Raw genomic sequence first — 115,343 nt, forward strand, 5'->3', positions numbered from 1 at the left:
TTTGCTACAGCTGTGCTACAGTGAATTAAAAATTAAAATTTAATTAGTTGATAATAAGAGTGTTAACTGTAGTTGCGTAGATTAGAAGCAATAAATATGTTACTTTTTTTTCTAACATCCTAATCAAGGTGATAATCAGTATTTCAAACGCTTTGTACTGTGTTTTTTAAACTATTATTAACAGTTGTTAATTGAGTTAATAATATAAATTGTAGCATACTAATGAAAAAAATGCTACAATTGTGCTACAAAAGTAGCATATGGCAACAGTACACTTCAAAGCACACAAACATCATAAAAAAGCTGACGGGACTATTAACGTAAAGCTAGTGATTTATCATAAAGGTAAAAGGGTTTATCCGGATACGGCTCATTACATCACAGAGAAAGATCTGACAAAAAAGTATGAGTTTAAGGATAAAGACCTGATAACGAAATTGACTATTGAACTTGGTGAATACCGAAAGAAAATCGGTGAACTAGGAGAGAGGCTGAAAGGAATGACTGCTGCTGATGTTGCTGATTATTTGTTGCGAAAGCCTTCGGATTCGAACTCAGTAAATATCGACTTTATCTCGTTTGGATGGGGTTTCGTTAAGGAGTTGAAAGATGAAGGAAAAGATTCAGCATATAAGGGGATCAGGAGTGTGTTGAATAATTTTACTGACTTTACTAAGCTTGATGAGGTATATACGACGAGTATAACTTCAGACTTGTTAAGGGGATTTGAGAAGTATTTAAAAAAACCACATAAGCAGACAAGGTATCTCAGTAATGGCCAGAAGGCTACCAGATTAATGCCGGGGGTTTCCGATGCTACCTTCTTAACAGTTATGTCTTGGTTCAAGTTGGTGTTTAATGCGATACGTGATAAATATAATGATGAGGACCGTGGAATAATAAGAATTCAGAATTACCCATTTCGAAAATTAAAATTAAAGTCAGCACCACCGGCTAAAAAAAGAGCTATACCAATAAACTATGTTAAGGCAATACGGGACTGTGACGTAAGGTCAGGTAGCGTGGCTGAGCTTTTTAAAGATATATTCATGTTAAGCTTTTACTTATGCGGGATGAATGCGAAAGATATGTTCTTGATTACTGATATTACTGGGGATAGAATATCATACAATAGAAGCAAGACCCGGAGTAAAAGGAAAGATTCAGCGTTTATAAGTATAAAGAAAATTCCTGAGGCCGCTTTATTGGTCGATAAGTATTTTGGAAATATCAACAAGAGGTATTCATCTATACCTAGTTTTCAGAGCGCAATTTTTGAAGGCAGCTCAAATTTAAAGAAGATACTGGAGGTCAGCAATCCGGAATTGGATCTTGAAAAGTATAAGTTAGATTTTTATGCTGCCAGACACACTTTTGCTACTGAAGCGCGTAATACTTGCGGGTTTTCTGTTTCCGACGTTGGAGAGGCTCTAAACCACAGCCAGCCGATGAAGATCACTGATACATATATTGTGCGGGACTGGGGGACGATTGATAAAATACAGGAGCAGGTGGTTCTACTTCTTAGCTAATTTATTCTGCAGATCCTCAATGATCTTATTTTGGGCTTCAATCAATTTGTAGGCTTGGGTTAAGTTTGCTTCAAATACGGAAAGAGTTTTCTTTATGATTAGTACCTCCTGGTGAACTGCTGACAGGCTGCTTGCTGCAGTTGGTTTATTTGGTGTTTTAGTTTGCTTTGATCCTAATCCGTTTGATAGCCATTCAGCATTCAGGTCGAACAATCTCACCATTTTTTCCACAACATCCATCCTTACTCTACGTTTTCCGCTTTCCATGTATGAAAGCCACGCTGGAGTAATATCAAGCTTCTCAGCAGCTTCCTTTTGAGATTTGCTGATGAACAACGTGCGGAATTCGTATAGGCGCTTTGCGATATCCATGCTGAATATCTCGGTAGCTGTTGATTTTTTGGTGGCGACTGTTGGCATGGTATTAAAGTTAGTTGTTAATCAGGTTAATATTGTAATGTTTTGAATGTTGTCAACTATTATGTAAACCGGTTGACAGTTAATCGTTGATTGTGAATTTAAAGTGCATTTGCCCCATGGTTCTGGTTAATCCCATGCCAAGCGTGCTGGCTCTATCGAAAGAGAAATAAACATTATCATAGATAGATTGATCTAGGATCGGCTCGATAGCTGTTTGCTGTTTCTTTACTCTATTCCAGTTGATATTAAACATATTTAAAAGCATGCCATAACTAGGCGTGCCGTCTTCCTTGTAGTGTACGAATGCTCTCACCTCAATTATATCTTTCATATCAAAGTTTGCCATAGTCGGGGCTTTCAATCCGTTCTTAGGCCAAAGAGAAGTTCCGTAGAGATGACTAGCATGCATTATATGCATTGCAGCTCCGGTAACCCTTGATATGATATCTTGTTTGAGGGGTGGCATTAGAAATCGTCTTTCTTTGAATTAACGGTTAAATATTGTTTATAGCTTTTTATTATACTTTCGATGTTGTCTTTAAGCGCTAGATAGTAGGTTCTATTTTCTTTCGGAAATTGTTTTTGATTTAGGTACTTAATATATGCTGGTTCCATAGGTATCAATTGCGTTTCGATACTATAGCTAGGCATATATTTGTTGATGAACTTGTAAAGCCTAATTCTTGATTTGTTTTCCCGAGCAGTGATTTCAATCATAAACCCCATTGTCCCTGTTGTATTAATGAATCCTGAAGTAGTGAATGTGAAATTTCCTGTTCCAATGATTGATCCCGATTCTTTGTCTTTTGTTTGGATTACTTCTTTTGAATCTATAAATGTTTCCGCCATCCATTTTAGAGATGTGTTAAAAACATGATCCTTGGATTGACCATCTAGACTGTCAATAATTGTTTCATAAAAAACTTGCCCATCTTTAATTGGGAATGCGACTTTTGCTGTGTCTTTTTGTTTTTTCTGAGCAAAGCTTGCAAGTGTGAATATGATTCCTAAAAGCGTTAATAGTTGTTTTTTCATTTTTAAGGTTCGTTAATTATTCTTACGATGTTAAAAATTGCCTGGATGTCATCGAGATTCCAAGCGAAGTCTTTGTGTCTTGATTTGTCTGGGTTGAATGACCCAAGGTGAATTATTCCATCTGCAACTTCCTGGTCTAATATCGTTTTGCATGTTATGCCGTATTCTTTATGAACTATAACGAATGTGGCCCATTTGTGGTAGTGCAATCGACTTTTCCAATGGTGCTTTTGAATTTCTCTCCCAACTACAGTGGATCCATCAGCTATTGACTTCTTCGCACTCTCTTTGTCGGAGTAGTTTTCCATACTATCACCCAAAATTTCAAAAGCAAAATATCGGCCGCTGTGTTGTTTGTCGACAGTAATGGATATCTTTCTTAATTCTGAAACATATTCGGGGTCCTTAAATCCTCCTGGAAAACTAGCGTAGGAGTATTCATCAACTAAAGGTATAAGCATTGTGTATTGACCATTTCCCATGTCAATAAATGGGGCGTCAGCTGGGTTAATTGGATAGTGCACTTCGTGGAGCGGTTTAGCGTTATTTTGTGATTGGTTAATTTGAACTTTATTAGAAAGGAGCATCTCTCCTTCGCCTGTTTCATACCATTGTCTTGAGACGTTCAGGTTGTCTTCAAGTTTTTGACCCATTGTTTTGGGTGGGACCTGGCTTTTCAGTATTTCTGATATATAAGATTTAGAGGTTTTTATCGTTTTTGCGAACTCCGAGTTGTTTGCAAATGCGAAATAAGCCATTACCTCCATCAGTCTTACGAACTTTTCCGAATTTTTATTATCTTGATTATCAGTCATTTAAATATAAATGTTCGTAATTACGAATAAATTATTTTGATAGTTCGTAATTACGAACTACATTTGTATTGTTCAATAACAACAAAGGTAAATATAAACACACTACTATCAATAACCAAAAAGTACCAAAATGATCACCACGAAATTACCAGCTGGATTATTCAATGACAACACTACGGAGTTGTTCTCAGCAAACGATAGAGGGTATTGCTTATTTGACGGGGCTGCACAGTCTACGAAAAATATGCCATCAAGTATTAAAAACGCAGTGGTTCAATTTTATAAGAACAGGTTTGGAGCAGAAAGGGCGTATGAATCAATGGGTAACTTCACTGAGGATGATAAAATCGAACAATGCATTAAATGCATGTTTGCAAACTTTGACAACACACCGGATTTTGATGCTTTAGGAAACATCACTCCTGAGGTTGTGGCGTGCTCAAAACGTGGCAAGTGTAAACACGAAGGGGTTGGATGTCTTCCAACGGTTGGAATTGATAAGCTTTCTCCAGCACAGAAGCGCGTTGCGATGCTTTGTTATAAGTCAGGGAAAGAAATAGCTGAAGCTTTGTTCATTTCAACAAACACGGTAAAAAGGCATCTTTCTGATGCGATGCATATCACAGGGGCTAAGAACTCCAGAGAACTAATCAGGTTAATTGACCAATCAACAGTAAACTAACATAACATGCAAGTCGTAAAAGTAAAAAAAAGCCCATCCTGGACAACAATACTTACAGAGATGGAAGTGGAGCAGGAAATACCGGTTGAGCTTAGCAAAAGGAATACTATAAGTCCTCTAATCAGCAGACAACTTTCATTATCACATCCACACATGGGGTGGACCACTGAAAAGCTGAACGATAAGGTTCTAATGATAAAAAGAATAAAATAAACAAAGCCCCTCCGGTCCAGACTTCGAAATCAAACCAAGAGGAGCCAAAATCAATTCACCACAAAAGCAAAAAGATCATGCCAAAAGTAAAGCAAATTATCGAATTATGGGATACTGACAGAATCGGCAACGATGTAGTATTTCATTACTTAACTCCTGAGTTGTCAGAAAATGACAAGCCACATCAAATCAGAGTAGACGAAGAGGCCTTAATTAGGTTCATCGTTGACTTTGAATTAGCCGATTACAGCGATTTAGCTGGACATCTATTACAAGATGCTTGGGAAGATATTAAGGATAGGTACTGGGCTGATATCCTAAAACAGCAGTTGGAAACGAGTTACAAAGAAGCGATGACTTATATCCAAGTTTACACAGCCCACACGACACTTCCAATGCCGAAGTATCAATATAGAGCTTTACTTGCACACATAGCACATGTTTTTGGGATCAATTTATCAAGGAGGGCTGCATAATGGATGATGTAACAATGAGTTTATCTCAATTGAAAGGGCTACTGATCAGTGCAAGTAAAATCGGAGCCAAAAAGGCAATGATTGATTTGGGGTTGTATAGTGCTACCCTGAACAAGTCTCAGGCAGCCAGGATCTGCGGAAGTAAGGAGTTATTAGCCAGGTGGATCAAAGAAGGTGTAATTAATCCAGTAAGAGATGCATCAGGCAATGCAGCTTGGAGGATTGATCGGATTGAACTGGAATCAGCACTGGAATCAGAGAACAGACATACATTTTTAAACGCAGTAGAAAGGAACGCTAAGTAATGACCTACACCAAGAAAACCACAATCGAACAATATACAGCATGGTTAGCAACCTGCCCTCCAATTGCTGAGATTTTACGCATTCAAAAGATAGCCCTGGCTTTCGCTCATGAGGCTTGTGATAGGATCATTGGGTATTGTAAAGGTAAGCCTAAACGCAACAAGTCATGCCTTTGGATTCGGGCAGCAGTAAACAATCCGACTTCAAAACCTCAGGGGATCAGAAGTACAGAGTACCCGGCTGACTGGGGAGATCATCCAGATGCTAACTACCGGTTCAGGTGCCAGCGAATGCGGGAGAACATTGAGAGGGAGTTGGCGGAGGAGAAGCTGCATAGGGATGCATTAGAAATATTGATTAAGTAATGAGTCCGGTAAGCGAATCTGATAAAGCAAAAATCAACTACCTGTACTCTCAGATTAAAAACATCAACGTCCCTGATTTCAATGAGCGAGAAACAGTGGATCTATCAGTCAAGGTCAGGGATGGCCTTCAAATAATACTAAAAGCAATTAAAGAAGTTTCAACAGTAATAAATAAATAAGTTATGAAAACAGAATTAACAACAATCCAAGCAATGCCATTTCAAGATATAATGATCATGGCTAAAACATTTGCAGAAAGTGGAATGTTCACCGATGCTAAGGCAATGGGCCAGGCTTTTGTTAAAATACAGGCAGGTCAGGAAATTGGAATTCCTCCATTTGCAGCAATGTCAGGAATACATATAATACAAGGCAAGCCAACTATAGGAGCTGGCCTGATCGCATCTACTGTAAAAGGGTCTGGTAAATATGACTACAAAGTTCTCGAAATGTCCGATAAGATTTGCCGGATTGAGTTTTATCAGGGAAAAGAAAAAATAGGATTATCTGAATTTACAATTGAGGATGCTAAAAAAGCACTTACCAAAAACATAGATAAGTTTCCTAAAAATATGCTTTTTGCCAGGGCAATAAGTAATGGTGTAAAATGGTATTGTCCTGATGTATTTGCGGGGCCTGTATATACACCTGAAGAAATGGAAGGTATCACTGTTGATATTTCCCATACTGTTGTAGATGAGCAACCAGTTGCGCTGCCTGGCATGCCCGATAAAGCCTTTGGTCAATTAATTACCAGGTTAAAAGCAGGTGAGACAGGATTAGTTGAGAAAGTTAAAGAAACTTATTCGCTAAATCCGGATCAGTTAGATACTATTGAATCGCTGGAAATCACCTTACCAATTATCGAAGACGATGCTTTTATTGCCCTTATTGCTGATCTAGCCTTAAGCAGTAAATCAGGCGCCACTACGGTATTAAAATCTGTAAGGGCTGCTCACAGCTTTACGGAAGAGCAGGAAGCTGAAATAAGCAAAACTATTGCCGGTTTGACTACTAAAAAAGCAGCGTAATGAAGCCTAACGAGAATTTAAACTTATTCCTGCAGCCTAAGGCAGAAATTGCCGTTCTGCCTATAGAGAACAAATCAATCCTTACTTCAGATAAATCAGAGTTGTCATATATGGCAAGTCTGATTCTTCAGGGGGTTGACGATGGGTACGCAGATCCGATGGATACCCTGTTAATGGCTAAGAAAGGGATGTACGTATTCAAAGGAATTGTTGAAGGACTTGAAGGTAAGGTGGCGGTTCCCGAAAAAGGATACACTAAACATCATTGCACTATCCGTGAGCAAATGACTGGAGTTAAATATCACTTCGAAGAATGCAATGATCCAGTTTGGACCGAACTATACGAACAGTTTAAAGCAATAGAATTCCAATTAAAGGAACGTCAGGAATGGCTTAAAACTTTTAAGAAGCCAACGGAAGTGGAGGCCGAGATTGATGAAGATACCGGAGAAGAGATTTCTCCAGCTAGAAAAATCAATCCTCCTGTAAAAATGGGTGGTATGTCAATAATCATTAGTATCAAAAACGAAAAAGATGGAGATTCTTGAAGCAATTAACCCGAATGGAGAACCAGTAAAGGTAGATTATGCGTTCTACCCGTCAGTACTTGATGCTTTTATTAGATACAAAAAGGCGGATGATGATGAGACCTTTGATAGTCTTCTGAATCGGATCAATAAAGTTAAAACTGAGCAAACCGAAGATCAATTACGTGGAGTACAGTTTGAATCAGATGTAAACGCCATTCTTAAAGGTGGTGATGTCAGCAGTATTAACTACACTGAAGCTCATAAGCAGGTTGCTGCCCGTTTGATTAATTGCACGGGATTGCAGGAGTACATTGAAGTAGTTATTAGAACCCGGGTGGGTAATGTTAAGCTGTACGGGATTGTTGATTACATGTTTGATGAAATGGCTGTTGATTTAAAAGGTACCAGCAACTACAAGCTGAACAAATACAAGGATAGTACTCAGCACCCAATTTATTCGCTTATCTGCAAGCTTAAGGGTAAGCCATTAAAGCAATTCAAGTACCTGGTGACTGATTACGAAAAGGTTTTTCAAGAGACTTACATTCCGAGCGACAATATGTTTCATAAACTGATCTACCTGATTTATGAGTTCGTAGAATTCATTGAGCATTACAAAGCAAACATTACTGACAAAAAAATATTTGGATTAGAAATTAATAAAGCAGCTTAGTCATGAGTAAAATAAAGAAAATAACAGTATCAAATCTAAAGGCCATTTCCAGTAAAACAGCTGATTTTGGAGGTTGTACAGCTTTAATTATCGGCGGTAATAACAAAGGTAAAACGTCTTTTTTAAAATCATTACCGGACCGGCTACGAGGCATTAAACCCGATGTAATATTAAAGCATGGTGAAAGCGAAGGTTATGCAGAATGGGAGCTAACGACAGGTGAGAAGTTTATTTGGTCATTTGAAAACAGAACCAAAGCAGGAGAAAAACTAACTTTTATCTCTACTGATAACATAAAAACGAGCATCAATAAGGAAATTTCAACAAGGTTTTTCCCAGAGACTTTTGATATTGATAAGTTTTTGAATGATACTCCTGCCAAACAAAAAAAGACATTACAAGAAATTTGCGGGCTTGATTTTGTTGATATTGATTCTCGTTACAAATCAGCTTTTGAGGATCGTACTTTTAAGAACAAAAAGCTTGCAGAGGAAAAACTTAAGGATGTATCGGTTGACTTGACTATGCGGACTGATGAATTGCCTTTAGATCAGCTGCAATTGGATATTTTGGGGGTGGATAACCACAATGAAAAAATATCGGGGGTTGAGAAGGGGATAACGTCTAGGCAAACCGCCATCAAAAACAATGAGGCTGAAATCAAAAGATTGAAAGATTTGATAATAAATCTGGAAACAGAAAATACAACTTCTAAAAAGCAAATTGATGATGGTAAAAAGTGGCTGTTAATCCCCGAAAACAAAAAGAAAGAGCAATCGGATGTTGACGCTCTTAAAACAAAACTTCAAGATGCGAAAGATAAAAATGAAAAAATTAAAGCTAACAACCTTAAGATATCAAATAAACAATCATTAAAAATAGCGGAGAACGCCGCTAATTCTGCCGATAAGTTGGTTAAGTCGATTGAAACAGAAAGACAGGAGCTCATCAAATCATCAACATTGCCAGAGGGTTTTTCGTTTACTGATGATGGAATTTCCTTTGAGGGGTTTGCTTTGTCAAAAGAACAATTATCATCTTCAAAAATTTATATAGCAGCATTAAAACTTGCTGCGATGAACATTGGAGAGGTAAAAACATTACATTTTGATGCTTCGTTCCTTGATAAGAACTCACTGAAAGATATCGAAGAATGGGCAGCAAAAGAGGATTTACAATTACTTATCGAGCGTCCTGATTTTGAAGGGGGAGAAATTGAGTATCAATTAACACACGCTTAATGAAACCAGACCTCTCAAAACTTCCTCTTAGGTACCAGAAGTATGGTAAAAACTGGAAGGATACCAAAACAGGACAGGTAATCCATAACAGTAAAATCACTGATTACCTCCCAAAAACACCTCAAAATCATGAGGAGATACTAGCAAAAAGATACGATTTGAACTATTAAATGAGTCTTATTATTAACAATTGTGAATTAAGTTAACACGCCAATTCAGGCATAAACCACGCCGGCTCTGGTCAACCGGATATAGAATGAACATTATTGGTAAAGTACACGAAGTTGGCGAATTACAACAAGTAAGTGAAACATTTAAAAAGCGTGATCTGATCATTGAATACGCTGAAAACCCAACCTATCCGGAGTATATCAAATTTGAAGCGCTGCAGGATAAAACATCTTTGTTTGATGCTTTGAAACCAGGTGATGAGGTAGATGTAGCTTTCAATCTCCGTGGCCGTCCATGGACAGATAAAACTGGTAAAACATCTTACTTCAACAGTCTGGTTGTATGGAAGCTGAATGTTGTTTCAGCAGGACAGGCCCAGGCAGCTGCTCCGGCTTCAAATCCGGCGAGCGTGAACAGCGCACCTGGCGAAGAAGATGATCTTCCTTTCTAACCTAACCTAAATCCAATCACCTCACTATCTAACCGTAGTGGGGTTTTGGGCTGCAAACCCATTCCATTATGAATACAATAAACCCCGGAGAAATCGTTTACGCACGAATCACCGCGTCCACCATAGCTCGAAAAGGTAGGCCTTCCAAGAAATTGACAGCACATCCTATTGTATTTGCCGCCTCATATGATGGTTATTCACCTAACCTGGCATTCAATAACCGTGAGGACAGGATGACCATCAATAAGTTCGGAGTAAACGAGGATTTGGTGATAGTTAAATTGGAAGTGATCAGCAGGCATGGGTATAGGAATAAGTAAAAGACAAATCATAATAATTTTTAACAATGGGATATTTACCAGAAGGAGAAGCAAAAAGAAGGCACGACGAGCGAGTTAAGGCTAAACTTGATAAACTTAAGGAGCAAAGAAGAAGAGCAAGAATCGCTAAAGGTTTACCAGCGGTATCGACTCCAGAATGGAGGAAGGAACAAATGAGGCTCTATATGCAGAATAGGCGAGCAAAGGAACGAGAGGAAAATAAAGACGCCCTTTTAGCGAAGAAAAAGGAAAAGGAAGCCAAGAAAGCTGCAACTGCTGCGCGTTTATTGGCAAAGCTTAATGCTGATCGAAGGGAGAAGCGAAGGTTTGCTAGGGAGTCTGGCAAACCAGATTTCCGAACGAAGGAATATAGGCCACAACCAGTACCGAAAGACAAGCCAGTTAAACCGGAGAAGTTGAGAAAGATCCGGGCTGTCAAAAAAACAAAGGAAGAAAAGACGATGGCCATTCGTAAAATAGATATTACTGCGTGTGTTCCATTAAAGCTTGATGCCAAAACTACTATCTACGTGAAGCCTGGAAGTGATACCAAAGCGATCATCCAAAGGTTCCAAAACAGGAACAATTAAATACTTTTATTAACAGTTGTTAATTGAGTTAATTGTTTTATATTTGTCTTATAGTTCGCCTAATACCTAAAGACATTTCATTCATTACCTCTGTCAGCTGCTCTGTAGCCTTATAGAGAACAAGGACGGCGAACCCTTTAGCAGACAGGGGTAATGATAATTTTTAAAATGTTTAACCATGATCAAAACGCCAAGACCATACCAAGTCGATATAGTTGACCGTACCAGCAGATCGTTGGCGAAAAACAAAGCCGTTATATTACACGCTCCAACTGGCGCGGGCAAATCTATTATGATCGACATGATTGTGTCTAGGTGTATTGAAAAAGGAAAAACGGTATTGGTACTTTCTGATGCAAGAAAAATATACAACCAACTTGTTAAGGAGTGTAATGGCATTGAGATCAACAGTAATGTAAAGGAATTATATATTGAGTCAGCCAAATGCTACGTTGGTATGATTCAAACAATTTTAAAACGACCAATGATCATTAAGCAATTGCAGGATTTAAATTCTAACCTAATATTACTTATTGATGAGTGCCATATTTCTACCTCTACCAAATTGATTGATTACGTACCTAATGCATTTAGAATTGGTTGCACCGCTACTCCTTATGGAATTTTACATAAACATCTACCGATATACTACAATGACCTGGTTGAAGGTCCTCAGGTTGATTGGCTTATACAACAAGGCTTTTTGACTAATTACCGACATAAAGCCAGAACTCCTGCAGATACCAGTCTATTAGAAATTCGAAACGGGGAGGTTACTGAAAAATCAAACGAAATGGTGTTTGGAGCTCAGCGAGTTTATGATGGATTGTTTGATGATTTGCGAGAGTTTCCATTTAAAAAGTGTGTAATATTTGTAGCGTCAATCAAACAAGCTGAAGGGCTTAATTCAAAATTAATTGAGGCCGGTTTTAAATCTTGCAGATACCATTCACAAGTCGAGCACGCTGATTATGAACTGGCTAAATTTACTACCCTACATTTAGCAAATGTTTTAGTGACGATAAAATCGTTATCCAAAGGCTGGGATTACCCGCCAGTTGATATGGTCGCTTTGATGCACAAAACATTATCTACATCTGTATACCAGCAGGAAATTGGTAGGGGCTCTAGAATTTTCCCAGGAAAGGATATGTTTACTGTTTTGGATTATGGATCTAATTGGGAAAAGCATGGCTTATACTTTGAGGATCGGCCTTATTCAGAGCTTTGGAATAAGGTTAAACGTAAGTCTGATAGTGTGGGTGCCTCATCATGTAAGGCTTGTGTAAGTTGTGAAAGCATTCTGCCAATTTCAGCGAGGATATGTAAATATTGCGATTACGTGTACCCTGAGCCGGAGCAATCGTTGGCCCAAGGTGAAATGGTTGATTTAACCGAAGAATATCATGTTTTAGTTGGTAAAAAGATAAGTGAATTGAACCCAACAGAGCTGGCGAATTACGCTAAGCTAAAAAATAAAAGACCTTTTGCAATCCGCGTAGCCAAAGCTAAGGAGCAGATAGAAAAAGGGTTTCTTATGAGTTTTGCTGCCTGCATGGGGTACAGAAGGTCGTGGCTGGACCATCAGAACATTCCTAACGAGCCAATTGAATTTGCAGATATAACATTAAGATAGCCAGATATGAACGAGTTTGAATACGTATTGCCAGCAAAAAAATCAGAAGTTGATCAATTTTTTAAAGACACCGATAGCCAAAGGTTGAGAGATTACAATAAGAATCTCGGTTTGTTGAATCGAATGAAAGATAAAATTATCAACGAATACCATGCTATAAAGTCTGATTACCTTAAAAACCAAGAAGAATATCAAGTTAAGTTTCTTCAGTTTAGATCAAAGGTTCTTAAGCTTAATGAGGCTAAAAAATGTATTTGCGGAGCAGATGTAAGACTTGTTTCTGGGCCTCATTTTGGAGATTTTTGGGGCTGTACTGAGCATATGAACTACGCAGTCCGTCATGAAAATTATATACTAAGACCTGACGCTCTGCCTAATTTTTATGAGCCTAGCGTAAAAGGATGGCCAGCACAAATACGTAACAGATTAGGACTGTCTAAATCAGTAAGTACTGGTATAATTTACAACTTTATATTAAATAACAATCTTCCTGATTTATCGCTTCATTTTGAAGGAGTTTCTGAACTAGGTAGTATTTATAAAATTGTCGATACAAGAAAAAAAGCCACGGCATTCGAGCTTCAGCAATTCAAAAGACTTGGTTTCCATTATGATAAATGCGTTTGGCAATTCTCAATAAAATATAAATCGTTAGGAGTTAGGGGGCAGAAGTATGCTTTTCCAGATATAGTTTGCTCAGACGACAGGAATGTTTATATCTATGAATGCAAGACCTCTAAGTCAGATGTAAATGACTATCAAAAGTCGCTTTATATTGATTTAATTTCAAAGCTGTTAAAGGATGCTGGTGATACAAGAAATGTGGTGTTTGAATATTTATTTGAACACGCATGATAGTCCAAAAACTTATTGACGATATAAATGCGGAGGCTGAAGAGCAGAAGGATATTCAAACGCTGATCAGGGGGTCTTTAATTCCCCAGGGCGTAAAAATTCCTGAGCCTGATGTTGTATTTGGGGTAAACGGGGTTCCTGTTTTTACCAAAAAATCGATTTCAACATTGATTGGTCGTGCAAAATCTGGTAAGACCACTGTAACCTCATGGATTGTTTCTGAATCAATTAAAAATGATTTAAACGTGGTATGGATCGATACCGAGCAAGGGCTTTACTATGGCAGTAGAACCCAGTTCTGGATCTTATCAATGTCCGGGTTAAAAATCTCTGATTATTTAAAATTTTACGACTTAAAAATATTCCCACCGAACCAACGGGTGGAGATGATTGAATTGATAATTAAAGAATTCAGGCCAGACCTTGTAGTTGTAGACGGTATTAGGGATTTAGTTTTCGATATTAATAACCCCGAAGAGGCTACTCGCAGGACTGGAGATCTTATGAGATGGGCTGACCAGTATGATTGCCATATTTTAAATATCCTTCACCAGAACAAAGGAAATGAGCATGCCCGGGGTCATCTTGGTACTGAGATGATTAATAAGTCTGAGAGCGTTATTAAGGTTGAACAGAATGAGGACGGCCTAATTGTTTGTAATCCCGAATACACTAGGTCTAAGGCATTTGAACTCTTTGCTTTTGATAGGGATGAGAAAGGTATGCCGTTTATCGTTGATGGCTATGCCGGTAAGATTACCACTAATATAAGTTCAAGCAAAAAAGGCATTGATCCGACTGACTTAGCCTATAATAATGCTCATCCTGAAATTGTAGATAAGGTATTTAGCAAAGATCAGTTTTTGAAGTACAACGATTTTGTTCAAAACATAAAATATTATTTCCAACTCAATGGCATTGAAATGGGCAGAAACAAGGCTATTGAATTTGCAACTCATTATTTAATGCTGGGTATGGTTTGGAAAAATCCGCATATTAAAGGCTATGCCAAGTATGAAAAGAACCCATTATTCGATCCAATGGTTTTAGTTGTATCTGGATCAAAAATTAACAAACAAGCGGATGGTGATGCTCCTTTTTAGTTATGACAAAGACTTTCAAATACTCATTAGATAAATCCAGTAAAAAATTCAAATGTCCCCGGTGTTATAAAAAAACGTTGGTGCGGTTTATTGATTTGGATAAGAATTTTATTGAGGAAAAATTTGGTAGATGTGACAGGGAAGTTAGTTGTGGGTACTTTTTAAAGCCAGAAGAAGATAATAATGCATTTGTTGAATTCGTTCCGCAAATAGAATTACCAACATCTTTTATTGCTTCAGCTCATGTAATTAACACTTTAAAGGGTTATGAACACAACTCATTTACTAATTGGTTGATTGCAAAATTTGACTCAAAAACCATTGAGCAATTGATTTTAAAATACAGGTTTGGCGTGGATAATTCAGGCCCTTATACAAAGGATTGGACAGTATTCTGGCAACATGATATTAATGGTAAAGTCAGATCCGGTAAAATTATAAAGTATGATGATACAGGGCACCGGGATAAAGATTGGTCAGCTACCTGGTATCATAAAAAGGGTAACATTAATGGCCCGTTCTTTCCGGACTTTAATTTAAAGCAATGTCTATTTGGAGAACATTTATTAAAAACCAACACTAAGCCAATTGCCATTGTTGAAAGTGAAAAAACAGCCCTTATAGCTAGCTTATTTATTGAGAAGTATCTTTGGCTAGCCTGCGGAGGGAAACAGGAACTGAGGGCAGAAAAATTGGGTCCAGTGTTAAATAGGTCGGTGACATTGTTCCCAGATTTAGGTGCCTATGACGATTGGAAGGTAAAAGCACAGGAGTTTGGTTTTAATGTCAGTGACCAGATTGAAAAAATAGCTAGTGATGAAGAAAAGGGGAAAGGATTAGATATTGCTGATTATTTATTGAGATAATCTATGGTTAACTCTTTCCTTTAGTAACAAGTCAAAATTCTTTTCAAGAGTTTTTGTTATTTCGTCTTGACCGACAGCATTGATGCGCAAAATTAATTCTTTTTTTTCGCTTCTAAATTCTGGATCATCTATCACATTTTCTTTTTCTAAATATGTCAGTTGGCGATGTGCAGAGTTTAAATCCACAATAGTTTTGATTATGTAATCATAGAAGATATTAAAGATATGGCTATCTCCAAACTCAGCCCATACTCGCTCTCTTAAAAATAGGATTTCTTTATACGTCGCATCATGAAACCGTAATTTAGATTGGAATACTAAGAATTTACTAGTAAAAGTGGATAATTCATTCGGGTTGTGTTTTTTCCAACTGTCAAGCAATTCCTGATTAATTTCTCCATCAAACGATACTGGATCTCTTAAATATTTAATCAAGTCAACTGATCTTCTGCTAACCGCAAATATTTCCATTTTTAATTCATGCAGTCTTTGGTCTTTCCAAATAGCTAAGGCTTTAAATGCAGCAACCATTGTAAAAATTGCGGCAAGTAGAGTCAGCAATTCTATCCAATGCTTTGAAATTTCAGTAAAAAGAGCGCACATAGTTGTTAAATTTTAATTATATTTAAAGATATAAAAAATTTCATTTCATGATGGATCAGGGTAATTTCTCTGAGGCCAAAATCCAGCAGGATGCAATAACCCATATCAGGAATCAATTCCCTGAGACATATGGTTGTTTGTATCATATTGCTAATGGAGGCTATAGAGATCCGCGTACTGCGACAATTTTAACCGGGCAAGGTGTTGTGCCGGGAGTACAAGATTTGCACCTAATTTGGGCAGGAAAATTGTATTTGATAGAAGTAAAAACTTCCAGTGGACAGGTTGATCCGGCGCAAAAGGTCGTCCATGCCCAGCACAAAAAACAGGGTTTCGATACGTATATTTTTAGGACTTCTAAGGAGATAATCTCGTTCGTGGAGTACGTTCTAAAGTCCCAAAACATTGATCATTTTAATGGTTTTATTTCCCCTTTTTCTAAGGCTGAAAACCTTCATTTATACCAGGAAGAGTATAGAGTTTTTAGGCAAAGCAAGTTTACTCAAAAATCGAAAAACCTCCTTTAATGGCATTTAAACTAGTTTAAGCACTCGTTAAACTACTTTGAAAAATATTAAAATTTAAACTGGTTTAAACTACTTTGATATTTTACACAAAAACAGCCTTTAAATAGGTTCAAATTAGTTTAACACCATATCACAACTAGTTTAAACTACTATAACGTAAAGTAGTTTAGTTTAACACCCCCTTATATAGTAAGGGGTGTATTAAACCACTTTATGTAGGACCACTTTAATTTTAAACCAGTATGACCCCAGTACAACTCAAATATTTCAACGACATGGAGCCAGGTGAAAGCCTATCAATCCAACAGGTGAAAAACCCTATCGCATTCATATCTGCAGCTAAGCAGTACATAGATCAGTATGGATTGTTGCAATTTAATTCAGACTACACCGAAGTAACCAAGCTAAATCCAATACCTAAAACGGACCAAATAACCTTCTACCTGCAATAATAAATTAACAGTTGTTAATTAGGTTAAGTAGAGCTATATTTGCGTATCATCACAATCAAGTAAGGTAAAAGGCTACACAAACGGTAAAGTTATGACCAAGACAGAAACGGAACGAATCTTAGGACGTGTATTCATGCAAATGGATTACGGGAAAGCTATTGATACCCTGAAGCAATTCAGGCCAATGCTTAAAGCGGCTAGTCATGTATCCAACATCTATAGCGAGGTGCAAGAACAGTTCCTGGATGAGAGTCCTGAGAACCGTAGGTTGATCTTTATCGCTTGCGTGTATCAAATCTATCAACCTCTTTCTTTCCTTGAGGGTAAAGAGGATAAGAAAGCGCAAGGCAAATTACCTGCTGGTGTTCGTGATGAGATGTCTCGTTGTCTTGAATTCAATAATCCTGAAATGACAAGCCATTTCAAGAAATTTACTGAAAGCTGGATGAAACCGTTCAACTCAGGTCCTGAGCGCCCGTTTCGCACTAAGGTGATGAGTATTGTTGAAAGGTTTAAGGCTTATTCAATCCACAAGGATGATACTCAATTTAGTTTAGCGTTGTAAGAGATGGCGAGGCTAACCGATAAACAGAAGCGTTTTTGCGAGGAGTATCTAAAAGATTTTAATGGTACACGATCAGCAATTGCAGCAGGGTATTCTGAAAATACGGCAGCAGTCATATCAGCAGAGAACCTTACAAAACCTAATATCAAAGAATACCTCAATGAAAGGCTCGATGCATTAAGCATGGAAGCTGGAGAGGTGACTAAACGCATCACAAACCTTGCAAGGGGGAACATGAGCGATTATATGTCTACTCGGCAAGTTCCTTACACCCCAGAGATCAAAGTAGGCTTAAATGTCCTTATTTCGCGTTTAAGAACAGAGATTGAATTTGAAGATAACTACGCTCTGCAGATCAATATGGGAGAGGATGAGCTTGAAAAGCATATGGCCGATCAGGAGGGGAGACGTCGGAAGATCATTAGGTATAAACTTGAATTAGAGTTAAATCCATATTCTACCCGAATCATTGACGGTGAAACAGTAATGATTGACGAGGTGTACCTTGACCTTGCAAAGATTGTTCAGGACAAAGAGCGGGGTATAATTAAGTCCTTCAAAAATACAAAAGACGGTATCCAGGTAGAGCTTTATGCTGCTGATGCTGCATTAGGCCAAATGGCTAAGATAAGAGGTCTGATGATCGATAAATCTGAAGTCGACAATAAAGTCACCATGGTTAAGCCGGTTATTATTGATTGGGGAGATTCGGAGTAAGCATGGTAGATGTTGCTCCAGAAAGATTTAATCCTACTGCCAAGCAGAAAGAGGCACATAGGTTACTTAAAAAGAATCGCATTCTGTTGTACGGAGGTGCAATTCGTGGAGCTAAGAGCCATTGGGGATGTATGGAGATCATTTCTATCTGCTATATGTATCCAAATAGTCGATGGGCAATGCTACGTAAGGACAGGGTAGTCCTCGAAGCTACATTGCTAAAAACCTTTACTGAAAACTTTCTGAATAAGGGCTGGCAGCAGCACGTTGTTTCGTTTCCACAGGATACGCTCGTTCTTACATGGGACAATGGTAGTCAGATTCTTTTTATGGGCGAGAACTATGATCGTGACAAGGATCTAAACAGGTTTAAAGGGCTTGAAATCAATGGCGCTTTTGTAGATGAAGCAAACGAAACGCAAGAAGTAACCTTGGATAAAATCATTGAGCGGGCCGGATCTTGGTTCCACTCTCCAGGTTGCCCTTCAAAAATATTACTGAGTTGTAACCCAACCCAGAATTGGGTTAAGAAACGTTTTTACGATAAACATAAAGCAGGAACATTGCCGCCGGGCGTTGCTTATTTACAGGCCCGTATATTCGATAATCCATACATTCCACAAGATTACCTTGATTCTCTAAAAATGTTGCCGCCTCAAAGTTACCGGGTATTCGTTGATGGCGAATGGGATGTTGCGATGAAGACCGGTAATGAGTTTTTACGGGAGTTCGATACCGACAAGCATATCAGAGCCAATAACTGGGATGTTTCGAATTTAATTCATGTTTCACTTGATAGTAACGTGTTCCCTTATATAGCTGTCACGATCTGGCAATTGGTGCAAAACGGTACTGGGTGGGTAATTAAACAGGTAAATGAACTGCCAGCCATTGATCCAATCAACACAGCTACGAAAGCAGGAAAGAACGTTGGCGAGTGGCTGAATAAGATTGGGTACACGCTTAGAGTGCTGCAATACGGGGATAAAAGTACAAAATCGAGGAACAACATCGATGATAATAAGAAATCGTTTTACGACCTGTTTACAGAGGCTATCGCTAAAGAGGGATTCCGAATTGAAGACAAGATGTTGAAGTCAGCTCCGCCAGTTGCCGGTATTGCTGATTTTGTTAACGCAATATTTGCCGGGGAAATACCTGGACTAAGTATTGAGATAGGAGAAAACTGCAAAGAGTCGATCAACGACTATATTGAGACTAAGACCGACAAGGATGGTACAATGCTAAAGAAGAGAATCACAGATCCTAAAACCAAAGTAAGCTATGAGCCGCACGGCCACCTTACCGACACCCTAAAAGACTTCATTGTTGCTGCATTCCATACCGAATACCTAACCTTCATCAACAAGAAAAAAGGCTTAGGCGTAAGGGCCCTTAGTGGGATTTAGTTGGGTGCTATTTAAAATTTTGTGGCTGGTTTTTTTATGTATTGGTGGGCTGTATTTTTTGTTTCTTTATCAAAATCGTTCTGTAATTGGCCTAAACTTATTGCATGGTCCATTGAGTATTCAGCAGCAGCCCGCCCATTTATTATTCTGTAGATTTCAGCTAATTGTTTTTGTTCGACAAAAGAAATCACTTTATAGATTCCAGCCAGTTCATTTTTTGTAATATAATCGTACTCTTTTTCAGATAAATGTTTTTTTAATAAATCGATAATTGGGGCGTCTAACCTCCAATGTTGCATATTTCTATTCTTAAAATTTAAATTGTAGAGATAAGATATTCTGCCCAAAAAAGTCACAAGAAATACAATTTGAAACCAAATTCTATCATTGATAAATGGTCTTATTGCTTCAATATTATTCTGATATTGTTTTAACAATTGGATGCTTTTATTTAAATCGGTTTGCATTGTTGAAATTAAAGGTAACGAGCGATCGTCAATGAAAAACTCATTTGTTTCTTTGACCGTCATAAAACCGTCGATGGAACTTATCGCGGTCAGGTACTCTCGTATCATTAAATAGTTTTCCCAGAATACTTTTATTGCAGCAATTCTATCTGTTTGACTCAAATGATACCCGTGATTTTGGGAATCAAGTATTTTAGATATAAAATTTTGGTTCTTGCTTAGCTCGTTTTTAAATCCTTCAAGTCTATGATCATAATCACTTTTGATACTTGCTTTTATTTTTTCTTTGAAAAAAAATATAATTATACCAGTAAGACCCGCGCTTGAAATTACAGATATAAAAATATTAAATAACGTATCATTCATGATGTTAAGTAGTTTTAATTTCGTCCAACAATCTACGCTGAATAATAGTGATTACAAAATTCGGCATTGGATATTTACCTTCTTCATTAAGAGAAAAGGAATGTATGCAGTTGGTTATTGCGATTTAGTTAGGTAAGAAAATTGGATCTGAATTACTTTGCCCAAACATGCCAGTAATTGAAAACGGACAATAAGATTTTTGGGTGAATCTATATCCTAACAGGTTTTCAAATTCTATTTCCACATATACAACATCGTCAACCTGTAAAAAGTATTTTTTTTCTATTTCACCTCTAAACTTTAAAGTGAACGGGTCGTTAGTTGATTGATATGAAATCCTGTGGGGATTTAATTTCTCAATCCAAATAATATTGCCATTTTTTAATTTTAGAGTCGCTTTTAAATTTTTACAACCTCCATTCATGGGTTTTACTTCTACTCTGAAAATGTAATTAATAATATTATCCCCCTGTTTTACTATATCAGGTTGAAAAATTACAATTGACATTTTTAAATTTTGATCTTTTATAAATCTCTCAACTTCGATCCTATGTAGATCCTGCTGCAAGTTTTGCACTGTTGTTTGAGATCTGAGCGTTCTCCAAAGAAAGTAGGCTGTAATCCCAGTAACAAGTACCATCACCCAGTCAGAAGATGTACCCCATACCTCGGATATAAAAGGGAATTTGAATAGGTCTGTATTAAGCATATCGAGCGTTAAAATTAAATTAAAAAAAAGATACACGAAGTTTGCAAATATGTAAACTTTGTGTATCTTTGGTGTATGGTAAAGCTAACCATTACAAAGAAAGGATTTGATGTTCGTTTCAAGGCAACATTCAAATCGGTAAGAAAGCTGATTAAGCTGATAATAAAGCTAATCATTTTCTAAAGACCAACTGGGGGCAAGGCTCCCAGTTCTTCCTTTGAAGTGATAAAGTTACCAAATTTTTATTTAATTAAAACGAATGTATTATGTTCAAACAGATTTTTGGTTACTTAAAGGCTTGGATTAAAGGCGATGATGCTGAACTGCACATAGATAAAACCTGGCATTTTGCTTGGTGGGAGTTGATTCCTATCTTGGGTATTATTGGTTTGATTATTTATTGGATATGCAGATAGAGGGGACACGGGAAGCGTTTATGGAGATGATCAGTCAGAAGGGCTTTGCAGCAAAGTCGGGTATTGATAAGGCTTTGATCTCCCTATGGAAGAACGGTAAACGCGTGCCAACTCTGGATAAGATGGAGGAGGTGCTGCATGCTCATGGGGCCAGTGTTGTCCAGGAGAAGGTTTGGGATGTTAACACAAAGGAGGAATTATGAGCAATGTAACAGGGGCAATCAAATTTAAAGACGGCACAATCCGTTTTTATGAGTACTACGGTACAAGTGATGTGTGTTCAACGAAACACTACTCTACCCAAAAGGAGGTAGCTGACAACTGGAGATCTTATCCTAGCAATCGATGCAGCTGCGAAGGTTTAGAGCCCGTGAGTATTTATTCGTCATATGGAGGCGGTTTTTACTTAGATGGTTTTGCATGCAAGAACTGTGAAGCTTTAGCTCATGATCCGGATTTCGATATGATTGAGAGAGAGGATACTGAAGATTGGATTCTGCAGATTTGGCCTTGGGAGGAGTTGGTATAATGAGAATTAAAGCATCTAGTGGTAAAACGATTGATCTTTTTTATTTGAAGTTCAATAAGCAAACTCGCATTCCGAGAAAGCGTAAAAAGGCTAATAAGAAATTTGAGGCAGTAAGTGAGAGGGTGTTACGTGAGGCGGGGGTAGGAATTTAAAAAAGGGATAGCGTATGATATATCAAAACACAAATACAGCATTGCTCAACCAAGAACCTACTCTTTTGCAGAGACAAATCGAAAGGTATAAATCTGATAGTCATCTAAAATACATGAGAGTACGACAATTGAATATAAGGGGGGTCGGGTTGAAACGCCAGGAGGGAAATACCTACAAATGGATTAATAAAGACCTGGAAGATGCAAACGATCATCTGCAACGACGAATAGAAGTCCATATTGAACAACATTATCCCTTAGTTTGGGATTGCCTGCAACGAGGCCTGGTCGTGCTGTAACGCTTACCAACCTCCCTTAGTAAACCGCATTACTCCATACCTCGCACTTAGCGGGGTATTTTTGTTTGCCACCCATTCAGGGTGCGTTTGACTATGGAATTACAGGAACTTACCGAACTTTTAGCAGATCCAAAAAAACTGGTTGATAAGATCACTGAGCTTGCGCCTGAGATACCGGAGGAAGCGTTAAAGTTTCAGCCAGAGGAGCATAAGGTAGTTACTGATCTTCAGTACAGGCCAGATCGTAAGGTCGATGTGCCCACTGGCACTATGAACGATAAGAATGAGCCAGAGTATAGACCTGAAACAAAACCAGTCCATCGCATCCCTAGCGCCACACAAAAGCTGATCATTGACTGGTCTGTTGACCTCGCCCTTTCTGGAGGCGTAGAAATCGACTGTTCACCGCGTGAAGGTATTACCACTGATGAGGTGATGCTTGCCATGGTTAAAAAGACTTTGGAGGATAATAAGTTTGATTATTTAGCCATGGAGATTGAACGATTAAAGCAACGCTTCGGTGCTGTTTTGCTTGTTTGGTACAGTGTTGAAGCAGAAGAAGGTTATTGGGCGGATATCACTCCAAATAAAGGAGCTAAGTTTAAAATGCGCTGCACAATATTGAGCCCAGAAGATGGAGATATCATCATCCCAATTCGTGATCAGTTCAAGGACATGATAGGCGCTGCACGTAAATACAAAGTCAAAGCAGGCGATAAGGAAATCGAAAAGATGGATCTTTTCCTGAAGGAGGCTTACATGACGTTTACCCAAGGCGAAGGCAGCGGGTGGGTGTTAGAGAAATCAACAAAAACTCAATACGGCAAAGCAAACTTCATCCTTGACGAACAGAAGCGTCCAGAGTGGGCCGATGTTAGTGCTAAGATTGAACGTGTTGAGCAGATAGATTCTGATACCGCTGATGAAAACCAACAGAGTGCATTCCCAATTCTTGTAGCTACCGGCCAGATCATAGCTGCTAATGGTGGTGGTGCCTCTAATACTCGTAAGACATTCCAAATGGAAGGCGATAAGGCTGATCTTAGGTATGTTGAAGCTGAAGGTGGTCAGGAATCAGCGAGTAATGAACGTAAGAATCTACGTAATGATATATTCATTGAGACAGCAACACCTGATCTTAAATTCGAAGATATATCAGGAGATCTACCAGGTGTAACAATCGAAATGATGTTGCTGCCTTCGACTAACAAGGCAAAGCGTAAACAAAAGGGTTCAATCGGCATATTCCATCAAAGGAATTTAAACTTCCTTAAATCAGCTATGGCGGTTATCAATAACCAGGTTGAGCCATCTTTAGGATTGGTCATGAAGCCGAAATTCAAAATTGAATTACCACGTAACCTTACTGAGGAGTATGGCAATATCGTTTCATTGGTTGGTGCTGGTTTGATGAGCAAGGAAACGGCAATAGCAAAATTAGCCTTTTCAGCTGATCCCGCTGCAGAATACGAAAAGATTAAAGCCGAGGCCGAAGAAGCGCAAGCGAAGGCAATGGAGTTGGCGGCTAAGACTAAGCCAGTGGCTCCAATTAACGAGTAAACAACCGCCTTCCATTCAGGAGGGCTTAAATTATATGACTAAAACTAAAGTTAAGCCGGCTATTAATATTACCAACAACAAAATTGTATTGTTAACGCCAGTTGAAATGAAATTAAAAGATTATTTACTATTACCATCAACATTGAATTAATTATGGCAAATGCAATAACAACAATCGAACGTGTTGAATTTATTATTCAGCCCAAACAAACCCATTGTAATTTATTTTATAGCAGTAATGAACCTGGCACCCCCTGGGGTGGCGGATGGAAGACTAAGACATTCCCCGAATCAAAAAGCGCAATAGATATACTTCGGGATGAAGTGCAAAATTATTTAGAATGGTCTAACGGACGTGAAGGTGTTTAATAACAAACCCATAGGAGGGGTGAATTAATTATGAAAAACTTTACAATCAGCCTTGGCATTGGAATTAATCAACTCATAATGGAATACTTTGTGATTCATGCACAACAGGAAGAAAAACCAAAAACGCATTATTTTGATCCCAGATCATCGCGTAAAAAACGCTAAAAAATTATTTTTAATTAACAGTTGTTAATTAGGTTAATAGTTGTATATTTGTTTCAGCGAAAGGCAGAGATAAGTGCAGGAGAGGGAATAACATCTAATAGGTGTTATTCTTTTTTGGTAATAACCATTCATAAGTTTTATTATTTTTTGACAGCCGGGAACAGACCGGCAAACGGACCAATATCCGCTCTGGCTCATAACCAGTTGAAACGGTAACAGGTTGCATACAGGTTCGATCCCTGTTTGGTCCACAAGGAGCAGAAGTAAGACAACATCAGGAAAAGCCCCTTTGTCTAAAAAACGGTGGATGTTGTAGATGCCAATCTGAAAATGGATGACTTTTTTAGCTTCAAAGTAAGCGAAATGACCAGCAGGAAAGACTGCTATTTGTTGAATTAGCTCAGTTGGTTAGAGTCTCTCCCTGATACGGAGATGGTCCGTGGTTCGAATCCACGATTCAACACGGGTAAAGGCGCTGCACAACCAGGACCATCTTTGCTGTCATAAGCTAGAAGTCGCAGCGCCCCGCCATTAAAGTCCAGCCCACAGGGTAATCCTATCGGTGTATGGCAATAGAATAAACGTTCTATAATGAACGTAAATAGAATATCAGTTCTATAACGATAAAGCCCTTGTGAGGGATTAGGCCGGACAACCAATAGGTTAGCTTATGTCCGGGATTGATGAAGCAAGGCGAACCCATTAGGGGAAGGATTGTGTGTTTGGTTAGAGCGGTAGTTGTGGTGACTGCCGCTTGTTTATTACCCCTTCAGTGGGGTTTTGGTAGTGAAATTTAAAATTTATTATATGATTCCACAATTGATTTGGTTTGCACTTGCCTTCATTGGCTTGGGCATTAACATCGTACAACACGGGAAACCTAAAACAGGCAAGCATGACGCTTGGACACAGGTTTGCGCATTGGTCATAGGCGCTGTAATACTTTATTACGGTGGATTTTTCAACCCTTTATTAAACAGGTAATCATGCTTAAGATAATATTATCATTTGTAGCTGCATTTGGGTTTATCGTAGGAATAGTTATCCTGTGCGGATGGCTTTTCGATAACTTCGACGGGAAGATTTTGGCAGGTTGGTGGGGTTGTTTACTGTACACCTATTTAACTGAAAGAACTAAGTCAGCAAGAAAGGAGGTGTCCAATGGCTAAGCTTAAGAAACACCAAGTAAAAGTCTTATTAAAAGACGGAATCGAAGCAAAACAAGTTAAGAGTATTTTAGAGGCATTAGGCGAAAATGTAGATAATTCATATCGATATAACGATCACCGATTTATCTATTTTAATGAAGAATACCGTCAGTGGCGTATGGCTTATGGATTATATCCATGTGCAGTGGTGTCATTAAAAGAGTTAATCATTTTACTATCAAAAGAGGCGGCTGAAAAACCTTCAATCCTATCCGGTCTCTGCGCAATCCAGGTCAACAACGAGCGTGAGTTTAAGTTGTTGATGGAGCATTATGAGGCAAAGGGGTGGAAGTGGTCATCTAACGAGAGTCCATTTGAGGTGACTTACAAAGGTTTTGGCGAATCAGCTTCAACCGCTCTTACCTACGAAGATAGATTTAGTTGGTATAGCAACAGTTACAAACTCATCCCCTTCGCTGACTTCGCGGCTGAAGTAGGTATTAAATCGCCGGTGTTCGTAATGAAGTCCGAGGATGGCGTACCGTTATACATAGGAGATCCATACTACAAAGCCCTAAAACTTGTGAATGGATGGGAGTTGTCGGCTGGCACTTCTCATTTCACTACCAATGACCGCGGCAACCCTGTTAGGCATATTGAGAGTAAAGCATTCTCCACCAAAGAAGCTGCTGAAAAGTGGATAGAGGAGCAGAATAAGCCTAAAGCTGTCGAAGTCAAATTGTATTGTAAAAAAACCGCCAATATCCATCAAGATGGAACTATAAGGGTTTTTGACGGAAGCAATACCATGAATCTTTTTCCCTCCGATCTCGAAGATATGTTGCACGCCTACAAATCCCTGCAGTAATGAACACAGGCCAAAAACTAATCACCATCTGGGTAGTGGTGGTAATAGCAATGATCGCCTATTTGGTGATACATCCACAGATAACTAACAATTAATTAATAATCAGAGCTTCCGCCATAAAAACCTTAGTCAGTTGCAGCGGAAGCTTAAAAAGACACCGGCACCGGATGGGCATAACGATATGAATAACACAGCGATTTTAGAGAGAGAGAATAAGGAATTGAAAGGACAACAGGCCGAGAGCGTCTCCCTGTTCAAGCAATTACAAAAGCAGGTAGGCACACATTATGGTGAGCAGATTGATGAACATTTGGCAGCATTAGAAGGCCGGAGGCATAACGCTAAAGCTTGGGATCTTGCCGATAGAAACGGAGAGCAGTAACATGCTTACCGCCCACCCATACACATTAATAGTCATCGGGATAGTCCTGATCGGGCTCATGTTTTATAAACTTTACAATAGGTAATTATGGAAATCAATCCACAAGATCAAACACCAGGTCCGGGAGCTGCTGCTGCATTAGTTTATTCCTTAGCGATAGTGATGGTGATTGCGGGGGTTGTTATATGGGTGCTTAAGTAGGGCTATTCGAGGGCTTTAAGCTTTTCAATATTGGCACCAAGGATTTTCAAGGCAGCAATAGCAAGCCTTTCGTCTTCAGGTGTGATTCGTTGTTTATTTGCTCCCGATAGCTTGTTCGCTAGTTTAGTTGTAGCGTGGTCAACTCCGTACATAAGTCTGGCAAGTTCAGCTTGCTTAATCAATGGGTTGTCCTTTAAGAATTGCTTTAAATCCATTCTACAAACGTATGAAAATAATGTAGAACAAACAATATACAATTGTAGAATAAATATAATACAAAATACTTGGTAATGTAGAATAAACGTTATACATTTGAATATCGAAAGACATACGACTGAGCCTCCAACCAGCGCAACTCCTAACCGGATTGCGCTTAAGGTGGTAGAAAACAATCATAGCGTCATGGATAATATACTTTCACACGAACACAACGGCAAATCATGGCTTTTTATCAAAATGCCAGAGAATTACGTAAGCAAGTCAGTTTATATGGGATACGTAATCTTTAAAGTTTGGAATGAAAAGAATGGTGTAACTGAAAATCAGCTGTCGGATTATTCCAAGCTAACCAAATACTTAGAAAACCATAACCCTGATAAGGAATACAAAACCATTCCAGTTAAACTGCCTGAAGGGGATTGGATATCGGTTTCCGGTCTGTCCGAAATTACCGAAGAGCAAGCTAAGGATGTGGTCTTAGACTCTGAAACTATGCTTGAAATACATGAAAACGGAATCTACCGTCAAGCTTACGGATTTGTTGATTATACAAATGGATGTGATGGTTATGAATCTACTGTTAAATCATTGCGAACCTTAATTACATCGTTGGGCGGTGATGTTGAAAGTAATAATTATTTAATACTTAAAGAGGCATAACCATCCAATAGCAAGTTTTGAAAACCGGGGTTGAAATAGTCTCCGGTTTTTGGGGTGCCGGGAATCTGGTAATTAAAAGGTAAAACGTATGGAACAATCAGCATTCTTCGATAAAAACGGATTAATTCACTATGATAAATACATCGTTTATTTTTCTGGGGGCAAGGATTGCACTGCGTGTGTTTTACTTCTGCTTGAATCTGGAATACCAAAAGAAAAGATTGAGTTGTGGCACCATAATATTGACGGCCAGGGTGAGAAATTTATGGATTGGGTATGTACTCCTGCATATTGTCAGGCTTTTGCTGACGCGTTCGGGATTGATATTTACTTCTCCTGGAAAGAAGGCGGATTTTTAAGGGAAATGCTACGTAAGGACTCGTTGACTGCTCCGACATCATTCGTTACGCCAGATGGTGAAATAGTAACTATTGGCGGGGATAGAGGAAAAGAAAATACAAGGATGAAATTTCCACAGGTTTCGGCTGATTTAAAAGTTCGGTGGTGTTCTGCCTATCTAAAAATTGATGTTGGCGCTTGTGGCATTAGAAACCAAGAAAGGTTTAGAGGCTTAAAAGTATGCACCATATCTGGGGAGCGCGGAGAAGAAAGTAAAGCCAGAAGCGAATATGCAGAATTAGAACCAGACAGGGCTGATCTGAGGAACGGCAAGGAGTTTCAACGTTTTGTTGACCGTTGGCGCCCGGTAAAGAACTGGACTGAACAACAAGTTTGGGAAATAATTGAAAGGCATAAAGTTCGTGTACATCCTTGCTATTATCTTGGATTTTCAAGGTGTAGCTGCATGTTCTGCATCTTCGGCAATGCTGATCAGTTTGCCAGCGCAATTTTCATCAACCCTGAAGGCGGCGAAAAGGTAATGGGGTATGAAGAGTCGTTCGGTGTGACTATCAAGCGTAAAATAAGCGTTAGGGATTTAAATAAGCTTGGCACTCCTTATCCATCAATAACAGCAGAATTGACAGCTATTTCGATGTCCAGTACCTACGATTTGCAAATAATAATGAATGATGACGAGAAATGGATTTTACCAGCTGGCGCATTCGGTGAAGGTTGTGGACCATCATAACCATCCTAATCAATTCAACCAAACACTAAAGAAGAATAAACAAAGAGAAATGAAAACAAACCCAAATGATCCAATACAACCTATATTAACTCAATCAGCATCATTGCAAAATGAAACCAGTTTAGGCTTAACTAAACGTGAACACTTTGCTGCTACACTACCTAACAACTTTGAATCATTACCACTGCATATTCAAGAAACTATTTGCGGTGAATCAGCGCCATTCTATGAGTTGGAAGATATGGAAGGTGGAAAGGATAGTATACAGACTTATGGTGAGCCTTACGTGGCTTGGTTGCTTAAAGGTAAAAGTAAGTATGCTGTCATGAACTCGGATGCATTAATCGAATCTTTAAACAAGGAGGAACAATGAAACCTACAGGACAAATAAAAACAATGCTTGACTTCTTGAATGAGGTTGCAATGGAGGAAGGATATACCGGATGGTATCAAGTGTACAGTTATCACACCCCTGATTTTGTTGATCTAAATGATATTCCTCAAAAAGCATGTAAAAGGTACGCTCAACAGGCTATCTCCCAAATGCAACCGGAGTGGGTGGCGTGGGATAAGGTGAAAGCTGATGATGATCTGATAAAGAAATTCAACACTTCGGATTCCGACTTTATAATGTTAGCATTCGATGACGGTAGCGTTAGAAGATTCAATGAAGACCATCCTACTGCTGAAATAACACAAGTATTGTTTTTACCACAACCCCCAACAAAGTAATTATGAAAGACATACTACAACTACAAGAAATAGCAGGGTATTTGCCTTATGAAGTACAATTCAAGCACTTCGATGATGAAAGAGAAATATACCAAATCTGCAAAATAGCATACTTAGGTATTGATGAGGTTACGATCTTTAGCAGTGATCATGAATATACATTTAATATTTGTGACGTTAAGCCAATGCTTAGGCCTTGTACTGAGGTTGAATTATCAAAGATTCTCTGCATTAACGAAAAGAAAGATAAGTTCATAGACTACATATCTACCTCGATAAAAGATAGCCAGTTTAACATGAGAATGCTTATTTCTGGTAAATCTGATAGTCTGGAATACTGGAAAATACATCGTCTTTTACAATGGCACTTCGACATTCACAACCTGATAGGCCGAGGATTAGCAATTGATATTAACACTTTAACCCCATAACCATGAAAGCACAAACAACAGTTAAGCCTACACAGGAGGAGGGAAACATCCTGTTAAGCGAATTTAAGGGAGTTAAATTTCAGGCACGACGAGACAATCAGTCTTATGATAAAAAATTCGATACATATGCGGAATGTATTGAATGGATCGAAGAAAAAGGGTATGAAGATTTCTATCCTGAGATAGGATTTGGATCAGGTGTAGGTAATCATCATGACAATTGGAGCAGTTTAATGGCGGTAGTTGAAAAGATTGAATCATTAGGTTACGATTCACGTATACATGGTAATTATTCAGACGGCGGTTTTTTATGTGACTTTGTTGATCTTGAAAATAACGAGCATGGAGGTTCGGTATCGTATGTTTCTAAAATTGAAGCTGTTTTTGATGCTTGCGTGCAATTAGTCGGATGGTTGAAGCTTAGACAGAAAGGAGGGGGTGCATGAAAACCATAAGTGTTGATCCTGACTTTACAATAAAGGATTCTGAAACTGATTTAGTTATTTATAAAGGGTGTCGAAAATATGGAGGTATTAAATGGTTCAATCTGTTGAATAGAATACTAAATAAAAAACAGATGCTTTCATGGATAGATGATAAAGGTGGTTTTGAGTTTAAAATTACTAACGAAAAGTACGATTTAATTTTAAAGGAGGATAACAATGGATAAGCAAGGGAAGGTGAAGCCGAGAGTAGACCAGATGTGGATGTGTATATTGATTAAGGGCGTAAAAATTGACGTAGCGTTACAATCAACTCTGAAATGGACGCGTAAAGAAAGTATTCAAGAAATGACTAAAACAAAATCCGGCAAACCTTACGTATATACATGGCCACAACTCCGAAAGTATGGTTGGCACTGCGTAAAAGTTAATTTATCATTTGAAATCTAAAACCATGAGCAACAACCAAAACAACCCACAGGAAGCACCACAGGTGAAGAGTGTGGAGGATCAGACTAAAGACGCAATCATTGAAAATCAACTTGATGTTACTGGCTGGAATGTATCACCAGATTCCACAATGAGAACAATGATTAAAACATGTATGGAAGAATACTCTGATAATTTTCAATCCCGCATAGCAGAACTGGAAGCGATCAACGCTAAGTACATGGAGGCTTTGGAGAAAATAAATTCAATTGATTGGCACGTTGATAACGGTAAATATTTCGGTAAAAGTGAAGCTCAATTATTTAGCGTAGCTGTAACTATTGCAAATAAAACATTAAACAGCAAGGGGGTAGGGAATGGGGATGTATAAGCAGCCTAGCGACGATCAAACAGAAAAGCAGCGCCAAAGTAAATCACCTCTATATGGTTACAGGAAGCCTCTGCCTGACGAACATGGTGACAAGTGGTGTCATTGTACCATTCCTGTTTTAACTCATGGCACGCACCGGGGAATAGCATGGTGCATGAGATGCTCAACCCCTTATTATCATTAACACTTTAAACCTTAAATAGATGAAAAACATACCCTATGCTCAATGGTTTTCAATGCTAACTCTCATTATGGTTGGATCTGGTGTGTTTGGAGTTGATGTTGATACACTTGTTGTAAGGCCTTACGATTTCAACCTTGACCATGATTCCTTTCGTCATGCTTATGAAGCCGGACTAAGTCCTATGGAGGCGTACCTGGTCGATATTAATGAAGGGGGAGAATGACCATTGCATCATAAACAAAAGAAGGGCCACAATCTCCGACTGTGACCCTAAATTAACGCTCTCGAAGTAAAGATAAGAAAATCCAATTATTGAGCCAAGCAGCACTCGAATTATTTTTACCTTCGCCGCATGAGTAACATGACGACAGCAGAAGAGTGGGAAGCAGCATTTCACGGTATTGAATTACCAGAAACAGCAGAATTAGCTACAGGAGTTAAAATCAACAATGTTCAGGGGTTTCTTCAAAAGTCTTTTGAAATCCTTAGGAATGGAACCCCTAGGGTGTGCGAACCGGTTCGATGGAGGTTGCAACGGTTACTGGATATTGTGAATGAGGCTAATGGGGAGAAGGAGTAATTGAATTAGTGGCACAATTTCATTAAATTAGATCTATGTTTTCATACACTTATACAATGTCCAATGGCCAAACGGTTGAATTAATCAACCGGAGCGGGATTTGCTGGGGGTATGAAGTTGTTGATCAAAGCGGACAACTATTAGGCACTATTTGGATTGATGATGAACCTGGTACTGAAAGTGAAGTATTGAAGCCTTTCGAGCAGGAATTATTGGACTTCATTGAAGATCAAACGAAGCCGACGAATTTATAACCTACATTTCATGTTCCTCAATTAATTCTCCTATCTGTCTCACATATTCCAAGGATATCAATTCAGCAGTTTCCCAAATTATGCTCCCGGTAGCCTCGTCTATAGAAGGAGTGAGGGTTGCTATTTTATTTTCACCACGGAAGATCTGAAAAGTTCCGTCGGCTTGCGGCATTACCCAGAGAGTTTCGCCTACTAAGTTTATTTCAAATGGGTCCATAGTTATTTTAGGTTAAATCCATAGTATAATTCATCATCAAATTTAAGATCCTCGTAGGGAAAATAATCAATTATCTCAGGAGTATTTGAATCTACTTTTGGCGAGTACAAATTCCGGCTAACCGAATGAGCCCCCATAATTTCCTCCGGGCATGGCTGCATCAATTGTTTTACTCCTTCTTTTGGCAGCAATGGATCCATCCACAATTCAATATTTCTCTTTTCCAAAATAACAATCATTCGCTGATCATCACTCGTGGTGGCTACATTATGTATCTTCTTTAGTATTCGGTTTGGCTCAGTTGTAATCATAGAAAATGTTACATGCCAATCGCCTCCAATGGGGTCCTTCCAAAAGCTGTAAATTCCTGCAACGTAAAAGAAAGGTTCATTTTTAGGGTATATGTAAAACGGATATTTCTTTCCTTCATAAGTATGCGGCTCATAGAATCCAGTTAATGGGATTACACACCGCTTTACCTGGTCGGGGTTTTCATTCCAAATGCTATTTTTAAAGGACGCTTTCTCAAATATCGTATCGTTCCGAGCATTCAGCGTGAATTTTGATAATTGAAGCTGCTCAGATAGTGTTTTGCTCGGCCAGTTGGGCATAAGCCCCCAATCCATCAATCTTATTTCTCCCTTTGCTAATACCGGCATATGCGGGCGATCAAATCCATTCGCATCAAACACGGGCGTAAACTTGTCGGCATCTGGAAATGGCGCGTTCATCACCTTCGCAATCTCATGACCAGTAACTTTAACAGAGGCTCTATTGCACATAATTGGATTAACGTTGGTGTGGTTGTTTTGTTTGCTTACGTCGAAGTTCGTAATAATTGTGGAGTCTTTTATTGAATTCATCAATCTCCTTAGCGGTCCGATGCAACAAATCAATCCTTTCTTGCAGCCCAACTAAAGGATGTTTTACAACAAACTTACGCCCATCATCCTTATCCCTGTGCATATGAACCGTTTCAGTTGAGGCCATAAATTCATCAGGTGTATACCACTTTTTGCTGACCGTTGAAAATATCCAGCATCCAGAGATAATTGCCTCCTGGTAAATAGCTTTTTTGGCAGCAGCCCCCGGCGATTCTCTTACTTGCATCCATAATGGCGTTTCCATGATATCTAAATTTAGGACGATAAAAATACTAAAAATATTAGTAAAAAACACAAGTCTTGTGCACAATTAACTAAATCGATTCGGGTTATTTCTGATCTGGTAAATGGGTGTTGGTGGCAGTTTATTTACTATGCGTCCGTAGTAAGTCTACTTGGTTTATCAGGCGGGTTGCGCGAGGTAAATTTGGGTTCAAATCGCGAGGTGTAGCACGATTAATTACCGGATTGCAACTCAGCAAACAAACTCAAAACAAATATTATGTCACTTAAAACTAAGATTCCCGCACGACTGAAGGCATTGTTCGCAGGCGTGGCGTTATCTAAAAAATCGATTGATGGCATCACTGAAAAGGCAAGTGTTGGATTGACTGATGAATCTACAGACGATGAAATCGACGCGGTATTAAATGCCCGTAACGAAATTTGGTCGTTCGATGATCAAAGGAAGTACGATGACTACCAGGCAGGGAAAGCTACAAAAGATGCAGCCGACAAAGAAGCAGCAAGACTAAAGGCTATTGCCGATGGTAAGCCAGCGCCTATTGAGGTAGATCCAAATGAAACAGCAACCGAGAAAGCGTTGCGATTGATCATGGAGAAACTTGAAAAACAAGACGCGGTAATAGCTCAGTTCGGTCAGGAAAAAGTGGCAACCACCCTTTATGGTGCCGCTGAAACTAGGCTGAAAAGCAAGTATGCTGATTACCCTGAGATACTGGCAGATGTTCTATTAGATGTAAAAGAGAGGTCATTTCAAGATGAAGAGACTCTTAACGCATTCCTTGATAGAAAAGAAGCTGCACTCGGGATAGTTATCCAGACTAGCACCAACAACAGTTTAGGCGGAGAACGACCAGTGGGTGGTGCAGGGGGGAAGCCTGCAGGAAGTACAAAAGAAGCCTCAGCTGCAGAGGTTGATGCAGCATTTACAAACTTTAAAATCTAACAAATGGCAGTAACCGTTAATCTTAACGATAATGGCGTAAGCGTTGACAACTCAAAGGACAGTATTGTTATCATTGAGGTTCAAGCCGCTATTAAAGGTGGGAAGTCGTTAGATACGACTGGATACACTTTAGATGTGATCAATGCTGGTCATATCATAATCAAAGAAACAGCAACAGAGAACTACAAGCCGATGCCGTTGACTACTGGAAACACAGTATACGACACTTTGCCTGTTGGTCACACTTATGTCGGTGTTTTAATCGCGACCATTCTGACAAAACGCCCGTTTGCGGCTGTAATGCTTGAAGGATACGTGAATGAAAACGCTTCGCCTTTCTCTGTAGCATCAATTAAAGCAGCGTTTATGACTGCAACGTTAAACGAAATTAAATTCAGGGGGGACTTAACATAATGGATCAGTCAAAATTCTTAACGTACATTCAAAAGTACTTCACAGGGTTTATGGCCCTTGTGACCAAGACAATTAATGGAGCAGACAAAGCACCGTCTTACCTCCATAAATCAATGCTTACACCGAAGCAGTCTATTGACGGAAAATGGGCTTCTATTACTTCTGATAATCAGAACGTAGCAGCGGACGTTGTGGCAATGGATTCTCCTCTGCCATTAAAAAGCCGTCCTTCATTACAGACGGCGTCCGGCGATATACCTAAAATGGGTATGGAGCTTAAAATGAACGAAAATCAGTTAGATCAACTTGATACATTGATTGCTAAACAAGCAGATGTGTCTGAGATTGTAACGGAGTTATTCGACGACGCCAAACGTACTTTAGTAGGTATTGAGGAGCAAAAAGAGTATTTATTCCTTCGTGGACTATCTTCTGGTGTTGCTCTAACGGATACTGAAAACGTAGGTACAGGCGTACGTGTGGACTACGGTTATATTACCGATAATAAAGCAGGTGTGCCAGTAGTATGGACAAACGCTGCTGCTGCAACACCGATCAGCGATATGGAAGAAATGATCTCTAAAGCTGACGCTAAAGGGAAAACCATTTCAGACATTATGCTGGACAAGGTAACATTCAATGTGGCTCGTAAAACCGCTGAAGCGGCAACTCGTTACGCTACAAGTATAGGCAACTTTGGAACAACCAAACCGACACCTGCTTATCTTTCATTCAAGGAATTGTTGGAGGCGGAATTAGGGGTTAATATTATCATTGTTGATCGTTCTGTTAAGTTCGAGAAAGACGGGGTTAAGAAAACCGTTAAAGCATGGGATGAGGGTAAAGTTATCTATTTGACAGATACCAACGTGGGTTATTTAGTCTGGAAAAAAGTCGTGGAAGATAGTCACCGTTCTAAATCAATCGAATACAGGACAGGTGAGTTCGGAACACTCGTTTCTAAATACGTTACTCACAAACCTTTTGGGGAGTGGACAGACGTACAAGCGCGTCAGTTACCTGTAATCACCAATGTGGATCAAATATTTCAAACTGATTCTAAAATCGTTCAGGCATAATGGCAAAGCAAACAACCATTGACGAACAAGCAAACACTCCCGCACCAGGTGCGGAGGGTGCTGCTGAAAATGCTACGGGACAAGAGAATCAGCCAGCAGCCGCGGTTATTGAAACTCCTGCCACGCTATTAGTGGCCGAAACTCCTGATTGGGTTCAAACTATCATAGATAGCAATCAGACCGTGCTGGATAGCAACAATAAGGTTTTGGCAGGACTCGAAAGCTTCAAAGAGCATGCTACTTCATTCGTAGAGGATATTATTGAGAAGTCAACTGCGAGAGCAGAAGGCGGGCCAGTAATGACCGGTAAACCAGCTAAAGAAAAGGAAGTAGACTTATTCGCTTCTTACGTTGTTGCCGAAGGTAAATCCTTCCGTGATAGCAAAGACTTCAGCAAGGTTTACGAGTCTGGTGATCCTATTGAAGGATTGAACGAGGATAGGTTGAAAAATCTGTTAAACCAAGGCTTAATCGAAGAAGCATAATGACCATAAAAGAAGCCCTTATTGACACCATTTCAATCACCTTACCATCAGGTAGGATTGACAAAGCCCTTATCGATGCTGAGTTGAACGGTGCGTCCGACTACACGAAAGCCGACGAGAAAGCAGTTGATATGGTTTACGCGGGGCTTCTTTTAACTACCATCCATGTTACGGAAATCAAGGAGGATGATGTGTCGATTAAATACACCACTGACCTGAAGGGTATATACAGTGCGATAATGAGGAAATGGAACTTAGTTGATCCGTTTTTGGTGGTAGTAGCTAAGCCAATTGTGAGACAAATAAACTTCGGATAATGGATTTGAGAAGACCACATATACTTACGTTTACTTTGCCTGGCACAACTGGTGGTGAAGATCCTGTAACAGGGTTTCCAATACCAGGAAGTGATGGAGACGTTGTGACCGTTCCTTGCCGATATGTTTCTGCATCTGGAAAGGTTTTTAAGAACCAGGACAATGTGGAGGTGCAACAAAGGGGACGTATACGCGTGCCGATTGGATCTATAATGCCAGCTACGTTTACACACTTGACTGTAACTGAAGGTGATATTACTCACTTCACGGGCCCAGCGCTTGACGTTTATGCTGGCGGTCATTTAACAGGATGGAGGATTGATGTATGATCAGCGTGCAGGCTAATTTCAATATGAAGTCTATCCATGATTACATGGAGAAAAAGGTAAATGAGAAGATCGATAAGGTCGTTGATCTACTCCGTAAAAAAGGAATGGAATTTACGACAAAAGCCCGTAAAAAGGTCTATGCTGCCAATCCTTACAACAACATCACCTATAACTTGGTGTCTTCGGTCGGTTTTGCAATAGCAAAAAACGGGGTTATCGTTGAAAGTTATTTCCCATTGGAAGCAACGGGAGTTGAAGGAAAAGCAAAGGGTGAAGCTTTAGCAGAAACAACAGCTATCAACCTTGCCGGAAGGAATGATATTGTATTAATCCTAGCGGCAGGAGAAGATTACGCAAGTTATGTTCAGGCTAAAGGCAAGGACGTAGTAAACGGGTCATCTGATGAATTTACAGCTTACGTGCTGCAAACATGGGGGGCATACAGATGAAAGATGTATTCGACATGGTTACTGATGTGCGGAGCCTGGTTAACGTTCCTGTACTAACTTCTACCATTAATGGTAAGGTATACCCAAACCTTCGACCGGATGGCCGTACTGATTTTGCCGACCTAGTTGTAAATGGTCTTAGTATCACCAATACGCAGCAGCAGATTGGATCAGGAAATGTCAATGGCTACGTCCCGACGATTACAAAGGACGGAGTAAGGGTTCCAGATCAAGCACGATTAAGCGCGATGGGCAAGTCAATAATTACATTGATCGACAATCAGTACCATGATACATTCAGGGTTTTTGTTGATGGTGGAGCAGTCCCAATGCGCGACACGGATGGAAGTTACTTTGTAAATGTGCCCTTTAAATATCATTCGATACAAGACAATTATCAAATTTAAAAACCGCCTACGGGCATAAAACAAATAAATTATGGCAACAAATGTAGTAGGGGGAATAGAGAAAATCGAAGTTGCCCCGGCGTTCCAAACCGAAGCAGGTATTGCAACGGCAGTTTGGGTAACGTTAGAAAATATTGCGCCTGATACGGTTCTGTACACTAAAAATGCGGACACTGAATCGAGCATTGTTCCTGAGGACAAAGATGTAGCGTTCGTTACATTCTACACACCAGGAGAACCTGACACCCTAACGGTAGGCTTGTTGGAGCAAAAACCAGAGGTAATGCAGTTGCTGGAGAACGTGGTTTACACGCCTGCTACTACAAAGGTAACTTTGCTTGCAAAACGTAAGATTGCAGATCTGGCATTCAAGATCACAACCAGACCAATGAAGGACGGACGTAAATGCGTTATCGTTATTCCGAATACCCATGCAACGACTACCTACGCTAACAACTTGTCAAAAACTACAGTACAGCAATTGCTTATCACTGCAAAACTTGACTCGTTTAAAACCACTACAGGATCGTTGGATGCTATTTCAATTAAAACATGGGTGTTGGCTGATGGTACTGCTATTGATTCAACAATCATCCCTTAGTCATGGTTAGGGTTAGAATTTTAATCGACTTTATGGTATCGGCCTCTAGTTCGATGTACGTGAAAGGTTGGGAAGGGGAGGTAAGTAATGAATTAGCAGACCGTCATGGTCCAGAAGGCACCGGTTTCCTTGAATTGATTGCTGATGTCAAACCGAAAACCGAGCCTAAAAAAGACAATAAATAATTCCCGAAAGGGATTGAACGAAAGCCCCGGCCTAAATAATGGGTTCGGGGCTTTCTATTTAAACAAAATATGGAGGAGAAATTTATATTAAAATCAATAACTGATACGCTAACTGGAAAGAAGGTGCACCAGATTACGGTGCCGATTCGAGTAGTGGATCAGCCTACTTATATCCGTAGTTTTTGGGATAAAGTGTTATTCCGTAAAGGGATTATGGTTGAGCCAGAAACATCCAGGACATTTGAGATATGGCCCTGCGTGGTAAAAAACATGTACCGAGTTGCTGGTAATGCTGCATTACTGGTTGACAGCCTACATGACGATCACTCGGAGAACATCAAACTCGTTAACGATAACATGCCAATTGTGGCTCATATCGTTGCTGCAGCAATTCAAAACAATAAGTTTGAACCTGCGCCGGAGCTTATTGAGTTTCTGGAGGACAATATTGATGCGGATGATATGTACACTGCACTACAGGCCGCATTTGATAACGCAGGGATGCAGTCTTTTTCAAATTCTATTGTCTTAATGAAGGGGACGGAAACGATCCTAAAAACAAAGGCAAGTCCAAACGACGGGAGCGAGTTGATAGCCTCCCACATAGCAACATTGGATCAGTCTGCAAATACTTTGGATGGACTCCAGACACAGTAATGGAAATGACTTGGGATAACTACGTGTTGTATTTAGCTAGTATTCCTAAGCATGATGATGAAGTCGATACTGCTGATAAGGGTCAGAAACCGGAAGTAAAAGAAGCGTGGGATTTATTTTAAAATGAAAAGGGATGAGTGAGATATTAGGGTTTCAGGGTAAAGTTGATTTCACCCAGGCAAAGAAGGATGTTAAGGATTTTGAAAAGTATTTATCAACGGTTGGTATAAGCCTTCCGAAAGACATTTCCGCTAAAACTTTTGATACTAAACCTTTAACGGAATATCAAAAAGAAGTAATTCGCATTAAGCAGGAAACGCTAGAACTGGCGAAGGCGAAAGCAGAGACTACCAAAGCAGACAGAGCGGCAAGCTTAGCCACACAGGCGGCACTGAGAGAAGAAATAAGGCTAAAGAAGGAGGCTGCATCGGTTAAGCGACCTGTTGACTTTGGTAATTCTCAAGCCGAAATTGATTTGTCGAATGCCGGAAGAGCGGCAGGCGGTGGGCGTGTGGCATCCAGTGGTACCGCAGAGCTCGTTAGATTGCTGAATGAGGATTTCGCAGCTGGTAAAATCGGCGCAGCGGAGTATAAGGCCGAAATTGAAAGGCTGAATGCTATAATGAAGCAGACTTCTTCAGCTACAAAGGAAGCGGATGGCGCTATAAAAGGGAAAACTCTATCAGCGAAAGAGCAGGCAAGACTACTGGCAGAAGAAAAGTACTTACAGTCACAAGCAACCAAGGAACTTAAAAATAACATCAGAGAGCAGCTTAATGCTAAGGGGTCAACTGAGGCTCGAAGGGCCGCATTGATAAGACTACAAACTGCTTTTGATAGGTTGTCGGCAACTGAACGTGCTTCGCCAGCTGGCCAGCGATTGGAGGGGATAGTCGGCAGGCTGAATACTCAGGTCTTATCATTAGAAAAGTCAACGGGTAGATCAGGGAGGAACGTAGGTAACTACCTTAATCAGGCATGGTCTGGGTTGAAAACCATTGCAAACATTTTACCAGGGATGGGGATTGCAGGCGTGCTTGCATTTGCCATTGATCCTTTAATGGAGTATATCAAAAGTCTTGATTTATTTAAAAGCAAACTTAGCCAGGTTAAATTGGCTCAAACTGCCGTTAGTGAAGCCTTGAAGGGTGGAGATTATACGCAAGCTGTTAAAAACGTTGAACAACTTCGAATCAATGTTGATCTGGCAAAGAAAGGGTTGTATGATAAAAAAGCAGTTGTAGATGAATACAATAAGTCAATAGGAGTTACTGCCGGGCAAGTAAAAAATCTTGACGAAGTGGAAGCAAACTTGGTTAAGAACGCTGATGCGTATATACAGATGACCTTGTATAAAGCTGCCGCTAATCTTCAATTACAAAAAGCAGCTGAGAAGGCTGCCGAGATACAGGAACTGTCAAGAAAGAAAACTGAAGAATTTGCAAACTCCTTTGATAAAGTTGTAGGAGGGGCTGCTGCAGGTGGCGGTGGATCTCAATTCGGAGTTTCAACCTTTGATTCTGGTGCCTACGAAAAGGCTTTAAAGGAAGAAGGAGAAAAAAGAAAAGAAGTAAGGCATAAGGAGTTAAAGAAAGAAAAGAAGGACTTTACAGATAATGCTTCATCCTTGATGAAAACCGCCTCTGAGGAAGCGAAAAAAATGGGAGGAGTATTAGGCGCTGATACAGGTGCAGCCACTAAGGCATCTACTAAGGCGTTAAATGCTGCCCTTAGTGCTGCTGAATCTTTGTCTAAAAAACTAACTGACATTCATAATGCTTCATTCCGGAAAACGCTTTCTAATGATGACGCGGAAATACAAGCCGTAAAAGATAAGTATGAGGCAATGCGGGTAGAGGCTAAGAAGTTTTATGAAGAATTTGGAAACAAGCCTGTAAAAATCAATGGTAAAAATGTTAGTAAAGATCAAGTTTTTGGCACCTTAAAAGCCGATGAACAATCTGAAAAGGACGCAATATTAGCACAACGTAAAGCTGATAAGGATAAGAAGGAGCAGGAAGCAGCCCAAAAGCATTATGAAACCCTCTTAAAGGATTTCATGGATTATGGTCAGAAAATGGATAAGCTGAAAGCCGATTTCGAAGCTGACAGTTTATTGTTGATCAATGATCCTCGTCAGCAAGCAGTACGAAAAGCGGCCTATGATAAAGATGTTCAGGACCTGGTTGATACCAACAGTAAAAAACTTGATGAGTATGAGAAACTGATTGAAGGTATTGAAAAGTTATCAAGAAAAGAAGCATTAGCAGCGCTGGAGGTGGCTAGTAAACGACTTGCAGATGATAAAGGTGCTGGATTAGTTTCTGATAAAGTAGCTAAGGAAACGGAAGCGCTGTTTGCAAAAACCAAGAAGGCAATCATTAAAGGAACTAAAGAAGCAGGCGAGGAGTTAATTGCATTAGCCAATCAAATTGATCAGTTAGCGTCAGAAGTAGATAGTATCGATGAAGCTTTTGGCAAAGTATTAAGAACTGTCTCTAATGTCGTTGGTCAGGTTGGGAACATTCAGAAAGGGATGTCAGACTTTAATAAAGAAGGAGCATCTCCATTAGATAAACTGACTGCTGGTCTTGGAATGATTGGTGCCGGTATCTCGATTTTCAAATCTGTGTTTTCTTTATTCGACAGATCTGCTCAACGAGAAGAGCAAGCTGCATACGCCAGGGACTTGCAAAATAAGCAAACTGAGGCCCTAAATAAATCACTTGAAAGGCAGATCTCATTGCTTAATGATGCTTACGGTACTGATAGGCTATTAAAGTATAATGAAGCAATTAAACAGGCAACTGAGAATCAGGCTAAATATCAGCAACAATTAAACGGTAAGTATCAGCTAACCGGAGATAAAGCAATTGATAAACAACTTGAAAAACTTAATTCCGGAGAATGGAAATTGGGCGGTGATATGACAAGTTTATTAATAAAGGACTTGATTAAAAAAGGCGCTGTTAATACTCTACCAACCGATATAAGAGAACTTGAAAAATTACTTGACGAAGGGAAATTGGATTCTGGTACTGCTGTTATTGTTCAAAATTTAATAAAAGCTAACGAGTCGGCAGAACAATTGAAAAATCAATTAAGAGCTGAAAATGTTGGCGCTGGCCTTAGTACTATTGTTGATGAGTTCATGGACAGTCTTACGGATGGTGTAGGTGGCGTAGAAGATGCACTCACTAAGGCGATACGTAGGGGGTTGCTAAACTCTTTAAAAGGAGATATTACTGAAAAATTCCTTCAAGACTATTATGAAATGCTGGATAAAGCATTAATTGATGGGAACATATCGGCTGATGAAGACGCATTACTACGTGAACAGCTTCGTAAAGCGGACGAGTACGGTAAGGAAAGGTTAGATTATATAAATAAAACAGCACCGGAAACGAAGGAGCCAGATAAAAAAACAGGCATATCCGGCGCCATCGTTGGCGAAGCACTAAAGGAAGATACCGCCAATCGAATGCTTGGGTTACAGCAGGGCCAGTATGATGCTACGAAGCAGATCGGATTGACCATGGGGGATATGCTGCAGATAGGCCGATCAAAATTAGCTGCCCTGGAAAAGATAGCTGCCAATACTCTACGTGGTGCGGATAATACTGAGGGTCATACAACCCTTCTCAATAAGATTGCGGAAAACACTACTCCAAAATCTACTACTTCGGATCCATTGGGGCAATCATTAAGAGACAACGGAATTAAGATTTAAAATAAAAATCCCCCTTCTATTGATTAGGAGGGGGATTAAATATTAGTTAGGATTTTTCTTATCTAAATTTGATTTTTGATACTGTTTCCCTACAATAAATATAGTTACCAATGATACTAGATCAAGCGTGCCAATTATTGTTCCTTCTATTCCATGGCCAGTAAAAATGCATATGAATGATGCCAATAAAACGAGAATAGCAATTATAAATGCGTAGTGTTGACCACGTCCGCTTTGATTCTGCTGTGAAGTTATAACTTTGGATTCCATAGCAATCCTATGATCTGATTGTTTTTCAGCCATTGCCATTATCCTTTCAGCTCCATTGGGGATTATCTCATTGTAACTGGCTAAAGTTGCAGGGTCTGGTATTGGTCCGCTATGAGTTTTCTTCATGCTTATTGCAACCGATCTAATAATTCTTGTTCGCTTGTCGTGTGGAATATTCTTGAACAATTCTGGTTCAGATTCCATAACCTGCTTTTCCAATAAGGAAACGCCGTTAACTTGATTTTTAGCTTCTTCTGTAGGGTAGGGCTTTTGTTGCTGAGAGTGTTGTTTTGACATTTATTGTTTATAAACAAGGTTCTAAATTCCGGTTATCATAATTTTCTTTTGCCTCCCTAATATCTTGTCCAATCATACTGAAATCGCTTCGAATGGCTATTGAGTCAGCATCTCCGTTTTCAGATTCGTTATACTCATAAAAATTTCCGCTCAAATTTATCGCAGAACTTGCACCCATCAAAAAGTTGTTTGTCGGAAATAAAAAATCTGTGTAAAACTTACTTTCTTTGTCCATAACTTTTTATTTATTTTTTAATCTAAAACGTATTGTCGCCTAATTAATTATATATGATGTTATTTTTAGGCGCGCAAAAGTAGGAACTTTTTATTACATATATCTAATATAATAAAAAAATATGCAGGTGTTAAATGCATATCTACTTTTTGCGGTCACGTTAATAACACTAATGTATGTAATCTGTTTCAATTATTCCAAATTATTACACATAATTCTACATTGTTACACAAATATAGGAATTGATATCCCAATATTTCCCATTAATTACCGATATCCCTCATTGTTTATTAACGCCCTATTGTAAGCCAGCCTACGGTTCCTACTTTACCCAATTGGGTAATTTCGTACGATGTACGAGTTAGGCGGATTTGACTTATTGAATGCTGGTTTTATACCTATTGTAAACGGAGATAGCAATGTTGCTTTATCTGGTTTTTTGGATATGCCAGCTCGATTAGGGAAAACGCATTACGACTGGGCAGGCGAGGTTGGTATTGAGCCATACGTAAGCGCCAGTGAGATATTCTTTGGTGGTCGTGCTCTAACCTTGACAGGAGTGGTAACCGGTGCAGATCAATACGAGTGTAATGACAAGGTTTCAGCGATTTACCGTGCTATTGATGGATTTACAGATTTAGTGCCATTGGTTACTGAATACGGTACATACAACGTTTTTGTTAATGCTGCCATTGCAGGCGAGTACATGCCGGATGCGGGCCAGACTAAAGGCATTAAACTAACGATCCCCATGCGGGAGCCAGTTGTTTCAATGCCTGGTGTAGTCCCAATTGGAACAAATAGTGAGTTTGGTATTGACGGAATAAGCTTCTTAGAGTTGGGAGGCGAGTACATACAACTGGAGGGTGATCGTAGAAATCGCACAGCTCCAAAGGGTGAGAATGCCAGTGTTTATGGTAAGGAAAGCTACCTGATCACTAACCCAGTGGCACCAGAGTTAAAATTAAAGATTGCTATTAAGCAGCCGACATATGCGGGGATGAAAGAGAAGGCTGACGCTGTGATGGCGCTGTTTGCTAAACCAGGCATGCGTTCACTGACCGTGAACAATGACCGTTTACGTAGCTTCTTTGTGAAGGATGGGTTTAAAGCCAGTCGGGTATATATAAAGGATGAGTTCTCTTTCTGCCTGCTTGAATGTAGTTTGACTGAGTCGGGTATAGGAGGAACATTCGCAGATCTGGTGGATGCTCTTGGAAATAGAATAACAAATAATGAGGGCGATATAATTAGGGTAAGGATATGAGTGATTTAATATTTCCAGATAACGCAGAACCGGTAGCCGTACCAGATGGTACCGAGAAGATATTTGCTGCAAGACAAAGTGATGGTAAGATCATTTATTTTACCGGGACACAGTTGTTTGCTTCATTATTGAAGCTAAAAACAATTAATAACCAATCTTTAATTGGGACCGGTAATCTAACCATTGTTGGTGGTGGAGGTGGTGGTCCCGCTGTAGTTGAGCCGTGGGCAGCCGGAATGTATGGTGTTAATGTTCCGGTAAGACATAAAATTGGTGAGACGTCCTATTTATTTGTTTCCAAAGAAGCTGATAATGAGGATGAGCCTGTTTTGCCAACCTCGCCTGCATGGATTCAAACTGATTTTTATAACGGAATAATATCATGGTCAGGTTCATTTCCATATAACGAAGGTTCATGGGTTACTGGTGATGCAAATTCTAAAATTTACGAGTCAAAGGTTGATGGCAATACAGGTAATATACCTAGTGGCGGCATATCAAATGAGTATTGGAAATATATTGGCAACTATGTAGGTTTTTACTTCGAAGGAACTTTCGATAAAGGAGATGTGGTTATTGTTTCTGCTGAGGGTAGTAGGATATATGTATCTAACATTGCTGATAACCAGGAGCCTATTACATCGATCAGTAGTCCGGGTAAATGGGATCTGATTGGGCCTGAACTTTCAGGTGTATTTGAGGAGTTGGAGGACAAGGTTGATAAAGCTGTTTATGATGTTTTTGTTGCGGCTAACACGATTGCTTTGGCTGCTAAAGCTGATCTTGAAGGAGGCAAGCTGAAACCTGAGCAGGCCATCGATGCGAAACTTTCAGATGCGCAATTTGAACAACAAACAGTTGAAGGGGTTCCTCAAGATATCACAGTTAAAGAGTCCTGGTTAACTAACTTCATCTTGTCTGTGGGCGCTGCTCAGGGGTGGTCTGGACTTCCAGCATTAGGAACACCAGCATTAACTTTTGGAACTTCTACGAGCAGTCAAAATGTATTGAACTGGACAAGGCCGACAAACGGGGTAAGCTCAACTGTACAAGCCCTCATAAGCGGAACATGGACCACTATTTATACCGGTACTGATCTTACTTATACCCACACTGGACTTACAGCATCCACCTCTTACGATTATCGTGTTAAAGCTACCGCTTCAGGTTATGCTGACAGTCCTTACGGCACGGGTAGTAAATCGACATTGGCTGAAAGCGGAGGTGGATATGTAGTTGAAAATACTTACCTAATTAACTTTGGGTCAGAGTTTGGTTCTAATGCACCTGCTCCATTCAATAACATGAGGCCTGCCGCTTCATTATTACAAACAATTAACGGGTTTACATCTCCGGTACTGGTTGACGATTTAGGAGTTTCGTCTTTAATTACTGTTAAAAATTCAGGCGCTTTCGGCGGAGCTTCTGGTCAGATAAGTGTTAGCCAAAATACAGCGGGTAATACCGGCGCATTTAATAATGTAGTCGTAAATACAGGGTGGACTATAAATGGAGGAACTAATGCCGCATTACTTATCGATAGCTTGAACGCATCAAAATTCTATGAGATAGGATTCTTAATGCCTAAGGATGCAGCAGATTCAGTTAGAGGGGTTACTATTGGTGGTGTAGTAAAAAATAGGGACGCAACAGGGACCAATTTGCAATCATTTGGACTTGCTGCAAATGGGTTAGATGACCCTCAGTTTATCGTATTCCTAAACTTAACAGGTGTTACTTCCGTTTCAGCACTCATCAAAAGGGTGAGCGGAGATTATGGCGCATTCATATCAATGATGTATATCCGGGTAAGTAATGTAGCAAAGCCATAATGAAAGCGAGATTCAATTATATAATGGGGGATCCGGCCCCGATTGATCCGAATAAGCTTATTACTAAAGTTAAATTCGCTTCCGCTCCTTCTTCTGCTGTAGCGGCAATTGCGCCAAGGAAATTCAATAAAAAGAATCATTGGGCTTTTGAGTGGGATGATGCCTCAAGTGGGGCGGTAACGGGATTAGGCATACTGAATAATGCTTTTTACACCGATGGTTGTGGAAACAGTATCAATTATTCGGGCACTCTCGCTATTAATGGCGCTAATGAAAATACCCCTGAAGCTTACCCTTTGGATGGTTACGCTTACAGCGGAGCTGATGGTAGAGCGTCTTTAACACAGATGATTACTATGATCAATGCCGGATGGGAGATTAGTGACCATAGTTACTATCACGATCCTGTGGGTAAGGGCGCGCTTTATACAGCATATCAAATGACGGTGATGATGCAAACTTACATTCAGGAGAGGTTGAATTATTGGACACGGAGTAAAGTTGTGCCTACAAATTACGCGGGTCATGCTACTGCTGCCCGGGATTTAGGGTACTTGTATTCTACCTCACAGGGCACCTTTGATAGTTTTACCGCTGAATGGGTGTTTGCGCCTCCAGGGAACTGGGTAAATGTTCCGGCTGACTTTGCACCATTAAGAAGAGACTTCACAGATAACTGGCCAGGGAGTTTAACTAATCTGCAAAACATGGTCACTACCTTAAAAGCTGCAACAGGTAAATTTTTCAGAGTTGGTAGCCATACCATTAATACCACTGCGTTTCAGTCGCTGGTTGATTTTCTGGTAGCAAATTCAGGGGATGAGTTTTTGGTTTCCAGTACGCGAGAATGGTTAGAGTATGACGAGGTAAGGGTACAGCCAATTACACAGTCTTTATTAGGCGATACCTTAACAATTACAAGCGATTTAACTGGCCTTGATCCAAAGAACAGATGGAGAGATTTGAGCTTCAATATTACATCAGATCAAACAATTGAAAGTGTTACAACTGTGGGTGGTGACAGCTCCTCTTTCAATCCGGCAACAGGATTGGTAAATGTATTTAAACAAATAAACGAATGGCTTTAAGAAAAGGAACTATTACAGAGGGTGGTAAAAAAATCAATTGGTCTGAAACCACAACAGGCATCGATTATGCAGATGGAAAAACAGCTACACCTTCACCGCGCAACATGGATGCGAAGATCGCTTACAAGTCGGCTACAGATATTATCGTAATTCCGGAACAGCCGCCAATACCGACAATTAAGGTCGACCACATTTATTTGGCGAGTGAAGCATTGAATTCTGCTGGTAAAAAAGCTGTTAATGGTGATAGTATTCAGGTTATCCCTGATTCAGTTGGAGGTCTTCCATTGAAGTATGCAGGGGTGGCTGCACCTATATTGACAGGTAAGCCGCCAGTTATATGGAATGGTGAAATCCTATTTGATAACGAGCCACATACGCTTTTCAATTCAAACCGTTTTGACAGGTTGGTAAATTACCCGTATGAAGAAACATTAGTCCTGAGAGTTGTTCCTGGTACCGGTTATGAACAATTTCAAAATGATTGGAACAATGACCTGAGTATTGGTGATTCAGGTGGAAGTTTACGAGCGGGTGATGCCGATGTCAACACTCAAACATTCTTGAGCAGCAAATACGATTTTTTTAAAGTAATGGTTATCCATGTTCTAGCTGAGTCTGGTAAACAGACTATGTGGCTGAACGGTAAAAATATTGGATCAATACCAAGCCGTACAACTTCTCGAAAGCTGCTAAACTCGGTTGGGGTAAACACGAACAACGCGCAATGGAATTTTATCGCAAAGTACGTTAAGCTAAGTAAATTCAATGATGAGGAAAGGGCTGAACATATTGCCTCTGTACTTGCTGAATTTAAGCAGGGAACCAATCCAAGCGCACCATTCGCTAGGAATATAAATATATCAAAGGACGCTGTTTATACCGCTAAATACGACTACAACGGATCCTTACCGCAAGATGTTTCTAAAACTCAGTACAGATGGTTAGGCCTAGATTCAGGAGGTTTAGGGGCTGTAAAAATATTAGGAACAGAGCAAACATTGCCGCTTACATCAGCAGCTGGTTTTCTCAATTTAAGAGTGGAAGTTAAGGTATTTAATATCGATGGTGACTCATTCAGATATGTGAGCATGCCGTTTACACAAAAATAAAATAAAGGAATGCAGATACAGGTTTTAAGAGAGGGAGAAGTAATATCAACGTTTGATATTGATGAGGGTACTGTATTCAATGAGAAATTACAGAGCGCCAGGTTGATCACGTGTCCAGTATCAGCGGTTAATGCATTGCCATTGCAGGAAGGTGACTATATTATCCATAAAGGCGAAAATTACATTATCAACACGCTTCCGGAGTTTGACAAGGATGGATCCGCGTTGCAGAAAAAGTATAACATCACGTTTGAAGCAGAGTTTTATTTGCTGCTCGATAAGTATGTAATTAATAGCATGCAGCAAAAGGAATTTCCATTATATGGATCTGCATTGGATCACTTGAATATGATCTTTGCTAGTGCTAACCGTAATGATACTGGTTGGACTGTTGGTGAGGTTGCTTCTACTGAAGGAGAGCTGATCAATTACAATTGGACTTATGTTCGGGCTGCTTTGGATGAGATTGCAGCTGCTTTCAAATTGGAATGGTCGTTTACTGGCCGGACCATTAGGATGGTTTCGACTATTGGTGTAGATACAGGACTAACCTTTGAAGTTGGCCGGGGTAAAGGATTACACCAGATCAAACGATCACAGGATTCTTCGAAGTCTGTAGTAACCCGCGTTTTTGGTGTCGGAGGTTCTCGTAATATCGAAGCTAGTTATAGAGGTGGAGTTGAGCGTTCATTAATCTTTGAAGGTAGGTATGTTGAAACTCCGGGAGTAACAGCCGGTACCGAGCGAGTTCGTGAAGGGCGATACACCAATGAGGAGATCTACCCTCGTTTCAATGGTGTAGTAAGCGGGGTTGTGGTTAATCGGGATACTGAGGGAGTGATCACTGATGTGGTCATCACAGACAACGCGATAGACTTCGATATCAATGCCCATCTTCAGGAGGGCGTAAAAGCTAAAGTTTCTTTCAGGACCGGAGCATTAACAGGCGCTGAGTTTGAGATTGCTTCATATAATGCGGCAACTAAGGAAATTGAGTTGATTCCGGTGGCAGATACAATTGGCTATGTATTGCCAAATGACTTGAATCTTCCGGTAATAGGCGATAAGTTCACTTTGCTTGAAATGAAGATGCCTGCTGCGTATGTGGCAGCTGCTGAACTTGAATTGCGTAATGCTACGTTGCAATACCTGGATGATAACAAGTCGGCTCGATTGCTGTATGGCGCCAAGCCTGATGAAAAGCATTTGCGCGACAATAATATAGTATTGAAAGTTGGTGATCGCGGTACTGTTATTGAAAGTGAGATTGATGTTAATGAGATCTTACGCTTCACTGAGATTAGCTATCCACTGGTTAATGAGTTCGATGTAACCGCAGTTGTTGGGAATGAAATTAGGTACGACAGGGTAGTTAAATTATTTGCCGATGTCCTACAAACGCGTAAGGATGTGCAAACCATTGACAGAAGATCTGTTGAGCTGGCTAAACGCGGTGTGCAGAATTTACGTGCATTGGAATCGAGTATTTTTGATACTGATGGCAAGTTTGATTCTGATAAATTAAACGTCGGAGTATTAACCACGATGCTTGCTATTATCGGTACAAGGTCACAGAACTTCAAACTGGCAAATGTATACATTACGGATAACTATAATGCTAATGCAAATGCTGTTTCAATTTCCGGGGGAAGTCTTATCCACTTTGAAATATCAAATCCCGGCAATTTAGCCGAATGGACCATAACTCCCATTGTGCAATCTGGGTTGGTACCTGCATCATTATATTACGTTTACTGCAAATGTAGTAAGACCTCTCAGGTAGGTTCATTTGTGATTACAACAGATAAGATCAAACCGGAAGATGTTCCGGGGTTCTGGATGTTTTTGGCTGGTGTAATTTACCCCGTGGTTGATGGGTGGAGAAATTCAGACTTCACAAATGGTCTGGCTGATATAAACCCAGCGAGGTTAAAAATCGGTAAGATCATATCAAGGGATGGACTTACTGGCTTTGACTTGGATAACAGTACGATATTCGGAAAGATAGCTTTCGCCAGTGGGTCAAATGGGTATGATAATATTGCAGATAAACCTGACCTATCAATTTATGCTACAGAGGGCTTTGTCGATGCAATTGCGGCTGATTTGCAGAACCAGATCGACGGGTCAATAACTACGTGGTTTTATGGTTACGAGCCAACGTTGGCTAATGTCCCGGCAAATGGGTGGCTGACTACCGATGAGAAAAATCAGCACCTAGGTGATTTGTTTTATGATACCTTAACAGGTTACGCTTACAGGTTTCAATTAGCAGGCGCTTATGGCTGGGTAAAGATTACCGATACTGATATTACGCTGGCACTGGCTAAAGCGCAAGAGGCACAAGATACAGCTGATGGTAAGCGTAGAGTGTTCACCGCTACGCCAGTAACCCCTTACGATGTTGGCGATCTTTGGACACAGGGTGCTTCAGGAGATTTAATGAGGTGTGCAGTGGCCCGGGCAACTGGCGTTTATGTAGCTAGCGATTGGGTAAAAGCTGTTAAGTATACTGATGATACTGCTGTTGATAATTTGGTTATTGGGGGAAGGAACTTTCTTCGAGATAGTGGTGTATCGGTTGAGAATGACAATTACAACATAGCTAACTACACTTATTCTGAACGGATGGTTTCAGGACAGGTGTATACGATAACTATATGGGGCAGTTTAGGCGCTGGCAAAGCTTATTTTGGAGCGTGGAACGAGAACGGTAGCGTTGGATTGGCTACATTAAACCAAATATCGGATGGAGTTTATAGTAGAACTTTTACAGGCACTGAAAACAGTTTAGGCGCTCCGCATATCTCGATATTTGCTGTAGATAGTTCCGTTGTAGTAAATTCCAGAATTGATAAAATAAAACTTGAAAAAGGCAACAAAGCAACCGATTGGACTGCTGCCCCAGAAGATTTACAATTAGCAGCACAACAAACCGCTGATGCTGCAAGGGATGCTGCAAAGGCCTACGCTGATGCTCAGGATTATTTGAAGGAGGTGCAAACCAAAGCCTATGCTGATGGAATAGTTGATGCTGAAGAAGCACGAGCTATAGCTGATGCTGAAGCTAAATTGGCACTTGCTTATAGTGACGCGACAGCTAAGGCTAATGCTGCTCGAGTAGCTGCTGAGGCGGCGGCTGCGTCTGACGCTACCAATAAAGCCAACGCAGCCCAATCAGCCGCCATCGCCTCAGCCAACGCAACAGCTGAAGTAATTGCCCAATCCAAAGCTGATATCGCTCAGGCGGCTGCAATAAGTGTAGCCAGTACTGATGCACAGAATAAAGCTAATGCGGCTTATAGTAATTCACTGGCTGCTGCACAAACTTACGCGTCAACGGTTGCCAATAGTGCGGCCACTCAGGCAGAGATTAATGCTGCTGCTGATGCTTTGAATAAGGCGAATGCGGCCAAAGCAGCGGCAGAAGCTACAGCGGCAGCAGCTCAGTCAGCTTTGACGGCTCAGCTAAAAACCATGGCTTACCGTGATATTAACATTGCTGGTTCGCAGGGTGTGACAATTGTTGACGGAGGTAATTTTGTGACGTTCAATGCGGATATAGCTTACTTGAAGGCGAATGTGGCGAATATTGAGTATTTGGAAGCCTTGGATATTGTTGCAAAAACATTGGCTGCTACCCAGGGTACAATAGGCGGATGGACAATTGGCGCAACAACCCTTTATTCGGGAACAGATCCAGGTAACTATATCGAGCTTCAGTCAGGCTCATCGCCTAGACTTTACATGAGAAATTCGGCTCAGGCAGCTGGGGAATACAGTATGATTAATTCATCAGGTGTATTTATTATGTCAAACGGCAACAGTCTACCAACAGGATATGGTAGTTACAATGCGGTTGCGGCTTTTAAGCTTAAGACAGTGTCGAGTATAAATGACGTGGCTTTGTATTGTTGGGCTCCTTCTGGATCAAACGCATTTATTTGTGAAGGAGATGCTTTTTTTTCAAAAGCAGTTACAGTGGTTGGTAGTGTTATTTTAGACAGTAATATATATGCTACCGGAGGTAATTACAACTTTCAAAACATTCCACATGTTAACGACATAGGTGTTAACGTAAATAACACACATACTCTTCGCGTCGTGATTGCTGGCGGTCATTTTGGTAGAATAGTGAGATACTAAAACAAATAAAATTATGAAAACAACAAAAATAGACTTCAACGAAGTTACTTACTCAGACTTAGAAGGAAATACTTTTAGCCTTCCAGAACAATTTATTAAGGACTTTGCAAACAAAGCGTACACGACGGCGCCAACTATAGACATTGCAGAGTTGGCTACAAAGATCTTTCATTCTCAAAAAAAACAGGCTGATTTGATTCTTGATCCTGAAGAATTGTCGCTACTGATCAATGTATTTGATAATGTTAGGCTACTGGGCTATCCAGTTCATAAAGCAACAAAAATGTATCTCGAAACGAGATTAAACGAATTAACAAACAAATTAAAATCAGAATAAAATGGCAACAGCAGCAAAAAGAGTGGTAGTTTCAGAACTACAAAAGAAAGTAGCAACGTTAAAGGTGGGTGAAAATACCTTCACGTTTAATTATGAAGCGAAGGTTGGTGAGAATGTAACTGTGGTTAATATCTCAGGAGCGATAGGTAATGGCCATTTAAACTACTCAGTAAACGGAAGTATAATTAATATCAACTTCAATAATACTCCATACAATGAAGATGTGATTAGAGCGATCAATTTGGAGATCGAAGATATCACAAAACCGGTAATAGTAGATTAGAAATTAGAAAGCCCCGATAAAAAGGGGCTTATTTACTTCCTCTTAAGAAATATAAAGTTTGGCCGTATAGATTACCCAGCCTCAGTTCAGTACCATCAATGAACAAAATTTGATAGGTTTCTGGCATATTTTGGTAAGTCCTTCTTAACATTCTTCGGCCGTTCTCCATGTACTCGTAATACTTTTCAGAGTCACCTTCATTTTTAACATTTTCAATGGTTAGCCACATTCGTCCATCTCTAGAAATCCAAGTTCCGATCAATGGGAAGTCGTTAAAAACTGGATTAGTATTCTCTTTTCCACATCCAATGCATAAAAATAAAGCAACTACTAACAGAATTTTTTTCATTATTTCATTCTTACAAATGGGATGTCTTTCTTTTCAGGATCCTTTGTGTCAATAAGCATCATTTCATTTTTACCAATCCACTTAACTATATAAACATCTTCAAAGGCTTCTTCACCAGTTTTATAGCTTACCTTAAGATATTTTATATCCTCCTTTGAATACTCGAGAAACTGAATGTATTTTCCTTCTCCTTTAGTATTTGCGATCGGGAATTGTAATTCAGGGCTACTTGAATACCAGGTGCCTATTAAAGTTAATTCAGGGTATTTATATTCCTTTTTACAGCCAGTACAAGACATAAAAAGTAATAGAGAGAAGTAAAATAGATATTTCATGCGTAAATATAAATATAATATTGAGACGTAAGCGATAGTAAATAGTTACTAGTCCTTTCCTAGTCTTTTCCTTTATAATCTCCTGTTGATAAGGTCTTAAACCATAGCCGAGTACTGGTATGGGGTAAATTTGTATAACACCACTAGGGTGGGTAGGGAGATATGAGGAGAATTGATTACATCGTACTGCATTGTACCGCAGGACCACAAAATCAGACGATTGACACAATAAAACGTTATTGGAAAAATGAACTTGGTTGGTCTAAACCTGGTTACCATTATCTGATAAATGCAGATGGTAGTTACGAGAAGATTCACCCAATAGAAAGTCCGACAAACGGCGTAGCCGGAAACAACGCGCATAGCATACATATAAGTTATATCGGAGGTGTTGAGGTGTTACAGTCAATCAATAAATCGGGGAAGGTTATTAATGTTGTAGGAAAGTCGGTGGATAACCGTACAGAGGCCCAAATAGCTACCCAGATCGCTATTATTAAAAAATTAAAGCCGTACGCTCCGAATGCAAAGATAGTAGGGCACAGGGATTTCTCCCCAGATAAAAACCATGACGGTATTTTGCAGCCTAATGAATGGATGAAAGCATGCCCATCATTTGACGTAAAGTCATGGATTAAATCAGTGGGGTTATAAAATGGAAGAAAACCAAACTCCCAAACAAGACATGGTTGATAGGAAGGCCGCTTGGATTGAACGAATGTTTGATAAGCTCTATGCCGCAACTATAAAGAATCCTTACGGTGCGCTTTTGGTTGTTTCAGTTCTGATGAATATCTGGCAATTTAATATCGCTGCAAACAAAGATGTAAGATGGCAGGAGGATATCACAAAGCTGAATGACAAGATCAATGCAGCGGTAGAACGGAGTGTGCAGCGGGAACTTCCTAAACAAATGGTTACGATCCAGGCAAAACAGGACAGTGTAAGTAAGAACGTAGACACATCACTTCTCAATTTAAATGGAACGCTCGAAACAGTGAGAAAACTAATTAAAAACAAGAAATGAAAAAGCTATTTATACTACCGGTGTTCGTACTTTTTATTACTGGAGCATCGTCTACAAAGGTCGAACCTCAGGTTACTCATCCACCAATCCAGGAACAGGTTCAGCCAATCAGCGCACGGATTGACAGCATCAATATAAAGGCTGTGCAATTGCAGCAATTAATCCAACAGCTATGAGAAGGTTAATTTGTATACTCGTGATTGCTGTCTTGTGTTCAGGGTGCGGTGTGTTCCGGAAGGTTTTTAAAGCCAAACATTCTCAGAGCACAGAGCTGTCCAGTAAATCTAAAAAGGATAGCACTGGCCTGATCATCGATAAGTCAACTACCACCATTAAGGAAAAGATCGATACCGTTATCACTATTCCTGGACAGGTCGTGCAGCAGGATACATACCTAAACATGGATAGCCTGGTTAATGGCATGACCGCAATTAAGAATGATCTTATTGAAGTAAGGCTGCATCTCAATCCAATCACCGGTATACTGTCAGTGGTGGCGAATTTAAAGGCTCAGAAGGTGCCAGTTAAGTTGGATAGGGAAACTACTAAGCAAAACGATATTGTTCAGCAGACATCTACAAAGGTGGAAAACGAGGATAAATCAAAACAGTCGTCAAGCGCCTCAGCTATTCAGAAGGAACCTATTGAAATTAGCGGCTGGTTGATTGGATTGGGAATTGTTATATTCGCATTGTTAGCTGTAGCATACTGGCTAAGAAAAAAGATGATTTAAGCGTTTTTGCTACAGCTGTGCTACAGTGAATTAAAAATTAAAATTTAATTAGTTGATAATAAGAGTGTTAACTGTAGTTGCGTAGATTAGAAGCAATAAACTTACGGATTGTTTAAGCTTTATTGCCTTTGTTTGTATCAAAATCTTGATACAAACAAAGGCGTTTGGGTATATCTTTTGGAACTAATACCCTTTTTCCTGAATTTTTTTTATGATATCTTCTCCTAATTTTTTTCCCCATACCTGTCCTGCTTGCATTGAATCCGCTACAATAAATGGAGTTTTCTCTGCCAATTTTTTTCCGACAGGACTCTGATAAAAGGCGATAAGCTCTTTTAGATCCTGTTCAGACATATGTTTCTGATAAACTGGGAGTAACATTTCTAAAAGGTGGTCAAAGCTAGATTTTGTCAAGCTTTGTTCAAGCTCATCCCAGAATGCGGCAGGGATTTCGGACTTCTGTTGTTTAAACATGATGATAGACTGTCCAATTGCAGCTTTATAGGTGTTTTGCGAGCCCGATACTTCCATCATTTTACTTAAAGTGCTCTTGTAAGAAGTGTTGTCCTGAGCAAAAGAAAATGAACCAGTCAATAAAATAAAGGAAAGTAAGAAAATGATCTTCTTCATGTGGGAAATGGATAACGTTAATTAAATATTTATTTGCAGTAAACTTAACAAATCTGTCGACAGCCTCAACTATTGCCGTTGATTTTTTTTATTCGACTCCCTGAAAGGGAGCCGCAGGTATATGTTCATCAAATAGGGCATAGGTAAACTGTTTGCCTTGCCTCACACCACTGCAAACTATACAGTCAAGCTTTGCCTGTATCATTACATGCCCCATTTGACGTCCATTTAAAGGAATGCCCTGCCGAGTCAGGGGGGGCACCTTCAAATCCCTTACTGGTTAACCGGTAAGGGATTCAGTAGCGATTAGAATGCAATTCCCAAACTAAATCCTCCTCTTAAACCAATCAGTGGACCTTTTACTTTTGCTGTTACACCCGAATTGGTCACTGCTGCATTTACGTAATTTTTATCCCGTATTGTAGTTGTACCCTCCAGATCGTCTTTTAAGTTCATTTTGTCCTGTTGAGACATTGAACTTAAATCAACCGGCCCATCAGCGTCACCTTTTATAGTTCCATAATGACCACCAACGTAGATGTCAAGTGCTATAGTCCTGGAAATGATGAATTGAGTTCCCAATAGAATACCGCCTGCATACCCTTTTAAGTCCGATTTTAAAGGAATGTTATAGGTTGCACTATTGGTCTCATATTCGTAATCGTAATTAATCTTAGTATTTACGTAACGACCATATAAGGCAAGGTAAAAACCTCTGGCTCCGGAGAACTGACCTCCATAAAAACGAAATTCAGCAGTATAGGCTGTATTGGAAACCCTGATTCGGTCGAGGTCGTCTTTTACCCTGTCACCATCATCAAATATTTTGTCGGATACTTTATCTGTAATTGGCAGATCCGACAGCGTTTTCTCCGACATCTTATTGTATCCTGCTACAAAACTGACTTTTCGGCCAAGTAAATGCTCATAACTAAAATTATAGCTTTTTACCATGGTTAATGCAGCGAGGTTGATTTTTAACAGATTTTTTCTGTAAGGTCTCGGATCCTTTTCTATTCTTGGCGTGTCAATTACGGTATTTGTACTGTCTGTTTCAGACTGCGCGTTTGCTCCGGTTGCGGATAGCGCTAACAGGAGCAATGTCCCCCAGAATATCGAAATTCCAGGAGCTTTTAGGTTTAAGAAATGTTTCATGGTGTGAAAAGTTTAACTAAATTTAAGCTTCTTTAACCTTTTAGTATATAGCAATTTGTTGTCATTTTTCGTGGGTCAAAACTTTTTTGCTTCCTGAGTGTATAGTACTATACATCGTCCCTTAGATTTAGTCATTCACTTGAAATAAAAATGTACTATGAAAACGAAAAGTAGGCCAACATGGTTTGGCTATTTGGAGAACTTAAGGCAGCGTGTTCATGAGTCCAGCCAATTTAGTCTTACAGCATTTGATGATTTCATCAAAGCCAATGGTTTCGCCTATTCTTTTTTTAGATATAATGTTCCATTTATTTACTTGCTGGACTATCGGACGGGGATGTATATCAATATGTCTGATAATTTTGCAGGCTATAGTTCCGAATGTTTTTTAAAAGACGGGATCAATCATACGCTTCAGATTTATGATCCTGATCATTTGAATCTTTTTAATAAAGAGATTTTTCCGGATAGATTAGACATTTTAAAAAAAATCAATCCTGAAGAACATAAAAACTATGTATTCTCTTACACGCAGAGGATGAAAAACAGGGAAGGTATTTATGAAGACTTTCTTCAAAGGAATTGTTTTTTATCAGATAAGGAGGGGAATCCGCTCTTTAGTATGGGGATGATCATGAACATCAATCATTTTGGTAACCACAATTCTATAGTACAAACGGTTGATAAAGTTGATGGTATTGGAATAGGTGAGCATGAGTCCATCTATAAAAAGGTGTATTACCTAAATGAGGAAGATAAGTTGTTTTCTAAGCGTGAAAGGGAAGTGCTGTTGTGGATGGCAGAAGGGTTAAGCAGTAAAATGATTGCCGATAAGTTGTTCATTAGTGAGCATACAATCAATAATCATCGTAGGCATATGCATGATAAAACCCATACCGCAAATGCCATTGCTTTGGTAAGTTTTGCCATTAAAAATGGGGTAATATAGCTAAGAAGATCTGCACAGTAGTAAGGCGTACATAACTGTGCAGATCAATTCATTGGTTATTTTGCTTGTGGGTAGGTGTAAGTAATCATCCACTGCGTGCCGAACTTATCCTGAACAATGCCGAAATAGTCTCCCCAAAACATTTTTTCCATCGGCATCTCTACTTTGCCGCCGGGAGATAGTTCCTTAAAAATGCGGTCAGCTTCGGCTTCACTCTCTACACCAAGAGATAGGTAGAAGTTGTTTCCCAATATTATTTTCTGTCCCAATGATTCCAACGTGTCAGTAGCCATCAGGATGTTGCCATTAGGGAATTTCAGTGAAATGTGACAGATTTTGTCTTTTTCATTTTCAGGTGTTTTATCATCGGGCATATCCCTGAAACGCATGATCATTGTGATCTCGCCACCAATTATAGATTTATACAAATTAAAAGCTTCTTCGGTTGTTCCCGGAAAGTTCAAATAAGGATTAAGCGTAGTCATAATTTTGAATTTTAAGTTTTGTATTGTTTCGATAGATTGTGTTGTTAATAACAAGCGTTTTTACTTCTGTTCTTACAATTCAAAATTAAGCCGAACGGTTTGAAATCCGGGGGTGGTAATACGGCAATATTGGGGGTGGCTTACGACAAAACCTTAAAGAATTACATCTTTTACAGATAGAAAGCCATAGTACATGTTAAAATCCGTAAATTTGCGAATTCATTAACTAATAAAGATACTGTGTCGTTAGATAAATTAAAACTAAGCAAGCCGCTTATAGCCGCAATGAATGATGCGGGATACATCTCTGCAAAGGAAATTCAGGCAAAAACAATGTCACGCATTATAGGTGGTCAGGATATCATTGCTATTGGTCCTGAAGGCTGCGGTAAAACCACAACTTATGTGCTTGGTGTTTTAATGAAGCTTAAATACAGTACAGATGAGGCTCCTAAGGTGCTGATTCTGGTTCCTGATGGGGAACGTGTTGAGGCTGTAATAGCCGAGTTCATGTTACTAAGTAAAAACAGAAATCTGCGTATTATAGGTTTGTATGGTACGGGAGGTATGGATGACGATATCCAGGTTCTTTTAGACGGGATTGATATCGTTGTAGCTACGCCAACACGTGCACGTGCAGTTTACCTTAAACTGGGCTTAAACTTAAACAGACTGCAAACTTTTATTGTTGATGATGCTGAAGTAATTGTAAAACAAGGTATGCAACTGCCAGTGGCCGAACTTGCCAGAAGTGCAGGTAAAGTGCAGCATCTGATATTTACTACTGTGGTTCATGATAAACTGAATCTGATGATTGACCAGTTTATGAACTTCCCTACCACAATCGAGGTAGAAGATCTGGGCGATAGCCAGGCGGAGACACATGAATTATTGCTGTACCATGTGCCTAATTTTAAAACAAAAGTTAACCTGTTGAATCTCTTATTGAGAGATGATGAGGTATTTGATAAAGTAGTAGTATTTGTAAATACTCGTTTAACAGCTCAAAAGCTGGGTAAAAGCCTGCATGCTGCAAAGCCGGGAGCTGTGGCGGTATTAAATCCTTTGTTTTTTGATGAAGAAGGATTTGATCATATTGAAGACTTTAAGGAAAGCCCTGAAGCAAGAGTTTTAATTGTTGCTAATGAAGGTAATGCAGGGATAGATCTTTCCGGTATTCATTTCATGTTCCATCTTGAAGTTCCTGAATTGAAAGAAACGTTTTTAAGCAGGGTTGTTAAAGAAGGTGATGAAGAGCTGGTAGCGATCACTTTTGCTACTGATCTGGAGCTTGCCGAAGTAAGGAAGATTGAGCAGTCTATGGGTAAAAAGATAGATGTGATGGATTTACCCGAGGATCTGGTTATTGATAAAGTCGCTAAAGCTGCTGCTATTAAAACCAAAAAAGAGATTGTTGAAGGCCCTAAGGGCGGTGGTGCTTACCATGAAAAAAAGGAAAGCAACTCAAAAACTCATAATTACGGAATAGGGCAGAAGGCTAAAATGACAATGAAGAAGAAACACGGTTAGTGTTTCTTCGCTTCGTTCCAATATACATCCATTTCTGCAAGCGTCATATCCTGCAATTCTTTGCCATTTTCTTTGGCTTTGCTTTCCAGGTATTGAAAACGCTTAATGAATTTCTTATTGGTTTTTTCCAATGCGTTCTCCGGATTGATATTGATGAAACGGGCATAATTGATCAAAGAGAATAGTAAATCACCAAATTCATCTTCCGCTTTTTCGATATCAATCGCTTCGTTATCGACCACATTAAACTCGTTTTTAAACTCCTGCATTTCTTCTTCAACCTTTTCCCAAACCTGAGTCTTATCTTCCCAATCGAAACCAACACCGCGGGCCTTTTCCTGAATACGGCTGGCTTTTACCAATGACGGGAGGCCAACAGGCACACCAGCTAAAACCGATTTATTACCTTCTTTAAGTTTAAGTTTTTCCCAGTTGCGTTTTACATCCTGTTCATCTTGTACCTCTACATCTCCGTAAATATGCGGGTGGCGACTGATGAGCTTGTCGCACACACTATTCAGGACATCTACAATGGTGAAGTCGTTGGTTTCCGAAGCAATCCGTGCATAAAACACCAGGTGCATCATTACATCGCCCAGTTCCTTTTTTACCTCTTCCAGGTCGCCTTCCAAAATAGCGTCCGACAACTCGTAAGTTTCTTCAATGGTCAGGTGCCTTAAAGTTTCCATTGTTTGTTTTTTATCCCAGGGGCATTGAGTACGCAGGGTATCTAAAACAGTTAATAGACGTAGAAAGGCTGATGCTGGCTCAGCAGCGGTAACAGGAGGTATATTATTGGGCATTGTGAGTTTTATTTTACGATGTTAAAGGTAACCATCATTGTGGTTAAAAAAAGAACAATTGTTATTCCTGCTCTTCCAGTTTGATCTTCTTGGTAATGCGGTATACCCTTCTTTTCTTGGGAGGTTTCTCTTCGCCACCCAACAGTATTCCCCATGGTTTTAACTGGTCTACCTTATCGAATATAATCTTAAGCATCGCCAGATAAGGAATACATAAGAACATACCTGATATACCCCACATCATTTCACCTACTACAATGCCAATAAAGGCAAATAGCGCATTGATTTTTACTTTTGAACCCACAACCAACGGAAGAAGTACATTGCCGTCAAGCGCATGAATACTTACAAAAGCAATTACAACCAGTAATACTTTGGCACCACCTGCAGTAGCAAAAGTGATGAGTACACTGATCAGCAATGCGGTAAAGATGCCTAAGTAGGGAACAATATTAAATATCCCTGAGATCAGACCCAATAAAACGGCATATTTTATATTCAATAACCATAAAGTGAATATCATTAAAACGGTAACGATGAACATCTGTAAAAATAAGCCGGTAATGTATTTTTTTATAATGTATTGAACCTGTCTTACAATGTCACTTACCTTTTGGACATGTTTTTCTTCAAATACAGAGGTCAGGAATCTGAAAAGCACACTGCGGTAATTGAGGATAAAAAAGGTAAATAAAAGCAGGAAAGAAAGGAACAGGACAGTAGAAGAAAGGGTTAGTAATGTTGCGCCCAATACAGATGCGCTGGTAGCGACAGCTGCACTGGCACTGTCTTTCAGATAGGCTATTTGTCGTTGCGTATTTACGTTGAAGGTCCTGGAAATCCAGTCCTGGATATCGTGGAAGGAAATTTCAGCCTGGTGTTTTAGTAAGGGCCAGTCCTTCCACAGATCTGTAAGCTGATTGGCCAGAAAGAAGAGTATCGCCGAAATGACGGCGATCATAATGATTACAGAAACTATAGATGCGATACTTCTTTTAAACCCCCATTTTTGTTCCATATGACTGGACATGGGCAATAGCAATAAGGCCAGCAAAAAGGAAGTAAGGAGAGGAGCTAGAATGGTTTGACCTAAAATAGCGAGATAGCCCAGACTGATGATCGAGAACAACACCATCGCTAATCTGGTGTAAAAAGGTAAAGAGATGTCTTTCATCTATAACAGGTTAATGATAACGTAAATTACCCAAAATATAATACTCTGCCAAACTACTAGGGACTTAGCCTTTTGTGCCTCTTAGCATTTCCCTTTTTCCGGGAGCTCCTGGAAGTTTTTCTATGCTAAATCCTACGCTTTTTAAGGCACGCTTCAGTTTGCCAGTGATGGCATAGGTAACAAAAATGCCGCCCGGTTTAAGAAACTGACAAACATGAGCAATGATTTCATCGGTCCACATCTCCGGTTGATGTTGTACGGAGAACGCATCGTAATAAATTACATCAAAACGTTGTTCGGTTTCGTATCTATGCAATTGGGTATGTACAATCCTTAGTTGCTGCTCAGGAAGAATGTTCACGGTTTGTTGTAAAGCCTTACCGTAATTGTTAACCATGCCCGTCCATATTTCTTCAGGCACATAATTGTTGTAGCCCGTTGATTCCAACTCTTCAAGTTGTAAAGGATAAGCTTCTAATGAGGTATAATTAAGTTTTATTTGATGCTCCTGGCAATAGGCTATACTCATTAAAAAGTTAAGACCCGTGCCGAAACCTACCTCAAGTATGCTTATTTCCTGATTAGGAAATGTATTGATCGCATGTTTTAGTCCCGCATCAATAAATACATGCCTGCTTTCTTGTAAGGCGCCATGTTTGGAGTGGTAATGTTCGCCAATACTTTCGTTATATAAAGTGTTCGAGCCGTCGGCCGTTAAGGTGATTTTATTCATCTCTGCAAACTTAGAGAAAATAGTTTTTAACTTTAGGTCATTATTAATGATCTGCTATGGATATTGAATCGCTTAGAGACTATTGCCTGACTTTAAATGGAACAACTGAAGGAATGAAATGGGAGCATCTCTGCTTTATGATTGAGGAAAAGATTTTTGTGTTGGCCTCATTGGAAGATGGACATCTCTGTTTGAAATGCGATCAGGAAGAATTTGATGAACTTGCCGCAAGACATGGCATCAAACAGGCTCCTCATTTTGCCCGCAGACAATGGATTGAACTGGAAGGTCTGGATGTAATGCCAGCCGCAGAACTGCAAAGGCGTATTGCTGAATCTAGATTATTGGTTCTAAGTAAACTTTCTAAGAAAGTACAGGCAAAATACCAGTAATGATACTTATTTATTAAACCAATAATAGATTTTGGTTAAGCCCAATCTTCTTAAGATCGTGCCCGTTAAAGAAAATACATTTATCGTTCTCATCTCTATCACATTTTATACTCTATTTAACATATTTTAACAGAAAATATTGTGTGAGATGTAAAATTTATGTTATGACTTTAGCCTTTTGCGTTGTCCGATGTATAGTCCTGTTACTACCAGGAATGTCCCGGCAACGGTGTACATGGTAATGGGTTCATCCAATAACCACCAGGCATAAAAGAAGCCGAAAAGAGGGCAAAGGAAAAGCCATAAAGAGGCTTTAACAGTGTCGATTTTTAATAGGTAGAACCAGCAGATTAGGCCGACAACAGACACAGCAAGACTGAGCCATAGTACCGAATAAATAAGTCGGCTATCCCACTGTACCGCCGAAAAATCACTCATTACAAGGGTGAAAGGGATCAGAAACAATCCGCCAAGGGTAACCTGCCAGCCATTGATTAATAGATTGGGCAATGTCCATTTGATTTGTGCATAATAAACGCTGGCAAAGGAAACCGCCACCATGCTTAACATCAGGATCGTTACCCCGGATAGGGTAGTGTCGCTACTTTTTAACAATGGATAAGTGGCCAGAGCAATACCCGACATACCAATGATGATGCTGATGATTTCACTTTTAGCGGCTTTGCGCCCCATGATCCAGGATGATAATAATACAATAAGTAGTGGGTTGGTAGAGGTGGCCAAACTACCTATGCCGGCGGCAGTGTGTTTCATGGCAATTACATACATCCCCAGGTATACAGTTGTATTTAGAAAGCCAAAAATGGCCAGTTGTTTCCATTCGGAAGCGGTAGGCCAGCGGTATTGTTTATCTCTGCTGATGAAGTAACAATAGCCCAGCAAAACAACTCCTGCAATGAAAAAGCGAAGGTTCCCGAGTATTAAAGGCGGAGCTGATAGGATGCCGAATTTGGTGGCAACCGAAGCGGAAGCCCACAACATGGCAAATAGCAGGCCTATAAGGATGTTTTTCATCTATTAAAGTTGGTTTTATCACGACAAAGGTACAGGAAGAAAGCGTGTTATTTGAGACATTTTATATAAGTTTGCCCAAACTAATTTTTATATACGAATGAAGAAACTGATTCTGCTGATCCACCTGGTAGCAATTACTTTTTTTGGTTTTGCCCAAAATAAGCAGTTAACCATGCAGGATGCGATGAGCAATGCGCGTACAATGCTTGCTCCCGAAAACCTATCTCAAATTCAATTTATTTATGGAACTGAAGATTACGTATATGCCAAACGGACTGGCAATGCGGTAGTATGGCTTAAAGGCGGTGCCAAAACAAAAGAGGACCAGACTTTCCTTACTTTAACTCAATTAAACCAAAAATTAAGCGCCGCAAAAAAGGATACTTTGAAAGCGATGCCAATGATTCAGTTTAACAAGAGTGCAGACTGGATTTTATACCTTAATGGTAGCAAGGTTGCACTTAATCCGGTTAATAATACAGTGAATGTAATTGTCGACCAGTCGATAATGACTAAAGGAAACGTTGAAGAAAGTAAAGCAGGTTATATTGCTTACTTAGATAATTTCAATTTATTTGTCGCTAAGGGTGCAGATCAAAAACAAGTAACCACTGATGGTAGCAAGGATATTGTATATGCATCATCGGTACACAGAGAAGAATTCGGGATCAGCAAAGGAACTTTCTGGAGCAACAACGGTAAATTACTGGCATTTTACAGAATGGATCAAAGCATGGTAACTGATTACCCAATTATCGATTGGACGACCAGACCTGCCCAAAATGTAAATATCAAATATCCAATGGCCGGAGATAAAAGTCACCAGGTAACCCTGGGGGTATACAATGCAGAAACAAAGGCTGTAGTTTACTTAAAAACAGGCGAGCCTGTTGAGCAATATTTAACCAATATCGCCTGGAGCCCGGATGATAAATACGTTTATATTGCGGTATTGAACCGTGGACAAAACCACATGAAACTGAATCAATATGATGCAGTAACAGGTAATTTTGTGAAAACTTTGTTTGAAGAGAAAGACGAGAAATACGTGGAGCCTTTAGTGCCAATGCTGTTCTTAAAAAATGATCCTTCGAAATTTATCTGGCAAAGCAACAGAGACGGATGGAATCATTTGTATCTGTATAGCTCAACAGGAAAATTGTTAAAGCAATTAACTAAAGGTCCATGGGAAGTGTTGGACGTAAAAGGTTTTGACCCTAAGGGAGATCAGTTGTTTTACGTTTCTACTGAAGAATCGCCGATAACAAGAAATTTATATGTGCTGAATGTAAAATCCGGTAAGAGCAAAAGAATTACTCAAGGATTTGCAGTACACAACGCACAGATCAGCACCTCAGGTAATATCGTAATTGATAGCTATAGCACGCCTGATGAGCCAAGAGTAATTCAGTTGGTTGAAACAGCGACATCAAAAGCTAAAATATTATTGAAAGCTGCCAATCCTTTGGCTGCATATGCAACTGCAAACTCATCAATATTTACCATTAAGAGTAAATCGGGTGATGACTTGTACATGAACTTGTATAAGCCTGTAAACCACGATGCAACTAAAAAGTACCCTGTAGTTGTTTATTGGTATGGTGGTCCGCACGCACAGTTAATTACAAATGGCTGGAACGGTGGATCTGGCGATTACTGGGCGAGATATATGGCTCAAAATGGTTATGTAGTACTTACCATCGACGTACGAGGTAGCGATAACAGAGGTAAAGCTTTCGAACAATCTATGTTCCGTCGTGCAGGTGATGTACAAATGGAAGACATGATGAGTGCTGTAGATTATCTGAAAAGTCAGCCTTACGTAGATGCTTCTAACATGGGCTTGTTTGGCTGGAGTTTTGGTGGTTTCGCTACCACTGATTTTATGTTAACACATCCAGGGGTGTTTAAAGCTGCAGCAGCAGGCGGACCCGTAATTAACTGGCAGTTTTACGAAATCATGTACACTGAACGCTATATGGATACGCCTCAGGAAAACCCTGAAGGTTATGCCGCTACTTATCTGAGCAACAAAGTGGATCAGCTGAAAGGTAAACTATTATTGATCCACGGTCAGCAAGATCCGGTAGTGCTACAACAACATTCTGTTGATTTTGTTAAAAAGGCTGTTGATAAAGGTGTACAGGTGGATTATATGATCTATCCTGGTCATGAACACAATGTATCGGGTAAAGATCGCATTCATTTATACCAAAAAGTAACGGATTACTTTAATCAGAACCTTAAGAAATAAAGGGTAAAAATACAGATGACTCGAAGGAATAAAGGGGCAGTGCTTTTTGCACTGCCCCTTTATTTACTTACGAACTTTTTTTGCGCTGGCAATCGATGTCTATTTGTTGTAGAACCTTGATGTTATAAAAGCATGGAGATAAAAGTGTTTAATCCCGCACGGATGGTTTTTATGGCCTTACCCAGATGGGCTTCCACTGTTTTTTCAGAAATGTCCAGTTTTCCTGCAATTTCTTTCTGACTAAATCCATCTTCCCTGCTCATCCGGTAAACCAGCTGGCATTTATCAGGAAGCTCTCTTACCAATCGTTCCAGTTGTGCTTTAAGTTCCGTAAACTCGAGCCATTCCTGGGTAGAATCGTCAAGTCCCTGTTGCTTTCCTAAACTGTCTGCATATTTTCTTTGATGATATTGTTTTTCCAGCACTTTTATTACCCTGTATTTGACCGATACGGCAAGGTAGCTATTCAATGTACTGGTGATATTTAAAGTCGCACGTCGGTTCCATAAAGAGATAAATATATTCTGGACCACTTCCTCTGCATCTTCCAATTGATCCAGCTTATGTCCGGCAATACTAAAGAGTTTATCCCAGTAACGGTCGTAGATTTCTGCAAATGCAGTTTTATCATCAGTTTTTAATGTAGCTACCAATTCAACATCCGTGAAATTTTTGTATGGTCCCATATCAGTAGCGGATTGTATTGGGTTCAAAAGCTGTTACACGTCCATCTTCAAGCAAAAACCGATAAGCGGTTGCCAGTTCAATAAGATTCAGGACAGTTTTTAGTTCTTTTTTGCGACTGATTGCACCTGACACATGCATTCTATTTGCTCTTCCATGATATACCAGTTTTACATTGTATTCTCTTGCAAGCACGCGCATCAGTTGTTTTATATCAACGTTGTCAAAATGCAATGTTCCGGCCTGCATCCATTCTTCATCAGTGTTTTCCTCTTTAGGCAGCAATATCCCATCTTCAAAAATCACTTTTTCCCCTTTTGTTAAAACTGTAGTATGATTGCCTGAACTCAGTCTTACTGAACCTTCAAATACACGTGTCTGTACTTCCGGATCTTCGGGGTAAGCGCTCACATTAAATTTAGTTCCGATGACGGTGATGTCGAGCTGACGTTTCCAGGAGGTGATTTCAACATGAAAAGGCTTTTGAGGCTGGTGTGCAACTTCAAAATAAGCTTCTCCGGAGAGCCTGATGGTTCTGTCAGTGCCATTGAATCTAACAGGATAAGAGATGGAACTGGCGGCTCCCAGCCAGACTTTAGTCCCGTCTTCCAGCAATATCTGGTAACGTGAACCTCTAGGTGTTGTAATACGGGCTAAGCCATTGCCGGTTGCTGGGTTGAAACGTCCGGCTTCGGATGATGTATTAAAAGTTGAACCTTCCAACAGGGTTTGTCTGCCATCCGGATGTGTTAAAATCGCAACCTGACTACCGGGACCATATTCTTTGGCCAGCTCGTCGAGGTTAAATTGCTGAGGCCTCTGCGTATAAAAATACAGTGCTGCTGAAAAGAAAATACATATGGATGCGGCCATAAAGATCCTGCTCCAAAGTTTTGTCGGCGCAGGGCGCTGTTCCTCTTCCATACCATCAAGTACTTTTTGATAAATGCGTGTCTTGTGGGTTGCTGCATCGGTTACAAAAGCAGCGGGTATCACCAGGGGCTGATCCTGCCCATTGTCATACCAGGTATTAAATTTGTTCCGTTGTTCCTTGCTTATACTTCTGTCGACCCACTTGGCTGCAAGTTCAGCATAATTATCATTTTCATCTGAATGGTTCATATTTTCATTGGTTTAACCATAGGTCCCCTGAAAATACACAATCCCTTAGTCGGCACCTAAAAAAATAAAAATAACCATTCTCTTCAACCGCGGGAACCTTTTTCCTGAAGAAGGAAAAATTTTCCAATGCGTTTTCAGAGAAGGTAATTTTTCTGCTCAATAACGGGGGATAGTGGTTCTGATACATCCGTGCTTGTTTTTTTTCTAAAAAAAAATCAGTGCTGTGAGCTGATATGCAAAGATTTTGCCCTCTTCTGTGCTTGCTTTTCTTTTCTAAAAAAATTCAGTGCTGCGAGCTGACATGCAAAGATTTTGCCCTTCAGCAAAAGATTTGAGGAAGCGAACAGCATCTGTATTTTTTTCCTTAATTTTACCCCTTCAAAAATCTGATACTTTCAAAATAATGAGCATTTCTACAAAATACGATCCGGCGGAGACGGAAGATAAATGGTATAGTTACTGGCTTTCAAAGAAGTTTTTTCATTCTGAACCGGATGAGCGCGAGCCTTACACAATCGTAATTCCTCCACCAAATGTCACTGGTGTTTTGCACATGGGACACATGCTTAACAACACTATTCAGGACGTATTGATCCGTAAAGCCCGTATGCAGGGTAAAAATGCATGCTGGGTACCGGGTACCGACCATGCTTCTATTGCTACAGAAGCGAAGGTAGTAGCCATGCTTAAAGAAAGAGGCATCAACAAAGCGGACATTAGCCGCGAAGAGTTTTTGAAATATGCCTGGGAATGGAAAGAAAAGTATGGTGGAATCATCCTTGAGCAGCTGAAAAAGCTGGGTGCGAGCTGCGACTGGGATCGTACGCGCTTTACAATGGAAGACGATTTGTCTGATGCTGTTATTGATAGCTTTATCCACCTATACAAAAAAGGATGGATCTACAGAGGTATCCGTATGGTAAACTGGGATCCGGCAGGTAAGACTTCCGTTTCTGATGAGGAAGTAATCCGTAAGGAAGTAAACCAGAAGCTGTATTACATTAAGTATACCATTTCAGGCTCAGATGATTTTATCACTATCGCCACTACGCGTCCGGAAACGATTATGGCTGATGCAGCAATCTGTATCAACCCGAACGATGAACGCTACACGCATCTGAAAGGTAAAAAAGTATTTATTCCTTTAATTAACCGTGAGATTCCGGTGATTGAGGATGAATATGTAACGATGGATTTTGGTACAGGATGTTTAAAGGTTACACCGGCTCATGATCTTAACGATTATGAATTAGGTGTTAAACATAAATTGCCTGTAATAGATATTTTAAATGATGATGGTACGCTAAACGAGCTTGCTGTAATCCTGGTTGGTGAAGACCGCTTTATTGCCAGGAAAAAGATAGCTAAGATGTTAGACGAGGCTGGTCATTTAGAGAAAGTTGAAGATTATAAATCACAAGTAGGTTTTTCTGAGCGTACAGATGCAGCTATCGAGCCTAAACTATCTATGCAATGGTTCTGTAAAATGGATCAGATGGCTAAGCCTGCATTAGATGATGTTTTAAACGGTGATGTAAAACTGATTCCTGAGAAGTTCGTAAACACTTACCGTCACTGGATGGAGAATGTACGCGATTGGAATATCAGTCGCCAGCTTTGGTGGGGACAACAAATCCCGGCCTGGTATGATAATCAGGGAAACTGGGTAGTTGCCAAAACTAAAGAAGAAGCACTGGATGAGTTTTTAAAGCTTAAAGATCCTGATGGAAACTTTACTGCTGAAGAAGCTGCAGGTTGCAAAAGCCAGCTTTCTCCATTTGTAAAACAGGATCCTGATGTAATGGACACCTGGTTCTCTTCATGGTTATGGCCAATCTCGGTATTTGATGGATTTAAAAATCCTGATAACGCTGATATCAATTATTACTATCCAACCAATGATTTGGTTACTGCACCTGAGATTCTTTTCTTCTGGGTAGCCAGGATGATCATGGCTGGACATGAATTCAGAGGTCAGAAGCCTTTCACTAATGTATATCTAACCGGTATTGTTAGGGATAAGCTGGGCCGTAAAATGTCTAAATCATTAGGTAACTCTCCTGACCCAATCGGACTGATTGAAAAATATGGTGCTGATGGCGTTAGGGTAGGTATGCTGTTGTGTTCTCCTGCAGGAAACGACTTGATGTTTGATGAAAGCTATTGTGAGCAGGGCCGTAATTTTGCCAATAAAATCTGGAATGCATTCCGTTTGGTAAAAGGCTGGGAGGTTGATGCAAATCTTGAAAATCCAAATCAGCAAGCCATATTATGGTTTGAAAATCGTTTTAACGAAGCCCTTGCTGAGATAGAAGATAACTTTAAACAATACCGCTTATCTGAAGCCTTAATGGCGACTTATAAACTGGTATGGGATGATTTCTGTGCCTGGTACCTGGAAATGGTTAAACCTGCTTATCAGCAACCTGTTGATGCCGAGACGTTAAAAGCAACTGCTGGTTTCTTTGAGAAAATATTGACATTGCTGCATCCATTTATGCCTTTCCTTACTGAGGAATTATGGCATGATGAACTGTTCGGTGAAAAAGGTGAAATGGATTGCTGTATTGTAGCGAGCTATCCTGTAGTTGGAAGTGCCGATGCTGCTTTACTGAAAGATGTAGAAGTGATTAAAACTTTGGTTGCCGAAATCAGGAATGTAAGGAATACCAAACAGATTTCGCCTAAAGAAGCATTGCCTTTAGCCATTAAAGTTAACTCAGCAATTGACTACGAAAAATGGTTGAATATCGTTTTTAAATTGGCTAACATCAGTCAGGTTGAGCTCGTAAATGACAAAATCGCTGGTGCTGTAAGCTTCATGGTAGGGAATGATGAGTTCTTTATTCACCTGAATGAAGATGTCGATATTGATGCAGAAAGAGAACGTTTAAATACTGAGCTTGATTATCTTAATGGCTTTTTGAAGTCCGTTAATGCGAAGTTAGGTAATGAGCGCTTTGTGCAAAATGCAAAACCTGAAATCATACAGAATGAACGTAATAAGCAGGCTGATGCTGAAGGGAAAATAAAGATTATTGAAGAAAGTCTGGCTGCTCTGAGCTAAAGGAAAAGGAAAAGGAAAAAACAAACCGTTCTCTTCGAAGCCGGCATGATTTCGCCCCTGAAGAAGGGACGAAATAACGCTAGGTCTTCTCTGAGAAGGTATATTTTTATCTCAAAAATAGAATTATCTCAAAAGATAGAATTATCTCAGACAATTAGGAGCTTGTCTTAAATACAAAAAAGCATGATGTCAATAGGCATCATGCTTTTTTTATGTAGGATTTCAAACATGTAGGATTTCAAACATGTAGGATTTCAAACGTGTAGTATTTGAAACAAAATATACCTTCTACGAAAAGGCCTCAGGCGCTTTTGCCTTCTTAGCGAAGCGGGCAAAAGATGCCAGCCTTAGAGTAGAAGGTATATTTTGACGATTAAAGCGAATTCCTCAAGATCACTTTCGCCGGATCCCGCATGGTAACAGTCGTTTTTGTAAGAATAGCCTTAGCCGCCTCTTCCCCCATTTTGTTAAAATCCGTACTGATTACAGTAATCCCGTTTTCTAATATTTCTTTTACTGCAGTATCGTTGTAAGAAAGCAGACCGATGTCCTTTCCCAGTGTCCATCCATTTTTACGGGCTATCTTAATAATAGAAACATCATCCTGGTCATATCTGCTGAATGTGATGTAGGCATCGCCACTTTTACAGTGTGTTTCATCTACGGTGTTGTAAATGATATGTTTTTTACGATTCTGTTTACAAAAAATCTCAAACCCAGCTATCACTTCTTTGGCATGAAATGCCTCCAGGGGTGCAATCAGTACTAGTCTGGAGTATTTCTGCAGTTGAGGAAGCAATTCAGTAAGCGATTCCTGGATATCTGTTTTATAGTCCTGATAAATGCAGGTATAATCCCCACTTAGATTTTTTTCTTTGTAATCCAGTATGATTCTCTTTTGTGGGGGAATGCGGTTGAGCACTTCAGTCGTGTTGCCAAGTAAGAACGTGGTAATTACAAAATGCGTGTAATTGGGTAAATTTTCATCAATAAGTTTTTCGAATACTTTAAAATTATGATGGTGAAAATATACATCTACTTCTGCCTGACCTTTTACCGTTTCTAAAAAAGACTGGTACACCTGATCTCTTAAGACGTTCATTTTATCAAGAATCAGACAGATTCGATACGGCTGATATTGGGCCTTTTTCTTTACATAATAACCTTTTCGATATTCAGATTCAATGATCCCTTTCTCAGATAAATAACTAAGACCTTTTAAGGCCGTTTCCTTACTGATCTTTAATTTTTCAATTAATTGGTTTAAAGAGGGGAGTCTGTCATTAATTTTGAGCTCGTCGATTTCAATGAGATGGTTAATATATTCTGCTAACTGCAAATACTTCATCCTATGTGTAGAGACCGGAGAGGAATCCGTTACTATAGTTTTCTTTTCAATTTTTGGTTTTGAATTCCGAGGCATATGGTTTTTGTTGCTTTGCAAAACTAACTGATATTTTTGAAAAAAACACAATCCATACCAAACCAAACCAATTAATATTTTTAAGTTATTTTTTTTGATTTAATTTATTGATTTTAAGGTGTTTGTGTGTTTGTTTTTATCTCGTAACGGAGATGTTGGGATAATTAAATATAAAAAATGTTTGAAAACTGAGATAAATTTCTACTTTTGTTATACCGGTCAAAACCAAACCAGACCAAACCAAGTATGAGCAATGTATTATCAATCAAAAAATCGGGTATTATCCCTTTTTATATCCCCGCGTCACCCGTCTAGGTTAAGACTATCACTAACCTCTCCAGACACTCTCCTATAGACCAAATTATAAATTAATCAATGTATGTAATGAAATTTTACTCTGTATTCATCTGTTCAGTCCTGATTTTTTCATCTGTGCATGGGGCTAACCATCCTGGACAAAATTTTACGCTAAACAAAAAGACACTTCGCGCAGCCCTCTCGGCTGTTTCTATATCCGGCGTGGTAAAAGATAACAATGGTGATGTTTTACCTGGTGTCAGTATAAGACTAAAGGGCTCAAACAGCGTTACCCAAACCAATAGTAATGGAGCTTTTAAATTTTCAATCCCTGAACTGAAAGGCACTTTAGTATTCTCCTATACAGGATTTGTTACTAAAGAAGTGCCCATTACTACCGCTATAGTATATAATGTAAAGCTTGAATCCAGTACGAATGTTTTAGATGATGTGGTTGTAGTAGGTTACGGTACCACCGCCAGAAAGGATCTGACTGGCTCGATTGGCTCTGCAAACATAAAAGACATGAGTAAAGCGCCAGTGGGCACTTTTACAGAAGCTTTGGCAGGTAGAATTGCCGGAGTTCAAGTCTCTTCCACTGATGGACAACCGGGAAATGAATTGAATATTGTCGTGCGGGGAAACAATTCAGTTACCCAGGATAATGCACCTTTATACGTAATAGATGGTTTTCCTACGGAACTTGCATCTGCTAATACCATAAATAGTGAAGAAATTGAATCTATAGAGGTGTTGAAGGACGCGTCTGCAACAGCTATATATGGCGCGCGTGGTGCCAATGGAGTAATCCTGGTTACGACAAAAAAAGGAAAAATAGGTGCGCCACAGATTACATATGATGGCTGGGCGGGTGTCAATTCTATTATCAAACAACAAGAAGTATTAAGTCCTTATGAGTTTGTTAAATACCAGTTGGAGCAGAATCCGGATTTGTACACTGATATTTATTTGAAAAATGGGCAAACGCTCGAAGATTATAGAAACCGGAAAGGTATAAACTGGCAAGATCTGATTTTTCGGGATGCATATACCCATAACCATAGTCTTTCTTTGCGCGGTGGAACCGAAAAAACTAAATACGCCATTTCGGGATCACTGTTAAATCAGCAAGGGATTATTATAAACAGTGGATTCCGCCGTTATCAGGGACGTGTTGTGGTTGATCAGACGATAAATAAAAACCTGAAAGCCGGAGTGAATCTGAACTATGCAGCTACAAAGAAATTTGGAACGGTCGTAGCAGAGTCGCAAACAAGTCCTACTGCCAGTTTAATGTATAGTGCATGGGGTTATCGCCCAATAACGGGAGATATTGATTTCGAGGATAATTTGATGGAAGAACTTTATGATCCGGATTTGAGTCCGACAGCTGATTTCCGGATTAATCCTGTAAAAGCCGCACAGAACGAGTATAAGCCAAATTTTAACAATACACTGGTTATCAATTCCTATCTGGATTACCAGATTGTAAAAAATCTGTCGCTACGAGTTACAGGGGGCTTAACCAAAACAAACATCAGGCAGGAGATTTTTAATAATTCCATGTCCCGTCTGGGAAATCCAAATAACAATAATAAAGTAAATGGCTCTTTTAACAATACAGAGATCACCAATCTTTTGAATGAAAACACCCTTACTTACAGTACAAAAATCAAGGGCGGACATGCTTTAAAGATCCTTGGAGGCTTTACTATGCAGGATGTTCGGAATTATTCAAATGGATTTTCTTCGATTCTAATCCCTAATGAATCACTGGGGATGGTTGGATTAGCCGAAGGCCAACTTACCGTAGCCCCGGTATCAGATCTTAAAAATGGTTTGCTTTCCTATCTGGGAAGGGTAGATTATAATTATAAATCGAAATATTTAGTCACCGTTTCATTCAGATCTGATGGATCTTCCAGGTTTCCGATGGAAAATAGGTGGGCATATTTTCCGTCAGGAGCATTTGCCTGGCGCTTTACCGACGAACCATTTATGAAGGGATTGGATTTTCTGGATGATGGTAAACTCCGAATAGGATATGGACATACAGGTAACAACCGTGTGAGCGATTACGCTTCCCTTACTGCATTGAAAATGTTAGCCATGTCTGGGTACAGTACCGGAAACATTCCTGGAAAAGGAATCGTTCCGGTTAATTTGGGAAATACAAAGTTGAAATGGGAGACCACCGTACAATCTAATGTCGGTATTGATTTAAGCTTCTTTAAAAAGCGAATAGCTTTAACTGCTGATTATTATCATAAAAAAACACACGATCTTTTATTAAATGCAACCCTGGCACCAAGTATGGGCTTCTTAAGTGCATTTAAAAATGTCGGAAAGGTATCCAACAGTGGCGTTGAACTTACAGTTAATACCGATAATATCAGGGGTAATAAGTTCTCATGGAATTCGAGTTTTAATATTGCTTTCAACCGGAACAAGGTACTGGCTTTAAATGATGACGAACCAAGCCTGCTCTCCAGAGTAACATGGGGTAATTTTAACACCGCATTCCCATACATTGCTGTTCCGGGAAAACCGATTGCCCAGTTTTATGGTATGCAGTTCGATGGTGTTTATCAGTACAGCGATTTCGATGTTCAACCAAATGGTTCTTATGTATTGAAAAGCAATATTCCGAATAACGGTAATCCACGTGCAAATATCCTTCCTGGCGACATTAAGTTTAAAGACCTTACACAGGATGGGCAAATTGATGATCGTGATCTTGGTGTTATTGGTGATCCAAACCCTGTTCATATTGGAGGTTTTAGCAATAACTTCCGCTACGGTAATTTTGATCTGAATGTTTTCCTTCAGTGGAGTTATGGTAATGACATATTAAATGCAAACCGTATAGAATTTGAGGGAGGGGATCCTACCACAAGAAACTTTCTGAATATGTTCGCTTCTTTCGCAAATAGGTGGACTCCTGAAAATCAGACTAATGAACTATACAGAGTGGGCGGACAAGGGCCAGCATATTATTCTTCCCGTACGATTGAAGATGGCTCTTTTTTAAGGCTGAAAACAGTATCTCTTGGTTATAATTTACCTTCGTCGGTGATGAAATCCTTAAAGATGAAAAGTTTGCGCTTTTCCGTGTCGGCTCAGAATTTAATCACCTGGACTAAGTATTCTGGTCTGGATCCTGAGGTGTCGACCAGACACTCTGCCTTGACTCCCGGATTCGATTGGTCACCATATCCAAGACCACGATCGATCACAGTAGGATTGAATGCTAATTTTTAAACAAAATAATCGCTTTATAGGAAATATTAATCAAACAATAGATTGTGTAATAATGATGAGTATTTCAAATAATCATTAACTAATATAAAGATATGAGAACTAAAATATTAATACTGCTGATTAGTATCATGATGACATCTTGCTCCAGCTTGTTGGATAAGGATCCTGATTTTGTAACGCCGGAAACTTATTTTAACACAGAGGAAGATCTGAAAAATGGTTTGAATGGCGTGTACAATAGATTAATTGATCAAAATGGACGGATGTACGGACGTGGCTTATATAGCTATTTTGTGGTCAGTGATGAAGCTTTTTTTAAAAGTATCTCCATTAACAACATTCGTGTGATGGTGATGGATGCGGGCCATCTGGATATCGGTAGGCTTTGGGAAACATTGTACGAGGGCGTGAACCGTGCAAACTTGCTTTTGGAACAGGTTGATAAAGTGAATATGGATAAAACGAAACGAGATGTGATTAAAGGAGAAACCTTGTTTTTACGAGGTTACTATTATTACCTGTTGGCAGACATGTTTGGGCCTGTTCCCTTAAAACTAACGTCTACAACGTCGCCCAATGATCCCTATCTTCCCCGAGCCCCATTAGCGGAGGTTTACGCTTCAGTTGTAAATGATATGCAGCAGGCAGAGCTTTTGGTTAGCAGCATCGATGATTTTTCTTATAATGAAAGGATCTCTAAAACGGGTGTACAGGCGATATTGGCAAGAGTTTTTCTTAAGATGGCAGGTGCACCGCTAAAGGATGTTGAACGCTATAAAGATGCGCTGGACTATGCAAATAAAGTGATAACGTCAAACAAGCATGCACTTAATTTGAATTATAAACAGATTTTTATCAACCATACCCAGGACATCAATGAAAAGAAAGAGTGTATCTGGGAAATCGGAATGTACGGCAATAAAGTAGGGAATGTAGACCTGGCAGGATCTATGGGCGTAGAAAATGGTATCGAATGCCCAAGCGAAGCCATTGGTTTTTCCGGAGGTGCAATGAAGATCACCGCCAAACTATACCAACTCTTTGGTACTACAGATACAGCAAGGAGAAACTGGAGTATAGCGCCATATCGGTTTGTAACTAGTGGCGGTAATACCGTGAAATCCAATTTTACGGCTACCCAAATCTATGATCGAAATCCGGGCAAATGGAGAAGAGAGTATGAGACCGGATCCAAGGCGCGTAGTTTTACCTCAACTAATTTCCCTGTTATTCGCTATTCAGATGTATTACTAATGAAAGCAGAGGCAGAGAACGAAGTAAACAACGGACCTACGGTAGCTGCTTATGATGCTATAAATAAAGTGAGAAGAAGGGCGTTTAATAAAGCACTCGACAAAGCGGATGTTATTTGTGATGTGCCTGCGGGCTTAGATAAGCCTAGGTTTTTAGCTTTCATTCAAGATGAGCGTGCGAGAGAATTGTGTTTTGAAGGCATACGAAAACATGATCTTATCCGATGGGATATTTATGTGAAAACAATGAATGATTTAGGCACAGCCATTACTGCTACAGCGCCTACAGCATACAAGTATGCAGCAAATGCAGGTAAGAATACAACAGATAGAGATGTGTTGTTTCCTATACCTACAACTGAGATGACTGTTAATAAAAAGATTACAGAACAAAATTATGGCTGGTAATAATTTTTGGCTAAGCCAGACGATAAAAAGTCTGGCGTGGCTAATTTTCCTTTTCCCTTTCACTATTTATGCACAGTCCAAAGGACCTTCGCTTTCTAATGGTATGTTGAATTTAGAATGGAAAAATTCTGCTGATGGGTATCATTTGAACAAAATATCGATTTTGAATAAAGGATCATGGGTTGATTTATCCGCGAAACCGTCCGGAGCGTTTTCCGTATTGTATACCGCAGATACGCTATCTCTTGTAGAGAAGCCTGCGAAAACCAGTAATTTCCCTGAGCCTGAATACCGTTATATTATACCAATATGGAAGCAGGCAACTTCTTCCATTCAAATGAATACTGCGGGAAAAGCGATCAATTTTTATCCGGATAAGAAAAAAGAAGTTAACAAGGAGCTTATATTTCAAAAGGAACTAGATCAGTTTCTGCTGACCTCTTCATGGCAGTTTGATGATCGATATCCAAATGATATAAAAGTGACGATGAAATTAAAGGCAAAACAAGCGGGGTATTATTCCATTGCTTCGCCGGAACTTGCGCTTTTTGATAAGAACAATTTTAAATGGGCTACAGTGCCGGGAGTCTTTCAGGGAAATCAATTAAACGCAAACTTCGTCAATGCCTATGCTTATGGGCAGGGTATACCAGATATACCTGTTATGGTAAGGGAACGTACGGCTTCAACATTGTCTCCTTTGGTGCAAAGCAGTCAGAATATAACCTTAGCGGTAATTCCAGAACCTGGGACAGGACGGGATCCCTGGCTGTTCGACAAAAAGACACAGGGGAACTGGAACATTGGTTTGTCTGTATTGAATAGAAAGGGAAATCTGATGCCAACCATATATCACCCTGTATTGGGCCAGGAAAAATCTTTCCTGGCAAAAAATGATTCCCTTACCTTTTCTTTTCGCTATACCATAAAAACTGATGATTGGTATGGAGTAATGAAACACGCCGCCAATGACGTTTATAGGTTTAAAGATGTGCTGAAGTTGAAAAAAACAGCATCTTCTCTTACTGATCGTGTATTTAGAATGGCAAACTATATTGTTGATGATAGCCTTTCTATGTGGAAGTTGGCTCAGTATAAAAACCTGGAGATTGGTGCGCAAAGCTATCTGGGAGGGGTGTATGGATCTGAAAAAGATGCGATGAAAAACTCAGACTACGGAGCAATGTGGATGCTTGCCAGGCTGACAAATAATAAAAAGCTCATAGATACGCGTCTTCCTTATGCAAGAAACTTTAAAATTGTTCAGCAACATTCAGATAAAGACTTTTTTTATGGTGCTTCGGAAGGACAGTATTTTTTGCAGAACAGTAAGAAATTTACCGAAGAGTGGGGGCCATATACCGAACCTATAGGAAGTACCTACTACCTGATGATGGATCTTGGAAACATGCTGCTGTTTGACGCTAAGGATTTGAAATTACGCGCTGACCTCAAACTGGGCGCTGAGAAATTATTATCCTGGATGAAACCTGATGGCAGCTGGGAAGTAGCTTACGACAATAAAACTGATGAAGCGAGGTTTAAGGATATTTTAGACCTGAGACCTACATTTTATGGCTTATTCGTTGCTTATAAAATATTGGGCGACAAGAAGTATCTGGATGCAGCTAAAAAAGGTGCTGATTGGTATATTGAAAATGCCATCAACAAAGGGGCTTTTCTCGGTGTTTGTGGTGACACCAGGTTTGCACCTGATTTTGCTACAGCACAGAGCGTGCAGGCTTTACTTGATCTTTATGATGTGGTTAAAGACGTCAAATATAAAAATGCTGCTATTGCTGCGGCAAAAATTTATACAGCATCCATTTATACCCATCCAATCCCTACAACACAGGAAAAATGGGTAAGTGGTGTTAAAAGAGAAGACTGGGAAATCAGTCAGGCTGGTTTAAGCTTTGAGCACGGAGGCATTCTTGGATCTGCTAATCACCATGGACCAATTTTATTGGCAAGTCATGCAGGTATGTTTACCAGAATGTTTTCATTGACCAAAGACTCTTTGTTTCTAACGATGTCGAGAGCTGCTGCATGGGGCAGAGATGCTTTTGTCGATCAAAAAACTGGTGTGGCTTCCTATTACTGGGATGCTATGAATAAGGGCGCTGGTCCATTTCCGCACCACGCATGGTGGCAGATCGGCTGGATCACAGATTACCTGATGTCGGAAGTAGAACTTCGTAGCCAGGGAAAAATTAGTTTTCCCAGAGGATTTATTACACCTAAAGTTGGCCCGCATCAAAGCTATGGCTTCGCTCCGGGCAAAGTATACACTACGCCTGCTTCATTAATGTTGATAGATGGCCTCCTGAAATCAGATAGTCCATATCTGGAGTATGTTACGGCTATCAATGCAGGTCAGAAAAAGTGCTTTTTAATCGTGATGAACAATAGTGTGAATAAGCTGAGTACGAAAGTTCAGATCGATGCAGAAAAGATTCCTGGAGCTTCAGGAAAAAGTATAAAGAGTGCTTCATTTATTGGTTTAGATGGGAAGAAGGCGACTATTGCGACGGGTGTTAAATCCCTGAATGTTGAAGTCGCACCATATGGTTTAAAAGTAATAGAGGTGTTTTATTGAAATGGATATGAATAAAACATATAGCTTCAGTTGCCGGATTTTCCTGTATTCAGCAATTGTGTTCAGTATTTTCGGCGCTAAGGAAGTCTCAGCTCAAAAGCCAACCCATTACCTGATACAAGCAGAGGATTTTCAATTTCCTGCTGGCTGGACCGTAGCCAAGGAAGGGGGGACAAATGTCTCAGGAAAGGGGGCTTTGTTAGGCTCTAATGCTAAAGAGGTAACTGCTGATGCACTTACAGTGATCGACATTAAGACTAAAGGCAACTATTTCGTGTGGACCAGATCGAGGGATTATGCGCAGCATAATCCCGGGACCCGTAGGTATCTTTTGTCTGTAAATGAACAGCCTATGGCCAAAGAGTCGGGGGTACATAGGAATGAAGGATATCAATGGGAAAAGGTTGGGGCTGCTGATCTTGACGCAGGCGAAAATGTATTGAGATTAAAAAATACAAAATTGGCCTTTGCCAGGTGCGACGCTATATTTATTACTACGGATGAAGGATTTGATCCTAATAAGATGAATAGCTCCCTTAATGCTTATGCTTTAAAACCCCTGCAGGTAAAAGAGCATGGATCTGTTTTAAATGTGGAAGCTCCTTTTACTTTTCTAAAAAAAGGAAAATCCCTGGGTAAGCTGCTCAATAACAATATCTCAATTAGTTTTGATGAGCTGACAGACCCTAAAACCGGGAAATCCAGAATTGTATCTACCACCGAAATTTTTCAGGATAAAGCCTGGGTAAGTTTAAATGATAAAGTGGAAGCAAACAGGATATTCCTGTTAACGGCCAAACAGCCAAAGATTGAATTTGGTACTTACTTCGCTTTCTGGAAGAATTCCTCCAGTTTAACTGAGTTTTCTGTGAAAGGAAAGGCTTATAAAACGATGGACCAGAACGGAGCGAAGAATCCTTTTCTGTCTGGTGAACTGATGTTATGTGAGCCTAAGGCCGTTAAGCAGGTCTCGGCAGAAGAATTATGGGTGACTTACGTTACCACGAACGGAGCAGAGGTGAAAGGCATTTGGAAGCTTAAACCGGGTGCGTCACATTATGAACTGAGTTTGGCGTATACAGCTAAGACTCCTGGTTATTATAGTTTTGTGGTTTCTGCTTTTCAGGATAGCCCGGAAAGTAACGTTAACAATGTGCAACTCCCGCCAATGTTTAATTATAAGCGTTTGCCGGAAGGACCAATGCTTATCCCTGGTGCTATGACACCACAACCTTTAGCGATTGTGGAAGTTAACCAAAACAAAAAGCCCTTAAGCTATTTTGTCACCGGTTCTTTAACAGGTTTTCCGGTCGACTGGACAAAAGATATGACCTCGAGAATAGGGTTTTCGCTTAAAAATGAATTTAATAAAGTGCAGCCTGTGGCATTTGCACCGGTTTTGGGTCTTGCAGATTCAAAGCTTTCCGCCGGTCAAACGCTAAAAAGGTCATTTAACCTCGGAGCGGTTACCGGTAAATGGAGCGGGGCTCTGGAATATGTGTCCAATTCTATCTATAAAGTGAGCGACTACAGGTCTCAGGATTCTACATCTTTAACAAATGCAGTTTTCAATATTATAGATCTGATCAAGAATGATGAAGCTGCTGGATGGAGTTCAGCATTGAAAGGTTTTTTTGACATCGAGGCTGATCCAAAAATTGCACCAACTGTTGCGCAATCGTCACCGTTAGCAGTAATTTCGGCTGCAGTGATGGGTAAAGATGAAGCGTTTTACATTAGCCGTGCCTTACCAACAATAGAGTATACCTTATCGCGCAGCGCATTCAGATGGGCAAAAGCTGTAGGCGCGCCGTATAATCCTACCGAAGCCTCTCTTGAACTAAATCCCTACAAGAATGTACAGTTCAATACGGCCTATTTTGAGTCTTTGGCGCAATTGCTGGATAATAAAAATCCATGGATTGTAGATGTGGCTATGCCAGATAAACAACCGAGAAAACTTTCTGGGTACAGTGTAAACCTACCGGCATGGACCCAGGAACTGGCAGCCTACAGGTTAACCAAAGATAAGAAATGGCTAACTGCAGCAGTTTCAAATGCAAAGGAATTTGTGGCGAAGGAAGTTTACGGTCAAAAGACCAATTTGTTAACGGCACAGCCATTTTATAACACTTCGTTTTATCCGTACTGGTGGGACTTAACAGACCTTTATGAAGTAAGTAAAGATAAAACCTTTCTTAACGCTGCGGAGTATGCATCTTATTTTACCCTGGCAGGGATCCGCTCTTATCCGCTTGTGGAAAATAAAATGCAGCTGATTCATGAAGGGGATGAATATGAAGGGAATACCAATTTATGGTGGAAAGACGGAGAGAAGTTTCGTTTAGGCTTCCCTCGTCAAAAGGGAGATGTGAAAGCTAAAGAAGTACCTCAGTCTTTAGTTTCGCCCGTAGGACTTGGGTTGGAGCAACCAATTACTTTTTTCCTCCCTAAAAAGAATGTTCGCCATATTTTTATGTCAACCTGGGCTCCGCATTTGCTACGTTTGTCGGCCGATACGGAACGTAAAATATTTGAAATATATGCGAGAAATTCCATTATTGGACGCTTTACAAATTACCCTGGCTATTACGCTACTGGGTATACAGATCTTACCTACAGAGAAAATTATCCTTATAAAGGACCGGATATCAACTCCATTTATTACCACCACATTTCACCGCATCTGGCCTTTAGTTTAGATTTTCTGGTTACCGAAGCCGTGCAAAGATCAAAAGGAGCAATCAGTTTCCCATGGGGAAAACAAGAAGGCTTTGTTTGGTTTAACAACCGCATTTATGGCGGGGGGAAAGGAACTATTTTCGACGATAAAAATGTGAAGATCTGGCTTAAAAAGGGATTGGTTAGTCTGGATAATCCATCTGTAAATTACCTGACAGGAATATCTGATGATCGCTTCTGGGTTGTTTTACTGAACGAGTCTGCCCAGGAACAAAATATTGACCTCAGTTTAGATTTACAACTGACAGGTATCAAAAATACAGGCATTAAACAATATAATGGAGCTGTTGCAGAACCTGGTCTTCTATCGATTTCAGGGAATAAAATGGATGTCAAAGTACCTGTAAAAGGTATTACAGCCTATTCATTTCCTTTAGCTGTACCTAAAGCTACAAAAGTGCTTCCGCCTGTGAAAAATGGTTTACAGGAAGTTGATCTTGGCGCAGCATGGGGTAAGCTTTATGCTTTCAGAATCCGTTCTCCATTTGGCTGGGATTCTGTTTATGCTTATTTAAGTACGCCTCCCAAAGCGGGGTCAGAGGCCGAACTGGAATTGAATGATGACGTTTCAACATTGGAAAAGCGTAATGCTTATCCTTTTGAATGGTCGTTCAGCCGTTTAGATCCGACGAAACCTATCTCCATCAATTTAAAATTGAAGAGCAAAGGAAGCAATGAAGTTCGCCAGGCGCATATAGATTTTGAGGGTATAAAGTAATCAGCTATGAAGTTAAAGTCAAAGTTTGTAAGCGTTTTCGGATTTATGTTTATGATGAGTGCACTGGTTTGTAATTTGACGGCCATGGCGCAGAATAACATGGAGAAAGAGACTTTAGAAAGAGAAAGACTCATCGCTGCAAGTCAGACAGGAGCAATGCCCTTATTCTTTGATCCGGCAAAACCAGATGTTCCGACAATAAGTCCTGGAAACTTTAATAACAATCAGGAGTGTTATCTGAGAGGTGGCCTCCCTAATTTTTTTAACAAAGCAAAAAACAAACAAGACCTCGTCGTGGGGTATATCGGGGGGAGCATTACCAGAGGAAGTAATCTGTATAGAATGCAGTCTGCAAAATTCATCCAGAATATGTTACCCGGAGTAAAATTGAAGTTTATCAACGCAGGTATTTCTGGAACAGGGACCGATTTGGGCGCGTGTAGAATCCAAGAGCAGGTTTTGCAGTATAAACCCGATCTTATCTTCATTGAATTTGCGGTTAATAATGCTTTTCCGGACGGCATGGAGGGGATGATCAGACAGATTTGGAAGGCTAATCCTGTCACGGATATTTTCATGATTTACACTATTTTTAATGGGCAGACCCAAATTTATGCATCAGGGAAAACTCCACTTAATATCATTGGATTAGAAAAAATAGCTGACCACTATCAGATCCCATCTGTTCATATGGGGCTGGAGGCAAGCCTACTAGAGCGGGATCAAAAATTACTATGGAAAGCGCCAGTTGGTACAGAAACTGATAAAATAATCTTTTCTAATGATGGTACACACCCTATCGTGGCAGGCGGTAATTTATATGCACAGTCGATTGCCCGTTCTTTGCTTAAAATGAAAGATCATGCTAAAGAAATGAAGCATTTGCTACCACAACCTTTACTGGCTAACAACTGGGAAGATGCAAAGATGTTAGCTCCCTTGGAGGTGGTAAAGTTTAGCAAGGGCTGGACTTCAATTGATCCGAAGACGTTGCGTGAATTCAAGCAGTTTTCTGACTGGTTCCCTTATGTGATGAAAGCGGAAGAACCTGGCGAATCTTTTACATTTAAGTTTAATGGGAGTATGATTGGCTTTTTCGATATCGGTGGTTCTGAAGTTGGCCAGCTGATTTTAGAAATAGATGGTAAGCAGACCTCATTTCAAAAACAAAAAGGAACACTTGCTTTAAAAGCCAATCAGGTGACCAATTCCTCAGATCCGATCAATAGGTTTAATTCCTTTTGCAACAACAGGTATCGGGGGCAGGCCGAATTTATAGAACTGCCAGCTGGCGTACATACCGTAAAATTCAGTATCTCTCCTAATCTAGCTGATAAGAAAGCTATTCTAGGTCCAAATCAATTGGAAGACATTACGAATAATCCTGATAAGTATGATAAAACCGCAATTTATATAGGTAAAATCCTAATCAGGGGGGCATTGATAAACTGATAGAGGGAAATCAATCATAGTATGAAACATAAAAACACGCACAAATGAAATACATTAAAACATCCATTTTAGTCCTTCTTTTATGCCTTAATGCAGATTTATCATTTGGGCAAAGCAGTCCTAAAAGTTTAAGGCTATTTATTATTGGCAATAGCTTTTCTCAAAATGCGTCTGCTTACTTACCCAATTTTGTAAAGGAAAAGGGGATAGAACTGACTGTAGGCAGAGCAGAGCTAGGCGGACATTCTTTAGCGCAACACTGGGCGTATGCAGAAGCAGCAGAAGCCAATCCCGAGGATCCCAAAGGGAAACCTTATAAGGGTAAGTCCTTGCGTATGCTTTTATCCGATGGCACCTGGGATGTGGTTACCCTTCAACAGGCTTCTTATCTGTCGGCGGATCTGGAAAGCTACAGCCCTTATGCTAAAAAGCTATACGATTATATTAAAAAGATTCAACCCAATGCCGAGATTATTATTCATCAAACCTGGGCCTATAGAAGTGATGCTTTAAAATTTGGCAGGGTGGCACCAAACCAGCTGGCTAAAAATCAGCAAGAAATGTGGGAGCAATCAAGGGGAGCTTATCATGCCATGGCGAAACAGTTGAATGTGAAGATTATGCCCGTTGGAGATGCTTTTTATGCTGTAGCATCAGATAAAGTGTTTGGCTTTAAAAAAGATGCTGATTTCGACTATGCAAATCCGGTATATCCCAATCTGCCGAACCAGGTAAACTCGCTTAATATGGGCTATTCCTGGAAAGATAATAAAATGGCATTTGATGCAAATCATGCCAATGAAGCTGGCAGATATCTGGGTTCATTGATCTGGTATGCAACCTTATTTAAGGAATCTCCCTTAAACATGGCGTATGTGCCCAATAAAGTTCCAGCGGATTTTGCTGCCTATTTAAGAACAGTAGCAGAAAAAACAATTAAAAATTTAAATACAACTAAATAAGTCAATCGCATGAATTCAATAATAGATACGTCGGTTATCGTCATTTTTTCAGTGTTTATTATGGTTATAGGTATGCTGTTTTCCAGAACAGGAAGAAACCTGAAATCATTCTTTGCAGGTGGTGAGGCGGTGCCCTGGTTTATCGGTGGCTTATCCCTTTTTATGAGTTTTTTCTCTGCAGGTACTTTTGTAGCATGGGGTTCTATTGCTTATAAATATGGATGGGTGGCTGTTACTATTCAGTGGACCATGTGTATTGGAGGACTAATAACAGGCTTATACATTGCGCCAAAGTGGAAGGCAACGGGAAGCCTGACTGCAGCTGAATTTATAAAAGACAGATTGGGTGCACATGTACAAAAAAGCTTTATTTATATTTTCATGGTGGTATCGCTGTTCATAAAAGGATCAGTATTGTATTCCGTAGCCAAACTGGTAGGCTCATCTTTGGAATTTCCATTGGTACCTGTTACGCTTATTTTAGGTATACTGATGATTGCTTATACAGCAGTTGGAGGTTTATGGGCAGTTATGGTGACTGATATTTTGCAGTTTGTCATACTTACTGCTGCGGTTCTGTTGATTATTCCTTTAGCATTTACAGAAGCCGGAGGCGTACAAACATTTCTTACCAAGGTGCCCGACGATTTCTTTAATGTGGTAAATGGGGAGTATACCTGGGGCTTTATCATTGCTTTTGCTGTTTATCATATCTTTTATATTGGTGGCAACTGGACTTTCGTACAGCGTTATACCAGTGTGGATACACCTAAGTCTGCTTCTAAAGTAGCATTTCTGTTCGCTGGATTATATATTTTAAGTCCGGTACTATGGATGCTACCCCCAATGATTTATCAAACCATTAATCCTGGGCTGACGGGTTTAGAAACTGAAAACGCTTATTTAATGGTCTGTAAGCAAGTTCTGCCAGCGGGCCTGATGGGGCTGATTTTAACAGGCATGTATTTTTCAACTTCGGCATCAGCAAATACAGCTTTAAATGTGGTGTCAGCAGTTTTTACGAACGATATTTATAAAGGAACCATTAATCCAGAGGCATCGGATGAAAAGCTGATGAAGATTGCACGCACATCATCCTGGTGCTTTGGTTTCGGTATGATCGTGATTGCACTTATTGTGCCCTATATAGGTGGAATTGTTGAATTTACCTTAAGCGTTGGGGCAATTACAGGTGGACCGCTACTGGCCCCGCCAATATGGGCTTTGTTTTCTAAACGCATTACCGGCAAAGCAACTATTACTATTACCATGGTCAGTCTTGCTGTTAATTTATGCTTTAAAATAGTATTGCCGCTCATGCTTGACTATAAACTCAGTCGTGAAAATGAGATGGCACTTGGTGTGTTGCTCCCTTTTATGCTGTTATTAATTTATGAAATGTATGCAGCATACAAAGGGAAAGTAAGTGCAGAGTATTTGCGATTGCAGGAGCTTAAAGCGTTTCGCGCTGCAAATGTGCCCGAAGTTGATGTAGCAGAAGCAGCAGAGATTAAAAGGCAAAATAAGTTCGGTCTACAGGTCATTTCATTTTCATTGGCTTTTATCGCTTTGCTGTTGTATATACTTTGCGCTTTTACCGCTAAGGGAACCACTATGGTAGCAGTTATTGCAACCATAATTTTACTGAGTGCATGGATTCCACTAAATGCAAGTTTCAAGAAGACAATTAATATATAATATAAAACATTATTGGGTTTACCCGAATATTTACTATGATAAAATCAGGAGGAACAGATGGCCGTAGTTTGGTGTCTGAAAAATTAAATACAGCGTTTGTAGTTGTTGGCGGAGGATTGTCGGGAGTTTGTACCGCAATTACGGCCGCACGTAAGGGGGTTAAAGTTGTGCTTGTACAAGACAGACCGGTTTTAGGTGGTAACTCATCCAGCGAAGTTCGTTTATGGATTCTTGGAGCTACCTCACACATGGGAAATAATAACCGCTGGAGTAGGGAAGGTGGTGTTATAGATGAAATTCTGGTAGAGAATACTTATCGGAATAAGGAAGGAAATCCTTTACTATTTGACGCCATATTATTGGATAAAGTGGTTGCCGAGCCTAATATTACACTTTTGTTAAATACAGCAGTTTATGAGGTTCATAAAGCTGATCAAAATAAGATCTCATCGGTAAAAGCATTTTGTAGTCAGAACTCCATTGAATATATCATCACGGCGCCTTTGTTTTGCGATGCATCCGGGGATGGTATTGTTGGCTTTTTGGCTGGTGCCGCTTTTAGAATGGGGGCAGAAAGCAAAGAAGAATTTGGTGAGAAATTCGCACCTAGTGTTGAGTATGGCGAGCTACTGGGGCACAGTCTTTATTTTTATAGTAAAGACACCGGTAAGCCGGTAAAATTTGTAGCGCCGGATTTTGCATTAAAAGACATTACGAAGGAAATTCCGCGTTTCAAAAGTTTTAACGCAAAGGAATACGGATGTAAGTTATGGTGGCTTGAATATGGTGGAAGATTAGACACTGTACATGATACAGAAAAGATTAAATGGGAACTTTGGAAAGTAGTTTATGGTGTATGGGATTACATCAAAAATTCGGGTGAATTCCCTGAAGCAGAAACAATGACATTGGAATGGGTAGGAACCATTCCAGGGAAAAGAGAGAGCCGTAGATTTGAAGGTGATTATATGCTCCGTCAGCAAGATGTGGTCTCTCAGCATACCCATACAGATGCGGTTGCATTTGGGGGCTGGTCTATAGATCTCCATCCAGCTGATGGTGTATTTAGTGAGAAACCAGGCTGTAATCAATGGCACAGTAAAGGCGTTTATCAAATCCCATACCGCTGCTTATACAGTAAAAACATAAAAAACCTTTTCCTTGCCGGACGGATTATCAGCGCTTCACACGTAGCATTTGCGTCAACAAGGGTAATGGCCACGGCAGCTCATGTTGGTCAGGCTGTAGGTATGGCTGCATTTATTGCCAGTAAACATGAAGTAAATCCCGCAGTGTTATTGCATAAAAACTTTATGGATATGCTGCAAAAGGAATTGTTAAAAAGCGGTCAGCATATTCCGGGATTTGAACTAACAGATCACGAGGATCTTGTTCAATCTGCTGAAATATCTGCTTCGAGTGAATATGTATTGAGTGAATTACCTATGGGTATACTGAAGGATCTGGACGTGTCTATGGCACAGATGCTTCCTTTGGTTAAAGGTAAAGTTCCTCAGGTTGTATTCCATGCAGAATCAGAAACGCATACGACACTTGAAATTGAACTGCGTGTTAGTGGGAAATCCGGAAATTATACACCGGATGTGGTATTGGAGAAACAGGTATTGACGATTGTGCCTGGCAGAAACTGCTTAAGTATGGAGTTTGCTGCAACATTAGCCGAAGATGCCTATGCATTTATGGTATTACACAAAAATCCATCGGTAAAAATTTATCATTCAGAACACCGTATTACCGGAGTACTTTCTGTATTTAATCTGGTGAACAAAGCGGTATCCAATTATGGCAAGCAAACCCCAACCGAGGATATTGGTGTTGATGAGTTTGAGTTCTGGTGTCCACAACGCAGACCAGAAGGGCATAACCTGGCGATTAAGGTAGAACCTGGGCTTTCTAAATTTGCAGCCGAAAACATAAAGACAGGAGTTTTCAGACCAACAACCGAACCCAATGCATGGGTGGCTTCACCAGTCGATCAGCATCCAACACTTAAGCTTAAGTGGGAGAAAGAACAAAAAATAAGTAGCATTGAATTGTTTTTTGATACCGATTACGACCATCCTATGGAAACGGTATTGATGGGACATCCGGAAGACGTGATGCCCTTTTGCGTAAGAGATTACCAGATTAAAGATGGAAAAGGAAATGTGCTGTGGAAGGCCGAAAATAACTATCAGACGAAGAATGTTATTGTACTGGAACAGCCAATATATACCGATTGTATTACCATAAATTTGACCCATCCATCTCAAAATACACCTGCGGCCTTATTTTCTGTGAAATGTTATAATTAAGTTATACGGCATCTGTCGCCAACGGGGAGAATTAATCGGCGTATGTCTCCTGCTATTCAGACAAAATATACCTTCTACGAAAAGGCCTCAGGCGCTTTTGCCCTTCCGCAAAAGATGCCAGCCTTAGAGTAGAACGGTTTATTTTGACCATTATAGCAATGAGTATACCGGCAGATCTTCTACAAAGGCAAACTGCCCTTCCAGATGATCTATGATGGCATAGCAATGCCTCAACCCATTCGTTACCACCAACCATTTGGTTTTATGTACCGAATTATACCTTGCTGCCTGGTCAAATACCGACTGCGTAATTTTTACTGCAGGAGCCTTACATTCAATCACCATGATTCTTTGTCCCTGGTTGTTGAAAATTACGATGTCGGTTCTTTTCTGAAGCTTGTTGAGACTCAATCCCCCTTCAATTTGGATTAGCGATTTTGGGAATTTCTTTACAACAACCAGGAACTGGATAAAATGCTGCCTTACCCATTCTTCAGGCGTTAACACCAGGTGTTTCTTTCTTACCTCATCAAATATAAAATGCTGGGTATCCTTTAATGTTATTTTAAAAGGATACACTGGAAGGTTAAGTGGGGTAGGTATAAATGACATGTTTTTGTGTGCTGCTGGTCAGTTTGTTATATTGATAACAAGGGGAATACCCTATAACCGATCATAAATATAAACCTTAATATAATGAACACAGCAAGAGCGGTTTTAACCGTATTGTTTTTAATGGTGACCAGGAAGAATAACATGGCAGCTAAAGACACGAAATCTGAGGTCCAGCCATAAACTTTATAGATCAGGTCGATATGATTGATGTCGCCATTGCTGGATAGTAAAGGTACGGTCAGTTTTTGAATAATGAACATCACCATGGAAAGCAGGTAATCTATTCCAATGATGATGAGCAGTGCTTTGATGGACTGGTTATCTGATATTGCCTGAGCCTCCGGGCTAACCATATTTGCGCCACAATTTCTGCAAAATTTTGCTTCGGGTGGATTAGGTGTATTACATTTTGGGCAGTTCATAAGGTATGATTTTTAGGAGCGGTTTAGTTAAAATAATCACTTTTTTCAATTACCATTGTATTTGCAGCGCGGTCGCCCAATCTTCGGCCATCCTTAGTGGCAAATACCATGATGGGCTCTATAAGGCCACCAACGAATGGAACTATGCCTAGCACCAGAATGGTCAGATTTCTCAGGAAGGATTTTGTTTTGTTACAAGGCATATTGGTATCCAGGTCGATAACCATTAATTTTAAGGCCTTTTTTCCAGGACTTTGTCCTTTTCCGAAACCATCCTTTACCAATTGAAAGGCTATAGGAACCAGTGTTAGGATTCCACCGAGAATACAAAGGAAGATTGTCAGTTCTTCTTCATTTCCGTATGCGGCAATAAATGCAAAGACAAGGACTACTGCTGCCGGAATAGCAAGTCCAGCAAAGATTAAACTATCTAAAAGTAAGGCTAAGAACCTGTTCCCAAGTGAGGCTTTGTAATAAGGCTGGCCAACTTGCGATTGGCGCTCAAATGGATTGTGGGTTTGTGGCGTTGTTGCTTGGATTGGAATGTCGGTAGCAACAAGGCGGGCGCCATCATTGATGCAAAATTTTACATCAGGAGGGTAGCTGTTTTTACATATTGGACATAAATTGTTCATAGGGTAGGTTAAATGATTTTTGTTCAAAAGTAGACAAATTTTTTATCTAAGTTTACAGCATTATATGAGTGCTGCCGACATAATCAAAGACATTAAAGCAAGAAAGTTTAAGCCTGTTTACCTGTTACATGGTGAAGAACCTTACTATATAGATCAGATCATCCATTATATGGAAGAACACATTCTGAATGATATGGAAAAAGGTTTCAATCAAACTGTTCTATATGGAAAGGATACGGATATGGCAACGATTATGAATGCTGCCAAACGCTATCCGATGATGTCTGATTACCAGCTGATCGTAGTGAAAGAGGCGCAGGATTTAAAATGGGCTAAGGAAACGGAAGGTAGCAGTAAAACTGCCGAATTTGTACTGAATTATTTCGAAAAGCCACTGCCAAGTACCATTCTGGTGTTGGGGTATAAATACGCTAATTTCGATAAGCGCAAAAAGATCTATAAAGCGATTGATAAGAATGGAGTCGTTTTTCAGTCAGACCTGGTACGTGATTATAAGCTTGCCGCCTGGATAGATGACCTGGTAAAGGAAAAAGGTTATAAGATTGCCCCACAGGCATCGGCACTAATGGCGGAGTATCTGGGCGCCGACCTTTCAAAGATTGCCAATGAAGTAGAAAAGCTGCTGTTAAATATTGGTAAAGAAACTACAATCGATACGGATATCGTTCAGAAAAACATTGGTATCAGTAAAGAATATAATGTGTTTGAATTGCAAAAGGCATTGGCAGTAAAGAATGTGTTGAAATGTAACCAGATCATCAATTATTTTGCTGACAATCCTAAAGCTAATCCAATGGTGATGGTAATGGCCAATTTGAGCTCTTATTTTACTAAAATATTAAAGTATCATTATTTACCCAATAAAGGCGATGCGGCAAAAGAGTTAGGCGTAAATCCTTATTTTGTAAAGGATTACGAAGCTGCTGCCCGCAGTTATAGTTTGCCTAAGACTTTCGATATCATTAGCCTGCTAAGAGAATACGATTTGAAAAGTAAGGGTGTCGACAGTACCGGTAATACTACTGATGGAGAATTATTGAAGGAGTTGTTGTTTAAAATGCTACACTAAATTGGTTTAATAGGATGTATCGTAAAGGATAACGTAGACATAAAAACCGGCTGTACCATATAATGATACAGCCGGTTTCTTTTTAATATTTAGTGAGAAGAAACAGCTTTTAATCCGATAATAGAGCAGATTAAAGTGGTGATAAACACAATGCGCCAGAAGGTTGCCGGCTCATTGAATATAAAAATACCCACAAGTACAGTTCCAACTGCCCCAATACCGGTCCATACTGCGTAAGCGGTTCCAATGGGAAGCGTCTCAGTGGCTTTAATCAATAAGCCCATACTGATAATCAGGCAGACTAAAAATCCTGCACCCCACATGATGGTGGCATTGCCGGTTGTTTCTTTCATTTTTCCAAGGCAGGAAGCAAAAGCTACTTCAAAAAGACCACCAAGAATTAAGAATATCCAGTTCATTTTATTGTTGTTTAATTGTCGGCTATTGATTTCAGCCTTCGGTAAAATGTTGGGACAAATTTCAGCATTTAGGTGTAAAAACAGACTAAACAAATGATAAGAAATTATTTGATTTCTGCTCTGATTCTGCTGAGTGAAACCGGAGTGATACCCAGGTAAGAAGCGATGTGATTGAGTTGTACCCGTTGAAGAAGTTCAGGGTAATGCTCCATCAGGTTTTTGTAACGCTGACTGGCGTTAAGCAGGAGTCTGGATATCAATCGTTCCTCAACAAGAATAATCTCCTTTTCTATCAATTTTCTTCCCCAATTGGAAATGGTGATGTCCGTTTCATAAAGTGTTTCCAGCTGAAGGTGATCGATACGATAGAGGATGGTATCTTCCAGCAATTCTATACTTTCATATCCCGGAGTTTGATTGAAATGGCTGTTGTAGGAAAGAACAGAGCTTCCTTCTTTGCCAAACCAAAAGGTAACATCCGACTCTTCGGTGCGATAATAAGCACGGGCAATACCGGATTTTATGAAATAAATGGTGCGGTCCATTTCCTGCTGACGAAAGAGTAAATGCCCTTTAGGGTAGTGGATTTCCTCAAAAAGACCAGCCAGTTTTTGTAAGGATGGTTCTGCAATAGGAGTAATGTTGGTAATGATCTGTTTGATGGTTTCCATTGTATCAAAACTATAAAAAAAAATCTACTCACCCTTAGGGTTCAGTTAACTGTTATAGTTGTAATGAGGATAACAATCCAATATAGTAATGGAAAAAAGACTCACTTTGCTAAATTTAAAACACACTTAATAAAATGAAACATACAAAACAATCTCAGAATTTAAACTTTATAGGTATTACTTGTTTTATCGTCTTGTTGCTGTTGGGCAATATGACCTATGGACAAATAAAGCGTGATACTTTACGACTATTTATAATTGGAAATAGTTTTTCACAAAATGCCACCACTTATTTGGATCAAATTGCAAAGGAAAATGGGAAAATACTCATTATTGGCAGGGCGGAAATTGGGGGTTGTTCTTTGGAAAGACACTGGAGCCATACCGCTGCATTCGAAACTGACAGTACAGATGCTAAGGGAAAACCTTATAAAGGCAGATCTTTAAAATTACTTTTATCCGAACAGCCCTGGGATATTGTGACTATTCAACAAAATTCTTATAACTCATCAGATCTGCAGACCTATCAGCCTTACGCCAGAAACTTATACAATTATGTAAAAAAGCATCATCCCGCTGCGAGGATACTCCTTCACCAAACATGGGCCTATCGCGCTGATGCTAAAAAGTTTGGCCGGGTCAATGCTACGGTTGACACCAAAAGCGATATAGAAATGTGGGAGAAATCAAGGGCCGCTTATCATTTAGTTGCAAAACAACTAAACGTTAAATTGATCCCTGTTGGCGATGCTTTTAATATGGTTCGTGCCAGCAAAAAGCATCAGTATAAAAAGGATGCTAGTTTTGATTTTGAAAAGCCAGTGTATCCCAATCTCCCAGATCAGACGAATTCTCTGAACCTGGGTTATAGCTGGAAAAATAAAGAGGTTTTTAGATTTGATGGAAACCATGCCAATGATGCCGGTAAATACCTGGGTTCTTTAGTATGGTATGCAGCTTTGTTCAATGCTTCTCCAAGGGAAATTAAATATACCCCAACAACAGTTCCGGTTGATTTTGCAGCTTATTTAAGAATCGTTGCAAAGAAAGTAAGCAAATAAGGTGCTCCCTTAAGTCCCTATTTCAATGTTTTTTCCTATCTTGTTTACGTACCCGCAATTTTAATTGCAGATGCTGGGTACGGATGAAGAAATGGTCAACTATAACAGCTATTCGGATAATGATCTTTTGCGCTTACTAAAGGCCAGCGATCATGACGCATATACTGAAATTTACGATCGTTTTAATGGCTTGTTATACATTTTTGCCTATAAAAGACTAAGAAACCGGGAAGAAGCAAAGGATAGTATACATGAGCTTTTTCTTAAACTTTGGGCTGAGCGGGAAAATATTTCGCCAGCAGTTAACCTGCCTGCATACCTTTATATAGCTTTAAGAAACCGGATATTCAATATCATCGCTCACCAGAAAATTGCGACAAGATATATCGATTCGTTTCAGAATTATGTAGATCATCTTCAAAGTACCAATACAACAGACCATCTGATCCGACACAATGAACTGGCTTCTTTTATTGAACATGAAATAGCTGCCCTTCATCCACGTATGAGGATGGTGTTTGAACTGAGTCGTAAAACTAACCTAAGCAGGAAAGAGATTGCTATGCAACTGGACATTTCCGAAGAAACAGTAAAAAGCCATATGCACGGCGCATTAAAGATCTTAAGGTTAAAACTTGGAAGTCTGTTTTTCCTTGTGTTATGATCATTCCTTAAAATAAAAAGAAATCTCACTAACCCCTCTAAGGGAATTAACTGTTATGGTTGTAATTGCGGATAAGCATCCCTTTATGACTATGAAAAAAGATATTGCCGAAGAGATTTTATTAAAGTACAAAAATGGAGAAGCTAATGCAGAAGAGCAGTCGCAGGTAGAACGCTGGCTTCTTTACGGTGCAGATGAGGAGCTCGACCTGTCTGATAAGGAACTTTTGGATGACCTTGTTAGCTTAAGGGAACGCATGGGGTTTAGCAAGTCTAAGCAACGTTCTCTACGTTCTCTACGTTCTCCACGTTCTTATGTATTATGGAAAGGAATAGCTGCGGCCGTAGCTGTTCTGTTGACAGTTGCATTAGGTATTATATTGTATCCAAAGAAGATCCGGTATAATGAACCACAGCTTGCAATTGATAAGCCAGCAGCTACAAATTCGGCCAGGTTAGCCTTGTCTAATGGAACTGAGATCGAACTTGATAAAGTAGTTGGCAAAATCGCAAAAGAAAGTGGTATCGAAATTACCAATGATCAGGATGGCAATCTCGTTTATAATTTAACCGGACATGGTGATATAAAACATGATCCGCTGGCTTTTAACACTATAAAAACCCCGCGTGGTGGTCACTATAGATTGATCTTACCAGATGGGAGCAAAGTCTGGTTAAATGCCGAGTCATCTTTGCGCTTTCCGGTTTCCTTTTCTGGTACAACCAGGCGTGTTGAGCTGAAAGGTGAAGGATATTTCGAAGTATCGAAGTCCAGAAAGAAGTTTGAGGTAGCCACAGGTAATATTTCGGTAGAGGTATTAGGTACCCATTTTAATATTAACGCTTATGATAATGCAGAACAGCATACGGTTTCTCTACTGGAAGGTCGTGTAAATGTGAGGCAGGGTAAATTTAACAGGATCTTAAAACCAGGTGAACAGGCATTACTAACAGAAGTAGGTCATGAAATTAACGTGCGTACTGATATAGATACTGAGGCTGTAACCGCATGGAAGAATGGTGTGTTCCAGTTTAACAATACTGAACTGAAAGATATCATGCATGAGTTAGAACGATGGTATGATGTAGATGTGAATGAAAATAATATTCCCCGCAAAAAATTTAATGGTACCATTTCAAGAGATGTGAAGCTCTCAGAGGTATTGGCTATGATTGAACTAACCAGTAACCTCCATTTTAAAATAGAAGGAAGGAGCATTATTATGAAGTAATAATTACACGAAATATACTAGGCCGGGGACGCTCGCAACGTACCCGGCAAAAGGAGTAAAGACAAACTGATTATCTAACCACTTAACCACAAATGTATGAATTTTAGTGTTCATAGCAGGAGCTTGCTATGTCTTAAAAAACGATTAAATGCAATCGATTATTCAATCAGGATTAAAATTATAATTATGAAATTGATCGCGATTATATTAACTGTTGTTTCACTGCATGCCAGTGCCAGTGCATTTTCACAGATAAATATTGCTGTTAAGAATTCGCCTATAGAAAGGGTTTTAAAGGAGATTAAGAAGCAGAGTGGCTATTCTATTTTCTATGATGCGGATTATTTGGCTACAGCTAAACCCGTAAATCTCAATTTGAACAATGCTTCGTTAGCCGAAAGTTTAAAACGATGTTTCGAGGGCCAGCCTTTTACTTATCAGATTTTTTCTAATACTATCGTGATAAAAGCACTTAACCCGGTACCTGAGCAGCGGGATGTCGTAATTGCCGGAAAGGTAACGGATGAAAATGGTGAGCCGCTTCCTGGAGTAACCGTGAAGGTTAAAGGAAGTAGTACCGTGGTTTTAACCAATAGTATGGGGTTATATTCTGTACGGGTAGTCAACAACAAAGCTATATTGATTTTCTCATTTCTAGGATTCTCTACACAGGAAGTTGCCATTAACGGCCGTACAGCAGTTAACATTAAAATGGTTGAAGAAGTGGGTAAACTAAATCAGGTGGTTGTAATTGGCTATGGATCAGTTAATCGTAAGGATTTAACCGGATCTGTTGCGTCTGTAAACATCAGTGATTTTGCAAAAGCGCCGGTAACTTCATTTGATGAAGCGCTTGCTGGCCGGGTTGCAGGGGTTACGGTTGCTGGTGCCGACGGTCAGCCCGGATCTGTAAATAACATTGTTATTCGTGGCCCCGGTTCAATTACGCAGGATAACTCCCCATTATTTGTTGTCGACGGTTTCCCTTTGGAAGACGCCGATAATAGTTTCATCAATCCAGACAATATTGAGTCTATCGACATCTTAAAAGATGCTTCCTCGACTGCAATATATGGGTCAAGAGGAGCGAATGGGGTCATCATTATTACTACAAAACGCGGTAAAAAAGGCGATCCTGTTATCAATTTCAATTCCTATTACGGTATACAAAAAAACACCAATGTAATGGAGTTGCTAAGCCCTTATGAATTTGTTAAGGTTCAGCTGGAGCAATCAAAAAATCTTTCTCCAAATTACGGTGCCATTATTTATACGCCAGGCTCACTTCCTATTACTTCACCAGATTATATTGAGGGAGGGAACACCCTGGAATCTTATAGAAATGTTAAAGGAACCTATATTCAGGATGAATACTTTAGAAAGGCAGGCGTTCAGAATTATGATATTTCTTTAAGGGGCGGGACAGATAAAACCCTGTATGCTATATCCGCTAATGTGAGGGATATGGAGGGAATAATTATCAATTCCGGCTTTAAACGATATATGGGAAGCTTGTCCCTTGATCAATATGTAAAGAAGAGTTTAAAAGTAGGTACAAACCTAAGTTACAACAAAAATAAAACTTATGGGACCATTCAGATCCCCGCGGGAGGAAGTTTCAACTCAACGCTAAGTCATATGTACTCGGTTTGGGGTTACAGACCGGTAACGGGTAATGAGGATTTAAGTTTGGATCAGGAGCTATTTGATCCGGTGGTAGCGGGTGATGATTATAGGGTAAACCCGGTCATCTCCGCTAAGAACGAGATCCGAAATGCAAATGTTTCTGGTTTTTATGCAAACTTATATGCAGAGCTTGCTATTCTTCAAAACCTCAAACTGAGGGTGACAGGTGCGATTACAAATAAGCTGACCAGCAATGAATCTTTCAATAATTCAATGACCAGTTCTGGTAATGCAAGTAATACTACCAGGAAGGTAAATGGATCAGTAGTTGATGTTTATGGAACTAATTTATTAAATGAAAACACTTTAACTTACAGTAAGCTATTCAATAAAGTGCATAGTATAAATGCAGTTGCTGGTTTTACCATGCAGAAAAATGAAGTTTCAAGCAGGGGCTTTTCTGCAAGTTTAGTTCCTAATGAAGAATTGGTGCTAGATGGCTTGGATGAAGCCTTAACACAAGTAATCTCCTCTTCAAGTACCAGATGGGGGTTAGCTTCTTACCTGTCACGCTTTAATTATTCTTATAAAAGCAAGTATTTACTTACCGCTTCTTTCAGGGCTGATGGTTCCTCAAAATTCACCAGGGATAACCGTTGGGGATATTTCCCTTCCGCTGCCGCATCCTGGGTTGTCAGTCAGGAAGATTTCATTAAAAAACTGAATTACATCAGTACCTTAAAATTGAGGCTGAGTTATGGTTTAACGGGAAACAACAGGATTGGCGATTTTGAGTATTTAACGCGTTTAAATTTCCCTAATTCCAACGGTTACGCTTATAATAACTCCAGTCCGTCAAAAGGTACTGTAATCAGCAGCATCGGTAATCCGGGGTTGAAATGGGAAACTACGATGCAAACAGATGCCGGTATTGATATTGGCCTGTTTAAAGAACGTGTAAGTTTAACCGTAGACGTTTATGATAAGGTTACTAAAAACCTTTTATTGAATGCCGACTTACCACTTACAACCGGAGTAGGGACTGCCTTTAAAAATGTTGGTAAGATGCAAAACCGAGGTTTAGAGATCAGCCTAAATACGGTAAATATTAAAAATAAGGTTTTCAGCTGGGCAAGTAATTTTAACATTAGTTTCAATGAAAATAAAGTATTGTCCTTATCCGAAAACCAGAATGCTTTAACCAGGCGTGTGCGTTTTGACGATGCCTGGGGTGGTGTGTTTTCCTACATTTCGATGGTGAATGAGCCACTTGGACAAATGTATGGCTTAATATGGGAAGGTGTTTATCCTGTTTCAGATTTCGATGTCAATGGATCTGGTACCTATGTATTAAAAGCAAGTGTGCCTACAAATGGTACGGCCAGAGCCAGCATACAACCAGGATATATTAAATATAAAGACCTTAACGATGACGGTATCATTAACATCAGCGATTATACCATCATTGGTCGGGGCCTGCCTAAACATACAGGTGGATTTTCCAATAATTTCAGATTTAAAGGATTTGATTTAAATGTATTGTTACAATGGTCGTATGGAAATGATCTGATCAATGCCAATAAACTCATATTTGAAGGCAGCAGCAGAAGAAGTCTGAATCAATTTGCATCATTTGCAGATAGGTGGAGCTTTGAAAACCAGGATAGCACCATTCCGGTGGTAAATGGGAACGGCCCGGCGAATTATTCAACCCGACTTATTGAAGATGGTTCATATTTGAGGCTCAAAACAGTCTCCCTGGGTTATAATTTGCCAACAGCATTCCTTAAAAAGCATGGGATTTCATCTGTAAGAGTGTATAGTTCAGCACAAAATTTATATACCTGGACAAATTATACCGGACCAGATCCTGAGGTTTCTGTTGGCTTTACCAATTTAACACAGGGCTTCGATTATGCGGCCTATCCAAGGGCAAGAACCATCACATTTGGTCTAAATGTTTCATTTTAAATATTATGAAAAATGAATAATATTACAAAAATTGCAATCATCGCAGTTGTTACGCTTTCTACGCTTTCTACTTCATGCAAAAAGCTTCTTGAAACTAAACCTTCAGATTTTTTGTCGCCAGTAAATTATTATAAAACAGCCGATGATCTTCAGAATGCCTTAAACGGAGTATACGATATTTTAGGTACGAAGTCGATGTTTAAGACTGATATGCTCTATGCCTTCAATGCGCAGACAGATGAAGAAACCTTTAATTTATGGCTTTCAAGCGGAGGTTTGGCGCACTGCTTTTATGAGTACAGTTCTTCTACACCTGAAATTGGTGCTTTCTGGGGAACACTATATGCAGGAATTTCGCGAGCCAATACCCTATTGGATAACATTGATAAACCATCGATGAATGAAGAACGGAGGAAAGTGATAAAGGGGGAGGCCTTATTTTTACGAGCTTACTATTACTTTGTGCTGGCTGCTAATTTTGGCGATGTACCTTTAATCACTAAGCCAACTACATCTGTAACAAATGTAGATATTGCCCGTACGCCTTTAAAGCTTGTATACGCGCAGATTTTGTCGGATATGACACAAGCGGAAGCTTTATTGAGCACCCAGACTGTTACTAAATTGGGGTATAGTGGTAAGGCGACTAAAACTGCCGCTCAAGGCATGCTGGCCAGAATTTGTCTACAGATGGCAGGGCAGCCGCTCAATGATAAAGCAAAATATCAGGATGCTAAAGCCTGGTCCTATAAAGTGATTACTTCCGGAGAGCACATTTTAAATCCGGATTACTCCAATATCTTCATCAAACTTGCCAGAGATGAATATGATGTAAAAGAGAGCATTTGGGAAGTTGAGTTTTGGGGAAATGGTACAGGAGGATTAGATGAAACCAATCAGGCTACAGGCAACTTTATAGGCATATTATGCTTTGATGAAAGTGTGGGTTATTCTGCGGCCAGGGTAAACGTAACTAAAAAACTTTTTGATGCTTATGAAGTAATTAATCCTGCAGTAGTGGCAACCATTCGTCCAACCCTTGATTTGCGCCGGGACTGGAACTGTGCAAACTACAATTATGGTTCAACCACCACAGCCAAGTATGCTGCGGTTACCAATCCATGGTTAATGAACGCAGGTAAGTGGAGAAGGGAGTACGAAATAACTGCGCCAAAGGCCAAAACCAACGGGATGAATGTGACGATGTTGCGGTACTCGGATATACTTTTAATGTATGCAGAGGCAGCTAATGAATTAAATGGAGGACCGACAGACAGTGCTTATAAAGCCATAAATCTGGTTCGCCAGCGTGGTTACGGTAAGCTTTTAAATGGAAATGTATTAAAAAGTGTGACCGTAAATAACGTTGGTGTTAATTATGATACTGCACCTACAGTAACCTTCTCTGGTGGGGGTGCAACAGTTCAGGCTACTGCTACTGCGGTGATCAATGCAACTACAAAGAAAATTACAGCAATTAATATCATCACCAGAGGTCAGTTTTATCAATCGGCGCCGACAATTACGATTTCTGGAGGAAACGGAACGGGAGCTACGGCTACAGCAACCATCTCAAGTATGAATGATGCGGATGTTGAATTGGGAATGGGTAAGGAAGAGTTCTTCGACTTAATTGTAAATGAACGTATGAGAGAGCTTTGTTTTGAGGGACATAGAAGACTTGATCTGATCCGCTGGGGATTATTTGTAACGATGATGAAGGATTTTAATGCGTATGCCAAAACCAACGGTGGGTCTTCTACTGCTTACAGGGCTTCAGGAAATATTACCGGACGTAATATTTTTATGCCTATTCCTTCAAATGATTTAACGCTTAACAAACTATTAACTCAAAATCCAGGATGGTAAAAATTAAGAACATGAAGAGCTATTATATATGGGTATGTGCAGCGCTGCTGCTAACCGCTTGTGATAAAACGGAATTGACGGATCCGGAATTCGATGTTAGGGTTGAGAAAGCTGTTTATAAACTTGGCGATACCGTTAAATTCAATTTTTCAGGATACGCTGATTACCTGACACTGTACTCAGGCGAAACCGGTAAAAAATATGAAAACAGGGAGCGGACCAGGGCCGACGGAACAGTTAAACTTCAGGTAAACCTTTTTCTTAGAAATGTATCTTCTCAAAAAAGCTTATCTCTTTTGGCTACTAATGACTTGAATCCACTCCGGGATTCAGCGGATGTTGTTGATGCAAAATGGACAGATATTACCGACAGGCTAACAAGGCTGCCCACAGCCAATACAACATCTGGGGTCGACGCGGGTCTTTTAGATTTAACGGATTTAAAACATGCGACCAAACCTTTATTCCTGGCCTGGAAATTCAAAAGCCCGAATAATCCAACTGGGGTGCAAACACGATGGACTGTAACGGTCTTCACCATGACCAATAATCTTCCGGATGGAACAGTAATGGCATTGGGAACTGTAACTACTTTTGGCTGGAAAGCGATAAGTGTTAAAAATAAAGCTTATGCCTGGATCACTACGGGTGGCTTATTTACAAATGCACCCGCCATAAATAGTGGTGATACGGAAAACTGGGCAGTATCAGCGCCGATTTATCCGGATGCCATTTTGAGGGATTACCCGGTTTCTATAAAAGATATCAGTAATGTTATGCCGCTAACTTACCAATATATCTATACTGCCCGTGGAAAATACAAGGTTACTTTCATAGGGTCAAACAGCCGGAGCAATGATTCAAAAACCATCAGGAAGGAATTCGAAATTACGATAGAATAATTGAAGGACATTAACAAAATATAGAGATGAAAAGAATTAAAGTATTGTTGCTTCCCTTATTTGTTTGCTTAGGGATGTTTAGCACTTCGGCAGAAGAGATTAAACCTGTCGATATCTGTGTATATGGTGGTAGTTCGGCCGGAATTGTAGCTGCTTATACCGCAAAGAAAATGGGTAAATCAGTCGTTATTATTGAACCGGGAAAATACCTGGGTGGTTTAACTACCGGCGGTTTAGGCGCCACTGATATAGGGAATAAATTTGCAATAACAGGTTTGGCCAGAGATTTTTACCGCAGGTTGGGTACTTACTATGGCAAATTTGAGCAATGGGTTTTTGAACCGCATGTAGCAGACAAAGTATATAGCGACATGATTAAAGAGGCTAAATTAAATATTGTTAAAAATCACAGACTGATTGGTGTTAAAAAACAGAATGGAAATATCTCTGAAATAACGGTAGAAGTGTCGGACCATCCACAGCAATCTACCAATAAAACAGTCAGGGCTAAAATGTTCATTGATTGTACTTACGAAGGTGATTTAATGGCCAAATCCGGAGTGTCTTATACCTATGGACGTGAGGCAAACAGTAGGTATGGAGAGACCTATAATGGTATTCAGATGTCGGATTTTCATCAGATGCCCGACGGTATAGATCCTTATGTTGTTCCGGGAAAACAGGAAAGCGGATTGCTTTATGGCATTGGAAAGGGAACTTTGGCACCTACTGGTACTGGCGACAAATTGATTCAGGCCTATAATTTCCGTTTATGTCTTACGCAGGATAAAAATAACCAGATTCCATTTAGCCGTCCGGAAAACTATAACCCCTCAAAGTACACCTTATTGACCCGGGTAATTGAGAAGGAAGGATGGAAAGGGGTAAATGGTGAGTTTACATCAACAAAGCAGAATGGCTTAACTGAAATAAATAACAAGGGTAATTTTCTGATTAAGGACATGCCTAATGGAAAGACAGATTTTAATAATTTCGGTGGTTTTTCTACAGATATGATTGGTGAAAACTATGACTATCCAGAGGCAGATTATAACAAAAGAAAAGAAATCTGGAAGGCTCATGAAGACTACACTAAAGGATTGCTCTATTTTATGTCGCATGATAAAAGTGTTCCTGAGGCCGTACGAAAAGATATGTTAACCTGGGGCTATACTAAAGATGAATTTAAAGACCTTGGTGGTTTTTCTAACCAGTTATACGTTAGAGAAGCGAGAAGAATGGTAAGTGATGTAGTGATGAGCCAGAAGCACTGTGAGGGGGTAGAAGTAGTAGAAGATGCAATTGGTATGGCAGCCTATGGTATGGATTCGCATAATTGCCAGCGTATAGTAGTTAATGGAATGGTAAAGAATGAAGGCGATGTACAAAAGAAGGTGCCCAATGCATTTCCTATTTCTTACCGATCAATAGTGCCCAAACAATCAGAATGTACCAATCTGTTTGTTCCGGTTTGTCTGTCGGCATCTCATATTGCTTTTGGGTCAATCCGTATGGAGCCGGTGTTTATGGTAATGGGGCAGTCGGCCGCCACGGCAGCTGTTTTAGCCATTGACAAAGGTGTTGCTGTGCAAAAGGTTGCGATAAAAGATATACAACGTTTGTTAACTGAAGATCCTCTGGTAAATGGTAAAACTGTTGAAATTCTTGTCGATAACGACCACGAAAAAAATGTTGAAATAAAAGGTGATTGGAATGAGGTAAAAGGCGGATACGGGAAAAATGTGTTGATCAGTAATGGTAAATCAACTGTCGAAAATACAGTAACGTTCAGGCCAGAGGTAAAAAAAGCCGGAAAATATCAAGTGTTTGCTTACTTCCCGAAAAATGAAAAACGCGCTGAGGTTACCAATTACAATGTATTTGATGGGGTGAAGCGTAAAACTGTCAATATAAAAACGGCTGATATCAAAGAGCTGGGCTTAAGTGCCGGTGAGTGGATCAATTTAGGTACCTACCACCTATCGGTAGGTAGAAATGCTTTTGTTGAGATTTCCTCAGCTGGTTCGAATGGTCTTCTGACGGCAGATGCCATCATTTTAAAACCTATCTAATGCTTTTTGCTTTATAACTAAACAAAATAATAAAATGAAAACTAATCTATTGAGGTTCTCGGTTCTACTGCTTGCACTTTGTAGTGCTAAATTGGTAGCGGCAAATGATTTTGTTAAAAACTACAGGTTTGGTCTCGAAGCTGTAAAGGTTAATGCTGCCTCTGCTGAAATTGTAGCCGATAAACGGTTGGGTAGCGGACAAGGGATGTCTTTAAAGAAAGGCATTGCAGCTGCGGTTGATGGAGGAAGGCTCGAACCTGATCTTGTATTTAATGTAAAGCTTCCTGCCGCTGGGCGTTATGTGATGCGAACTTTTGCTGTTACAGACGATGAAGGAGCTGCTTTGATGAAAAAGGCGAAAGGTAAATACGAGTCTTTATTTATCAAAATTCAAATCGATGAACTGCGGCCGACAAAAAGGGTAGTTTATGTTCCCTGGGACAGGCCATCGCAAACTTCCGGTAAATTTTCATTAACGGGTGAGGCTCAGCAAATCAAAATCTGGCTTCCTCGTGGTGTAAGGCTGGAGTATATTGAATTTAGTCCTTATATAGCTCCTGCAGTGCCTCCTGCGGCCCAGCAATATCATCCTGAAATTGTTCCTCCCGCAACCCGACCAAGACTCTGGGTAAATCAGGAGACGTTACCAAAGGTCAAATTAAATTTAACGCTTTCAGAAAACCAGCAGGCCTGGGAAGAAGTAAAAAAAATAGCACTGAAGCCATATTCCCATCATTTTGATCCCAATGTAGAGATGGCTCATGATGAAAAATTAGAGCAGGCAGCTGAAGCTAAGGCCTTTTATTACCTGATGACGGGCGATAAAAAAATCGGGCGGGAAGCTATTGAATTGATGTCTGGCTATCTCGCCGGTGTTGAATTTGGAAATATCCTTGATATCACCAGGGAAATTGGAAGAGCGATATTCACTGCTTCAGAAGTTTACGATTGGTGTTATGATTTGCTGCCACAAGGTGAGAAAAAGATTTTCTGTGACAATCTGATGCGGCTTGCCGATGATATGGAAATTGGCTGGCCTCCATTTTTGCAAAAAATTGTAAATGGTCATGGAAACGAGGCTCAGGTTTGCCGTGATTTGTTAGCTATGAGTATAGCGATTTATGACGAGGATCCGTTGCCTTATAAATATACATCTTACGCGGTTCTGAAAGAACTGGTTCCGATGCGTAAGTTTGAATATCAATCGCCAAGGCACAATCAGGGTGTAAATTATGGTGCATATCGTTTCGGTTGGGATATGCATGCTGCATGGTTGTTTAAAGGGATGACTGGTAAAAATGTTTTTGATGACAATATCAAAAAAGTAAGTGATTTCTGGCTATACATGCGCAGTCCGGACGGACAGATGCTGAGGGATGGAGATGGTTTTGGCTCAGCAGGTGTTAGCGGGAAACCTTATTACTGGAGTTCGCCGTTAACGATGCTATTGTGTTATTCGTATTCAAAAGATCCGATAGTTAAAGCGGATTTTGAGCGCCAGGGCGGATTGCCAAAGAATCCGGTTTTATTTTTGCTTTTGAATGACCCTGCTTTAAAGGCTAATCCCGACAAGCGTTCTTTATCCCTGACAAAGGATTTCGGGCCTATTCTTGGATCAATGGTAGCCCGAACAGGATGGGACATAGGTAAAGGAAGCAACGATGTGGTGGCTGAGATAAAAGGAGGTGGTTATCATTTTGGCAACCACCAACATAGCGATGCCGGATCAATGCAGCTTTATTATAGGGGCTTTCAATTTGGTGACATAGGGCTTTATAAGTTTTATGGCACACCCTATGACCTTAACTTCAATAAAAGATCAATTGCCCATAGCATGATGCTTGCCGTTGATCCTGCCGAAAAATACCTAAAGACTGAATCTAATGATGGGGGAACCAGATTGGTTCAGAGTAATCCTAAGACGCCTGAGGAAGCACAAAAGGATCCAACATTTAACAATGGAAAGATCTTGTCCGCAGATTTTGGTCCTTCCAAATTAAGGCCTTATTTTAGTTATTTTGCTACAGACCTAACTGCTGCTTATACTTCAAAAATAAGTGCGTACACAAGAAGCTTTTGTTTTTTGAATATGGACCGCAAAGATATTCCGGCTGTCATTATTTTAGCAGATCATATGACTACTGCTTATCCTGAGTTTAAAAAATACTGGCAAATCAATTCGCTTAATTCACCCCAGATTACCGGGAATGGTGTAATGCTCCACAGCCAAATTGATGGCGCTGTGGGTAAAACACAGGTCGATATATTGGTGCCTGCAGCAAATGAACGCAAGATTGAAATACTGGAAGGTGATGATGCCAACAGTTCATTTAAGTTTAAATATGACGTGCCGGTAAGTAATTTACCGGAGGCGAGTGGATATAGGATCATGGTTTCGCCCAATGCAGCAAATAAAAGTGATCATTTCCTTACGGTGTTTCAGCTAACAGCCGGTAATACAGTAGCACTGCCGATTGCACATTCAGAAACAGCAGTTAGCAATGTGGTTATAGTTGGAGACCGGGTAGTGAGTATGAATAAAAGTGATAAGTTGATTGATAAGAGTTTTGTATTGAATATTCCTGAAAAAGGTAAATATCAGGTTGTGTTAACGGGAATGAAGGCGGGCGAGTGGAATGTGACCAGTAGTGATGGGAAAGTGAAATTCAACGCTAATATTAAACAGGATAAGCATACCATGTTCTTTATCGCAGCTAAGGGAACCTACACCGTAACTCCTGGTTTGCTTCCCAAATTGAAAATGTTGGTTGTTGATGAGAATTTTATGCCTGATAGCAGGTAATACTTCAAAATTTTGTTATTTCACCCAAAATACTATAATAAATTACAAAAATTAATTTTACTGAAATATTTGTGTTAATTTGTGTAATTTATGTATATTTGGTAAACTAATAATGTATGTAACAAGTTAATATTATACTTTTGCCGAATCTTCAAAATATTTGAAGCATTTAGCACTTAAGAATCTTGAGCCAGAAACCTGAGAACTTCACAAGCAACAAGAGGATAAGTGAAAAGTGCTCGCGCTAAAAAGCGTGGGCCTTGCTTATTCGTTGCACGGTCTCTCAGGACCTCTGGCTCGGTAAGTGAGGTTCCACGCTTTTTGTGTAAATAATCCCTGCCCAGATGCAGAGAAATTCTGAATAGTCAATTCATAATATGTAAATAAAGAACCTTTCTTGCCGGATTCCATTAATATCAGCTTTAAATCAACTGAAAATGGAAATAGTAAGTAAAATTCTTTATGCCCTTATTGTCTGTCCACCAGACTAATCAACCGTTCCTGTTTAAATCAATATGGATAGCCTATAAATCATTGTCCTGGCATCGCTATGCCTTAAATTTTCTGAACACAATATGAAACGATCAAAGAACCCCACACCACATATACTAATTAAAGCCAACACCAGCAGCGCCTGGGAAAGCATTGAATTTGCCATTATATACCTAACCGAATCATGGAAAGTACTTATAGCATCCCGTTTACAAGCTATTGAACAATTTAAGACTGATGATGATTTCAATTGCCATATTTTTTGGGATGCATCGATAAGGTTTTACAATAGTCCGGGTACCCGCGAACTGGTAAACGAAATCCTGCCTCCACATGATGACTGGGCTTATGTGACTTTATCGCCCGAAACAGAGCGCACATTTCAGCATCCTAATCATCCCCTCCAAGCTCACCAACTCCTAATCACCGCAAATGGCATTGCTCAATACAAAGCCTATGAAAAACGCACTAACAAAGAGTATTGGACAGAGGAATTCAATCTAAAAAAACTATTGCGAGCTCATTGACGCCGCTGGAAACAATTATTAACTATCAATAAAAGCAATAAATAAATGGAATTAAAACGCAGCAATAGGAATGGGTTGGGTTATGAAAAATTACCTGATCTTGAATTAGTAGGACTTTTGAAATTGGGTAATCATACTGCATTTGAAGAAATTTATCTACGCTATAAGCAGTCATTATATAACTATATCTATCGAAAGCTTCAGGACAAGGCCGCAGCCGAAGACGTGATACATGATGTATATTTTAATTTATGGAAGTCTAAGGAAGATTTTATGATAGGGCCAAACCTGTCCGGATATCTGTTTAGAGCTACATTAAACGGAGCCTTTGGTAGGTTTAGACATCAAAAGTATATTCGACAACATGAGGGTGCTTATAAAGAACCAATAAATACCTCTTCTACTGATTATATCGTCAGAACAAATGAAAGTTCGAAACTGATTGGAAAAGCAATTAATGCATTACCTGTGAAAATGAGGGAAGTTTTTTTATTGAGACACAATCAAGGTTTAAACAATAAACAAATTGCTGCAAAGCTATCGCTATCTGAACATACTGTAGCAAGTCAAATAAAATATGCTTTAAGACTTTTACGTGCCAAACTTAATATCGTTACTCATCCTGGCTTATATGAGCAATCTCGCTTGAGCAAGCCCGTAGATAAGTAAACGAATAAATGGTTGTGGTACGGATGGAGCGTTTATGCGGGAAGTTCTTGGACGCTTGAACAGGCTGAGGCTTAACTTTGTGAGAACTATTAATTATTATAATTCTCTCTTCGCGGCAATCTATTATCTTAGTGCTATATCTAATAAATAGGTTAATGAATAAATTAGTATTAGTTGGTAACGGATTTGATTTAGCTCATGGCATGAAAACGGCCTATAATGATTTCATCCTATGGTATATAAAAAAAGGATTCTCAGAATATTTGCAGTCTGGAAAATATTCAGATGAACTAATGGATATAGATTCAGGTAATTTACGCTTATTTAAATCAGAGTTAGGAAATAGAAGTATCGCGGAATATGTAGATGGTTTTTATGAAAAGGACGATTTGAATAAATTATTACAAAATCGTCGAACACGTATCACATTTGGCCTGAATGGTGATACAAGAAGAAGACCTGAAGTGCCTTTTAAAGTTAGGATTAAGTCAACGTTACTATCAAAGATAATAGACCATTGTTCAATTAGTAAGTGGGTCGAAATTGAGAACCTCTTTTACGATGAATTAAAGCTAATTTTACAAGATAGCAATCAATCGAAACAAGAAGATGTAAGAAAATTAAACCTTTCAATCAAATACATAATTTCTCAATTGGAGCTTTACCTATCATCCATTACTATTGGCAGTGCAGCAGAATATCAGACAATATTTACGAACAAGGTAAATACTTCCGATATAGTCGGGCTGATTTCAGATCCGTTTTATGAACGTTATGACACATTAGTTCTGAACTTCAATTATACTGAAACAGTCGAGAAATATATAGACAAAGAGCAAATTATTTATATTCATGGTGAACTTAATAATATATCTAATCCAGTAATATTTGGATTTGGTGATGAGCTCGACGCGGATTATGTTAGGCTTGAACTTAGTAAGACGAAGGATATATTTAATTACATTAAGTCATTCTGGTATTTTAAGACATCCAATTACCATAATTTGATCCGATTTATTCAAAGCAATAAATTCCAAGTCTGTATACTAGGGCATTCGTGTGGCCTCTCCGATAGAACAATGCTCAATATGATATTTGAACATGAAAACTGCATTTCTATTAAAATCTATTATTATGAATTCCCAGAAGGCGGCAATAACTATACTGAGCTTACACAAGAAATATCAAGACACTTCAAGAATAAGCAAACAATGAGAATGAAGATCGTTCCCTTTGATAAGTCCAGTCCAATGCCGCAACATCAGAAACTGGCGCAACTTCAACTCGATTAAGCAGTACAATAATTAGGTGATGGCCACCTGAACGTTTATGCCGGAATTTCTTGAAATGTGTTGAGGTAACAAGCTTAACTGTACCACTGATTTGATATGTGGATGTCCAGATAATCTGAAAGCCTTTACTATAATGTAAATGGTCAACTGCTATAACAGTCTCACCTCGAGTACGAGATGTGCTGATGATAATATCACAATGATAGTTATCTGCCAGATCGATTAATCGATCCTTTAATCCTGTATGTGGATCACCTTGGCTTTCCACACCAACTATGACTCCATTGATTTCAACTACTAATCTAAAGTCACCCACTGGAGGGGCTAAAGCTGGTAGAGGAAAGATTGGTTTATAGTGAGGATAACTAGTTAAAAGAAAGTTTGCAAACTCTCTTACTGTTTGGGTCTTGCCTCTGGCACCTGAATGCCAGACTGCTAAGGCAGTTTTAGGTATATTAACCTGTTGTTTAGAATTAGTTGTGGGTATATACGTTAATTTGTTCAAAAATATCATAATGAGCTCTAGAGTCGAGCGGCAATATGTCGAACTTTTAGGAGCACTGTGATGCCATAGTAAATTTTGAAAAAGTGATGGGGACCAAAATTAAGGGACAATATCGAAGAAAGAAATGAACTGGATAATATGGACTGAAAATACTTATACATAATCAGGAGTTGAAATCTGATTTATTTACTTGTAATCACTTGTTCTTAAAAGGGCTAGTTAGTCAGAAAATTTAGTCAAGTCATAGGGGAGGGCAATAGAAGTTGTTATTTTACCAGAACTCCCAATAGGTATGTTCTCCTGATTCTTTTTTTCTCAGGTTTCTGTCTGCGGGAGATAACCCGTGCCTGGTTAACTGAAAGATATCATCAATCAAAGCGCTGTTGTGGGCAAAATACCCGTGTCCGAGTAAATCCGTTGTTTCCTTGGAAGCATCAACGGTATCTATGCCATCGGCTATAGCGATTTCCTGAGTGACTTTTCCCGCCCTCAGGATCTTCCCGTGAATGCCTGCCGAAAACCAAAGTGCAATGTCGCCCCCCGAGGCATACATGGTGACTCTTTCAGAGCTTTGAACAAGCTTGGGGGCGATTTGTTTGACAAATACTTCTGCATCAATGTCTGGTGCCGCCAGGATGATCTGGTTGAACAAAAAATCTTTGTTGAAGCCTTGATCTACTAATGAACGAAGTGCGTCCGTAATCAGACGGTTGCCCATGCTATGGGCAATAATGTGAATGCGCTCGGCTCCTGTCTTTCTGATTTGGATCAGTAGCTGGATGATATCATCGGTTGAATATCCGCTTGCAGTAGCTTCGTCTGCGGTATACCAGAACATATTTTTTCTTGATGGCCAGCTGTAAACTAAGGGGGCTCCATTGAATCCGATATCTACCGCAATCTGTGCTGCCCGGGAGACACTTTCAGTAAAACTTACATTGTATCCGTGAACAAATAAGAAAGCGTCCTTCTCCGGTGAAAAATTAACCTTCTCTCCAATCTGGTTAAAAAACTCCTTTGGCCCAAGTTCGCTGACTTCTTTTAGAATGATGTAATTGTTTTCGTCGGTCGAAGAACCGAACAAATACCAGGCTGGTAAGGGGAATTCACCCTTCGAGCGATCTCCGGGAACACTAACCAAACATTTTCCAATCGAAAGATCTCCTCGGGAATTTGTATAGGTAATCCGGTTTTTTTTGGTGATCTTTTTTTTGCGGTTGGTTGCATAAAAAACTTCAACTTCCGTGTTCTTTACTTCATCACTTTTTTTACTCAGCAAATCTTCCCGGGGTTTCTGTTTTTCAAAGTAACTGTACTCGGATGGCTCTGTTGAAACATTACTTTCATTAGTGCCTTGTTGAGTTCGCCAATTGGATCCTTTTTTGACTTTTCTGTACTTAGGTAGTTGACTTTCGGATTCGCTATGTTCGGAATACTTTCTTTCCCATTCATCTGATCCCGATAGTTTGATTTTCTGCACGGTTGGGGTCCGAGTCAGCTTTTCGACCATTGACCCAAAGCGTCGCCCGTTTATTATAACGGTAATTTGAATATTTCTTGTGGTAAAATCGGTTGGTGAATAGAGCATAAACTCTATGTATCTGTGCTTATAGTTTTTCAATTCATAGATCAACCTAAAATTGCCGTCGTATTTTGAACGGTTTAGATCAAGTTTTTCTCCGTTAATGACAATAACTGAGCGTGTTCTCACTTCCTCAGCAAATTCTAAAATGATAGTTACATTCATTGGCGTTAAAATGGTAAAATAAAATTACCAAAAAAGTT

At 39.7% G+C, this 115,343-nt stretch carries 122 protein-coding genes and 1 tRNA gene; 91 read left to right on the forward strand and 32 right to left on the reverse strand.

All coding sequences use genetic code 11. The features are described from left to right. Positions 1-260 precede the first annotated feature (260 nt). Positions 261-1,532: a phage integrase SAM-like domain-containing protein gene (locus B9A18_RS00380; RefSeq protein WP_084286684.1), complete on the forward strand. Its 1,272-nt coding sequence runs from the start codon at positions 261-263 to the stop codon at positions 1,530-1,532. Here the strand turns inward: B9A18_RS00380 and B9A18_RS00385 are convergent. The 4 genes from B9A18_RS00385 to B9A18_RS00400 all read right to left on the reverse strand — a co-directional run bounded on the left by B9A18_RS00385 (position 1,518) and on the right by B9A18_RS00400 (position 3,802). Then, complete coding sequence (locus B9A18_RS00385) at positions 1,518-1,952, reverse strand: helix-turn-helix domain-containing protein (RefSeq protein WP_084286685.1); 435 nt, start codon at positions 1,950-1,952, stop codon at positions 1,518-1,520. The two genes, B9A18_RS00380 and B9A18_RS00385, sit on opposite strands and share 15 nt — an antisense overlap. A 79-nt stretch (positions 1,953-2,031) precedes the next feature. Next, positions 2,032-2,418: a hypothetical protein gene (locus B9A18_RS00390; protein ID WP_084286686.1), complete on the reverse strand. Its 387-nt coding sequence runs from the start codon at positions 2,416-2,418 to the stop codon at positions 2,032-2,034. Continuing rightward, a complete protein-coding gene (locus tag B9A18_RS00395; RefSeq protein ID WP_084286687.1) occupies positions 2,418-2,987 on the reverse strand; it encodes a DUF4468 domain-containing protein in 570 nt (189 codons plus the stop codon). The genes B9A18_RS00390 and B9A18_RS00395 overlap by 1 nt, the downstream gene beginning before the upstream one ends. Before the next feature lie 2 nt (positions 2,988-2,989). Beyond that, positions 2,990-3,802 (reverse strand): S24 family peptidase, encoded by an 813-nt coding sequence (locus B9A18_RS00400; RefSeq protein ID WP_084286688.1) that lies wholly within the window; start codon positions 3,800-3,802, stop codon positions 2,990-2,992. Between the two features lie 130 nt (positions 3,803-3,932). On the opposite strand from B9A18_RS00400, the gene B9A18_RS00405 reads away from it, so the two are divergent. The 17 genes from B9A18_RS00405 to B9A18_RS00485 all read left to right on the forward strand — a co-directional run bounded on the left by B9A18_RS00405 (position 3,933) and on the right by B9A18_RS00485 (position 15,310). Further along, positions 3,933-4,484, forward strand: coding sequence for a helix-turn-helix transcriptional regulator (locus tag B9A18_RS00405; RefSeq protein ID WP_084286689.1), 552 nt, complete (start codon positions 3,933-3,935; stop codon positions 4,482-4,484). A 6-nt stretch (positions 4,485-4,490) separates the two neighbouring features. Then, on the forward strand, positions 4,491-4,697 hold the full coding sequence (locus B9A18_RS00410) for a hypothetical protein (protein WP_084286690.1): 207 nt from the start codon (positions 4,491-4,493) through the stop codon (positions 4,695-4,697). Between the two features lie 77 nt (positions 4,698-4,774). Then, positions 4,775-5,173 carry a hypothetical protein gene (locus tag B9A18_RS00415; protein WP_084286691.1) on the forward strand — a complete coding sequence of 133 codons (399 nt, stop codon included), beginning with the start codon at positions 4,775-4,777 and terminating at the stop codon, positions 5,171-5,173. A 14-nt stretch (positions 5,174-5,187) separates the two neighbouring features. Next, a complete protein-coding gene (locus B9A18_RS00420) occupies positions 5,188-5,478 on the forward strand; it encodes a hypothetical protein (protein ID WP_144009331.1) in 291 nt (96 codons plus the stop codon). Next, positions 5,478-5,843, forward strand: a complete 366-nt coding sequence (locus tag B9A18_RS00425; RefSeq protein ID WP_084286693.1) for a hypothetical protein — start codon at positions 5,478-5,480, stop codon at positions 5,841-5,843. The genes B9A18_RS00420 and B9A18_RS00425 overlap by 1 nt, the downstream gene beginning before the upstream one ends. A gap of 182 nt (positions 5,844-6,025) precedes the next feature. Next, positions 6,026-6,874, forward strand: a complete 849-nt coding sequence (locus tag B9A18_RS00435; protein ID WP_084286695.1) for a hypothetical protein — start codon at positions 6,026-6,028, stop codon at positions 6,872-6,874. Further along, positions 6,874-7,422, forward strand: coding sequence for a hypothetical protein (locus B9A18_RS00440; RefSeq protein ID WP_084286696.1), 549 nt, complete (start codon positions 6,874-6,876; stop codon positions 7,420-7,422). Before B9A18_RS00435 ends, B9A18_RS00440 begins: the two co-directional genes overlap by 1 nt. Next, a complete protein-coding gene (locus B9A18_RS00445) occupies positions 7,409-8,077 on the forward strand; it encodes a hypothetical protein (protein WP_084286697.1) in 669 nt (222 codons plus the stop codon). The genes B9A18_RS00440 and B9A18_RS00445 overlap by 14 nt, the downstream gene beginning before the upstream one ends. A gap of 2 nt (positions 8,078-8,079) precedes the next feature. Next, on the forward strand, positions 8,080-9,318 hold the full coding sequence (locus B9A18_RS00450) for an ATP-binding protein (RefSeq protein WP_084286698.1): 1,239 nt from the start codon (positions 8,080-8,082) through the stop codon (positions 9,316-9,318). Then, a complete protein-coding gene (locus tag B9A18_RS25080; protein WP_159452556.1) occupies positions 9,318-9,488 on the forward strand; it encodes a hypothetical protein in 171 nt (56 codons plus the stop codon). The genes B9A18_RS00450 and B9A18_RS25080 overlap by 1 nt, the downstream gene beginning before the upstream one ends. Positions 9,489-9,574: 86 nt before the next feature. After that, on the forward strand, positions 9,575-9,940 hold the full coding sequence (locus tag B9A18_RS00455; protein ID WP_084286699.1) for a DUF3127 domain-containing protein: 366 nt from the start codon (positions 9,575-9,577) through the stop codon (positions 9,938-9,940). A 68-nt stretch (positions 9,941-10,008) separates the two neighbouring features. Continuing rightward, on the forward strand, positions 10,009-10,260 hold the full coding sequence (locus B9A18_RS00460) for a hypothetical protein (RefSeq protein WP_084286700.1): 252 nt from the start codon (positions 10,009-10,011) through the stop codon (positions 10,258-10,260). Between the two features lie 26 nt (positions 10,261-10,286). Continuing rightward, on the forward strand, positions 10,287-10,850 hold the full coding sequence (locus B9A18_RS00465) for a hypothetical protein (RefSeq protein WP_084286701.1): 564 nt from the start codon (positions 10,287-10,289) through the stop codon (positions 10,848-10,850). Positions 10,851-11,028: 178 nt separating this feature from the next. Next, positions 11,029-12,486, forward strand: a complete 1,458-nt coding sequence (locus tag B9A18_RS00470) for a DEAD/DEAH box helicase (RefSeq protein ID WP_084286702.1) — start codon at positions 11,029-11,031, stop codon at positions 12,484-12,486. Between the two features lie 6 nt (positions 12,487-12,492). Further along, positions 12,493-13,341 carry a hypothetical protein gene (locus B9A18_RS00475; protein ID WP_084286703.1) on the forward strand — a complete coding sequence of 283 codons (849 nt, stop codon included), beginning with the start codon at positions 12,493-12,495 and terminating at the stop codon, positions 13,339-13,341. After that, positions 13,338-14,444, forward strand: coding sequence for an AAA family ATPase (locus B9A18_RS00480; RefSeq protein WP_084286704.1), 1,107 nt, complete (start codon positions 13,338-13,340; stop codon positions 14,442-14,444). Before B9A18_RS00475 ends, B9A18_RS00480 begins: the two co-directional genes overlap by 4 nt. A gap of 2 nt (positions 14,445-14,446) precedes the next feature. Further along, positions 14,447-15,310 (forward strand): DUF6371 domain-containing protein, encoded by an 864-nt coding sequence (locus B9A18_RS00485; protein ID WP_084286705.1) that lies wholly within the window; start codon positions 14,447-14,449, stop codon positions 15,308-15,310. Here the strand turns inward: B9A18_RS00485 and B9A18_RS00490 are convergent. Further along, a complete protein-coding gene (locus B9A18_RS00490; RefSeq protein ID WP_084286706.1) occupies positions 15,299-15,913 on the reverse strand; it encodes a hypothetical protein in 615 nt (204 codons plus the stop codon). The genes B9A18_RS00485 and B9A18_RS00490 overlap by 12 nt on opposite strands. Before the next feature lie 47 nt (positions 15,914-15,960). Here B9A18_RS00490 and B9A18_RS00495 point away from each other — a divergent pair, with 47 nt between their 5' ends. The 5 genes from B9A18_RS00495 to B9A18_RS00515 all read left to right on the forward strand — a co-directional run bounded on the left by B9A18_RS00495 (position 15,961) and on the right by B9A18_RS00515 (position 19,583). Beyond that, on the forward strand, positions 15,961-16,440 hold the full coding sequence (locus tag B9A18_RS00495) for a PDDEXK family nuclease (protein ID WP_084286707.1): 480 nt from the start codon (positions 15,961-15,963) through the stop codon (positions 16,438-16,440). 242 nt (positions 16,441-16,682) lie between these two features. Beyond that, positions 16,683-16,892: a hypothetical protein gene (locus B9A18_RS00500; RefSeq protein ID WP_084286708.1), complete on the forward strand. Its 210-nt coding sequence runs from the start codon at positions 16,683-16,685 to the stop codon at positions 16,890-16,892. A 91-nt stretch (positions 16,893-16,983) separates the two neighbouring features. After that, positions 16,984-17,457: a hypothetical protein gene (locus B9A18_RS00505; protein ID WP_144009333.1), complete on the forward strand. Its 474-nt coding sequence runs from the start codon at positions 16,984-16,986 to the stop codon at positions 17,455-17,457. A 3-nt stretch (positions 17,458-17,460) separates the two neighbouring features. Next, positions 17,461-18,174, forward strand: a complete 714-nt coding sequence (locus B9A18_RS00510) for a terminase small subunit (RefSeq protein ID WP_084286710.1) — start codon at positions 17,461-17,463, stop codon at positions 18,172-18,174. Next, entirely contained in the window at positions 18,156-19,583 is a 1,428-nt protein-coding gene (locus B9A18_RS00515) for a phage terminase large subunit (protein ID WP_144009334.1), read from the forward strand. The genes B9A18_RS00510 and B9A18_RS00515 overlap by 19 nt, the downstream gene beginning before the upstream one ends. 11 nt (positions 19,584-19,594) lie before the next feature. Here B9A18_RS00515 and B9A18_RS00520 read toward each other — a convergent pair whose 3' ends face one another. Beyond that, the gene (locus B9A18_RS00520; RefSeq protein WP_084286712.1) at positions 19,595-20,416 is read right to left on the reverse strand and encodes a hypothetical protein; all 822 of its coding nucleotides are present in this window, start codon (positions 20,414-20,416) and stop codon (positions 19,595-19,597) included. A 124-nt stretch (positions 20,417-20,540) separates the two neighbouring features. Further along, entirely contained in the window at positions 20,541-21,125 is a 585-nt protein-coding gene (locus B9A18_RS00525; protein WP_084286713.1) for a hypothetical protein, read from the reverse strand. Between the two features lie 355 nt (positions 21,126-21,480). On the opposite strand from B9A18_RS00525, the gene B9A18_RS00530 reads away from it, so the two are divergent. From B9A18_RS00530 to B9A18_RS00570, 10 genes are all read left to right on the forward strand, one after another. Continuing rightward, a complete protein-coding gene (locus B9A18_RS00530; RefSeq protein ID WP_144009335.1) occupies positions 21,481-21,744 on the forward strand; it encodes a helix-turn-helix domain-containing protein in 264 nt (87 codons plus the stop codon). After that, positions 21,741-22,070: a hypothetical protein gene (locus tag B9A18_RS00535; RefSeq protein ID WP_084286715.1), complete on the forward strand. Its 330-nt coding sequence runs from the start codon at positions 21,741-21,743 to the stop codon at positions 22,068-22,070. The genes B9A18_RS00530 and B9A18_RS00535 overlap by 4 nt, the downstream gene beginning before the upstream one ends. A gap of 265 nt (positions 22,071-22,335) precedes the next feature. Beyond that, positions 22,336-22,521 (forward strand): hypothetical protein, encoded by a 186-nt coding sequence (locus B9A18_RS00540; RefSeq protein ID WP_144009336.1) that lies wholly within the window; start codon positions 22,336-22,338, stop codon positions 22,519-22,521. Positions 22,522-22,614: 93 nt separating this feature from the next. Continuing rightward, positions 22,615-24,081 (forward strand): phage portal protein, encoded by a 1,467-nt coding sequence (locus B9A18_RS00545; protein WP_084286717.1) that lies wholly within the window; start codon positions 22,615-22,617, stop codon positions 24,079-24,081. 153 nt (positions 24,082-24,234) lie between these two features. Continuing rightward, entirely contained in the window at positions 24,235-24,450 is a 216-nt protein-coding gene (locus tag B9A18_RS00550; protein ID WP_084286718.1) for a hypothetical protein, read from the forward strand. Between the two features lie 554 nt (positions 24,451-25,004). Further along, positions 25,005-25,078, forward strand: a tRNA-Ile gene (locus tag B9A18_RS00555). Positions 25,079-25,422: 344 nt separating this feature from the next. After that, the gene (locus B9A18_RS25085; RefSeq protein WP_159452557.1) at positions 25,423-25,599 is read left to right on the forward strand and encodes a hypothetical protein; all 177 of its coding nucleotides are present in this window, start codon (positions 25,423-25,425) and stop codon (positions 25,597-25,599) included. A gap of 2 nt (positions 25,600-25,601) precedes the next feature. Then, complete coding sequence (locus B9A18_RS00560) at positions 25,602-25,784, forward strand: hypothetical protein (protein ID WP_084286719.1); 183 nt, start codon at positions 25,602-25,604, stop codon at positions 25,782-25,784. Then, complete coding sequence (locus B9A18_RS00565) at positions 25,777-26,631, forward strand: hypothetical protein (protein ID WP_084286720.1); 855 nt, start codon at positions 25,777-25,779, stop codon at positions 26,629-26,631. The genes B9A18_RS00560 and B9A18_RS00565 overlap by 8 nt, the downstream gene beginning before the upstream one ends. 133 nt (positions 26,632-26,764) lie before the next feature. Then, a complete protein-coding gene (locus B9A18_RS00570; RefSeq protein WP_084286721.1) occupies positions 26,765-27,013 on the forward strand; it encodes a hypothetical protein in 249 nt (82 codons plus the stop codon). A gap of 203 nt (positions 27,014-27,216) precedes the next feature. On the opposite strand, the gene B9A18_RS00575 is transcribed toward B9A18_RS00570, so the two are convergent. Then, positions 27,217-27,429 carry a hypothetical protein gene (locus B9A18_RS00575; RefSeq protein WP_084286722.1) on the reverse strand — a complete coding sequence of 71 codons (213 nt, stop codon included), beginning with the start codon at positions 27,427-27,429 and terminating at the stop codon, positions 27,217-27,219. Between the two features lie 97 nt (positions 27,430-27,526). Between B9A18_RS00575 and B9A18_RS00580 the strand changes: the two genes are divergently transcribed. From B9A18_RS00580 to B9A18_RS00620, 8 genes are all read left to right on the forward strand, one after another. Continuing rightward, entirely contained in the window at positions 27,527-28,093 is a 567-nt protein-coding gene (locus B9A18_RS00580) for a hypothetical protein (protein ID WP_144009337.1), read from the forward strand. A gap of 88 nt (positions 28,094-28,181) precedes the next feature. Then, on the forward strand, positions 28,182-29,183 hold the full coding sequence (locus B9A18_RS00585) for a phosphoadenosine phosphosulfate reductase domain-containing protein (RefSeq protein ID WP_084286724.1): 1,002 nt from the start codon (positions 28,182-28,184) through the stop codon (positions 29,181-29,183). Continuing rightward, positions 29,122-29,556, forward strand: a complete 435-nt coding sequence (locus B9A18_RS00590) for a hypothetical protein (RefSeq protein ID WP_144009338.1) — start codon at positions 29,122-29,124, stop codon at positions 29,554-29,556. The genes B9A18_RS00585 and B9A18_RS00590 overlap by 62 nt, the downstream gene beginning before the upstream one ends. Continuing rightward, positions 29,553-29,915 (forward strand): hypothetical protein, encoded by a 363-nt coding sequence (locus tag B9A18_RS00595; protein ID WP_084286726.1) that lies wholly within the window; start codon positions 29,553-29,555, stop codon positions 29,913-29,915. Before B9A18_RS00590 ends, B9A18_RS00595 begins: the two co-directional genes overlap by 4 nt. Before the next feature lie 2 nt (positions 29,916-29,917). Next, complete coding sequence (locus B9A18_RS00600; RefSeq protein WP_084286727.1) at positions 29,918-30,346, forward strand: hypothetical protein; 429 nt, start codon at positions 29,918-29,920, stop codon at positions 30,344-30,346. A 2-nt stretch (positions 30,347-30,348) separates the two neighbouring features. Beyond that, complete coding sequence (locus tag B9A18_RS00605) at positions 30,349-30,792, forward strand: hypothetical protein (RefSeq protein WP_084286728.1); 444 nt, start codon at positions 30,349-30,351, stop codon at positions 30,790-30,792. After that, positions 30,789-31,016, forward strand: coding sequence for a hypothetical protein (locus B9A18_RS00610; protein WP_084286729.1), 228 nt, complete (start codon positions 30,789-30,791; stop codon positions 31,014-31,016). Before B9A18_RS00605 ends, B9A18_RS00610 begins: the two co-directional genes overlap by 4 nt. A gap of 227 nt (positions 31,017-31,243) precedes the next feature. Then, the gene (locus B9A18_RS00620) at positions 31,244-31,609 is read left to right on the forward strand and encodes a hypothetical protein (RefSeq protein WP_084286731.1); all 366 of its coding nucleotides are present in this window, start codon (positions 31,244-31,246) and stop codon (positions 31,607-31,609) included. Between the two features lie 5 nt (positions 31,610-31,614). Here the strand turns inward: B9A18_RS00620 and B9A18_RS25090 are convergent, their stop codons facing one another. Continuing rightward, on the reverse strand, positions 31,615-31,776 hold the full coding sequence (locus B9A18_RS25090; protein WP_159452559.1) for a hypothetical protein: 162 nt from the start codon (positions 31,774-31,776) through the stop codon (positions 31,615-31,617). Positions 31,777-31,812: 36 nt separating this feature from the next. Here B9A18_RS25090 and B9A18_RS24925 point away from each other — a divergent pair, with 36 nt between their 5' ends. From B9A18_RS24925 to B9A18_RS00630, 3 genes are all read left to right on the forward strand, one after another. Then, positions 31,813-32,016, forward strand: coding sequence for a hypothetical protein (locus B9A18_RS24925; protein WP_144009339.1), 204 nt, complete (start codon positions 31,813-31,815; stop codon positions 32,014-32,016). Positions 32,017-32,145: 129 nt separating this feature from the next. After that, positions 32,146-32,373 (forward strand): DUF6965 family protein, encoded by a 228-nt coding sequence (locus B9A18_RS00625; RefSeq protein WP_144009340.1) that lies wholly within the window; start codon positions 32,146-32,148, stop codon positions 32,371-32,373. Positions 32,374-32,408: 35 nt separating this feature from the next. Continuing rightward, positions 32,409-32,627, forward strand: coding sequence for a hypothetical protein (locus tag B9A18_RS00630; RefSeq protein WP_144009341.1), 219 nt, complete (start codon positions 32,409-32,411; stop codon positions 32,625-32,627). A 1-nt stretch (position 32,628) separates the two neighbouring features. On the opposite strand, the gene B9A18_RS25095 is transcribed toward B9A18_RS00630, so the two are convergent. From B9A18_RS25095 to B9A18_RS00645, 3 genes are read right to left on the reverse strand one after another with little or no spacing between them, the layout of a single operon-like run. Continuing rightward, positions 32,629-32,799: a hypothetical protein gene (locus tag B9A18_RS25095; protein WP_159452560.1), complete on the reverse strand. Its 171-nt coding sequence runs from the start codon at positions 32,797-32,799 to the stop codon at positions 32,629-32,631. A gap of 47 nt (positions 32,800-32,846) precedes the next feature. Next, a complete protein-coding gene (locus B9A18_RS00640) occupies positions 32,847-33,626 on the reverse strand; it encodes an SOS response-associated peptidase (protein ID WP_159452561.1) in 780 nt (259 codons plus the stop codon). 7 nt (positions 33,627-33,633) lie between these two features. Then, positions 33,634-33,972: a hypothetical protein gene (locus B9A18_RS00645; protein ID WP_084286736.1), complete on the reverse strand. Its 339-nt coding sequence runs from the start codon at positions 33,970-33,972 to the stop codon at positions 33,634-33,636. A gap of 258 nt (positions 33,973-34,230) precedes the next feature. Here B9A18_RS00645 and B9A18_RS00650 point away from each other — a divergent pair, with 258 nt between their 5' ends. The 12 genes from B9A18_RS00650 to B9A18_RS00705 all read left to right on the forward strand — a co-directional run bounded on the left by B9A18_RS00650 (position 34,231) and on the right by B9A18_RS00705 (position 43,570). Next, complete coding sequence (locus B9A18_RS00650) at positions 34,231-34,917, forward strand: hypothetical protein (protein ID WP_084286737.1); 687 nt, start codon at positions 34,231-34,233, stop codon at positions 34,915-34,917. A 3-nt stretch (positions 34,918-34,920) separates the two neighbouring features. After that, entirely contained in the window at positions 34,921-35,331 is a 411-nt protein-coding gene (locus B9A18_RS00655; RefSeq protein WP_084286738.1) for a hypothetical protein, read from the forward strand. Between the two features lie 50 nt (positions 35,332-35,381). Next, entirely contained in the window at positions 35,382-36,410 is a 1,029-nt protein-coding gene (locus B9A18_RS00660; protein ID WP_262497637.1) for a major capsid protein, read from the forward strand. Continuing rightward, positions 36,410-36,895: a hypothetical protein gene (locus B9A18_RS00665; protein ID WP_084286740.1), complete on the forward strand. Its 486-nt coding sequence runs from the start codon at positions 36,410-36,412 to the stop codon at positions 36,893-36,895. Before B9A18_RS00660 ends, B9A18_RS00665 begins: the two co-directional genes overlap by 1 nt. After that, positions 36,895-37,212: a DUF6706 family protein gene (locus B9A18_RS00670; RefSeq protein WP_084286741.1), complete on the forward strand. Its 318-nt coding sequence runs from the start codon at positions 36,895-36,897 to the stop codon at positions 37,210-37,212. Before B9A18_RS00665 ends, B9A18_RS00670 begins: the two co-directional genes overlap by 1 nt. Further along, on the forward strand, positions 37,212-37,541 hold the full coding sequence (locus tag B9A18_RS00675) for a hypothetical protein (RefSeq protein WP_084286742.1): 330 nt from the start codon (positions 37,212-37,214) through the stop codon (positions 37,539-37,541). The genes B9A18_RS00670 and B9A18_RS00675 overlap by 1 nt, the downstream gene beginning before the upstream one ends. Positions 37,542-37,585: 44 nt before the next feature. Beyond that, positions 37,586-37,990, forward strand: a complete 405-nt coding sequence (locus tag B9A18_RS00680; RefSeq protein WP_144009342.1) for a hypothetical protein — start codon at positions 37,586-37,588, stop codon at positions 37,988-37,990. Beyond that, positions 37,987-38,397 carry a hypothetical protein gene (locus B9A18_RS00685; RefSeq protein ID WP_084286744.1) on the forward strand — a complete coding sequence of 137 codons (411 nt, stop codon included), beginning with the start codon at positions 37,987-37,989 and terminating at the stop codon, positions 38,395-38,397. The genes B9A18_RS00680 and B9A18_RS00685 overlap by 4 nt, the downstream gene beginning before the upstream one ends. A gap of 31 nt (positions 38,398-38,428) precedes the next feature. Further along, entirely contained in the window at positions 38,429-38,998 is a 570-nt protein-coding gene (locus tag B9A18_RS25260) for a hypothetical protein (protein WP_084286745.1), read from the forward strand. Positions 38,999-39,000: 2 nt separating this feature from the next. Then, a complete protein-coding gene (locus B9A18_RS00695; RefSeq protein ID WP_084286746.1) occupies positions 39,001-39,183 on the forward strand; it encodes a hypothetical protein in 183 nt (60 codons plus the stop codon). Between the two features lie 69 nt (positions 39,184-39,252). Further along, a complete protein-coding gene (locus tag B9A18_RS00700) occupies positions 39,253-39,840 on the forward strand; it encodes a hypothetical protein (RefSeq protein WP_084286747.1) in 588 nt (195 codons plus the stop codon). A 133-nt stretch (positions 39,841-39,973) separates the two neighbouring features. Then, entirely contained in the window at positions 39,974-43,570 is a 3,597-nt protein-coding gene (locus B9A18_RS00705; RefSeq protein WP_084286748.1) for a hypothetical protein, read from the forward strand. Between the two features lie 42 nt (positions 43,571-43,612). Here the strand turns inward: B9A18_RS00705 and B9A18_RS00710 are convergent, their stop codons facing one another. Both B9A18_RS00710 and B9A18_RS00715 read right to left on the reverse strand, forming a co-directional pair. After that, entirely contained in the window at positions 43,613-44,137 is a 525-nt protein-coding gene (locus B9A18_RS00710) for a DUF2335 domain-containing protein (protein WP_084286749.1), read from the reverse strand. Between the two features lie 7 nt (positions 44,138-44,144). After that, on the reverse strand, positions 44,145-44,372 hold the full coding sequence (locus B9A18_RS00715; RefSeq protein ID WP_084286750.1) for a hypothetical protein: 228 nt from the start codon (positions 44,370-44,372) through the stop codon (positions 44,145-44,147). Positions 44,373-44,724: 352 nt separating this feature from the next. On the opposite strand from B9A18_RS00715, the gene B9A18_RS00720 reads away from it, so the two are divergent. Genes B9A18_RS00720 through B9A18_RS00750 form a run of 7 tightly spaced genes read left to right on the forward strand, consistent with a single transcriptional unit; the run spans position 44,725 to position 54,437 of the window. After that, complete coding sequence (locus tag B9A18_RS00720; RefSeq protein WP_084286751.1) at positions 44,725-45,639, forward strand: hypothetical protein; 915 nt, start codon at positions 44,725-44,727, stop codon at positions 45,637-45,639. Then, on the forward strand, positions 45,636-47,471 hold the full coding sequence (locus tag B9A18_RS00725) for a phage tail protein (RefSeq protein WP_084286752.1): 1,836 nt from the start codon (positions 45,636-45,638) through the stop codon (positions 47,469-47,471). Before B9A18_RS00720 ends, B9A18_RS00725 begins: the two co-directional genes overlap by 4 nt. Beyond that, positions 47,471-48,559 carry a polysaccharide deacetylase family protein gene (locus B9A18_RS00730; protein ID WP_144009344.1) on the forward strand — a complete coding sequence of 363 codons (1,089 nt, stop codon included), beginning with the start codon at positions 47,471-47,473 and terminating at the stop codon, positions 48,557-48,559. The genes B9A18_RS00725 and B9A18_RS00730 overlap by 1 nt, the downstream gene beginning before the upstream one ends. Continuing rightward, positions 48,550-49,671: a hypothetical protein gene (locus B9A18_RS00735; protein ID WP_084286754.1), complete on the forward strand. Its 1,122-nt coding sequence runs from the start codon at positions 48,550-48,552 to the stop codon at positions 49,669-49,671. Before B9A18_RS00730 ends, B9A18_RS00735 begins: the two co-directional genes overlap by 10 nt. A gap of 9 nt (positions 49,672-49,680) precedes the next feature. Then, entirely contained in the window at positions 49,681-53,817 is a 4,137-nt protein-coding gene (locus tag B9A18_RS00740; RefSeq protein ID WP_084286755.1) for a phage tail protein, read from the forward strand. A gap of 13 nt (positions 53,818-53,830) precedes the next feature. Next, positions 53,831-54,154 (forward strand): hypothetical protein, encoded by a 324-nt coding sequence (locus tag B9A18_RS00745; RefSeq protein ID WP_084286756.1) that lies wholly within the window; start codon positions 53,831-53,833, stop codon positions 54,152-54,154. A 1-nt stretch (position 54,155) separates the two neighbouring features. Continuing rightward, positions 54,156-54,437: a hypothetical protein gene (locus tag B9A18_RS00750; protein ID WP_084286757.1), complete on the forward strand. Its 282-nt coding sequence runs from the start codon at positions 54,156-54,158 to the stop codon at positions 54,435-54,437. A gap of 28 nt (positions 54,438-54,465) precedes the next feature. Here B9A18_RS00750 and B9A18_RS00755 read toward each other — a convergent pair whose 3' ends face one another. Both B9A18_RS00755 and B9A18_RS00760 read right to left on the reverse strand, forming a co-directional pair. Then, positions 54,466-54,786 (reverse strand): hypothetical protein, encoded by a 321-nt coding sequence (locus B9A18_RS00755; RefSeq protein WP_084286758.1) that lies wholly within the window; start codon positions 54,784-54,786, stop codon positions 54,466-54,468. Beyond that, a complete protein-coding gene (locus B9A18_RS00760; protein WP_144009346.1) occupies positions 54,786-55,121 on the reverse strand; it encodes a hypothetical protein in 336 nt (111 codons plus the stop codon). The genes B9A18_RS00755 and B9A18_RS00760 overlap by 1 nt, the downstream gene beginning before the upstream one ends. Before the next feature lie 162 nt (positions 55,122-55,283). On the opposite strand from B9A18_RS00760, the gene B9A18_RS00765 reads away from it, so the two are divergent. From B9A18_RS00765 to B9A18_RS00780, 3 genes are all read left to right on the forward strand, one after another. Further along, positions 55,284-55,775, forward strand: coding sequence for an N-acetylmuramoyl-L-alanine amidase (locus B9A18_RS00765; RefSeq protein WP_084286760.1), 492 nt, complete (start codon positions 55,284-55,286; stop codon positions 55,773-55,775). Between the two features lies 1 nt (position 55,776). Beyond that, entirely contained in the window at positions 55,777-56,148 is a 372-nt protein-coding gene (locus B9A18_RS00770) for a hypothetical protein (RefSeq protein WP_084286761.1), read from the forward strand. Between the two features lie 172 nt (positions 56,149-56,320). After that, positions 56,321-56,881, forward strand: coding sequence for a DUF4381 domain-containing protein (locus B9A18_RS00780; protein ID WP_144009347.1), 561 nt, complete (start codon positions 56,321-56,323; stop codon positions 56,879-56,881). 183 nt (positions 56,882-57,064) lie between these two features. On the opposite strand, the gene B9A18_RS00785 is transcribed toward B9A18_RS00780, so the two are convergent. Both B9A18_RS00785 and B9A18_RS00790 read right to left on the reverse strand, forming a co-directional pair. After that, positions 57,065-57,511, reverse strand: coding sequence for a DUF2059 domain-containing protein (locus tag B9A18_RS00785; protein WP_084286764.1), 447 nt, complete (start codon positions 57,509-57,511; stop codon positions 57,065-57,067). Between the two features lie 306 nt (positions 57,512-57,817). Then, on the reverse strand, positions 57,818-58,666 hold the full coding sequence (locus B9A18_RS00790; protein ID WP_235005203.1) for a DUF3575 domain-containing protein: 849 nt from the start codon (positions 58,664-58,666) through the stop codon (positions 57,818-57,820). Positions 58,667-58,823: 157 nt separating this feature from the next. Here B9A18_RS00790 and B9A18_RS00795 point away from each other — a divergent pair, with 157 nt between their 5' ends. Next, the gene (locus B9A18_RS00795) at positions 58,824-59,615 is read left to right on the forward strand and encodes a response regulator transcription factor (protein ID WP_084286765.1); all 792 of its coding nucleotides are present in this window, start codon (positions 58,824-58,826) and stop codon (positions 59,613-59,615) included. 56 nt (positions 59,616-59,671) lie between these two features. Here B9A18_RS00795 and B9A18_RS00800 read toward each other — a convergent pair whose 3' ends face one another. Then, positions 59,672-60,100, reverse strand: coding sequence for a VOC family protein (locus B9A18_RS00800; protein WP_084287414.1), 429 nt, complete (start codon positions 60,098-60,100; stop codon positions 59,672-59,674). A 240-nt stretch (positions 60,101-60,340) separates the two neighbouring features. Here B9A18_RS00800 and B9A18_RS00805 point away from each other — a divergent pair, with 240 nt between their 5' ends. Further along, entirely contained in the window at positions 60,341-61,630 is a 1,290-nt protein-coding gene (locus tag B9A18_RS00805; protein ID WP_084286766.1) for a DEAD/DEAH box helicase, read from the forward strand. Here B9A18_RS00805 and mazG read toward each other — a convergent pair. The 3 genes from mazG to mnmD all read right to left on the reverse strand — a co-directional run bounded on the left by mazG (position 61,627) and on the right by mnmD (position 64,340). Continuing rightward, on the reverse strand, positions 61,627-62,433 hold the full coding sequence (gene mazG, locus B9A18_RS00810; RefSeq protein ID WP_084286767.1) for a nucleoside triphosphate pyrophosphohydrolase: 807 nt from the start codon (positions 62,431-62,433) through the stop codon (positions 61,627-61,629). The genes B9A18_RS00805 and mazG overlap by 4 nt on opposite strands. A gap of 61 nt (positions 62,434-62,494) precedes the next feature. Beyond that, a complete protein-coding gene (locus tag B9A18_RS00815) occupies positions 62,495-63,607 on the reverse strand; it encodes an AI-2E family transporter (RefSeq protein WP_084286768.1) in 1,113 nt (370 codons plus the stop codon). Positions 63,608-63,671: 64 nt separating this feature from the next. Continuing rightward, positions 63,672-64,340 carry a tRNA (5-methylaminomethyl-2-thiouridine)(34)-methyltransferase MnmC2 gene (gene mnmD / locus B9A18_RS00820; protein WP_084286769.1) on the reverse strand — a complete coding sequence of 223 codons (669 nt, stop codon included), beginning with the start codon at positions 64,338-64,340 and terminating at the stop codon, positions 63,672-63,674. A gap of 56 nt (positions 64,341-64,396) precedes the next feature. On the opposite strand from mnmD, the gene B9A18_RS00825 reads away from it, so the two are divergent. After that, positions 64,397-64,732 carry an MmcQ/YjbR family DNA-binding protein gene (locus B9A18_RS00825; RefSeq protein ID WP_084286770.1) on the forward strand — a complete coding sequence of 112 codons (336 nt, stop codon included), beginning with the start codon at positions 64,397-64,399 and terminating at the stop codon, positions 64,730-64,732. Positions 64,733-64,894: 162 nt separating this feature from the next. Here the strand turns inward: B9A18_RS00825 and B9A18_RS00830 are convergent, their stop codons facing one another. Then, on the reverse strand, positions 64,895-65,767 hold the full coding sequence (locus B9A18_RS00830; protein ID WP_084286771.1) for a DMT family transporter: 873 nt from the start codon (positions 65,765-65,767) through the stop codon (positions 64,895-64,897). 97 nt (positions 65,768-65,864) lie between these two features. Between B9A18_RS00830 and B9A18_RS00835 the strand changes: the two genes are divergently transcribed. Then, a complete protein-coding gene (locus B9A18_RS00835; RefSeq protein WP_084286772.1) occupies positions 65,865-68,021 on the forward strand; it encodes a S9 family peptidase in 2,157 nt (718 codons plus the stop codon). A gap of 122 nt (positions 68,022-68,143) precedes the next feature. Here B9A18_RS00835 and B9A18_RS00840 read toward each other — a convergent pair whose 3' ends face one another. After that, positions 68,144-68,707: an RNA polymerase sigma-70 factor gene (locus B9A18_RS00840; RefSeq protein WP_084286773.1), complete on the reverse strand. Its 564-nt coding sequence runs from the start codon at positions 68,705-68,707 to the stop codon at positions 68,144-68,146. Between the two features lies 1 nt (position 68,708). Then, positions 68,709-69,827 carry a FecR family protein gene (locus tag B9A18_RS00845; RefSeq protein WP_084286774.1) on the reverse strand — a complete coding sequence of 373 codons (1,119 nt, stop codon included), beginning with the start codon at positions 69,825-69,827 and terminating at the stop codon, positions 68,709-68,711. A 403-nt stretch (positions 69,828-70,230) separates the two neighbouring features. Between B9A18_RS00845 and B9A18_RS00850 the strand changes: the two genes are divergently transcribed. Continuing rightward, positions 70,231-72,894: a valine--tRNA ligase gene (locus B9A18_RS00850; RefSeq protein ID WP_084286775.1), complete on the forward strand. Its 2,664-nt coding sequence runs from the start codon at positions 70,231-70,233 to the stop codon at positions 72,892-72,894. A gap of 373 nt (positions 72,895-73,267) precedes the next feature. Here the strand turns inward: B9A18_RS00850 and B9A18_RS00855 are convergent, their stop codons facing one another. Further along, complete coding sequence (locus tag B9A18_RS00855; RefSeq protein ID WP_084286776.1) at positions 73,268-74,317, reverse strand: GntR family transcriptional regulator; 1,050 nt, start codon at positions 74,315-74,317, stop codon at positions 73,268-73,270. 384 nt (positions 74,318-74,701) lie between these two features. On the opposite strand from B9A18_RS00855, the gene B9A18_RS00860 reads away from it, so the two are divergent. The 8 genes from B9A18_RS00860 (at position 74,702) to B9A18_RS00895 (ending at position 92,022) form a co-directional block, all read left to right on the forward strand. Further along, positions 74,702-77,875: a SusC/RagA family TonB-linked outer membrane protein gene (locus B9A18_RS00860; protein ID WP_084287415.1), complete on the forward strand. Its 3,174-nt coding sequence runs from the start codon at positions 74,702-74,704 to the stop codon at positions 77,873-77,875. A gap of 92 nt (positions 77,876-77,967) precedes the next feature. Then, positions 77,968-79,536, forward strand: a complete 1,569-nt coding sequence (locus B9A18_RS00865; RefSeq protein WP_084286777.1) for a RagB/SusD family nutrient uptake outer membrane protein — start codon at positions 77,968-77,970, stop codon at positions 79,534-79,536. Next, positions 79,526-82,135 (forward strand): glycerophosphoryl diester phosphodiesterase, encoded by a 2,610-nt coding sequence (locus B9A18_RS00870; protein ID WP_084286778.1) that lies wholly within the window; start codon positions 79,526-79,528, stop codon positions 82,133-82,135. The genes B9A18_RS00865 and B9A18_RS00870 overlap by 11 nt, the downstream gene beginning before the upstream one ends. A gap of 7 nt (positions 82,136-82,142) precedes the next feature. Continuing rightward, entirely contained in the window at positions 82,143-85,595 is a 3,453-nt protein-coding gene (locus tag B9A18_RS00875; RefSeq protein ID WP_144009349.1) for a hypothetical protein, read from the forward strand. Between the two features lie 6 nt (positions 85,596-85,601). Next, the gene (locus B9A18_RS00880) at positions 85,602-87,047 is read left to right on the forward strand and encodes an SGNH/GDSL hydrolase family protein (RefSeq protein WP_144009350.1); all 1,446 of its coding nucleotides are present in this window, start codon (positions 85,602-85,604) and stop codon (positions 87,045-87,047) included. Positions 87,048-87,091: 44 nt separating this feature from the next. Further along, positions 87,092-88,009 (forward strand): DUF4886 domain-containing protein, encoded by a 918-nt coding sequence (locus B9A18_RS00885; protein WP_084286781.1) that lies wholly within the window; start codon positions 87,092-87,094, stop codon positions 88,007-88,009. A 9-nt stretch (positions 88,010-88,018) separates the two neighbouring features. Then, the gene (locus B9A18_RS00890; RefSeq protein ID WP_084286782.1) at positions 88,019-89,707 is read left to right on the forward strand and encodes a sodium:solute symporter family protein; all 1,689 of its coding nucleotides are present in this window, start codon (positions 88,019-88,021) and stop codon (positions 89,705-89,707) included. A gap of 35 nt (positions 89,708-89,742) precedes the next feature. Then, positions 89,743-92,022 (forward strand): FAD-dependent oxidoreductase, encoded by a 2,280-nt coding sequence (locus B9A18_RS00895; protein ID WP_084286783.1) that lies wholly within the window; start codon positions 89,743-89,745, stop codon positions 92,020-92,022. Between the two features lie 150 nt (positions 92,023-92,172). Here the strand turns inward: B9A18_RS00895 and B9A18_RS00900 are convergent, their stop codons facing one another. Genes B9A18_RS00900 through B9A18_RS00910 form a run of 3 tightly spaced genes read right to left on the reverse strand, consistent with a single transcriptional unit; the run spans position 92,173 to position 93,694 of the window. After that, on the reverse strand, positions 92,173-92,634 hold the full coding sequence (locus tag B9A18_RS00900; RefSeq protein ID WP_084286784.1) for a type I restriction enzyme HsdR N-terminal domain-containing protein: 462 nt from the start codon (positions 92,632-92,634) through the stop codon (positions 92,173-92,175). Positions 92,635-92,660: 26 nt separating this feature from the next. Continuing rightward, positions 92,661-93,059 (reverse strand): zinc ribbon domain-containing protein, encoded by a 399-nt coding sequence (locus B9A18_RS00905; protein ID WP_144009351.1) that lies wholly within the window; start codon positions 93,057-93,059, stop codon positions 92,661-92,663. Between the two features lie 23 nt (positions 93,060-93,082). Next, a complete protein-coding gene (locus B9A18_RS00910) occupies positions 93,083-93,694 on the reverse strand; it encodes an RDD family protein (protein ID WP_084286786.1) in 612 nt (203 codons plus the stop codon). A 64-nt stretch (positions 93,695-93,758) separates the two neighbouring features. Here B9A18_RS00910 and holA point away from each other — a divergent pair, with 64 nt between their 5' ends. Continuing rightward, positions 93,759-94,784, forward strand: coding sequence for a DNA polymerase III subunit delta (gene holA, locus B9A18_RS00915; RefSeq protein WP_084286787.1), 1,026 nt, complete (start codon positions 93,759-93,761; stop codon positions 94,782-94,784). A gap of 89 nt (positions 94,785-94,873) precedes the next feature. Here holA and B9A18_RS00920 read toward each other — a convergent pair whose 3' ends face one another. Both B9A18_RS00920 and B9A18_RS00925 read right to left on the reverse strand, forming a co-directional pair. Next, positions 94,874-95,203 carry a DMT family transporter gene (locus tag B9A18_RS00920; RefSeq protein WP_084286788.1) on the reverse strand — a complete coding sequence of 110 codons (330 nt, stop codon included), beginning with the start codon at positions 95,201-95,203 and terminating at the stop codon, positions 94,874-94,876. A 104-nt stretch (positions 95,204-95,307) separates the two neighbouring features. Continuing rightward, complete coding sequence (locus B9A18_RS00925) at positions 95,308-95,874, reverse strand: Crp/Fnr family transcriptional regulator (protein ID WP_084286789.1); 567 nt, start codon at positions 95,872-95,874, stop codon at positions 95,308-95,310. A gap of 134 nt (positions 95,875-96,008) precedes the next feature. Between B9A18_RS00925 and B9A18_RS00930 the strand changes: the two genes are divergently transcribed. The 11 genes from B9A18_RS00930 (at position 96,009) to B9A18_RS00980 (ending at position 113,053) form a co-directional block, all read left to right on the forward strand. Further along, positions 96,009-96,935, forward strand: coding sequence for a DUF4886 domain-containing protein (locus B9A18_RS00930; RefSeq protein WP_084286790.1), 927 nt, complete (start codon positions 96,009-96,011; stop codon positions 96,933-96,935). 70 nt (positions 96,936-97,005) lie between these two features. After that, the gene (locus tag B9A18_RS00935; RefSeq protein ID WP_235005204.1) at positions 97,006-97,599 is read left to right on the forward strand and encodes an RNA polymerase sigma factor; all 594 of its coding nucleotides are present in this window, start codon (positions 97,006-97,008) and stop codon (positions 97,597-97,599) included. Positions 97,600-97,684: 85 nt separating this feature from the next. Further along, positions 97,685-98,830: a FecR family protein gene (locus B9A18_RS00940; RefSeq protein WP_235005205.1), complete on the forward strand. Its 1,146-nt coding sequence runs from the start codon at positions 97,685-97,687 to the stop codon at positions 98,828-98,830. 186 nt (positions 98,831-99,016) lie between these two features. After that, positions 99,017-102,427: a TonB-dependent receptor gene (locus tag B9A18_RS00945; RefSeq protein ID WP_084286792.1), complete on the forward strand. Its 3,411-nt coding sequence runs from the start codon at positions 99,017-99,019 to the stop codon at positions 102,425-102,427. 12 nt (positions 102,428-102,439) lie between these two features. Next, the gene (locus B9A18_RS00950) at positions 102,440-104,296 is read left to right on the forward strand and encodes a RagB/SusD family nutrient uptake outer membrane protein (RefSeq protein WP_084286793.1); all 1,857 of its coding nucleotides are present in this window, start codon (positions 102,440-102,442) and stop codon (positions 104,294-104,296) included. 11 nt (positions 104,297-104,307) lie between these two features. After that, on the forward strand, positions 104,308-105,198 hold the full coding sequence (locus B9A18_RS00955; protein ID WP_159452564.1) for a DUF5017 domain-containing protein: 891 nt from the start codon (positions 104,308-104,310) through the stop codon (positions 105,196-105,198). A 26-nt stretch (positions 105,199-105,224) separates the two neighbouring features. Next, positions 105,225-107,270 carry an FAD-dependent oxidoreductase gene (locus tag B9A18_RS00960; protein WP_144009352.1) on the forward strand — a complete coding sequence of 682 codons (2,046 nt, stop codon included), beginning with the start codon at positions 105,225-105,227 and terminating at the stop codon, positions 107,268-107,270. 34 nt (positions 107,271-107,304) lie between these two features. After that, positions 107,305-110,073: a hypothetical protein gene (locus tag B9A18_RS00965; RefSeq protein WP_084286795.1), complete on the forward strand. Its 2,769-nt coding sequence runs from the start codon at positions 107,305-107,307 to the stop codon at positions 110,071-110,073. A gap of 575 nt (positions 110,074-110,648) precedes the next feature. Continuing rightward, positions 110,649-111,092, forward strand: a complete 444-nt coding sequence (locus B9A18_RS00970; protein ID WP_084286796.1) for a hypothetical protein — start codon at positions 110,649-110,651, stop codon at positions 111,090-111,092. A 45-nt stretch (positions 111,093-111,137) separates the two neighbouring features. Then, the gene (locus B9A18_RS00975; protein WP_084286797.1) at positions 111,138-111,761 is read left to right on the forward strand and encodes an RNA polymerase sigma factor; all 624 of its coding nucleotides are present in this window, start codon (positions 111,138-111,140) and stop codon (positions 111,759-111,761) included. A gap of 155 nt (positions 111,762-111,916) precedes the next feature. Then, positions 111,917-113,053: an AbiH family protein gene (locus B9A18_RS00980; protein WP_084286798.1), complete on the forward strand. Its 1,137-nt coding sequence runs from the start codon at positions 111,917-111,919 to the stop codon at positions 113,051-113,053. A gap of 776 nt (positions 113,054-113,829) precedes the next feature. On the opposite strand, the gene B9A18_RS00985 is transcribed toward B9A18_RS00980, so the two are convergent. Further along, entirely contained in the window at positions 113,830-115,305 is a 1,476-nt protein-coding gene (locus tag B9A18_RS00985) for an alpha/beta hydrolase (RefSeq protein ID WP_084286799.1), read from the reverse strand. Positions 115,306-115,343 lie beyond the last annotated feature (38 nt).

This window comes from Pedobacter nyackensis, assembly GCF_900176505.1.
Taxonomy (GTDB): Bacteria; Bacteroidota; Bacteroidia; order Sphingobacteriales; family Sphingobacteriaceae; genus Pedobacter; species Pedobacter nyackensis.

Coding starts and splice junctions, on each gene's coding strand:
- B9A18_RS00380 (WP_084286684.1), top strand. CDS start 261: ATGGCAACAGTACACTTCAAAGCACACAAACATCATAAAAAAGCTGAC.
- B9A18_RS00385 (WP_084286685.1), bottom strand. CDS start 1,952: ATGCCAACAGTCGCCACCAAAAAATCAACAGCTACCGAGATATTCAGC.
- B9A18_RS00390 (WP_084286686.1), bottom strand. CDS start 2,418: ATGCCACCCCTCAAACAAGATATCATATCAAGGGTTACCGGAGCTGCA.
- B9A18_RS00395 (WP_084286687.1), bottom strand. CDS start 2,987: ATGAAAAAACAACTATTAACGCTTTTAGGAATCATATTCACACTTGCA.
- B9A18_RS00400 (WP_084286688.1), bottom strand. CDS start 3,802: ATGACTGATAATCAAGATAATAAAAATTCGGAAAAGTTCGTAAGACTG.
- B9A18_RS00405 (WP_084286689.1), top strand. CDS start 3,933: ATGATCACCACGAAATTACCAGCTGGATTATTCAATGACAACACTACG.
- B9A18_RS00410 (WP_084286690.1), top strand. CDS start 4,491: ATGCAAGTCGTAAAAGTAAAAAAAAGCCCATCCTGGACAACAATACTT.
- B9A18_RS00415 (WP_084286691.1), top strand. CDS start 4,775: ATGCCAAAAGTAAAGCAAATTATCGAATTATGGGATACTGACAGAATC.
- B9A18_RS00420 (WP_144009331.1), top strand. CDS start 5,188: ATGAGTTTATCTCAATTGAAAGGGCTACTGATCAGTGCAAGTAAAATC.
- B9A18_RS00425 (WP_084286693.1), top strand. CDS start 5,478: ATGACCTACACCAAGAAAACCACAATCGAACAATATACAGCATGGTTA.
- B9A18_RS00435 (WP_084286695.1), top strand. CDS start 6,026: ATGAAAACAGAATTAACAACAATCCAAGCAATGCCATTTCAAGATATA.
- B9A18_RS00440 (WP_084286696.1), top strand. CDS start 6,874: ATGAAGCCTAACGAGAATTTAAACTTATTCCTGCAGCCTAAGGCAGAA.
- B9A18_RS00445 (WP_084286697.1), top strand. CDS start 7,409: ATGGAGATTCTTGAAGCAATTAACCCGAATGGAGAACCAGTAAAGGTA.
- B9A18_RS00450 (WP_084286698.1), top strand. CDS start 8,080: ATGAGTAAAATAAAGAAAATAACAGTATCAAATCTAAAGGCCATTTCC.
- B9A18_RS25080 (WP_159452556.1), top strand. CDS start 9,318: ATGAAACCAGACCTCTCAAAACTTCCTCTTAGGTACCAGAAGTATGGT.
- B9A18_RS00455 (WP_084286699.1), top strand. CDS start 9,575: ATGAACATTATTGGTAAAGTACACGAAGTTGGCGAATTACAACAAGTA.
- B9A18_RS00460 (WP_084286700.1), top strand. CDS start 10,009: ATGAATACAATAAACCCCGGAGAAATCGTTTACGCACGAATCACCGCG.
- B9A18_RS00465 (WP_084286701.1), top strand. CDS start 10,287: ATGGGATATTTACCAGAAGGAGAAGCAAAAAGAAGGCACGACGAGCGA.
- B9A18_RS00470 (WP_084286702.1), top strand. CDS start 11,029: ATGATCAAAACGCCAAGACCATACCAAGTCGATATAGTTGACCGTACC.
- B9A18_RS00475 (WP_084286703.1), top strand. CDS start 12,493: ATGAACGAGTTTGAATACGTATTGCCAGCAAAAAAATCAGAAGTTGAT.
- B9A18_RS00480 (WP_084286704.1), top strand. CDS start 13,338: ATGATAGTCCAAAAACTTATTGACGATATAAATGCGGAGGCTGAAGAG.
- B9A18_RS00485 (WP_084286705.1), top strand. CDS start 14,447: ATGACAAAGACTTTCAAATACTCATTAGATAAATCCAGTAAAAAATTC.
- B9A18_RS00490 (WP_084286706.1), bottom strand. CDS start 15,913: ATGTGCGCTCTTTTTACTGAAATTTCAAAGCATTGGATAGAATTGCTG.
- B9A18_RS00495 (WP_084286707.1), top strand. CDS start 15,961: ATGATGGATCAGGGTAATTTCTCTGAGGCCAAAATCCAGCAGGATGCA.
- B9A18_RS00500 (WP_084286708.1), top strand. CDS start 16,683: ATGACCCCAGTACAACTCAAATATTTCAACGACATGGAGCCAGGTGAA.
- B9A18_RS00505 (WP_144009333.1), top strand. CDS start 16,984: ATGACCAAGACAGAAACGGAACGAATCTTAGGACGTGTATTCATGCAA.
- B9A18_RS00510 (WP_084286710.1), top strand. CDS start 17,461: ATGGCGAGGCTAACCGATAAACAGAAGCGTTTTTGCGAGGAGTATCTA.
- B9A18_RS00520 (WP_084286712.1), bottom strand. CDS start 20,416: ATGAATGATACGTTATTTAATATTTTTATATCTGTAATTTCAAGCGCG.
- B9A18_RS00525 (WP_084286713.1), bottom strand. CDS start 21,125: ATGCTTAATACAGACCTATTCAAATTCCCTTTTATATCCGAGGTATGG.
- B9A18_RS00535 (WP_084286715.1), top strand. CDS start 21,741: ATGAGCAATGTAACAGGGGCAATCAAATTTAAAGACGGCACAATCCGT.
- B9A18_RS00540 (WP_144009336.1), top strand. CDS start 22,336: ATGAGAGTACGACAATTGAATATAAGGGGGGTCGGGTTGAAACGCCAG.
- B9A18_RS00545 (WP_084286717.1), top strand. CDS start 22,615: ATGGAATTACAGGAACTTACCGAACTTTTAGCAGATCCAAAAAAACTG.
- B9A18_RS00550 (WP_084286718.1), top strand. CDS start 24,235: ATGGCAAATGCAATAACAACAATCGAACGTGTTGAATTTATTATTCAG.
- B9A18_RS25085 (WP_159452557.1), top strand. CDS start 25,423: ATGATTCCACAATTGATTTGGTTTGCACTTGCCTTCATTGGCTTGGGC.
- B9A18_RS00560 (WP_084286719.1), top strand. CDS start 25,602: ATGCTTAAGATAATATTATCATTTGTAGCTGCATTTGGGTTTATCGTA.
- B9A18_RS00565 (WP_084286720.1), top strand. CDS start 25,777: ATGGCTAAGCTTAAGAAACACCAAGTAAAAGTCTTATTAAAAGACGGA.
- B9A18_RS00575 (WP_084286722.1), bottom strand. CDS start 27,429: ATGGATTTAAAGCAATTCTTAAAGGACAACCCATTGATTAAGCAAGCT.
- B9A18_RS00585 (WP_084286724.1), top strand. CDS start 28,182: ATGGAACAATCAGCATTCTTCGATAAAAACGGATTAATTCACTATGAT.
- B9A18_RS00590 (WP_144009338.1), top strand. CDS start 29,122: ATGATGACGAGAAATGGATTTTACCAGCTGGCGCATTCGGTGAAGGTT.
- B9A18_RS00595 (WP_084286726.1), top strand. CDS start 29,553: ATGAAACCTACAGGACAAATAAAAACAATGCTTGACTTCTTGAATGAG.
- B9A18_RS00600 (WP_084286727.1), top strand. CDS start 29,918: ATGAAAGACATACTACAACTACAAGAAATAGCAGGGTATTTGCCTTAT.
- B9A18_RS00605 (WP_084286728.1), top strand. CDS start 30,349: ATGAAAGCACAAACAACAGTTAAGCCTACACAGGAGGAGGGAAACATC.
- B9A18_RS00610 (WP_084286729.1), top strand. CDS start 30,789: ATGAAAACCATAAGTGTTGATCCTGACTTTACAATAAAGGATTCTGAA.
- B9A18_RS00620 (WP_084286731.1), top strand. CDS start 31,244: ATGAGCAACAACCAAAACAACCCACAGGAAGCACCACAGGTGAAGAGT.
- B9A18_RS24925 (WP_144009339.1), top strand. CDS start 31,813: ATGAAAAACATACCCTATGCTCAATGGTTTTCAATGCTAACTCTCATT.
- B9A18_RS00625 (WP_144009340.1), top strand. CDS start 32,146: ATGAGTAACATGACGACAGCAGAAGAGTGGGAAGCAGCATTTCACGGT.
- B9A18_RS00630 (WP_144009341.1), top strand. CDS start 32,409: ATGTTTTCATACACTTATACAATGTCCAATGGCCAAACGGTTGAATTA.
- B9A18_RS25095 (WP_159452560.1), bottom strand. CDS start 32,799: ATGCCGCAAGCCGACGGAACTTTTCAGATCTTCCGTGGTGAAAATAAA.
- B9A18_RS00640 (WP_159452561.1), bottom strand. CDS start 33,626: ATGTGCAATAGAGCCTCTGTTAAAGTTACTGGTCATGAGATTGCGAAG.
- B9A18_RS00645 (WP_084286736.1), bottom strand. CDS start 33,972: ATGGAAACGCCATTATGGATGCAAGTAAGAGAATCGCCGGGGGCTGCT.
- B9A18_RS00650 (WP_084286737.1), top strand. CDS start 34,231: ATGTCACTTAAAACTAAGATTCCCGCACGACTGAAGGCATTGTTCGCA.
- B9A18_RS00655 (WP_084286738.1), top strand. CDS start 34,921: ATGGCAGTAACCGTTAATCTTAACGATAATGGCGTAAGCGTTGACAAC.
- B9A18_RS00660 (WP_262497637.1), top strand. CDS start 35,382: ATGGCCCTTGTGACCAAGACAATTAATGGAGCAGACAAAGCACCGTCT.
- B9A18_RS00665 (WP_084286740.1), top strand. CDS start 36,410: ATGGCAAAGCAAACAACCATTGACGAACAAGCAAACACTCCCGCACCA.
- B9A18_RS00670 (WP_084286741.1), top strand. CDS start 36,895: ATGACCATAAAAGAAGCCCTTATTGACACCATTTCAATCACCTTACCA.
- B9A18_RS00675 (WP_084286742.1), top strand. CDS start 37,212: ATGGATTTGAGAAGACCACATATACTTACGTTTACTTTGCCTGGCACA.
- B9A18_RS00680 (WP_144009342.1), top strand. CDS start 37,586: ATGGAGAAAAAGGTAAATGAGAAGATCGATAAGGTCGTTGATCTACTC.
- B9A18_RS00685 (WP_084286744.1), top strand. CDS start 37,987: ATGAAAGATGTATTCGACATGGTTACTGATGTGCGGAGCCTGGTTAAC.
- B9A18_RS25260 (WP_084286745.1), top strand. CDS start 38,429: ATGGCAACAAATGTAGTAGGGGGAATAGAGAAAATCGAAGTTGCCCCG.
- B9A18_RS00695 (WP_084286746.1), top strand. CDS start 39,001: ATGGTTAGGGTTAGAATTTTAATCGACTTTATGGTATCGGCCTCTAGT.
- B9A18_RS00700 (WP_084286747.1), top strand. CDS start 39,253: ATGGAGGAGAAATTTATATTAAAATCAATAACTGATACGCTAACTGGA.
- B9A18_RS00705 (WP_084286748.1), top strand. CDS start 39,974: ATGAGTGAGATATTAGGGTTTCAGGGTAAAGTTGATTTCACCCAGGCA.
- B9A18_RS00710 (WP_084286749.1), bottom strand. CDS start 44,137: ATGTCAAAACAACACTCTCAGCAACAAAAGCCCTACCCTACAGAAGAA.
- B9A18_RS00715 (WP_084286750.1), bottom strand. CDS start 44,372: ATGGACAAAGAAAGTAAGTTTTACACAGATTTTTTATTTCCGACAAAC.
- B9A18_RS00720 (WP_084286751.1), top strand. CDS start 44,725: ATGTACGAGTTAGGCGGATTTGACTTATTGAATGCTGGTTTTATACCT.
- B9A18_RS00725 (WP_084286752.1), top strand. CDS start 45,636: ATGAGTGATTTAATATTTCCAGATAACGCAGAACCGGTAGCCGTACCA.
- B9A18_RS00730 (WP_144009344.1), top strand. CDS start 47,471: ATGAAAGCGAGATTCAATTATATAATGGGGGATCCGGCCCCGATTGAT.
- B9A18_RS00735 (WP_084286754.1), top strand. CDS start 48,550: ATGGCTTTAAGAAAAGGAACTATTACAGAGGGTGGTAAAAAAATCAAT.
- B9A18_RS00740 (WP_084286755.1), top strand. CDS start 49,681: ATGCAGATACAGGTTTTAAGAGAGGGAGAAGTAATATCAACGTTTGAT.
- B9A18_RS00745 (WP_084286756.1), top strand. CDS start 53,831: ATGAAAACAACAAAAATAGACTTCAACGAAGTTACTTACTCAGACTTA.
- B9A18_RS00750 (WP_084286757.1), top strand. CDS start 54,156: ATGGCAACAGCAGCAAAAAGAGTGGTAGTTTCAGAACTACAAAAGAAA.
- B9A18_RS00755 (WP_084286758.1), bottom strand. CDS start 54,786: ATGAAAAAAATTCTGTTAGTAGTTGCTTTATTTTTATGCATTGGATGT.
- B9A18_RS00760 (WP_144009346.1), bottom strand. CDS start 55,121: ATGAAATATCTATTTTACTTCTCTCTATTACTTTTTATGTCTTGTACT.
- B9A18_RS00765 (WP_084286760.1), top strand. CDS start 55,284: ATGAGGAGAATTGATTACATCGTACTGCATTGTACCGCAGGACCACAA.
- B9A18_RS00770 (WP_084286761.1), top strand. CDS start 55,777: ATGGAAGAAAACCAAACTCCCAAACAAGACATGGTTGATAGGAAGGCC.
- B9A18_RS00780 (WP_144009347.1), top strand. CDS start 56,321: ATGAGAAGGTTAATTTGTATACTCGTGATTGCTGTCTTGTGTTCAGGG.
- B9A18_RS00785 (WP_084286764.1), bottom strand. CDS start 57,511: ATGAAGAAGATCATTTTCTTACTTTCCTTTATTTTATTGACTGGTTCA.
- B9A18_RS00790 (WP_235005203.1), bottom strand. CDS start 58,666: ATGAAACATTTCTTAAACCTAAAAGCTCCTGGAATTTCGATATTCTGG.
- B9A18_RS00795 (WP_084286765.1), top strand. CDS start 58,824: ATGAAAACGAAAAGTAGGCCAACATGGTTTGGCTATTTGGAGAACTTA.
- B9A18_RS00800 (WP_084287414.1), bottom strand. CDS start 60,100: ATGACTACGCTTAATCCTTATTTGAACTTTCCGGGAACAACCGAAGAA.
- mazG (WP_084286767.1), bottom strand. CDS start 62,433: ATGCCCAATAATATACCTCCTGTTACCGCTGCTGAGCCAGCATCAGCC.
- B9A18_RS00815 (WP_084286768.1), bottom strand. CDS start 63,607: ATGAAAGACATCTCTTTACCTTTTTACACCAGATTAGCGATGGTGTTG.
- mnmD (WP_084286769.1), bottom strand. CDS start 64,340: ATGAATAAAATCACCTTAACGGCCGACGGCTCGAACACTTTATATAAC.
- B9A18_RS00825 (WP_084286770.1), top strand. CDS start 64,397: ATGGATATTGAATCGCTTAGAGACTATTGCCTGACTTTAAATGGAACA.
- B9A18_RS00830 (WP_084286771.1), bottom strand. CDS start 65,767: ATGAAAAACATCCTTATAGGCCTGCTATTTGCCATGTTGTGGGCTTCC.
- B9A18_RS00835 (WP_084286772.1), top strand. CDS start 65,865: ATGAAGAAACTGATTCTGCTGATCCACCTGGTAGCAATTACTTTTTTT.
- B9A18_RS00840 (WP_084286773.1), bottom strand. CDS start 68,707: ATGGGACCATACAAAAATTTCACGGATGTTGAATTGGTAGCTACATTA.
- B9A18_RS00845 (WP_084286774.1), bottom strand. CDS start 69,827: ATGAACCATTCAGATGAAAATGATAATTATGCTGAACTTGCAGCCAAG.
- B9A18_RS00850 (WP_084286775.1), top strand. CDS start 70,231: ATGAGCATTTCTACAAAATACGATCCGGCGGAGACGGAAGATAAATGG.
- B9A18_RS00855 (WP_084286776.1), bottom strand. CDS start 74,317: ATGCCTCGGAATTCAAAACCAAAAATTGAAAAGAAAACTATAGTAACG.
- B9A18_RS00860 (WP_084287415.1), top strand. CDS start 74,702: ATGAAATTTTACTCTGTATTCATCTGTTCAGTCCTGATTTTTTCATCT.
- B9A18_RS00865 (WP_084286777.1), top strand. CDS start 77,968: ATGAGAACTAAAATATTAATACTGCTGATTAGTATCATGATGACATCT.
- B9A18_RS00870 (WP_084286778.1), top strand. CDS start 79,526: ATGGCTGGTAATAATTTTTGGCTAAGCCAGACGATAAAAAGTCTGGCG.
- B9A18_RS00875 (WP_144009349.1), top strand. CDS start 82,143: ATGAATAAAACATATAGCTTCAGTTGCCGGATTTTCCTGTATTCAGCA.
- B9A18_RS00880 (WP_144009350.1), top strand. CDS start 85,602: ATGAAGTTAAAGTCAAAGTTTGTAAGCGTTTTCGGATTTATGTTTATG.
- B9A18_RS00885 (WP_084286781.1), top strand. CDS start 87,092: ATGAAATACATTAAAACATCCATTTTAGTCCTTCTTTTATGCCTTAAT.
- B9A18_RS00890 (WP_084286782.1), top strand. CDS start 88,019: ATGAATTCAATAATAGATACGTCGGTTATCGTCATTTTTTCAGTGTTT.
- B9A18_RS00895 (WP_084286783.1), top strand. CDS start 89,743: ATGATAAAATCAGGAGGAACAGATGGCCGTAGTTTGGTGTCTGAAAAA.
- B9A18_RS00900 (WP_084286784.1), bottom strand. CDS start 92,634: ATGTCATTTATACCTACCCCACTTAACCTTCCAGTGTATCCTTTTAAA.
- B9A18_RS00905 (WP_144009351.1), bottom strand. CDS start 93,059: ATGAACTGCCCAAAATGTAATACACCTAATCCACCCGAAGCAAAATTT.
- B9A18_RS00910 (WP_084286786.1), bottom strand. CDS start 93,694: ATGAACAATTTATGTCCAATATGTAAAAACAGCTACCCTCCTGATGTA.
- holA (WP_084286787.1), top strand. CDS start 93,759: ATGAGTGCTGCCGACATAATCAAAGACATTAAAGCAAGAAAGTTTAAG.
- B9A18_RS00920 (WP_084286788.1), bottom strand. CDS start 95,203: ATGAACTGGATATTCTTAATTCTTGGTGGTCTTTTTGAAGTAGCTTTT.
- B9A18_RS00925 (WP_084286789.1), bottom strand. CDS start 95,874: ATGGAAACCATCAAACAGATCATTACCAACATTACTCCTATTGCAGAA.
- B9A18_RS00930 (WP_084286790.1), top strand. CDS start 96,009: ATGAAACATACAAAACAATCTCAGAATTTAAACTTTATAGGTATTACT.
- B9A18_RS00935 (WP_235005204.1), top strand. CDS start 97,006: ATGCTGGGTACGGATGAAGAAATGGTCAACTATAACAGCTATTCGGAT.
- B9A18_RS00940 (WP_235005205.1), top strand. CDS start 97,685: ATGACTATGAAAAAAGATATTGCCGAAGAGATTTTATTAAAGTACAAA.
- B9A18_RS00945 (WP_084286792.1), top strand. CDS start 99,017: ATGAAATTGATCGCGATTATATTAACTGTTGTTTCACTGCATGCCAGT.
- B9A18_RS00950 (WP_084286793.1), top strand. CDS start 102,440: ATGAATAATATTACAAAAATTGCAATCATCGCAGTTGTTACGCTTTCT.
- B9A18_RS00955 (WP_159452564.1), top strand. CDS start 104,308: ATGAAGAGCTATTATATATGGGTATGTGCAGCGCTGCTGCTAACCGCT.
- B9A18_RS00960 (WP_144009352.1), top strand. CDS start 105,225: ATGAAAAGAATTAAAGTATTGTTGCTTCCCTTATTTGTTTGCTTAGGG.
- B9A18_RS00965 (WP_084286795.1), top strand. CDS start 107,305: ATGAAAACTAATCTATTGAGGTTCTCGGTTCTACTGCTTGCACTTTGT.
- B9A18_RS00970 (WP_084286796.1), top strand. CDS start 110,649: ATGAAACGATCAAAGAACCCCACACCACATATACTAATTAAAGCCAAC.
- B9A18_RS00975 (WP_084286797.1), top strand. CDS start 111,138: ATGGAATTAAAACGCAGCAATAGGAATGGGTTGGGTTATGAAAAATTA.
- B9A18_RS00980 (WP_084286798.1), top strand. CDS start 111,917: ATGAATAAATTAGTATTAGTTGGTAACGGATTTGATTTAGCTCATGGC.
- B9A18_RS00985 (WP_084286799.1), bottom strand. CDS start 115,305: ATGAATGTAACTATCATTTTAGAATTTGCTGAGGAAGTGAGAACACGC.